The organism is Achromobacter aegrifaciens (assembly GCF_902859965.1).
In the GTDB taxonomy this organism is placed as follows: domain Bacteria; phylum Pseudomonadota; class Gammaproteobacteria; order Burkholderiales; family Burkholderiaceae_B; genus Achromobacter; species Achromobacter aegrifaciens.
The window spans coordinates 564,947-680,289 of the sequence record NZ_CADIKO010000003.1 but is presented as its reverse complement, the minus strand read 5'-3'; the positions used below and the strand labels follow the sequence as shown (position 1 = coordinate 680,289).

The 115,343-nt window shown below is 65.8% G+C and carries 100 protein-coding genes (2 of these 100 running past the window's edge); 40 read left to right on the top strand and 60 right to left on the bottom strand.

The features are described from left to right. On the top strand, positions 1-1,454 hold the 3' end of the coding sequence (locus HV793_RS22145; protein WP_175213948.1) for an Rne/Rng family ribonuclease. 1,612 nt of this gene lie to the left of the window's left edge; only the last 1,454 of its 3,066 coding nucleotides appear in the window; its start codon lies off the left edge, out of view; it ends in the stop codon at positions 1,452-1,454. Positions 1,455-1,595: 141 nt separating this feature from the next. Here the strand turns inward: HV793_RS22145 and HV793_RS22140 are convergent, their stop codons facing one another. Further along, positions 1,596-2,492 carry a LysR family transcriptional regulator gene (locus tag HV793_RS22140; protein WP_054450590.1) on the bottom strand — a complete coding sequence of 299 codons (897 nt, stop codon included), beginning with the start codon at positions 2,490-2,492 and terminating at the stop codon, positions 1,596-1,598. A gap of 173 nt (positions 2,493-2,665) precedes the next feature. On the opposite strand from HV793_RS22140, the gene HV793_RS22135 reads away from it, so the two are divergent. Next, on the top strand, positions 2,666-3,601 hold the full coding sequence (locus HV793_RS22135) for a dihydrodipicolinate synthase family protein (protein WP_054450588.1): 936 nt from the start codon (positions 2,666-2,668) through the stop codon (positions 3,599-3,601). A 122-nt stretch (positions 3,602-3,723) separates the two neighbouring features. Here the strand turns inward: HV793_RS22135 and HV793_RS22130 are convergent, their stop codons facing one another. From HV793_RS22130 to argE, 7 genes are all read right to left on the bottom strand, one after another. After that, positions 3,724-5,271 carry a UxaA family hydrolase gene (locus tag HV793_RS22130; protein WP_175213947.1) on the bottom strand — a complete coding sequence of 516 codons (1,548 nt, stop codon included), beginning with the start codon at positions 5,269-5,271 and terminating at the stop codon, positions 3,724-3,726. 46 nt (positions 5,272-5,317) lie between these two features. Continuing rightward, a complete protein-coding gene (locus HV793_RS22125; RefSeq protein ID WP_175213946.1) occupies positions 5,318-6,325 on the bottom strand; it encodes a Bug family tripartite tricarboxylate transporter substrate binding protein in 1,008 nt (335 codons plus the stop codon). Positions 6,326-6,613: 288 nt separating this feature from the next. Further along, positions 6,614-7,162 carry an acyloxyacyl hydrolase gene (locus HV793_RS22120; RefSeq protein ID WP_054450583.1) on the bottom strand — a complete coding sequence of 183 codons (549 nt, stop codon included), beginning with the start codon at positions 7,160-7,162 and terminating at the stop codon, positions 6,614-6,616. Between the two features lie 234 nt (positions 7,163-7,396). Then, positions 7,397-8,272, bottom strand: a complete 876-nt coding sequence (accD, locus tag HV793_RS22115) for an acetyl-CoA carboxylase, carboxyltransferase subunit beta (RefSeq protein ID WP_054450581.1) — start codon at positions 8,270-8,272, stop codon at positions 7,397-7,399. Between the two features lie 35 nt (positions 8,273-8,307). Next, complete coding sequence (gene trpA / locus HV793_RS22110) at positions 8,308-9,171, bottom strand: tryptophan synthase subunit alpha (protein WP_054450579.1); 864 nt, start codon at positions 9,169-9,171, stop codon at positions 8,308-8,310. A 10-nt stretch (positions 9,172-9,181) separates the two neighbouring features. Continuing rightward, positions 9,182-10,381 (bottom strand): tryptophan synthase subunit beta, encoded by a 1,200-nt coding sequence (trpB, locus tag HV793_RS22105; RefSeq protein ID WP_054451311.1) that lies wholly within the window; start codon positions 10,379-10,381, stop codon positions 9,182-9,184. Positions 10,382-10,512: 131 nt separating this feature from the next. Further along, positions 10,513-11,664 carry an acetylornithine deacetylase gene (argE, locus tag HV793_RS22100; protein ID WP_054450578.1) on the bottom strand — a complete coding sequence of 384 codons (1,152 nt, stop codon included), beginning with the start codon at positions 11,662-11,664 and terminating at the stop codon, positions 10,513-10,515. Positions 11,665-11,784: 120 nt separating this feature from the next. On the opposite strand from argE, the gene HV793_RS22095 reads away from it, so the two are divergent. Continuing rightward, positions 11,785-13,098, top strand: coding sequence for an MFS transporter (locus HV793_RS22095; protein WP_175213945.1), 1,314 nt, complete (start codon positions 11,785-11,787; stop codon positions 13,096-13,098). A 40-nt stretch (positions 13,099-13,138) separates the two neighbouring features. Here HV793_RS22095 and HV793_RS22090 read toward each other — a convergent pair whose 3' ends face one another. Next, positions 13,139-15,406, bottom strand: a complete 2,268-nt coding sequence (locus HV793_RS22090) for a RelA/SpoT family protein (RefSeq protein WP_175213944.1) — start codon at positions 15,404-15,406, stop codon at positions 13,139-13,141. Between the two features lie 105 nt (positions 15,407-15,511). Here HV793_RS22090 and HV793_RS22085 point away from each other — a divergent pair, with 105 nt between their 5' ends. Next, positions 15,512-16,345, top strand: coding sequence for a M90 family metallopeptidase (locus tag HV793_RS22085; protein WP_119450980.1), 834 nt, complete (start codon positions 15,512-15,514; stop codon positions 16,343-16,345). After that, positions 16,342-16,851, top strand: a complete 510-nt coding sequence (locus HV793_RS22080) for an NAD(P)H-dependent oxidoreductase (protein ID WP_175213943.1) — start codon at positions 16,342-16,344, stop codon at positions 16,849-16,851. Before HV793_RS22085 ends, HV793_RS22080 begins: the two co-directional genes overlap by 4 nt. Before the next feature lie 94 nt (positions 16,852-16,945). On the opposite strand, the gene HV793_RS22075 is transcribed toward HV793_RS22080, so the two are convergent. After that, positions 16,946-17,296: a RidA family protein gene (locus HV793_RS22075; protein ID WP_042796825.1), complete on the bottom strand. Its 351-nt coding sequence runs from the start codon at positions 17,294-17,296 to the stop codon at positions 16,946-16,948. A 72-nt stretch (positions 17,297-17,368) separates the two neighbouring features. Further along, positions 17,369-18,544 (bottom strand): nicotinate phosphoribosyltransferase, encoded by a 1,176-nt coding sequence (gene pncB, locus HV793_RS22070; protein WP_054450570.1) that lies wholly within the window; start codon positions 18,542-18,544, stop codon positions 17,369-17,371. Positions 18,545-18,700: 156 nt separating this feature from the next. Here pncB and fdxA point away from each other — a divergent pair, with 156 nt between their 5' ends. From fdxA to HV793_RS22000, 14 genes are all read left to right on the top strand, one after another. Further along, a complete protein-coding gene (gene fdxA, locus HV793_RS22065) occupies positions 18,701-19,024 on the top strand; it encodes a ferredoxin FdxA (protein WP_006389264.1) in 324 nt (107 codons plus the stop codon). A 49-nt stretch (positions 19,025-19,073) separates the two neighbouring features. Beyond that, a complete protein-coding gene (locus HV793_RS22060; protein ID WP_054450568.1) occupies positions 19,074-19,874 on the top strand; it encodes a ferredoxin--NADP reductase in 801 nt (266 codons plus the stop codon). A 212-nt stretch (positions 19,875-20,086) separates the two neighbouring features. Beyond that, positions 20,087-21,313, top strand: coding sequence for a polyhydroxyalkanoate depolymerase (locus HV793_RS22055; protein WP_119450983.1), 1,227 nt, complete (start codon positions 20,087-20,089; stop codon positions 21,311-21,313). A gap of 175 nt (positions 21,314-21,488) precedes the next feature. After that, a complete protein-coding gene (gene rsxB, locus HV793_RS22050) occupies positions 21,489-22,133 on the top strand; it encodes an electron transport complex subunit RsxB (RefSeq protein WP_119450984.1) in 645 nt (214 codons plus the stop codon). After that, positions 22,130-22,765 carry an endonuclease III gene (nth, locus tag HV793_RS22045; RefSeq protein WP_054450563.1) on the top strand — a complete coding sequence of 212 codons (636 nt, stop codon included), beginning with the start codon at positions 22,130-22,132 and terminating at the stop codon, positions 22,763-22,765. Before rsxB ends, nth begins: the two co-directional genes overlap by 4 nt. Before the next feature lie 356 nt (positions 22,766-23,121). Continuing rightward, positions 23,122-23,895 (top strand): ABC transporter ATP-binding protein, encoded by a 774-nt coding sequence (locus HV793_RS22040; RefSeq protein ID WP_054450562.1) that lies wholly within the window; start codon positions 23,122-23,124, stop codon positions 23,893-23,895. Then, a complete protein-coding gene (locus HV793_RS22035; RefSeq protein WP_013392192.1) occupies positions 23,892-24,602 on the top strand; it encodes an ABC transporter ATP-binding protein in 711 nt (236 codons plus the stop codon). Before HV793_RS22040 ends, HV793_RS22035 begins: the two co-directional genes overlap by 4 nt. A 62-nt stretch (positions 24,603-24,664) precedes the next feature. Then, positions 24,665-25,879: an ABC transporter substrate-binding protein gene (locus HV793_RS22030; protein WP_054450561.1), complete on the top strand. Its 1,215-nt coding sequence runs from the start codon at positions 24,665-24,667 to the stop codon at positions 25,877-25,879. Positions 25,880-25,976: 97 nt separating this feature from the next. After that, the gene (locus HV793_RS22025; protein WP_054450560.1) at positions 25,977-26,864 is read left to right on the top strand and encodes a branched-chain amino acid ABC transporter permease; all 888 of its coding nucleotides are present in this window, start codon (positions 25,977-25,979) and stop codon (positions 26,862-26,864) included. Further along, positions 26,861-27,844, top strand: coding sequence for a branched-chain amino acid ABC transporter permease (locus tag HV793_RS22020; RefSeq protein WP_054450559.1), 984 nt, complete (start codon positions 26,861-26,863; stop codon positions 27,842-27,844). Before HV793_RS22025 ends, HV793_RS22020 begins: the two co-directional genes overlap by 4 nt. A gap of 106 nt (positions 27,845-27,950) precedes the next feature. Next, complete coding sequence (locus HV793_RS22015) at positions 27,951-28,976, top strand: ABC transporter substrate-binding protein (protein WP_054450558.1); 1,026 nt, start codon at positions 27,951-27,953, stop codon at positions 28,974-28,976. 86 nt (positions 28,977-29,062) lie between these two features. Further along, positions 29,063-29,908 (top strand): branched-chain amino acid aminotransferase, encoded by an 846-nt coding sequence (locus tag HV793_RS22010; protein ID WP_054450557.1) that lies wholly within the window; start codon positions 29,063-29,065, stop codon positions 29,906-29,908. 71 nt (positions 29,909-29,979) lie between these two features. Then, complete coding sequence (locus tag HV793_RS22005) at positions 29,980-32,124, top strand: phosphocholine-specific phospholipase C (RefSeq protein ID WP_175213942.1); 2,145 nt, start codon at positions 29,980-29,982, stop codon at positions 32,122-32,124. Further along, positions 32,121-32,519, top strand: coding sequence for an ASCH domain-containing protein (locus tag HV793_RS22000; RefSeq protein ID WP_054450553.1), 399 nt, complete (start codon positions 32,121-32,123; stop codon positions 32,517-32,519). Before HV793_RS22005 ends, HV793_RS22000 begins: the two co-directional genes overlap by 4 nt. Before the next feature lie 51 nt (positions 32,520-32,570). Here the strand turns inward: HV793_RS22000 and HV793_RS21995 are convergent, their stop codons facing one another. The 7 genes from HV793_RS21995 to HV793_RS21965 form a co-directional block, all read right to left on the bottom strand. Further along, positions 32,571-33,323 (bottom strand): ABC transporter ATP-binding protein, encoded by a 753-nt coding sequence (locus HV793_RS21995; RefSeq protein ID WP_175213941.1) that lies wholly within the window; start codon positions 33,321-33,323, stop codon positions 32,571-32,573. Further along, positions 33,323-35,158, bottom strand: coding sequence for a branched-chain amino acid ABC transporter ATP-binding protein/permease (locus HV793_RS21990; protein ID WP_054450549.1), 1,836 nt, complete (start codon positions 35,156-35,158; stop codon positions 33,323-33,325). The genes HV793_RS21995 and HV793_RS21990 overlap by 1 nt, the downstream gene beginning before the upstream one ends. Before the next feature lie 5 nt (positions 35,159-35,163). Beyond that, on the bottom strand, positions 35,164-36,201 hold the full coding sequence (locus HV793_RS21985; RefSeq protein ID WP_054450548.1) for a branched-chain amino acid ABC transporter permease: 1,038 nt from the start codon (positions 36,199-36,201) through the stop codon (positions 35,164-35,166). Between the two features lie 151 nt (positions 36,202-36,352). Further along, positions 36,353-37,516 (bottom strand): ABC transporter substrate-binding protein, encoded by a 1,164-nt coding sequence (locus tag HV793_RS21980; RefSeq protein WP_054450546.1) that lies wholly within the window; start codon positions 37,514-37,516, stop codon positions 36,353-36,355. Positions 37,517-37,758: 242 nt separating this feature from the next. Continuing rightward, positions 37,759-38,316, bottom strand: a complete 558-nt coding sequence (locus HV793_RS21975) for a biotin transporter BioY (protein ID WP_125472597.1) — start codon at positions 38,314-38,316, stop codon at positions 37,759-37,761. Positions 38,317-38,355: 39 nt separating this feature from the next. Further along, entirely contained in the window at positions 38,356-38,952 is a 597-nt protein-coding gene (locus HV793_RS21970; protein ID WP_175213940.1) for an energy-coupling factor transporter transmembrane component T family protein, read from the bottom strand. Next, entirely contained in the window at positions 38,949-39,626 is a 678-nt protein-coding gene (locus HV793_RS21965) for an energy-coupling factor ABC transporter ATP-binding protein (protein WP_054450540.1), read from the bottom strand. The genes HV793_RS21970 and HV793_RS21965 overlap by 4 nt, the downstream gene beginning before the upstream one ends. Before the next feature lie 52 nt (positions 39,627-39,678). On the opposite strand from HV793_RS21965, the gene msrB reads away from it, so the two are divergent. From msrB to HV793_RS21945, 4 genes are read left to right on the top strand one after another with little or no spacing between them, the layout of a single operon-like run. Further along, positions 39,679-40,077, top strand: a complete 399-nt coding sequence (gene msrB, locus HV793_RS21960) for a peptide-methionine (R)-S-oxide reductase MsrB (protein ID WP_054450538.1) — start codon at positions 39,679-39,681, stop codon at positions 40,075-40,077. Then, the gene (locus tag HV793_RS21955) at positions 40,078-40,656 is read left to right on the top strand and encodes a septation protein A (protein WP_054450536.1); all 579 of its coding nucleotides are present in this window, start codon (positions 40,078-40,080) and stop codon (positions 40,654-40,656) included. It begins immediately after the preceding gene. 54 nt (positions 40,657-40,710) lie between these two features. Then, the gene (locus tag HV793_RS21950; protein WP_082400667.1) at positions 40,711-40,980 is read left to right on the top strand and encodes a BolA family protein; all 270 of its coding nucleotides are present in this window, start codon (positions 40,711-40,713) and stop codon (positions 40,978-40,980) included. Between the two features lie 17 nt (positions 40,981-40,997). Continuing rightward, entirely contained in the window at positions 40,998-41,774 is a 777-nt protein-coding gene (locus tag HV793_RS21945) for a peptidylprolyl isomerase (protein ID WP_175164515.1), read from the top strand. An 84-nt stretch (positions 41,775-41,858) separates the two neighbouring features. On the opposite strand, the gene HV793_RS21940 is transcribed toward HV793_RS21945, so the two are convergent. Genes HV793_RS21940 through HV793_RS21925 form a run of 4 tightly spaced genes read right to left on the bottom strand, consistent with a single transcriptional unit; the run spans position 41,859 to position 45,871 of the window. After that, complete coding sequence (locus HV793_RS21940) at positions 41,859-42,848, bottom strand: alpha/beta fold hydrolase (RefSeq protein WP_175213939.1); 990 nt, start codon at positions 42,846-42,848, stop codon at positions 41,859-41,861. 9 nt (positions 42,849-42,857) lie between these two features. Then, positions 42,858-43,700, bottom strand: coding sequence for a TauD/TfdA dioxygenase family protein (locus HV793_RS21935; RefSeq protein ID WP_225588992.1), 843 nt, complete (start codon positions 43,698-43,700; stop codon positions 42,858-42,860). Between the two features lie 20 nt (positions 43,701-43,720). Continuing rightward, positions 43,721-44,869 (bottom strand): M24 family metallopeptidase, encoded by a 1,149-nt coding sequence (locus HV793_RS21930; protein ID WP_054450530.1) that lies wholly within the window; start codon positions 44,867-44,869, stop codon positions 43,721-43,723. Positions 44,870-44,890: 21 nt separating this feature from the next. Continuing rightward, entirely contained in the window at positions 44,891-45,871 is a 981-nt protein-coding gene (locus HV793_RS21925; RefSeq protein WP_175213938.1) for a tripartite tricarboxylate transporter substrate binding protein, read from the bottom strand. Between the two features lie 149 nt (positions 45,872-46,020). Here HV793_RS21925 and HV793_RS21920 point away from each other — a divergent pair, with 149 nt between their 5' ends. Continuing rightward, positions 46,021-46,815, top strand: coding sequence for an IclR family transcriptional regulator domain-containing protein (locus HV793_RS21920; protein WP_175213937.1), 795 nt, complete (start codon positions 46,021-46,023; stop codon positions 46,813-46,815). 22 nt (positions 46,816-46,837) lie between these two features. Here HV793_RS21920 and ligA read toward each other — a convergent pair whose 3' ends face one another. Genes ligA through smc form a run of 3 tightly spaced genes read right to left on the bottom strand, consistent with a single transcriptional unit; the run spans position 46,838 to position 53,606 of the window. Beyond that, positions 46,838-48,946 (bottom strand): NAD-dependent DNA ligase LigA, encoded by a 2,109-nt coding sequence (gene ligA / locus HV793_RS21915; protein ID WP_175213936.1) that lies wholly within the window; start codon positions 48,944-48,946, stop codon positions 46,838-46,840. Beyond that, entirely contained in the window at positions 48,947-50,026 is a 1,080-nt protein-coding gene (locus HV793_RS21910) for a cell division protein ZipA C-terminal FtsZ-binding domain-containing protein (protein WP_054450522.1), read from the bottom strand. It abuts the gene before it with no gap. Between the two features lie 46 nt (positions 50,027-50,072). Beyond that, on the bottom strand, positions 50,073-53,606 hold the full coding sequence (smc, locus tag HV793_RS21905) for a chromosome segregation protein SMC (protein ID WP_054450521.1): 3,534 nt from the start codon (positions 53,604-53,606) through the stop codon (positions 50,073-50,075). Positions 53,607-53,904: 298 nt separating this feature from the next. Here smc and lplT point away from each other — a divergent pair, with 298 nt between their 5' ends. Next, positions 53,905-55,218, top strand: a complete 1,314-nt coding sequence (lplT, locus tag HV793_RS21900; protein WP_054450519.1) for a lysophospholipid transporter LplT — start codon at positions 53,905-53,907, stop codon at positions 55,216-55,218. Between the two features lie 74 nt (positions 55,219-55,292). On the opposite strand, the gene HV793_RS21895 is transcribed toward lplT, so the two are convergent. After that, on the bottom strand, positions 55,293-56,276 hold the full coding sequence (locus HV793_RS21895; RefSeq protein ID WP_175164314.1) for a uracil-DNA glycosylase: 984 nt from the start codon (positions 56,274-56,276) through the stop codon (positions 55,293-55,295). Next, on the bottom strand, positions 56,273-57,523 hold the full coding sequence (gene tsaB / locus HV793_RS21890; RefSeq protein ID WP_175213935.1) for a tRNA (adenosine(37)-N6)-threonylcarbamoyltransferase complex dimerization subunit type 1 TsaB: 1,251 nt from the start codon (positions 57,521-57,523) through the stop codon (positions 56,273-56,275). Before tsaB ends, HV793_RS21895 begins: the two co-directional genes overlap by 4 nt. 142 nt (positions 57,524-57,665) lie before the next feature. Here tsaB and risA point away from each other — a divergent pair, with 142 nt between their 5' ends. The 4 genes from risA (at position 57,666) to HV793_RS21870 (ending at position 61,026) form a co-directional block, all read left to right on the top strand. Beyond that, positions 57,666-58,400 carry a response regulator transcription factor RisA gene (gene risA, locus HV793_RS21885; RefSeq protein WP_013392162.1) on the top strand — a complete coding sequence of 245 codons (735 nt, stop codon included), beginning with the start codon at positions 57,666-57,668 and terminating at the stop codon, positions 58,398-58,400. Positions 58,401-58,434: 34 nt separating this feature from the next. Then, positions 58,435-59,829: a sensor histidine kinase RisS gene (gene risS, locus HV793_RS21880; protein WP_059374934.1), complete on the top strand. Its 1,395-nt coding sequence runs from the start codon at positions 58,435-58,437 to the stop codon at positions 59,827-59,829. 55 nt (positions 59,830-59,884) lie between these two features. After that, positions 59,885-60,433 carry a peroxiredoxin gene (locus tag HV793_RS21875; protein ID WP_006389231.1) on the top strand — a complete coding sequence of 183 codons (549 nt, stop codon included), beginning with the start codon at positions 59,885-59,887 and terminating at the stop codon, positions 60,431-60,433. A 74-nt stretch (positions 60,434-60,507) separates the two neighbouring features. Then, positions 60,508-61,026, top strand: a complete 519-nt coding sequence (locus tag HV793_RS21870) for a carboxymuconolactone decarboxylase family protein (RefSeq protein WP_042796792.1) — start codon at positions 60,508-60,510, stop codon at positions 61,024-61,026. 70 nt (positions 61,027-61,096) lie between these two features. On the opposite strand, the gene HV793_RS21865 is transcribed toward HV793_RS21870, so the two are convergent. The 3 genes from HV793_RS21865 to ispD all read right to left on the bottom strand — a co-directional run bounded on the left by HV793_RS21865 (position 61,097) and on the right by ispD (position 64,494). After that, positions 61,097-63,181, bottom strand: a complete 2,085-nt coding sequence (locus HV793_RS21865; RefSeq protein WP_175213934.1) for a DUF4344 domain-containing metallopeptidase — start codon at positions 63,179-63,181, stop codon at positions 61,097-61,099. Positions 63,182-63,325: 144 nt separating this feature from the next. Next, positions 63,326-63,814 (bottom strand): 2-C-methyl-D-erythritol 2,4-cyclodiphosphate synthase, encoded by a 489-nt coding sequence (gene ispF, locus HV793_RS21860; RefSeq protein WP_054450511.1) that lies wholly within the window; start codon positions 63,812-63,814, stop codon positions 63,326-63,328. Beyond that, complete coding sequence (gene ispD / locus HV793_RS21855) at positions 63,811-64,494, bottom strand: 2-C-methyl-D-erythritol 4-phosphate cytidylyltransferase (protein WP_175213933.1); 684 nt, start codon at positions 64,492-64,494, stop codon at positions 63,811-63,813. The genes ispF and ispD overlap by 4 nt, the downstream gene beginning before the upstream one ends. Positions 64,495-64,523: 29 nt before the next feature. Here ispD and mfd point away from each other — a divergent pair, with 29 nt between their 5' ends. Then, the gene (mfd, locus tag HV793_RS21850) at positions 64,524-68,006 is read left to right on the top strand and encodes a transcription-repair coupling factor (RefSeq protein ID WP_175159647.1); all 3,483 of its coding nucleotides are present in this window, start codon (positions 64,524-64,526) and stop codon (positions 68,004-68,006) included. Positions 68,007-68,028: 22 nt separating this feature from the next. Beyond that, positions 68,029-68,886 carry a phosphoserine phosphatase SerB gene (gene serB / locus HV793_RS21845; protein ID WP_175213932.1) on the top strand — a complete coding sequence of 286 codons (858 nt, stop codon included), beginning with the start codon at positions 68,029-68,031 and terminating at the stop codon, positions 68,884-68,886. A gap of 88 nt (positions 68,887-68,974) precedes the next feature. Here serB and HV793_RS21840 read toward each other — a convergent pair whose 3' ends face one another. The 17 genes from HV793_RS21840 to HV793_RS21760 all read right to left on the bottom strand — a co-directional run bounded on the left by HV793_RS21840 (position 68,975) and on the right by HV793_RS21760 (position 87,988). Then, on the bottom strand, positions 68,975-71,251 hold the full coding sequence (locus HV793_RS21840) for a TonB-dependent receptor (RefSeq protein WP_054450500.1): 2,277 nt from the start codon (positions 71,249-71,251) through the stop codon (positions 68,975-68,977). Between the two features lie 332 nt (positions 71,252-71,583). Next, positions 71,584-71,913, bottom strand: coding sequence for a DUF2818 family protein (locus HV793_RS21835; protein WP_054450498.1), 330 nt, complete (start codon positions 71,911-71,913; stop codon positions 71,584-71,586). Between the two features lie 15 nt (positions 71,914-71,928). Then, positions 71,929-73,413, bottom strand: a complete 1,485-nt coding sequence (gene nuoN / locus HV793_RS21830) for an NADH-quinone oxidoreductase subunit NuoN (RefSeq protein ID WP_175213931.1) — start codon at positions 73,411-73,413, stop codon at positions 71,929-71,931. A gap of 9 nt (positions 73,414-73,422) precedes the next feature. Next, the gene (locus tag HV793_RS21825; RefSeq protein WP_054450494.1) at positions 73,423-74,925 is read right to left on the bottom strand and encodes an NADH-quinone oxidoreductase subunit M; all 1,503 of its coding nucleotides are present in this window, start codon (positions 74,923-74,925) and stop codon (positions 73,423-73,425) included. Further along, on the bottom strand, positions 74,922-76,928 hold the full coding sequence (nuoL, locus tag HV793_RS21820; RefSeq protein WP_175213930.1) for an NADH-quinone oxidoreductase subunit L: 2,007 nt from the start codon (positions 76,926-76,928) through the stop codon (positions 74,922-74,924). Before nuoL ends, HV793_RS21825 begins: the two co-directional genes overlap by 4 nt. A gap of 17 nt (positions 76,929-76,945) precedes the next feature. Beyond that, the gene (nuoK, locus tag HV793_RS21815; protein WP_006217969.1) at positions 76,946-77,254 is read right to left on the bottom strand and encodes an NADH-quinone oxidoreductase subunit NuoK; all 309 of its coding nucleotides are present in this window, start codon (positions 77,252-77,254) and stop codon (positions 76,946-76,948) included. Further along, positions 77,251-77,901, bottom strand: coding sequence for an NADH-quinone oxidoreductase subunit J (locus HV793_RS21810; protein WP_054450491.1), 651 nt, complete (start codon positions 77,899-77,901; stop codon positions 77,251-77,253). The genes nuoK and HV793_RS21810 overlap by 4 nt, the downstream gene beginning before the upstream one ends. A 17-nt stretch (positions 77,902-77,918) precedes the next feature. Further along, a complete protein-coding gene (gene nuoI / locus HV793_RS21805) occupies positions 77,919-78,407 on the bottom strand; it encodes an NADH-quinone oxidoreductase subunit NuoI (RefSeq protein ID WP_008161196.1) in 489 nt (162 codons plus the stop codon). A gap of 21 nt (positions 78,408-78,428) precedes the next feature. Next, a complete protein-coding gene (nuoH, locus tag HV793_RS21800; RefSeq protein WP_054450490.1) occupies positions 78,429-79,502 on the bottom strand; it encodes an NADH-quinone oxidoreductase subunit NuoH in 1,074 nt (357 codons plus the stop codon). Then, on the bottom strand, positions 79,502-81,829 hold the full coding sequence (nuoG, locus tag HV793_RS21795) for an NADH-quinone oxidoreductase subunit NuoG (protein WP_054450489.1): 2,328 nt from the start codon (positions 81,827-81,829) through the stop codon (positions 79,502-79,504). Before nuoG ends, nuoH begins: the two co-directional genes overlap by 1 nt. Before the next feature lie 15 nt (positions 81,830-81,844). After that, complete coding sequence (gene nuoF, locus HV793_RS21790; RefSeq protein WP_054450485.1) at positions 81,845-83,212, bottom strand: NADH-quinone oxidoreductase subunit NuoF; 1,368 nt, start codon at positions 83,210-83,212, stop codon at positions 81,845-81,847. Then, positions 83,209-83,703, bottom strand: coding sequence for an NADH-quinone oxidoreductase subunit NuoE (nuoE, locus tag HV793_RS21785; protein WP_054450483.1), 495 nt, complete (start codon positions 83,701-83,703; stop codon positions 83,209-83,211). The genes nuoF and nuoE overlap by 4 nt, the downstream gene beginning before the upstream one ends. Before the next feature lie 47 nt (positions 83,704-83,750). Further along, positions 83,751-85,007, bottom strand: coding sequence for an NADH-quinone oxidoreductase subunit D (locus tag HV793_RS21780; RefSeq protein WP_054450482.1), 1,257 nt, complete (start codon positions 85,005-85,007; stop codon positions 83,751-83,753). Positions 85,008-85,010: 3 nt separating this feature from the next. Then, on the bottom strand, positions 85,011-85,637 hold the full coding sequence (locus tag HV793_RS21775; RefSeq protein WP_054450481.1) for an NADH-quinone oxidoreductase subunit C: 627 nt from the start codon (positions 85,635-85,637) through the stop codon (positions 85,011-85,013). Between the two features lie 75 nt (positions 85,638-85,712). Then, the gene (locus tag HV793_RS21770; RefSeq protein ID WP_006217960.1) at positions 85,713-86,189 is read right to left on the bottom strand and encodes a NuoB/complex I 20 kDa subunit family protein; all 477 of its coding nucleotides are present in this window, start codon (positions 86,187-86,189) and stop codon (positions 85,713-85,715) included. Between the two features lie 39 nt (positions 86,190-86,228). Then, positions 86,229-86,588, bottom strand: a complete 360-nt coding sequence (locus HV793_RS21765; protein WP_006217959.1) for an NADH-quinone oxidoreductase subunit A — start codon at positions 86,586-86,588, stop codon at positions 86,229-86,231. A 290-nt stretch (positions 86,589-86,878) separates the two neighbouring features. Further along, complete coding sequence (locus HV793_RS21760; protein WP_175213929.1) at positions 86,879-87,988, bottom strand: porin; 1,110 nt, start codon at positions 87,986-87,988, stop codon at positions 86,879-86,881. A 478-nt stretch (positions 87,989-88,466) separates the two neighbouring features. Here HV793_RS21760 and HV793_RS21755 point away from each other — a divergent pair, with 478 nt between their 5' ends. Genes HV793_RS21755 through HV793_RS21745 form a run of 3 tightly spaced genes read left to right on the top strand, consistent with a single transcriptional unit; the run spans position 88,467 to position 89,955 of the window. After that, positions 88,467-89,081 (top strand): TetR/AcrR family transcriptional regulator, encoded by a 615-nt coding sequence (locus tag HV793_RS21755; protein ID WP_054450479.1) that lies wholly within the window; start codon positions 88,467-88,469, stop codon positions 89,079-89,081. After that, on the top strand, positions 89,078-89,521 hold the full coding sequence (locus HV793_RS21750) for a PaaI family thioesterase (protein ID WP_054450477.1): 444 nt from the start codon (positions 89,078-89,080) through the stop codon (positions 89,519-89,521). The genes HV793_RS21755 and HV793_RS21750 overlap by 4 nt, the downstream gene beginning before the upstream one ends. Next, positions 89,518-89,955 carry an NAD(P)-binding domain-containing protein gene (locus HV793_RS21745; protein WP_054450475.1) on the top strand — a complete coding sequence of 146 codons (438 nt, stop codon included), beginning with the start codon at positions 89,518-89,520 and terminating at the stop codon, positions 89,953-89,955. The genes HV793_RS21750 and HV793_RS21745 overlap by 4 nt, the downstream gene beginning before the upstream one ends. On the opposite strand, the gene HV793_RS21740 is transcribed toward HV793_RS21745, so the two are convergent. The 7 genes from HV793_RS21740 to axyZ all read right to left on the bottom strand — a co-directional run bounded on the left by HV793_RS21740 (position 89,926) and on the right by axyZ (position 97,830). Continuing rightward, positions 89,926-90,693 carry a phosphatase PAP2 family protein gene (locus HV793_RS21740; RefSeq protein ID WP_054450473.1) on the bottom strand — a complete coding sequence of 256 codons (768 nt, stop codon included), beginning with the start codon at positions 90,691-90,693 and terminating at the stop codon, positions 89,926-89,928. The genes HV793_RS21745 and HV793_RS21740 overlap by 30 nt on opposite strands. 41 nt (positions 90,694-90,734) lie before the next feature. Further along, positions 90,735-91,517, bottom strand: a complete 783-nt coding sequence (locus HV793_RS21735; RefSeq protein WP_054450471.1) for a metallophosphoesterase family protein — start codon at positions 91,515-91,517, stop codon at positions 90,735-90,737. Beyond that, positions 91,514-92,488 carry a diacylglycerol/lipid kinase family protein gene (locus HV793_RS21730; protein WP_175213928.1) on the bottom strand — a complete coding sequence of 325 codons (975 nt, stop codon included), beginning with the start codon at positions 92,486-92,488 and terminating at the stop codon, positions 91,514-91,516. The genes HV793_RS21735 and HV793_RS21730 overlap by 4 nt, the downstream gene beginning before the upstream one ends. Positions 92,489-92,567: 79 nt before the next feature. After that, positions 92,568-94,367: a gamma-glutamyltransferase family protein gene (locus HV793_RS21725; protein ID WP_175213927.1), complete on the bottom strand. Its 1,800-nt coding sequence runs from the start codon at positions 94,365-94,367 to the stop codon at positions 92,568-92,570. 151 nt (positions 94,368-94,518) lie between these two features. Continuing rightward, a complete protein-coding gene (locus HV793_RS21720; RefSeq protein ID WP_054450465.1) occupies positions 94,519-96,009 on the bottom strand; it encodes an ABC transporter substrate-binding protein in 1,491 nt (496 codons plus the stop codon). Between the two features lie 210 nt (positions 96,010-96,219). Continuing rightward, positions 96,220-97,116, bottom strand: coding sequence for a LysR family transcriptional regulator (locus HV793_RS21715; protein ID WP_054450464.1), 897 nt, complete (start codon positions 97,114-97,116; stop codon positions 96,220-96,222). Between the two features lie 75 nt (positions 97,117-97,191). After that, positions 97,192-97,830, bottom strand: a complete 639-nt coding sequence (axyZ, locus tag HV793_RS21710) for a multidrug efflux transcriptional repressor AxyZ (protein ID WP_119449053.1) — start codon at positions 97,828-97,830, stop codon at positions 97,192-97,194. Between the two features lie 223 nt (positions 97,831-98,053). Between axyZ and HV793_RS21705 the strand changes: the two genes are divergently transcribed. Genes HV793_RS21705 through oprZ form a run of 3 tightly spaced genes read left to right on the top strand, consistent with a single transcriptional unit; the run spans position 98,054 to position 103,788 of the window. Continuing rightward, positions 98,054-99,265, top strand: coding sequence for a MexX/AxyX family multidrug efflux RND transporter periplasmic adaptor subunit (locus HV793_RS21705; protein ID WP_175213926.1), 1,212 nt, complete (start codon positions 98,054-98,056; stop codon positions 99,263-99,265). A 6-nt stretch (positions 99,266-99,271) separates the two neighbouring features. Continuing rightward, positions 99,272-102,409: a multidrug efflux RND transporter permease subunit gene (locus tag HV793_RS21700; RefSeq protein ID WP_175159636.1), complete on the top strand. Its 3,138-nt coding sequence runs from the start codon at positions 99,272-99,274 to the stop codon at positions 102,407-102,409. Continuing rightward, a complete protein-coding gene (gene oprZ / locus HV793_RS21695; protein WP_054450454.1) occupies positions 102,406-103,788 on the top strand; it encodes a multidrug efflux RND transporter outer membrane subunit OprZ in 1,383 nt (460 codons plus the stop codon). Before HV793_RS21700 ends, oprZ begins: the two co-directional genes overlap by 4 nt. 4 nt (positions 103,789-103,792) lie before the next feature. Here the strand turns inward: oprZ and HV793_RS21690 are convergent, their stop codons facing one another. From HV793_RS21690 to HV793_RS21670, 5 genes are all read right to left on the bottom strand, one after another. Continuing rightward, positions 103,793-104,449 carry a helix-turn-helix transcriptional regulator gene (locus HV793_RS21690; protein WP_119449049.1) on the bottom strand — a complete coding sequence of 219 codons (657 nt, stop codon included), beginning with the start codon at positions 104,447-104,449 and terminating at the stop codon, positions 103,793-103,795. 53 nt (positions 104,450-104,502) lie between these two features. After that, a complete protein-coding gene (locus tag HV793_RS21685; protein WP_119449048.1) occupies positions 104,503-105,948 on the bottom strand; it encodes an efflux transporter outer membrane subunit in 1,446 nt (481 codons plus the stop codon). Between the two features lie 15 nt (positions 105,949-105,963). Beyond that, the gene (locus tag HV793_RS21680; RefSeq protein WP_125473049.1) at positions 105,964-109,068 is read right to left on the bottom strand and encodes a MexW/MexI family multidrug efflux RND transporter permease subunit; all 3,105 of its coding nucleotides are present in this window, start codon (positions 109,066-109,068) and stop codon (positions 105,964-105,966) included. Positions 109,069-109,084: 16 nt separating this feature from the next. Beyond that, complete coding sequence (locus HV793_RS21675) at positions 109,085-110,212, bottom strand: efflux RND transporter periplasmic adaptor subunit (protein WP_119449047.1); 1,128 nt, start codon at positions 110,210-110,212, stop codon at positions 109,085-109,087. Positions 110,213-110,389: 177 nt separating this feature from the next. Beyond that, positions 110,390-112,360 (bottom strand): BCCT family transporter, encoded by a 1,971-nt coding sequence (locus HV793_RS21670; protein WP_054450443.1) that lies wholly within the window; start codon positions 112,358-112,360, stop codon positions 110,390-110,392. A 147-nt stretch (positions 112,361-112,507) separates the two neighbouring features. Between HV793_RS21670 and HV793_RS21665 the strand changes: the two genes are divergently transcribed. Beyond that, positions 112,508-112,888: a VOC family protein gene (locus HV793_RS21665; RefSeq protein WP_054450441.1), complete on the top strand. Its 381-nt coding sequence runs from the start codon at positions 112,508-112,510 to the stop codon at positions 112,886-112,888. An 18-nt stretch (positions 112,889-112,906) separates the two neighbouring features. Here HV793_RS21665 and HV793_RS21660 read toward each other — a convergent pair whose 3' ends face one another. Beyond that, the gene (locus HV793_RS21660; RefSeq protein WP_119449046.1) at positions 112,907-113,530 is read right to left on the bottom strand and encodes a TetR/AcrR family transcriptional regulator; all 624 of its coding nucleotides are present in this window, start codon (positions 113,528-113,530) and stop codon (positions 112,907-112,909) included. 130 nt (positions 113,531-113,660) lie between these two features. Here HV793_RS21660 and HV793_RS21655 point away from each other — a divergent pair, with 130 nt between their 5' ends. Further along, positions 113,661-114,857 (top strand): efflux RND transporter periplasmic adaptor subunit, encoded by a 1,197-nt coding sequence (locus HV793_RS21655; protein ID WP_054450437.1) that lies wholly within the window; start codon positions 113,661-113,663, stop codon positions 114,855-114,857. Further along, positions 114,854-115,343, top strand: the 5' end (the start) of a protein-coding gene (locus HV793_RS21650; RefSeq protein ID WP_175213925.1) for an efflux RND transporter permease subunit. Its footprint extends 2,684 nt past the window's final position; 490 of the gene's 3,174 nt are visible here — the first part of the coding sequence; the start codon lies at positions 114,854-114,856; its stop codon lies beyond the right edge, outside the window. Before HV793_RS21655 ends, HV793_RS21650 begins: the two co-directional genes overlap by 4 nt.

The following is a 115,343-nucleotide window of genomic DNA, read 5'->3' as shown; positions in this document are numbered from 1 at the left end:
TTTCGACCCCGGCTCCCGCTGCGCCGGCTCCCGCGCCGGCAGCAACCGGCGGCCTGGGCGGCCTGTTCAAGCGCCTGTTCGGGTGGCTGGGCGGCAGCTCCGAAGCGGCCAAGCCCGCTCCCGCTGCCCAGGAAGACAGCGCCAAGCGCGCCAGCTCCGGCCGCGGCAAGGGCCGCAGCAGCCATGACGGCCAGGAACGCCGTGGCGAACGCCATGGTTCGGACCGCAACCGCAACCGCCGCGGCGAATCCCGCGGCGAAGGCGCCGAGGGCAGCGAAGGCGGCCGCCACCACGTCCGCGGCAACCGCCGCGCCGAGGGCGAGCGCCAGGAACGCGGCGACCGCAACAACCGCAACGACGCCCGTGGCGAACGCGACACCCAGGCTGCGCAAGCTGCCCTGGCGTCCAACCGCCCCGAGCAAGCCGTGGAAGCTGGCGGCGAGGACAGCGGCGCCGGCCGCAACCGCCGCCGCGGCCGTGGCCGCAATCGCCGCGAGGAAGGCCAGTCCGACGCCCCGATGAGCGAACAGGAAAGCATGGTCGCCGCCCTGGCGCAGACGGTCGCCACCGCCCTGCCCGAAACCAAACCGGCTCCTGAAGCCGCCGCGGTGACCGCCGAGGCCGGCGAAGCCGAAGCCGTGCTCGAACAGACCGCCGATGGCGTACCCGCCGTGGAAGGCGCCGAAGGCGCCGCCGATCCCGAGCGCAAGCGCCGCCGCCGCCGCAGCCGCCGTGGCCGCCGCAGCCAGGAAGAAGCTGGCTTGGCCGGCAGCGACGACCAGCAGGAAGATGGCGCCGACGACGACAGCATCGAACAGTCGGAAGAAGCCGCTGCCCAGCCCGCCGTGACCGCTGCGCAAACCGAGGAACCTGCCGCACAGGTCCAGGCCGCTCCGGCGCAAGCCCAGCAGCCCGAAACCACGACAGCCGAGCCCGTCCAGGTTGCCGCTGCTCCGGTTGAAACCCAGCCGGCAGCGCCCGTGCAGGCCCAAGCCGAGCAAGCCGTCGAACCCGTGGTCCAGCCCGTGCAGACGGCTGCCGCCGAAGTGACCCAGCCGGTGTCCGTGCAGGCCGCGAGCGAGGTTTCCGCCCCCGCAGCGACCGAGCCGGCGCCGGTGGAAGCCGCCGCCGTCGAACCCGTGGTTGCTCCCACCCCGGTGCCGGTCGCCCCGGTTGCTCCGGCCGCGCCTGTCGCGCAGGAAGCGGCTGCCGCGACGCCCGCAGCCAGCCAGCCCATCGTGGTGCCGGCTGTCGCCCCGTCGGCCAAGGCCCAGGCCCTGCACGACGTGGTGAATGCCGCCGGCCTGCAGTGGGTGGAGACCGATCCGGACCGCCACGCCCAGACCCAGCTGCGTATCGCCGCTGCGCACACGCCGGTCCGCCTGGGCCGCGAGCGCAAGCCGGTCGCGCCCGTTTCCAACGAGCCGCTGGTTCAGGTCGAAACGCGCCACTAAACCGCAGGCCCGCAAGGGCTTGCGACTGGCAGCACATCGCACCCCGTACGCTGGATACCGATCCAGCGTACGGGGTGTTTTCATGGTGGGTCCGCAGGGCAGCGACGCCCGGGGCGACTCGCAGCGCGCCCCCTCCGCCGCTCACTCGTCCTCTATCGGCTCCGCGGGCAGGTTCAAAGCCAGGCCGGCCTCTTCGACGAACGCTTCCGCCAACGCCGAATGCGGCATATGCCGGGCCCAGATGATCCCCATGCAGCGCAGAGGCGCGCGCCCCGGCAGCGGCACTCGCTTGACGCGCCGGCTGTCCACCCAATCCGGCGCCCAATCGGGCACCAGCGACACGCCCAGCCCTTCCGACACCATGCAGGCGATGCCCATCAGGCCGTCGACCTCCAGGCGCTCGCGCGGCACGATGCCGTGCTGGCGCAGATACTGGTCCGCCAGCCGGCCGCCCCAGACGTTGCGGTCATAGCGTATAAAAGGCTGCGTGCTCATCAGTTCGTGGGCGTCATTGCTCACGGTATCGGGCGGCGCCAGCACCACCAGCGGCTCTTCCGCCACCAATTTCCAGGCGTAGCCCTTGGACAGGTTGAATTGCGGTTTGACGATGAAGGCCGCGTCCAGGTCGCCGTTGATCACCCGGTGGTACAGGTGATTGGAGGTGCCTGGCTCCACGAAAACGGCCAGCTTGGGCAGGCGCCGGTACAGGCGCGCCAGCACGGTGGGCATGATGCCCGTCAGCGCCGACACCGACACGCCCAGCCTCAACTCGCCCAAGGGCGCGTCGTCGCTGGCGCTGGCCCGCAGGTCGCGCACTTCGCGCAGCACGCTGCGGGCTCGTTCCAGCACTTTCAGGCCCGCTTCGGTCGCCTTGACGCTGCGGCCCACGCGCTTGATGAGCGTGGCGCCCAGCTCTTCCTCCAGGGTGCGCACCCGCGCCGCAATGGCAGCGGGGGTCAGGTCCAGCCGGCGCGCGGCCTCCGCCAGCGATCCGCATTCGACCACCGACACAAAGCTCTGCACATATCGCGTATCCAAAGCGTCCCCCCTTTTTCTGCTGGCATGGTTTGCGCCAGGGCAAACCACAACAATTTTATGGATTGAAGCAATTAAACAGCAGATGTTCACTGGCCGCTTCGGTGCCAGAATCAGTCGTTGCCGCTGCGCCCCGTGGCGCGTCCTTTTCATTCATCAGAAAACGAGTAGAGACAATGAGCACCCAAGCCAGCATTCCCGGCGTTTTTTCTCCGGTCCTGACGCCATTCGACGCAGCCTATCGCCCGGCGCTGGGACGCTATGTGAAGCACTGCCGCTGGCTGCGCGAACAATCCGTCGGGCTGGCCATATTCGGCACCAACTCGGAAGCCAACTCGCTCGCCCTGTCGGAAAAGCGCAGCCTGCTGGACGCGCTGCTGGAAGCGGGCGTGGAACCGTCGGCGCTGATGCCCGGCACGGGCGCCTGCGCGCTGCCCGACGCGATCGAGTTGACACGCCACGCCGTGCGCAGCGGCAGCATGGGCGTGCTGGTCCTGCCCCCCTTCTATTACAAGGGCGTGAGCGACGAAGGCCTGTTCCGCTACTACGCCGAACTGATCGAAGGCGTGGGCGACGACCGGCTGCGCATGTACCTGTATCACATCCCTCCCGTGAGCCAGGTGCCGCTGAGCCTGGACCTGATCGACCGCCTGCTCGACCGCTATCCCGGCCAGGTCGCCGGCGTAAAGGACAGTGGTGGGGACTGGAACAACACGGCGGCCATGATCGAACGCTTCGCGCCGCGCGGCTTCAAGGTCTACGCGGGCAGCGAAGCCTTCCTGCTGCAGACCCTGCGCGCGGGCGGCGTGGGCTGCATCACCGCCACCGGCAACGTCAATCCGGGCCCCATCGTCGCCCTGCAGCAGCGCTGGCAGGAAGCCGACGCCGACGCTCGCCAGGCCGGTCTGAACGCGACCCGCAACGTGTTCGGCAAATTCCCCATGATCCCCGCGATGAAGGCCGCGATTGCCTGGAAATCCGGCGATCCGGCCTGGGCGACGGTACGCCCGCCCCTGGTGGAACTGAACGCTGAACAGCGCACCGCCTTGCAGGCCGCCCTGGATGAGAACGGCTTCGACATGCCCGGCGCGCAGACCCTGGCGGACAACTAGCGCCCAATCCCGCGGGCGCTAGTTGTCCGCGGGATTGAACAGCGCAATATCCGCAGCACGAAGCGCCCCGGCGCACGGCGACCTGAAGCCGTGCGCCGGGGCGCTTCTTTTGGCGGTGCCGCTCAGCTCACCACGCCGATGTTCCAGGGCACGAACTCGTGATCGCCCAGTCCCAGCAGCTCGCTCTTGCTGCGCGTGCCGGAGGCCACCAGCAGGATTTCCTCGAAGATGCGCTGCGCCACTTCCTGTAGCGTCGCGGTGCCGTCCAGGATGTCGCCGCAATTGACGTCCATGTCCTCCGTCAGCCTTTCATACATCGGCGTATTGGTCGCCAGCTTGATCGAGGGCACGGGCTTGGCGCCGAACATCGAACCGCGCCCGGTGGTGAAACAGATCATGTTGGCCCCGCCGGCGATCTGTCCGGTCGCGGACACGGGGTCGAAGCCCGGCGTGTCCATGAACACCATGCCGGGCTGGCGCACCGGCTCCGCGTAGCGGTAGACCTCCATCAACGCCGTGGTGCCGCCCTTCATCGAAGAGCCCAGCGACTTCTCGAAGATGTTGGCCAATCCGCCCATCTGGTTGCCCGGACTGACCTTGCCGTTGATCTGCACGTCGCGCCCCGGCGAGTACTCTTCCTTCCACCAGCGGATGCGCTGCACCAGCTTTTCGCCGACCTCGCGGTTGCGGGCGCGCGAGGTCAAGGTGTGCTCCACGCCATAGATCTCAGGCGTTTCGGACAGGATGGCGGTGCCGCCGTGGCGCACCAGGATGTCCATGGCCGCCCCCAATGCGGGATTGGCGGTGATGGACGAAAAGCCGTCCGAACCGCCGCATTGCAGGCCCACCGTCAGATGCCGCGCCGGCACCGGCACGCGCTCGACCCGATTGGCCTCGGGCAACAGCGCCTGCACCGCGGCGACGCCCGCCTCGATGGTTTTGCGCGTGCCGCCGGTCTCCTGCATGATGAAAGTCTTCAACCGCGCGCCCGCCTCCAGGCCCTGGTCCTTGAGCAAGGCATCCAACTGATTGCGCTCGCAGCCCAGCCCGACGATCAGCACGGCGGCGAAGTTGGCGTGACAGGCGTAACCGCCCATCGTCCGGCGCAACAAATCCATGGGTTCGCCGGACATCTCCATGCCGCAGCCCATGCCATGGCTCAGCGCCACCACGCCGTCCACATTGGGATAGGCGGCCATCAGCTGCGGCGTGAAAGCTTCGGCAATGCGATGCACCACCGTCGCCGAACAGTTGACCGTCGCCATGACCCCGATGTAGTTGCGCGTGGCGACCTGTCCGTTGGCGCGCACGATGCCGAGAAAGCGCGCCTGCTCGGACTCGGGCAGGACCGGCGTCGCCACGTAATCGCGGGCGTGCGCGTAGTCCCGGTCGAACTCCTGGAAGTCCAGGTTGTGCGAATGGACGTAGGTGCCGGCCGGAATGTCGCCCGCTGCAAAGCCGATGCAGACGTTGTACTTGAGGATGGGCTCGCCGGCGCGCAGGTCGCGCGCCGCGATCTTATGCCCTGCCGGGATCTGGCTGCGGCTGACGATGCCTTCGGAGGGTACGGCCATGCCTATGCCGATGGGCACGCGCGCCACCACGACGTTGTCCGCGGAATGCAGCCGGATGACGGGGCCGGCTGCACGTTTTTCAGTGAAATCGATCATGTCTGGATCTCGTAGGGATAAAGGCTCGCCCGCGCGGGCTGGACGCCTATTCGGGTTTGATGCCTATGTCGCGGATCAGCACCGACCAGCGCGGCAGCTCCGAACCCACGAAACGCGTGAAGGTATCGGAATCGCTGCCCACCACTGTGAAGCCCTGCTCGCTGAGCTTGGCCTGCATATCGTTCTGCTGCACGGCGGCGCGGATGGAATCGGAAAGCTTGGCCACCACGGGCTTGGGCGTATTGGCCGGCGCGAACACGCCATACCAGGTCGACACTTCGAAGTCCTTGAACCCGGACTCGGCCAGGGTCGGGATTTGCGGCGCCTTGGGGTCGCGCTTCAGGCTGGTAATGGCCAACGGCCGGACCTTGCCCGATGCGATGTGAGGCAAGGCCACAGGCAGATTGGCGAACATGTACGGCACGTGCCCGCCCAGCACGTCGGCCATGGCGGCCGATTCGCCCTTGTACGGCACATGCGTCACCTTGGTGCCCACCATGTGCGCATACAGCTCGCCGGCTATGTGCTGCGGGCCGCCCTGGCCGGACGAGGCATAGCTCATTGCGCCATCCCCGGCCTTGCGGATCTGTTCCGTCAGCTCCTGTACGGTCTTGGCATCCACCAAGGCTGGATTGACCACCAGGATCAGCGGCATGGTCACGATCTGCGATACCGGCGCAAAGTCCTTCTCGGGCTTGAAGGGCAAGGACGGGAACAGCGAAGGCGCCACCACCATGGTGGACTGCGAACCCAGGAACAGCGAGTAGCCATCGGCAGGCGAACGGGCGACGTTGTCGGCGGCGATGGTGCCGGTGGCGCCGGCCCGGTTTTCGACCACCACCTGCTGCCCCAGGCTTTCTGCCATCTTGGCGCCGACCAGGCGCGCCACGATGTCCGCGCCGCCTCCCGGGGCAAAGCCCACGACCATGCGCAGCGGCTTGTTAGGAAACTCCTCGGCCATGGTGGCGGATGAGCCGCAGGACAGCGCGAGGCCCAGGCCTAGGGCTACCGTCATGCGCGTCAGGGGACGCGCGGGCGTACAGGGGGTTTTCATGCGTTGGTCTCCGTATGCCATCGGCGCGCCCCTCCCCGGCCGCAGCCAAGCGTGCCGGGCGGAGCCGCGCGGCGGCTCGTTGTGTGTTGTGCAGTGCCAGAGCATTCTGGCGATTGCACTCCCTACCAACAAGTATGTATACGCAGCGTCAGAACATAATATTTTTGAGGTATCAAATTAGACTTGCCGCAATGCAGCACAGCAGCCCAAAAAAAATCCACCCCTGAGGGTGGATCTGTCTGTGCGGCGGGCCCTTGGGGCCGCGCCACGCCCACATACATGGCGTGATCAGAACTGGTAGGTGTACGTCAGCTGCACCACGTCCAGGCCCGGGTTCGGGCGCTTGATGCTGGCGTTCGAGAAGTGCGAATAGCGCAGGCCGATGCGATTGTTCGGCGTCACGAGAAAGCCCATGCCGATGTGGTCGCCAAACTGGAAAGCGGTGCTGATGTTCTCGTCGGCGAAACGCGTGCTGGAGAAGAGCGTGGCGCCAATACCCGCTTCAATGTAGAAGCGTTCGCCGGTCCACCAGCGGAACATCGGGATGGCGTTGAGCTGCCAGACATGGCCCGGGGAGCGCGAGCCGCTCGCCTTCCAGTACGACGCGCCGAGTTCGGGCGTCAGGTCCAGCCGACCCCAGTTGCCACCGAACTGGTAGGTCCAGACCGAAGCCGTTTCGTAGTTGATCGTCAGGCGCTGATAGTGGTCTCCAATGCCGTAATGCACGCTGACGCCGCCCTGAGTACCCTCGGACGATTGGGCGCTTGCCAGCGACGCGGTTGCAGCCAGGGCAAGTCCCACAAGGCCGGTAAGCATCTTCTTCTTGGTCAACTGCATTGGAAAACTCCGTAGATTTCAAACCTAGTACGCAACATAGCAAAATCCGGGCCGGAAGGCTCAAGCTTTGTCGCACGCAGGCAACATCGCGGATGGAAAACACTGTTCCGCAAATTGTTCGTCATATGCGGCCCCGGGGCCGCATATGACAATGCCGCCGGAAGCCCTGGGCTGCCGGCGGCATCTTGGCGCTGTTCGTCTGGCCCATCGCCTCAGGCGCAGGCCGGGGCAAACTCAGGCCGTAACCACGTCCGCCGGTTGATTGGTCAGCAAGGCCAGCAGGCGGGCGATTTCCTCGCGCAGCTGGCGGCGGTCCACGACCATGTCGATGGCGCCCTTCTGCAGCAGGAACTCGGCGCGCTGGAAACCTTCCGGCAGTTTTTCGCGCACGGTCTGTTCAATCACGCGCGGGCCGGCAAAGCCGATCAGCGCCTTGGGTTCTGCGATGACCACGTCGCCCATGAAGGCGAAGCTGGCTGACACGCCGCCCATGGTGGGGTCGGTCAACACGCTGATGAACGGCAGGCCGGCCGCCGACAGGCGGGTCAGCATGGCATTGGTCTTGGCCATCTGCATCAGCGACAGCAGGCTTTCCTGCATGCGCGCGCCGCCCGAGGCAGCCACGCAGATGAAGGGCGTCTTGTTGTCCAGCGCGGCCTGGGCGCCGCGCGCGAAGCGCTCGCCCACCACCGAGCCCATGGAGCCGCCCATGAATTCGAATTCAAAGCAGGCCAGCGTTGCGGATACGCCGCGGATCGAACCGCTCATGACCACCAGCGCGTCGGTTTCGCCGGTCTGCTTGACCGCTTCCTGCAGACGCTCGGGGTACTTGCGGGTGTCCTTGAACTTCAGCGTGTCGACCGAACGCGTGGTCTGGCCGATCTCGACGCGGCCCTCGACATCCAGCAGCGAGTCGATGCGGGCACGGGCCCCGATGCGCATGTGGTGGTCGCACTTGGGGCAGACGTGCAGGTTGGCCGCGAGGTCTTCGCTGTACAGCACCGATTCGCACGACGGGCATTTCACCCATAGGCCTTCGGGAACGCGGCGGGGGCCGCTTTCGCTGGTTTTATTGATGCGAGGAGGCAGGAGTTTTTCGATCCAGCTCATTGATTATTCATCCCGTATGAGGTCACGCCCGCCGCTCAGGCCGACGCGCTTGCTCGTTTTACTTGATCCAGCGCTTGCCGGATGGTGCGCAGCCAGCCGCTGGCGGCGGTGACTGCGGCGTCGGTTTTCTGGGCCGCGGGGGCATTCGCCGCCGCCTGCTCCATGGTTTCAATCAGTTTGCTGCCGATCACGACGGCATCCGCCGCGCGCGCCACGCGCTGGGCGCTTTCGGCGTCGCGGATGCCGAAGCCCACGCCCACCGGAATGTCGCGCACGTGGCGGCGGATCACGGCCAGGCGCTCGGCAACGTCGTCAGTGTTGAGCGAGCCCGAACCCGTGACGCCCTTGAGCGACACGTAGTACACGTAACCCCGCGCCACTTCGGCGACGGCCTTGATGCGCGCTTCCGTGGACGTGGGCGCCAGCAGGAAGATGGGCGCAATGCCGTGCCCGCCCAGCGTGGCGGCGAACTCGACGACTTCTTCGGGCGGATAGTCCACCACCAGCACACCGTCCACGCCCGCCTGCTCGGCGCGACGCGCGAACTCGGCCTGGCCCATGCGTTCGATCGGGTTGGCATAACCCATCAACACCACCGGCGTGGATGCGTCGCGCTGGCGGAATTCAGCCACCAGCTCCAGCACGCGGGCCAGGCCCACGCCTTGCGCGATGGCGCGGTCGGCGGCGCGCTGGATCACCGGGCCGTCGGCCATGGGATCGGAGAACGGCACGCCCAGTTCGATGACGTCGGCGCCGGCCTCGACCAGCGCATGCATCAGGGGAACGGTCGCGGCGGGCGAAGGATCGCCGGCGGCAATGTAGGGAATCAGCGCCGCGGCGCGGCCGGATTCGGCGGTGCGCGCAAAAGCGGCGGCAATGCGGTCGATGCGAGTGGTCATGGACAGGGCCTCAGAGCTCGATGCCGGCCTGTTCGGCCACGGTATGCATGTCCTTGTCGCCACGGCCCGACAAGTTGACCAGGATGACGGCGTCGCGCGGCAGCGTGGCGGCCATCTTCACGGCTTGCGCGATGGCGTGCGAGGACTCCAGCGCGGGCATGATGCCTTCGATGCGGCAGCAATCGTGGAAGGCCTTGAGGGCTTCCGCGTCGGTGATGCCGACGTACTCGGCGCGGCCGGAGTCCTTCAGCCAGGCATGTTCCGGGCCCACGCCGGGATAGTCCAGGCCGGCGGAGACCGAATGCGTTTCCTGAACCTGGCCGTCGGCGTCCTGCATGACATAGGTGCGGTTGCCGTGCAGCACGCCCACCTGGCCCGCGGCCAGGGAAGCGGCGTGGCGGCCGCTGTCCATGCCCTCGCCCGCCGCCTCGACGCCGATCAGGCGCACGTTTTCGTACGGAATGTAGGGATGGAAGATGCCCATGGCGTTGGAGCCGCCGCCCACCGCCGCCACGACGTAGTCGGGCTGGCGGCCGGTGGCCTCGGGCATCTGCGTCAGGCATTCGTTGCCGATGACGGTCTGGAAATCGCGCACCATGCGGGGATAGGGGTCGGGACCCGCCACCGTGCCGATGATGTAGAAGGTGTTTTCGATGTTGGTGACCCAGTCGCGCATGGCTTCGTTCAGCGCGTCCTTCAGGGTGCGCGAACCGGACGTGACCGGCACCACCGTCGCGCCCAGCAGCTTCATGCGGTAGACGTTCGAGGCCTGGCGGCGGACGTCTTCGCTACCCATGTAGACCACGCATTCCATGCCGTAGCGGGCCGCCACCGTGGCGGTGGCCACGCCGTGCTGGCCGGCGCCGGTTTCGGCGATGACGCGCGGCTTGCCCATGCGCTTGGCCAGCAAGGCCTGGCCGATGCAGTTGTTGACCTTGTGGGCGCCGGTGTGGTTCAGGTCTTCACGCTTGAACCAGATCTGGGCGCCGCCCACCATTTCAGACCAGCGGCGTGCGTGGTAGACCGGGCTGGGCCGGCCGACGAAATGCTTGAGTTCGTAGTTGAACTCTTCCTGGAAGGCGGGGTCGACACGGTAATGGTCATAGGCCGCGCGCAGCTCGTCGAGCGCGTGCATCAGCGTTTCCGCCACGAAAACACCGCCATAAGGGCCAAAATGGCCCTGGGCATCCGGAAAGTCGTAAGGTTTCACCAAGCATCTCCCCCGGGTATCGCGGCAGGCCACTGCCGGCCGCAAATCCGGTTTGCAACCCGTCATTTTACCTGACGCCGGCAGCGGCCGGGGGCAACGCCCCAGCCGCCCCGGGAACCGTCAGCCTGCCCTCAGAGCGACTGCCCCAGGCGGCGCAGGAAGGTGTCGCAGGCGGCCAACTGGTCCAGCGCGACGTACTCGTTGGGCTTGTGGGCCTGTTCGATATGGCCGGGGCCGCAGACCACGGTGGGGATGCCGATGCCCTGGAACAGGCCAGCCTCGGTGCCGTAGGCAACCTTGCGGGTGGCGCGGTCTTCGGTCAGGGCGCGCACCAGCTGGGTGATGGCGGCTTCCTCGGACGCTTCCAGGGCGGGCGCGGCCGCGCCCGTCTCGATTTCGATGCTGGCGCCGTCGAATTCGGCCTTCATGCGCGGCAGGAGCTCTTCGCGCACGTATTTTTCAACTTCTGCCTGGATCTCGTCGGGCTGCATGCCGGGCAGGTTACGGAATTCGTAGGTAAATTCACACAGTTCGGGGATGGTATTGACCGCGATGCCGCCCCGGATCTGGTTGGTGGTCATCGTGGAGAACGGCACGTCGTAGAACTGGTCGTAGGGGCCGTTGGCCTTGAAGCTGTCGGCCAGGTCGCGGATGCGGCAGATCAGGCGGGCGGCATATTCGATGGCGTTGCAGCCGCGCGGGGTCAGCGACGAGTGCGCCGCCTTGCCGTGCACCTTGCAGCGGAACAGGTTGATGCCCTTGTGCGCCACCACCACCTGCATGCCGGTGGGCTCGCCCACCACGCAGCCTTCGGGGCGGATGCCGCGTTCGTGCAGGTCGGCCAGCATGTAGGGCGCGCCGGCGCAGCCGACTTCCTCGTCATACGAGAACGCCAGGTGCATCGGCTTCTTGCGCGGCATGGCCAGGAATTCCGGCACCATTGCCAGCGAGCTGGCGATGAAACCCTTCATGTCGCAGCTGCCGCGGCCATAGAGCAGGCCGTCCTTTTCGACGAGCTTGAACGGATCCGTGCTCCATTCCTGGCCGTCGACCGGCACCACGTCGGTGTGGCCGGACAGCACGATGCCGCCCTGCATGCCGCCGTCCTGGGCGGGCAAGGTCGCGAACAGGTTGGCCTTGGTGCGCTCCGGATTGTGCGCCAGCCATGCGTCGACGCCCTGGCCCTTGAGCCAATCCCGGACGGTTTCGATCAGGGCAAGATTGGAATTGCGGCTGGTGGTGTCAAAGCCAACCAGCGTTTCCAGCCAGGTGCGCGCGTTCATGTCACTACTCTCTTGAGGAAAAACAGGAGTGTAAGGCCAGCGCGCCTCCGCGTCTCGGCGTGGTCCGGCGCGCGAAGCGCCTAGAATGTCGCCCGGTTAGGCAAACCCCAAGGAGAAACCGTGCAGCACAAAGCAGTTCCCACACGCAACATCGTGGCGGCAGTAATAGGCAATGCCCTCGAATGGTATGACTTCCTGGTGTTCGCGTTCATGACGCCGATCATCTCGAAGCTGTTCTTCCCCACCGACCCCAGCGTTCCCGGCAGCGAGCTGAACGCCATCCTGATGACCACCGCCATTTTCGGCGTCGGCTTCTTCATGCGCCCCGTGGGCGGCATCATCCTTGGCCTGTACGGCGACAAGAAAGGCCGCAAGGCCGCCATGGTCATGGTGACCTCGCTGATGGCCGTGTCGATCGCGCTGATCACCGTGGCCCCCACCTACCACGCGGCCGGCATCCTGGCCCCGATCTTCATCCTGATCGCCCGCCTCTTGCAGGGCTTCTCCGCCGGCGGCGAATTCGGCACCTCGACGGCGCTGCTGATCGAGATGGCGCCCAACGGCAAGCGCGGCTTCTACGGTTCCTGGCAGATGGCCGGCCAGATGCTGGCGCTGCTGATCGGCGCGGCCTGCGGCACGCTCATCACCGAGTTCTTCACCCCGCAACAGATCGCCGACTGGGCATGGCGCCTGCCGTTCGCGTTCGGCCTGGTCATTGTCCCCATCGCCATCTATATCCGCCGTAACGTCGATGAAACCGACGCGTTCAAGCAGATCAAGGAAGAAGAGCGCCAAGCCGCCGCCCGCGGCGACGTGCAGCGCCTGAGCCTGGGCCAGATGCTGAAGACGCATACCCGCGAAGCGCTGATCGGCGTGGGCCTGGTCGTCACCGCGACCGTGTCCATCTACATCACCTTCACGTATCTGGTGACCTACTCCACGCAGATCCTGAAGCTGCCGCTGAACCAGACCTTCCTGGTGCAGATGGCGGGCGCGGCGCTGATGGTGCTGCTGACGCCCTTCATGGGCGCCTGGTCCGACCGCATCGGCCGACGCCCCCTGGTGATCGGCTCGCTCATCGGCTACCTGATCGTGCTGTATCCGCTGTACTACTGGCTGTCGGACGCGCCGTCCATCGGCCGCCTGCTGACCGTGCAGGTCGTGGTCTGCCTGTTCGTGTCGGCATTCTTCGGCGTGTTCAGCACGGTGATGGCGGAACTGTTCCCCGCGCGCGTGCGCTCGGTGGGCCTGTCCCTGGCCTACAACGTGGCCGTGATGATCTTCGGCGGTTTCGCGCAGTTCATCGTGACCTGGCTGATCAAGACCACCGGCTCGCCGATGGCGCCCGCCTATTACGTGATGTTCGGCGTGGCGCTGGGGCTGATCGCCGCGTTCTACATGCGCGACCGCGCGCACGAAGAGCTGGACAACTGAGTCCTGCTCCCGCCCGGGCCGCCCGGCCCGGGTTTCCCGCCTAGCGGCGTGTCGCCGACGACACGCCCGGCACTTCGGCCAGGGCGTCCAGCGCGCGCGACAGCGATTCCCCGCCGCGCACTTCCACCGTGAACACCATATGGGCCAGCGACTGCTTGCTCTGTGTGTTCACGCCCACCACGTTCAGGCGCAGCCGCGCAAAGACTTCGGACAGGTCCCGCAACAGGCCGGAACGGTCGTGCGCGCGCACACTGATGTCCACCGGGTAGAACGTGTCGGCGGTTTCGCCCCAGGCCACCTCGATGACGCGCTCCGGCTCTCGCGCGGCCAGCGCCAGATAGCTGTGGCAATCGCTGCGGTGGATCGACACCCCGCGTCCGCGCGTGACAAAGCCGGCGATCGGATCGGGCGGCGCCGGACGGCAGCAGCGCGCCAGCTGCGTCAAGAGCGACCCCACCCCCACCACCAGCACGCCGCTCTTGCCGCTTTTCTCGGCGCTGCCGGCGCTGGCGTGGCGCAAGGCGGCCGGCTGCGGCTCGACGACCGGCCCGGGCTGCTGGAACAGGGTGTCGATCTGCCGCAGGCTGAACTCTTCCTTGGCCGCCGCCACGTACAGGTCGTCGGCGCGGGCGAATCCCAGGTTCTGCGCCAGCTGTTCCAGATTGACGGCAGTCTTGCCCAGCCGCTGCAATTCCTTTTCGACCAGCGCCTGGCCCTGCGTGATGCGCTGCTGCAATTCGATCGCGTTGAACCACATGCGCACCTTGGCGCGGGCCCGCGGACTGGCCAGAAAGCCCAGCTGCGGGTTGAGCCAGTCGCGCGACGGCCCGCCGGACTTGGCGGAGATGATCTCCACGGTCTGGCCGGTGGACAGATGGGTCTGCAGCGGCACCATCTGCCCGTCGACGCGGGCGCCGCGGCAACGGTGGCCAAGGTCGGTGTGCAGGTGATAGGCGAAATCGACCGGCGTGGCGCCGGCGGGCAGTTCGATCACGCGCGCCTGCGGCGTCAGCACGTAGATGCGCTCATCGGTATGGGCCGGCGCCGCCGCCGGGCCGCGCTGCCTGCCCGATGCCGGCTTGGCGGGCGCGGGCTGGGCGGGTTCGCCGCCGCCCTCGACATCGCTGTTCCAGGCCAGTAGTTGCCGCATCCACGCCAGTTGCCGGTCGTATTCGCTGGAGGCCGCCACCTGGCCGCCCTTGGCGCCCGCTTCCTTGTAGCGCCAATGCGCGGCCATGCCGTATTCGGCGAACTGATGCATTTCGCGCGTGCGGATCTGCACTTCGAAGGGACGGCCGTCGTCGTCGGCCACCACCGTGTGCAGCGAGCGGTAGCCGTTGGGCTTGGGCCGCGAAATATAGTCGTCGAATTCTTCCGAGATCGGCGTCCACATTTCGTGCACCATGCCCAGCGCCGTATAGCAGGCGCGCACGTCGTCAACGATGATGCGCAGCGCGCGCAGGTCGTACATCTGCGAGAAATCCAGCCGCTTCACGCGCATCTTGTTCCAGATGCTGTAGATGTGCTTGGGCCGGCCGCTGACCTCGGCCTCGACGCCCGCCTTGGCCAACCCCGTCTGCAGGCGCTCGATGGCGCCGGCGATGAAGGCTTCGCGCTCCACCCGCTTTTCTTCCAGCAGGCGGGCGATCTGTTTGTACTTGTCGGGCTCCAGGAAGCGGAACGCCAGATCTTCCATTTCCCACTTGATCTGCCAGATCCCCAGGCGGTTCGCCAGCGGCGCATACAGGTCCAGGGTTTCGCGGGCGAAATCGGTGGAGCACGGCGCCTTGCTTTCCGCGTGCCAGCGCAAGGTGCGCAGGCGCGAGGCCAGCCGCATCAGCACGATGCGCAGGTCGGCCGCCATGGCCAGCAGCATCTTGCGCTGCATTTCCTTTTGCGAGCCGCTTTCGGCGGCGGCGTCGCTCGCCTGCCGCGCCACCACGCCCAGGCGCAGCAGCGCGCGCGTGCCCTGCACCAGCCGCGCGATCTCGGGACCGAAGGCGGCCGCGACCGGATCGCTGCGCAGGGACGGCGCGGGCGCCATCAGGTCGGTCGGCAAGGCAGCCAGCAACGCCGCGGCGCGGGTGGCGGCATCGGTATGCAAGGCCGCCAGGATGCGGACCACGCCCGCGCCGTGTCCGGCCAGGGGTTCGCCGGTCAGCGCCTGCTGCCCTTCGAAACGCGGCTCGGCCCAGGCCACGGCCTGGTCGATCAGCGCCACGCCGTCGGCATCCAGGCCGGCGCCTACCTCCTGGCGCCAGGTAGCGTCGAAAGGCGTAGGCGCGTCGGGAACAGGCGGGGCGGACATGACGGACGGCGGGCGGATGTAGTTTGATATCCCGACACTCTACACTAGGGTTTGTAGACACCAAAAGCAGCCGCTAGCCCCGGCATATGGAAGGAACCGAAGCTTATGTTGCGCTGGCTCAAGGGCCGGGGCGCCCGCCCCTCCGCGGTGGCCGAAATGCAGGCCCGCATCTCCCCGGAACTGTGGCAACAGGTGCTGGACGCCCACCCGTTCCTGGCGGCATTGAAAGCCGATGAAGCGGCCCAGTTGCAGGCGCGTTCGGCCTGGCTGCTGGCCAGCAAGCACATCAACGGCGCGCAAGGACTGGAGGTCTCGGACTTCATGCGCCTGAGCATCGCGGCCCAGGCCAGCCTGCCCATCCTCAACCTGGCGCCCGAACTGTATGAAGGCTGGGACGAGATCATCGTGTACCCCGCCAGCTTCCGCATCCCGCGCTCGCGCCAGGACGATGACGGCGTGGTGCACGAATACCTGGAGGACGCCGCCGGCGAAGCCTGGGAAGGCGGGCCGCTGGTGCTGTCCTGGGAAGACACGCAGTTCTCCGACGGCGGCTTCAACGTGGTCATCCACGAGTTCGCCCACAAACTGGACCTGCGTTCGGGCTATGCCGACGGCATGCCCTCTCTGGCCGCGCACCCCGAACTCAAGCCACAGGCCTGGCGCCGCATCCTGGACGACAGCCTGGACCGCTTCATCGCTGCCGTGGACGCGGTCGAGGCCGCCATCCCGCATGATGTGGATCCGGAAAGCGAGGCCGCCGACGCCTGGTACGGCCAACTGCCGATGGACCCGTATGCCGCCACCGACGAAGCCGAGTTCTTCGCGGTCAGCTCGGAACACTTCTTCGTGGATCCCTACCCCATGCACGAAGCGCTGCCGCAATGGTATGGGCTGCTGCGGGCCTACTACCGGCAGGATCCGCTGGAACGCTACGCATGAAACAGCTGCTGATCGTGTGGCATTCGCGCACCGGCGCCGCGCGGCAGATGGCCGAAGCCGCTGCGCGCGGGGCGCGCGCGGCCGCCGCGCAACTGGAACAGACGGCAGACCTGGACGTGGTCTTGCGGCGCGCCGCCGACACGCAGGCCGAAGAAATGCTCGCCAGCCAGGCCTACCTGTTCTGCGCCCCCGAGAACCTGGCCTCGCTGAGCGGCGAGATGAAGGAATTCTTCGACCGCAACTATTACGCGGTGCTGGACCGGATACAAGGCTTGCCCTACGCCAGCGCCATCAGCGCGGGCAGCGACGGCGCGGGCGCGGCGCGGCAGGTCGAGCGCATCTGCACGGGCTGGCGGCTCAACGCGCTGGCGCCGGCGCTCATCGTCAACATGGGTGCGCAGACGGCGCAGCAGATCCTGGCGCCCAAGATCGTGGCCGGCGCGGATATTGCGAAATGCGAGGAATTGGGCGGCCTGCTGGCCGCGACGCTGTTGCTCGGGCAGTAGCCGGCACAACGCGGGATGATGAGACGGGTGGCGCACGCGCCAGCCCGCCCCGTGCACGCATCAGGCGCCCGGGGCGCCCGACGCGGCAGGCGTCTTAGACGGCAGCCGTCACGACGATTTCGACCTTGTAGTCCGGATTGGCCAGGCGGGCTTCGACGGTGGCGCGCGGAGGCGAATTGCCGTCGGCGACCCAGGCGTCCCAGGCCTTGTTCATGCCATCGAATTCCTTCATGTTGGCCACGTAGATCTGGGCCATCAGGATCTTGGTCTTGTCGGTGCCGGCTTCGGCCAGCAGGCGGTCGATCGTGGCGAGCACCTGTTCGGTCTGGCCGGTGATGTCCAGCGTGGAATCGTCCGGCACCTGGCCGGCCAGGTACGCGACGCCGTTGTACACGGCCATGTCGGACAGGCGCTTGGCCACGTGGAAGCGCTTGATGCTGCTCATGAATAGTCCCCTAGATTCGAGTGGGTTGGGTGGAACGATACTGAAGAACCCGCAATTTACCCCGAGCCGCCGTCAGGCGGGGGGCAGCTGGAATACCTGGCGCAGATAGGCCAGGTAGGCCGGATCGTCGCACATGGTCTTTTCCGGCGCGTCGGACACCTTGGCCACCGGCTGGCCATTGCAGCGGACCATCTTCATGACGATCTGCAGGGGCTCGTGGCCCAGGTCGTTGGTCAGGTTGGTGCCGATGCCGAAGGACACCTTGCAGCGACCGGAAAACTGGCGGGCCAGCTCGATGGCGCGCGGGAAAGTCAGCGAATCCGAGAACACCAGCGTCTTGGCGCGCGGATCCACGCGGTTCTTGCGGTAGTGCTCGAGCAGGCGCTCGCCCCAGACGAAGGGATCGCCCGAATCATGCCGCGCGCCGTCGAACAGCTTGCAGAAATACATGTCGAAATCACGCAGGAAGGCATCCATGCCGTAGACGTCCGACAGCGCAATGCCCAGGTCGCCACGGTATTCCTTGGCCCAAACCTCCAGCGCGTACACCTGCGAATCGCGCAGCCGCGGACCCAGCGCCTGGCAGGCTTGCAGGTATTCGTGGCCCATCGTGCCCAGGGGCAGCACTTCGTGTTGCTTGGCCAGCAGCACGTTGCTGGTGCCGGCGAAATGCACGCCCATCTGCGACTTCATGGTGGACACGATTTCTTCGTGCCAGATCTTGGAAAAGCGGCGCCGCGTGCCGTACTCAGCCACGCGGAAATCGGCCAGCGCCGGATCGTCCAGCACCAGGTGCATCTTGGACTGCAGGCGCTTGCGGCCCTCTTCCCAGTCGGGATTCTTGCGGGTGTTGCGGAAATAGACCTCGTTGACGATGGCCAGCACCGGGATCTCGAACAGGATCGTATGCAGCCAGGGGCCTTTGACCTCGATGCTGATTTCGCCCGGCCCATCGCCCACGCCGATGTGAATGCAGCGCTCCGGCAGATGGAACAGTTCGAGGAAATCGACGAAGTCGCTTTTGATAAAGCGCAAGCCGCCCAGATATTTAAGTTCGTCCTCGGTGAAGCGCAACTGGCATAGCTGATGCACTTCCTCGCGGATTTCGTCCAGGTAGGGACGCAGGTCGACCCCGGGCGTGCGGCATTTGTAACGGTACTCGACCTGGGCAGCGGGAAAATGATGCAGAACCACCTGCATCATGCTGAATTTATACAGATCGGTGTCGAGCAGCGAAGTGATTATCATGATGGCGCGTTTCGTTTCGCGACACCATAGCATAGAGCTCCCGCTGTTCAGGGCGAAGGGCCACTATGTCAATACGGGTATTGCCGGCACATCGGCGCGGCATTGGGTAAAATCCGCCCAACAAGACACAAAAGCCGCCGCTCCCGGAGTTCCTGAATGACCCACGTTGTCACCGAAAACTGTATTAAGTGCAAGTACACCGACTGCGTAGACGTGTGCCCGGTGGACTGTTTTCGTGAGGGTCCGAACTTCCTCGTGATCGACCCTGACGAATGCATCGACTGCGCCGTCTGCATCCCGGAATGCCCGGCCAATGCCATCTACGCCGAAGAAGACGTGCCGCAGGACCAGTTGAATTTCATCGCCCTGAATGCCGAACTCTCGCCCGAGTTCGCCAGCATCAGCCGTGCCAAGAAGCCCCTGCCCGACGCCGACGAATGGAATGGCAAGCAGGACAAGCTGCAATACCTGGAAAAATAATCCGCGAACGCCGGCCCCGCCCTGGCGGCCGGCCTCGCGCGATGTACCGATGACCGACGACTCCAAATACACGCGCCAGACCGTTACCCACGTCCACACCTGGGTGCCTGACAAGCTGTTCTCCGTGCGCGTGACGCGCGACGACGCGTATACGTTCCAGCCGGGCCAGTTCGCCCGGGTCGGTCTGCCGGAAGCCGGCGCCTCGGAAGGCGAACCCACGCTGTGGCGCGCCTATTCCATGGTGTCGGCGCCGCACGAACCCTGGCTGGAGTTCTATTCCATCGTGGTGCCCGAAGGCCTGTTCAGTCCGCGCATGGCGCGGCTGCAGCCTGGCGACTCGCTATATGTGGAAAAGACGCCCTACGGATTTCTGACCCTGGAGCGCTTCGCGCCGGGCGGCGATCTTTGGCTGCTGGCCTCGGGCACGGGCCTGTCTGCCTACCTTTCGATCCTGCGCGACCCGGCAGTCTGGCGGGCCTACCGCCGCATCATCCTGGTGCACGGAGTGCGCACCGCCGCGGAGCTCGCCTACCGCACCGAAATCGAATCCTGGCGCAACCAGCCGGCGCTGGCCGAGTTCTTCGCGGCGGATCCGCAGAAACTCGTCTACCTGCCCATCGCCACCCGCGAAGCCCTGCCCGGCATGCCGCAGGAACGCCTGACCACGCTGATCGCCGACGGCCGCCTGGAGCAGCTCGCAGGCCAGCCGCTGGACCCCGAGCAGGCCAAGATCATGCTTTGCGGCAATCCCGACATGCTGGCCGACGCCCGCAAGCTGCTGGGCGAACGCGGCTTCAAGCCTGGACGCCGCGGCATCCCCGGCAACCTGGCAGTGGAAAACTACTGGTAGCTTCGGTCCGTCCGACTTAGTGCATAAATCCTTCTTTTGGTATGACAGCACGTTGTAAAAAGCGCCCTAAACTGGTGCTCAATGGGTATTGGGTCGCTTTTTAGCAACAGATTTGCTTTTTTTGTCGGCGTTTCTTCAGGCTGTTTAGAAATATCGTTAGTGCCCGGAGCAATAATCGGGACACACGCACGACCCAGAAGGACTTTTCTCAAATGCTGTATCAATTGCACGAAATGCAGCGCGCCTTCCTGACTCCGTTCGCTGCATTTACGGACGCCGGTTCCCAGCTGTTTTCCAGTCCCTACAGCCCTCTCGCCTATACCCCGATCTCCCGCCAGATGGCAGCCGGGTATGAGCTGATGACCCGCATCGGCAAGGAATACCAGAAGCCTGCCTGGAACCTGCCCACCACCGAAATCAACGGCAAGTCCGTCCGCGTCATCGAAGGCGTGGCCATCGACAAGCCGTTCTGCCGCCTGCTGCACTTCCAGCGCGATGTCCGCCACACGGGCCGCGACGATCCCAAGGTCCTGCTGGTGGCGCCGCTGTCCGGCCACCACGCCACCCTGCTGCGCGACACCGTGCGCGCCCTGCTGCCGGCCCACGACGTCTACGTCACCGACTGGGTCGACGCCCGCATGGTGCCGCTGTCGGCCGGTCCGTTCCATCTGAACGACTACGTGCGCTACGTGCAGGATTTCATCCGCCACCTGGGTCCGGACGTGCACGTGATTTCCGTGTGCCAGCCGACGGTGCCGGTGCTGGCCGCCGTCTCGCTGATGGCCTCCGCCAACGATCCCTGTCAGCCGCGCAGCATGGTGATGATGGGTGGTCCCATCGACCCGCGCCAGTCGCCCACGCAGGTCAACCGCCTGGCCACGACCAAGCCCTACAGCTGGTTCGAGAACCAGGTCATCCATCCGGTGCCGCCGCGCTATCCGGGCGCGGGCCGCAAGGTCTACCCGGGTTTCCTGCAGCACGCGGGGTTCATGGCCATGAACCCCGACCGCCACATGAAGTCGCATTACGACTTCTACCTGGACCTGCTGCGCGGCGACGACAGCGACGCCGAAGCGCACCGCCGCTTCTATGACGAATACAACGCCGTGCTGGACATGCCGGCCGAGTTCTATCTGGACACGATCCGCATGGTGTTCCAGGAGTTCCAGCTGCCCAACGGCACCTGGGAAGTGGACGGCAAGCTGGTGCGTCCGGCGGACATCAAGAAGGTCGCCCTGCTCACCATCGAAGGCGAACTGGACGACATCTCGGGCCAGGGCCAGACGCGCGCCGCCATCAAGCTGTGCAAGAACATCCCGGCCGAGCGCAAGACGCACTACACGGCGCCCAATTGCGGCCACTACGGCATTTTCTCGGGCCGCCGCTGGCGCGAAATGATCTGTCCTAAAATTGCCGAATTCATCCGGCAATCTGCGTAGGATGGGTGTAGCGCGAGTCAAGCCGGACTAGAACCCGGACCTCCGACGCGCGCAACCCATCAAACAGCGGTGACTGGAAATCTCAGCGCTGTTTGATGGGTTGCGCGCGATTCGCGTTTGGGGTCCCTGATTCCTGCCTTTCGCGCCCCCGTCCCACGATTTCATCTTCACATCCATGTCCTGTCGCTCATTGGCCGACCGCATCGATGCCTTGCTACCCCAGACGCAATGCACCAAGTGCGGATACGACGGCTGCCGGCCCTATGCCGACGCCATCGCGGACGGCTCCGCCCCGATCAACCGCTGCCCGCCCGGCGGCGACGACGGTATCGCCGCGCTGGCGGTCCTGCTCGATACCCCCATCCTGCCGCTGGACGCCACCCGCGGCGAACCCGGCCCGCTGCTGGTCGCGCGCATCGACGAAGCGCACTGCATCGGCTGTACGCTGTGCATCCAGGCCTGTCCCGTGGACGCCATCGTGGGCGCCAACAAGCATATGCATACCGTGCTGGCCGACTGGTGCACCGGCTGCGACCTGTGCGTGGCGCCCTGTCCGGTCGATTGCATCCAGATGGTGCCGGCAGGTCGCGCCTGGAATTCGCAGGATGCCGCCATCAGCCGCCAGCGCCACCGCAGCCATCTGGCACGCACCGAACGCCTGGCTGCCGACAACGCGCGCCTGATGGCGCCCGAAGCGGCTGCCGCGCCCAGCGCTTCCGCTCCCGCCGCCGACGAGGCGCGCAATGAGGACCGCAAGCGTTCCGCCATTGAATCCGCGCTGGCCCGCGCCCGGGCCCGCCGCAACCCCACTCAATCATGAACGCAGCCAAACGCCGAGAGATCTTCGCCCGCTTGCAGGCCGCCAACCCGCATCCGACCACCGAGCTCGAATACGACACGCCGTTCCAGTTGCTGATTGCCGTGCTGCTGTCGGCGCAGGCGACCGACAAATCGGTCAACATCGCCACGCGCAAATTCTTCCCCGCTTACGGCACGCCGCAAGCCCTGCTGGCGCTCGGCGAAGAAGGCTTGGCCGACTACATCAAGACCATCGGCCTGTACCGCACCAAGGCGAAGAACACCATCGCCACCTGCAAGATCCTGATCGAGCAGCACGGCGGCGAAGTACCGCAGACTCGCGAAGCGCTCGAAGCCCTGCCCGGCGTTGGGCGCAAGACCGCCAACGTGGTGCTCAACACGGCGTTCGGACAACCCACGATGGCGGTGGACACGCACATCTTCCGCGTGTCGAACCGCACCGGCATCGCGCCCGGCAAGAATGTGCTGGAAGTCGAACAGAAACTCGAAAAGTTCGTGCCGCGCGAATACATGCAGGACGCTCACCACTGGCTGATCCTGCTGGGCCGCTACGTCTGCGTGGCGCGCAAACCCAAATGCCCTCAATGCGGCATTTCCGACCTCTGCGAATTCAAGCAGAAGACGCCCGCCTGACGGCGCGTTAGCTTACGCGCCGACACGGCATTCGGTGCACGCAAATCGGGTTTTCCCTCCCTCTCAAATCCATCAGGCGTTGATGACGATCAACGCATATTTGCTGCATTGCATTTCCATTATGGAAAGCCTTTATTCCCTTGTGGCGCAAGCATTGTCGGCCTGCCGACAATTGCCCATTCCGCACTGCAAAACCTATGACAAACCCTCATGGAATTTTGATAAATAGGTGCGCATACTCGCCGGCAACTCATAAGAAAACTGCGATTTCCTGAACAGTTTTCCGGACCCTGCGGGGACCTGGCGCAACGACGGCAGGTGGAGACCGAAATAAATACAACGCCGGTGCAGCGAACATGGACGACACGATCCTGGAGACAAAAGGCCTCACCAAGGAATTCCGCGGATTCGTCGCGGTCAATGGGGTCGATTTGCGTATCAAGCGGGGCGAGATTCATGCCTTGATCGGGCCGAACGGCGCCGGCAAGACCACTTGCTTCAACCTGCTTACCAAGTTTCTTTCTCCCACGTCGGGAAGCATCAAGTTCAACGGTATCGACATTACCGGCGAGCGGCCCGCGCAGATCGCGCGCCGCGGCGTGATCCGTTCATTCCAGATCTCGGCGGTGTTTCCGCACCTGACCGTGCTGGAGAACGTGCGCATCGGGCTGCAGCGCAGGACCGGCCTGTCGTTCCACTTCTGGAAAAGCGACAGGCAGCTCGCCGTGCTGAATCAGCCGGCGCGCGACCTGCTGGAGCAGGTGGATCTGGGCGCCTTCGCCAACGAAACCACCGTAAACCTGCCCTATGGCCGCAAGCGCGCGCTTGAAATCGCCACCACGCTGGCGATGGAACCCGAGCTGATGCTGCTGGACGAACCCACACAAGGCATGGGCCACGAGGACGTGGACCGCGTCACGCAACTGATCAAGCGCGTCAGCGCCGGACGCACCATCCTGATGGTGGAACACAACATGAATGTCGTGTCCTCCATCGCCAACACCATTACTGTGCTGGCGCGCGGCAGCGTGCTGGCCGAAGGATCGTACGCCGAAGTCTCCCGCCATCCGGCCGTGATGCAGGCTTACATGGGCACCACCGACGGCGAACTTCAAGGAGCGCACGCATGAGCACCCCGGCACTGGAAATTTCGGGCCTGCAGGCCTGGTACGGGGAATCGCATATCCTGCACGGCGTGGATATGCGCGTTGGACAAGGCGAAGTGGTCACGCTGCTCGGACGCAACGGCGCCGGGCGCACCACCACCCTGCGGGCCATCCTGGGCCTGACGGGATCGCGCAAGGGCTCGGTACGCATCCATGGCACCGAAGCCATCGACCTGCCCACCTACAAGATCGCCCATCTGGGCGTGGGCTATTGCCCCGAGGAACGCGGCATCTTCGCCAGCCTGTCCTGCGAAGAAAACCTGCTGCTGCCTCCGGTCGTCGGTTCGCTGGGCGGCGGCATGTCGCTGGCAGAAATCTACGACATGTTCCCCAATCTGCAGGAGCGCCGGAATTCTCCCGGCACGCGCCTGTCTGGCGGCGAACAGCAAATGCTGGCCGTGGCGCGCATCCTGCGCACCGGCGCCAACCTGCTGCTGCTCGACGAAATCTCCGAAGGCCTCGCCCCTGTCATCGTGCAGGCGCTGGCTCGCATGATCACGGCGCTGAAGCAGCGCGGCTACACCATCGTCATGGTGGAGCAGAACTTCCGCTTCGCAGCGCCCCTGGCCGACCGCTTCTACGTCATGGAGCACGGCCAGATCGTCGAGCACTTCGAAGCCGCAGAACTTTCAGAAAAACAGGACACGCTCAACGAACTGCTGGGCGTCTAGAACCTGTGTCATCCGCCGGAAATCCGGCAACACTACACCGTAGGGAAGAGAGGAGTCATCCCATGAAGCTGCACACCATCACTGCTGCACTGGCCATGGCGGGCCTGGGATTTGCTGGGGCAACCGCCCACGCGCAAGGTATCTCCGACGATGTCATCCGCATCGGCTTCATCACTGACATGTCCGGCGTGTATTCGGACATCGACGGCAAGGCCGGTCTGGAAGCCGTGCGCATGGCGATCGAGGACGCCGGCGGTTCGATCAACGGCAAGAAGATCGAAGTCGTCTCCGCAGACCACCAGAACAAGGCCGACGTGGCTTCGGCGCGCGTGCGCGAATGGTTCGACGAGCAGAAGGTGGACGTCATCATCGCCGGCACCAACTCGTCGACCAGCCTGGCCATGGCCGGCGTGGCCGCCGCGAAGAAGAAGCCCTTCATGGCAATCGGCGCGGGCGCGTCGGACCTGACCAACGCCCAATGCTCGCCCTATACCGTGCACTACGCCTACGACACCGTGGCGCTGGCGCGCGGCACCGGCTCCGCCGTGGTGAAAGACGGCGGCAAGAGCTGGTTCTTCCTGACCGCTGACTATGCCTTCGGCCACGCGCTGGAGCGCGACACCATGGCCGTGGTCAAGGCCGCGGGCGGCGAGGTCAAGGGCCAGGTGCGGGCGCCGCTGGGCGCGTCGGACTTCTCGTCCTTCCTGCTGCAGGCGCAATCGTCCAAGGCGCAGATCCTGGGCCTGGCCAACGCGGGCGGCGACACCATCAACTCGATCAAGGCCGCCAATGAATTCGGCGTGACCAAGACCATGAAGATGGCCGGCCTGCTGGTCTTCATCAACGACGTGCACGCGCTGGGCCTGCAAGCCACGCAAGGCATGTACCTGACCGACGGCTGGTACTGGGATCAATCCGACGCCTCGCGCGCCTGGTCCAAGAAGTTCGAAGCCAAGGTCGGCCGCAAGCCCTCCATGCTGCAGGCGGGCGACTACTCGGCCACGGCTTTCTACCTGAACGCCATCAAGGCCACCGGCACGGACGACGGCGACGCCGTCATGAAGTGGATGAAGTCGAACAAGGTCAACGACTTCTTCGCGCAAGGCGGTTATGTGCGCGAAGACGGCCGCATGATCCACGACATGTACCTGATGCAGGTCAAGACGCCGGCCGAATCCAAGGCCCCGTGGGACTATTACAAGGTCGTGGCGACGCTGCCCGGCGACGAGGTCTACACCAAGTTGTCCGAGTCCACCTGCAAGCTGGTCAAGAAGTAATCCAGCCCATGTGCCCCAGACGCGACCCGGCGATCCTACCCGTCGGGCCGCGTTTTGATTAGCTCGCTTCCCTCCGTACGCGCAGGATTTTCATAAGATGACTGACATTTTCGGCATCCCCATACAGGCCTTGTTCGGCCAGCTTTTGCTAGGCCTGGTCAACGGCTCCTTCTACGCCATGCTGTCGCTCGGGCTGGCCGTCATCTTCGGGCTGCTGAACGTCATCAACTTCGCGCACGGCGCGCTCTACATGCTGGGCGCGTTCATCGCCTGGATGGGGCTGTCGTACCTGGGGTTGAACTACTGGGTCATGCTGATCCTGGCGCCGCTGGTCGTCGGGCTGTTCGGCATCATCATAGAAAAGCTGTTGCTGCGACACCTGTACAAGCTCGATCACCTGTACGGGCTGCTGCTGACCTTCGGCCTGACGCTGCTCATCGAAGGTCTGTTCCGCAGCTTCTACGGCGTCTCGGGTCAGCCCTACCCCACGCCTGACGCCTTGCGCGGCGCCACCAACCTGGGCTTCATGATCCTGCCGAATTACCGCGGCTGGGTCGTGGCAGCCTCCCTGGTAGTGTGTCTGGCAACCTGGTTCGTCATCGAACGCACCCGCCTGGGCGCACTGTTGCGCGCCGGCACCGAAAACCCCCGCCTGGTCGAGGCCTTCGGCGTGAACGTGCCGCGCATGATCACTCTGACCTATGGCTTCGGCGTGGCGCTGGCGGGCTTTGCCGGCGTGCTGGCCGCGCCCGTGCTGCAGATTTCCCCGCTGATGGGCTCCAACCTCATCATCGTCGTGTTCGCCGTGGTCGTGATCGGTGGCATGGGGTCCATCATGGGCGCCATCGTGACCGGTCTGGGCCTGGGCGTGATCGAAGGACTGACCAAGGTGTTCTGGCCCGAGGCCTCCAGCACGGTCGTGTTCATCATCATGGCCATCGTTCTGTTGATCCGCCCGGCCGGGCTGTTCGGAAAAGAAAAATGAATCGTCAATTCCTGGGCTATGCGGTACTGGCCATCGTGGTGGCCATTCTTCCCTTTATCGGGGTCTATCCGATCTTCGCCATGAAGATCATGTGCTACGCGCTCTTCGCCTGCGCATTCAACCTGCTGCTGGGTTTCACCGGGCTGCTGTCGTTCGGCCACGCCGCCTTCCTGGGCAGCGCGGCCTACGCCACCGGCCACGCGCTCAAGGTATGGGGCTTCCCCACCGAGGTCGGCCTGCTGTTCGGCGTGGCCGTGGCGGGGCTGCTGGGCCTGGCGATGGGCGCCATCGCCATCCGCCGCAGCGGCATCTATTTCGCCATGATCACCCTGGCGCTGTCGCAGATGGTGTTCTTCTTCTTCCTCCAGGCGAAGTTCACCGGCGGCGAGGACGGCCTGCAAAGCGTGCCGCGCGGCACCCTGTTCGGGCTGATCGACCTGTCCAAGGACCTGAACCTGTACTACGTGGTGATGGCCATCTTCGTCATCGGCTACTTCATCATCTGGCGCACGGTGAATTCGCCCTTCGGCCAGGTGCTGCAGGCGCTGCGCGAAAACGAACCGCGGGCCATCTCGCTGGGCTACGACGTCGACCGCTTCAAGCTGCTGGCCTTCGTGCTGTCGGCCGCGCTGGCCGGCCTGGCGGGCGCCACCAAGACCCTGGTCTTCGTGTCGGCCACCTTGTCCGATGCCACCTGGCAGATGTCCGGCCTGGTCATCCTGATGACGCTGATCGGCGGGCTGGGCACCTTGACCGGTCCCATCCTCGGCGCCTTCATCGTGGTGCTGATGGAAAACAAGGTGGGCGACTTCGGCCAGATGATGGCCAACCTGACCGGCGTGGACTGGTTCCTGCGCCTGGGCGAATCGGTCACCATCGTGATCGGCCTGATCTTCGTGATCTGCGTGCTGGCCTTCCGCCGCGGCATCGTCGGCGAGGTCGGCGCCTTCATCGATCGCCGCCGCGCCGCCCGCGCCTGATCCTGACAGCGCAAGCACGGGGCCGCTTTATGCGGCCCCGTTTTCATTTGGCGCGGCGGCTGCCGCCCGTACAATGAACGGCACCCAACCAAACAGGTGCCTGACCATGCGCAAACCGCATCCGCTCGCCCCCGTCCTTGGCGCCCTGGCGCTGGCCGCAGCCCTCCTTCCCGCGGCTGCTCAAGCCGCGGATTCCGCCGCGCCGGTATGCGAAGTCAAACGGCCCGTCCGCTTCAGCGGCCTGAACTGGGAATCCAACCTGGTGCTGGCCGGCATCGAACGCTATGTGCTGGAACACGGCTACGGCTGCAAGACCACGGTCGAAATCGGCGAAACCCTGCCCATGCTGGCGGCGCTGCAACGCGGCGATGTCGACGTCACGCCGGAAGTGTGGCCCGGCCAGATCGAGGGTGCATGGAAGAAGGCCCTGGCCAGCGGCAAGGTGCTGGGCGTGGGCCACGTCTACGACGCCGGCGAAGGCTGGTACGTGCCTCGCTACACCGTCGAGCGCCATCCCGAGCTGAAGTCCGCGGCCGACCTGGCGCGCTTCAAGGACGTGTTCGCCGATCCCGAAGAACCCGGCCGCGGCCGGATCTACGGCTGCCCGGCGGGCTGGGCCTGCGGCACCCTGAACGAGAACCTGCTGCGCGCCTTGAAGCTCGATAAGGACTACGCGATGTTCGCGCCCGGCTCCGGCGCCGCGCAAAAAGCCGCCATCGTGTCCGCCTACAAGCGCAAACGCGACATCGTCTTCTACTACTGGACGCCCACCTCGCTGGTCGGCGCACTGGATCTGGTGAAGCTGGAACTGCCCGCGTTCGACCAGGCCGCCTACACCTGCATGACCGATCCCAAGTGCGCGAATCCCGTGCCCACCGAGTTCAAGCCCAACCCCGTCGTCACCGGCGTGAACGCCGAGTTCGCGAAACAGGCGCCGCAGATCGCCGAATTCCTGGGCAAGCTGACTGTGCCCAGCGACGCCATCGACGCCACCCTGGGCTGGCTGGAAAACGAAGGCAAGGAACCCGAGGACGCCGCGCGCTATTTCCTCAAGCAGTACGGCCCGGTCTGGCGGCAATGGATGCCGGCGCAGGCAGCCGACCGCGTGCAGGCGGCGCTGGCGCGCGAATGACGGCGCGAAGCCGGCCGCTGCCTCATGTATCCTGACGTTTCGGCGCGCCGATAGCGCCACCCCAATTCAAGTGAAGGAAGACAACCATGGATGCCTTGTTCTGGCACAACGGTCACTGGACCACTGAAAACCCCAAATTGCTCGGCCCGGCCGACCACGCCTTCTGGATGGCCAGCATGGTGTTCGACGGCGCGCGCGCATTCCGCGGCCTGACGCCCGACCTGGATCTGCATTGCCAGCGCGTGGTGCGCTCGGCCGAAAAAATGCTGATGAAGCCCCAGATCGGCTGGGAAGAGATCCAAAAGCTGTGCCTGCAGGCTGTAGCCAAGTTCCCGCAAGGCAGCGAACTCTACATCAAGCCCATGTTCTATTGCGCCGACGGCTTCCTGCTGCCGGACGCCGACAAGACCCAGTTCGTGCTGCACGTGTTCAAGGTGCCGATGCCGGGCGACCAGGGCTTTTCCGCCTGCTTCTCCAGCTTTGCACGTTCCTGGCCCAACATGGCGCCCACCGACGCCAAGGCGTCCTGCCTGTACCCCAACGGCCAGCGCGCCATCCGCGAGGCCGCCGAAAAGGGCTTCGACAACGCCATCATGCTGGACGGCGCGGGCAACATCGCCGAATTCGCCACCAGCAACCTGTGGATCGCCAAGAACGGCGTGGTGTCCACGCCCGCCGACAACGGCACCTTCCTGAACGGCATCACGCGCCGCCGCGTGCTGGCGCTGTTGAAGGCCGACGGCGTCGACGTGCAGGAGCGCAGCCTGACCCGCGCCGACATCGAGGAAGCCGATGAAGTGTTCTCGTCCGGCAACTACGGCAAGGTGGTGCACGTGAACCGCGTGGAAGACCGCCAGCTGGAATACGGCCCCATGGCCCGCCGCGCGCACAAGCTGTACATGGATTACGCGGAAAGCACCGGCGCGAAGTAGGAACGCCGCCGTTTCAGCCCCCTCCCTGCTGCCCGCCCCTGTGCGGGCAGCGTCGTTCTCAGGAATGCCTCATGCAGACCCGACGTGATTTTCTCCGCAGCGGCGCGACGCTGGCCGGCGCCGGCAGCGCCCTGGCCCTGCTGCCCGCCTCCATCCGCCGCGCGCTCGCGATCCCCGCGGCGCGGCGCACGGGCACGATCCGCGACGTGGAACACATCGTGATCTTCATGCAGGAGAACCGCGCGTTCGATCATTACTTCGGCGCGCTGGCCGGCGTACGCGGGTTTGGCGACCGCTTTCCCATACCCGTGCCGGATAGCCCCGACGCGCGCCATCGCACCGTCTGGGCGCAATACAACGACAAACCCGATGAAGGCGCGCCGCGCACGGTCCTGCCCTTCCATCTGGATACGCGCGAGGCCTTCGAAACCATGCGCGTGGCCAGCACGCCGCACACCTGGTCCAACGCGCAGGACGCCTGGGACGCGGGCCGCATGGGCAACTGGCCGGCCGCCAAGAAGAACCATTCGATGGCGTACTTCACGGACGAGGACATGCCCTTCCAGTACGCCATGGCGCGCGCCTTCACGGTCTGCGACGCCTATCACTGCTCGTTCACCGGCGGCACCAACACCAACCGGCTGTTCGTCTGGACCGGCACCAACGACGGCCTGGGCCGCGGCAACGGCCCGGCCTTGGGCAATACCTACAACAAGCTCACGGGCGGCGATCCGGCGCGCGCCTACACCTGGACGACCTATCCCGAACGCCTGGAGGCCGCCGGCATCAGCTGGCGCATCTACCAGAACATGGCGGACAATTATTCGCTGAACCCGACCGCCGGCTTCAAGGCCTACCGCGACGCCTATCATGGCGCGCCGGGCGCGGCGGCCGCGCTGAAGGAAAAGGCGCTCACCACCCGCGGCCTGGACCTGCTGCGCCAGGACGTGCTGGACGGCACGCTGCCGCAGGTCTCGTGGATCTGCGCCACCAAGGCCGGCTCCGAGCATCCCAGCCCGTCCAGCCCGGCGCAAGGCGCCGACTACACGGCCCGGGTGCTGGATGCGTTGACGGCCAACCCGGAGGTCTGGAGCAAGACCGTCCTGTTGCTGATGTTCGACGAAAACGACGGCTTCTTCGACCACATGCCGCCGCCCGCACCGCCTGCGCGCGATGCATCGGGCGCGCTGGCCGGGGCGTCCACGGTAAATACGCGCGGCGAGTATCACGAGATCGTCGCCGGCGCAGAGAAGGACGACACGCTGGCGCATTTGCACGGCGTCTACGGCCTGGGTCCGCGCGTGCCCATGTACGTGCTGTCGCCCTGGACCAAGGGCGGCTGGGTCAACTCCCAAGTGTTCGACCACACTTCCGTGCTGCGCTTCATCGAGCAACGCTTCGGCGTGGCCGAGCCCAATATCTCGCCGTGGCGGCGCGCGGTCTGTGGCGACCTGACCTCGATCTTCGATTTCGCCGCGCCGGACGGCGCAGGCCTGCCCAGCGGCTTTCCAGCCACCGCCGAACGCGCCGGCCTCGCATCGGCGCTGCCGGGCACCGTCACGCCGCCCGCGCCGCTGCAGCCGGGGCCGGCGCGGCAGCAGGCGGGCACGCGCCCGTCGCGCCCCCTGCCCTATGCGTTGCAGGTCCACGCGCGCGCGGACGCGGCAAGCGTCACGCTGCGTTTCGAGAACAGCGGCACGGCGGGCGCGGTGCTGCACGTCTATGACCGGCTGCATCTGGACCGCGGCCCGCGCCGCTACACCGTGGAAGCCGGCAAGCACCTGGAGGGCGCATGGCAGACCGCCGCTGACGATGGACGCTACGATCTGTGGGTGCTGGGTCCCAACGGTTTCCATCGCCATTGCACCGGCCGCGCCGGCCTGCCGGCGCTGGAGGTCTTGGCCGCCTACCAGGGGCCTGGCGCATCGCTGCAACTGACGCTGCGCAACCCCGCCCCGCAGGCCCGTTCATTCCGGGTGGAAGCCAACGCCTACGGCTATCCCCAGGAAGAGGATGCCACGCTCGCTCCCGGCGAGACGGTCAGCCTGTCCTGGGACATGACCCGCAGCGCGGGATGGTATGACCTGACCGTGCGCGAAAGCGGCGATCCGACCTACACGCGGCGTCTGGCCGGCCGCATCGAAACCGGCGCCCCCTCCACTTCCGATCCCGCAATGGGACAGGAGCTGATATTGCAATGGATACCCCAGGCATGAAACCACCTGCCCCCTATGAAAACGCCGTGACCTTCCAGTTCGGCGACTCGCCCGAGTTAGCCGACGAATTGCTTGCGCTGGTGCTGGCCGGCACGAAGACCGCCACCTGCGGCGCGTTGCGCGACTTCAACGAACAGGAACCTGTGCCCGAGGCCGGTCGGCGTGACGTGGTGCTGGACGGCTCGGGCCGCCCGGCTTGCGTGATCGAGACGCTCAGCGTGCTGATCCAGCGCTTCGATCAGGTGGACGAGGCGTTCGCGCTGGCCGAAGGCGAAGGCCCGTACGAGGCATGGCGCGATGCGCACATCGCTTATTTCGACCGCAACGGCGGCTATGCGCCGGACCTGGTGCTGGTGTGCGAACGGTTCCGGGTGGTCGAGGTCTTCGAACGATAAAAAAAAGCCGGACACCCTGCGGCGTCCGGCTCTTCGTGTGCTCGGGGTCGGTCAGCTTTGCTCGCCGCCCTTGCCCAGGCCCAGATAGCTTTCGATGACCTTCGGGTCGCCGGCCAGCTCGCGCGCCGGGCCGTGCAGGATGACTTCGCCGGTTTCCAGCACGTAGCCGTAATCGGCCACCTGCAACGCGGCGCGCGCGTTCTGTTCCACCAGCAGGATTGCCACGCCGGTCTCGCGCAGGCGCGCGATGATGTGGAAGATCTCGCGCACGATGCGCGGCGCCAGGCCCAGGCTGGGCTCATCGAGCATCAGCAGGTTGGGCTTGGCCATCAATGCACGGCCGACGGCCAGCATTTGGCGTTCGCCGCCCGACAGCGTGCCGGCCTGCTGGGCGCGGCGCTCGCGCAGCCGCGGGAACAGGTCGAAGACTTCGTTCAGCGTGTCGCGCCAGCCGCTTTCGCGGGCGCGGTAGCGGCGGAACCCGCCCAGCAGCAGGTTGTCTTCCACCGACATGGTGCTGAACAGTTCGCGGCGCTCTGGCACCAGCGACATGCCAGCCGCGACGCGGCGCTCGACCTGCCAGCCCGATACGTCGGTGCCGGCGTATTGCACGGTGCCGGCCGCGTGGCCGGTCTGCGGCAGCGAGCCCATCATGGCGTTCAGCATGGTGGACTTGCCGGCGCCGTTGGCGCCGATCACCGTGACGATGCTGCCGGCGGGCACGGTGAGCGAGGCGCCCACCAGCGCGCCCACCTTGCCGTAGCGGGCGGACAGGTTGCTGACTTCGAGTACGGGAGCGCTCATCACACGCCTCCTGCCGACACGGGCTTGGCCTGGTCCGCTTCGGGCAGGTCATCATCGATGCCGCCCAGGTAGGCTTCCAGCACCGCCGGGTTCTTTTGCACGTCGGCCGGCACGCCTTCCGCCAGCTTGGTGCCGAAATCCATCACCACGAGGTGGTTGGTCAGACGCATCACAAAATCCATATCGTGTTCGACGAGCAGAATGCTCATGCCCTCGGCGCGCAACTGTTCCAGCACGCGCGCCAGGTCCTGCTTTTCCTTGTAGCGCAGGCCTGCGGCGGGTTCGTCCAGCAGCAGCAGCACGGGGTCGGCGGCCAGGGCGCGCGCGATTTCCAGGATGCGTTGCTGGCCCAGCGCCAGGTTGCCGGCCTGCTCGTACAGGTACTCGCCCAGGCCGACGCGCTTGATCTGTTCGGCGGCCTCGTGCAGCAGCTGCGCCTCGCGGGCGCGGTCCGAATGCAGGGCGCCCGCCAGCACGCCGACGTCGGAGCGCAGGTGCGCGCCCAGCGCCACGTTTTCCAGCACGGTCATGCCGGGCAGCAGCTGCACGTGCTGGAAGGTGCGGCCCACGCCCAGCTTGGCGATGTCGCGCGCCGAACGGCTGTCGATGCGCTGGCCCATGAAGGTAACCTTGCCTCGCGTCACCGGCAGCACGCCGCTGATCAGGTTGAAGGTCGTGCTCTTGCCGGCGCCGTTCGGACCGATCAGGCCCATGATCTCGCCGGACGCGACCTTGAAGGAAATATCGTTGACGGCGACCAGCCCGCCGAATTCCTTGCGGATGGCGTCGACTTCAAGCACCACCTGGCCGGCTTGCGGGCGCACGCGCGTCGGCAGGGCCGGCGCGGACGCGGGCGGCGCCAGATTGCGGCGCGAGCTGTCGGCGCCGGTGATGCTGTCCCACCAGCCCGCCAGGATCGGCCACAGGCCGTTGCGGGCGTATTGCAGCATCAGGATCAGCAGCACGCCGAAGACGATCATCTCGAAGTTGGCGTTGGTGTCCAGCAGCTTGGGCAGCAAGTTCTGCAACTGGTCCTTCAGCACCAGGATGACGCTGGAGCCCAGCAGGGCGCCCCAGACATAGCCGGCGCCGCCGACCACCGCCATGAACAGGTACTCGATGCCGTAGTTGATGCCGAACGGGCTGGGGCTGACGGCGCGCTGCATGTGCGCGTAGAGCCAACCCGAGACGCAGGCCAGCAGCGCCGCCCAGACGAAGATCACGACCTTGTAGGCGGCGGTGTTCACGCCCATGGACTCGGCCATGCCGGCGCCGCTCTTGAGCGCGCGGATGGCGCGGCCCGGACGCGAGTTCAGCAGGTTGCGGGTCGCCCACAGCGCCAGCAGCACGAACACCCAGATCAGGTAATAGATGTGGCGGCCGCTGGCCAGGGACATGCCGAAGATGCTGATGGGCTCGATGCCGGCGATGCCGTCATGCTTGCCCAGCCAGTCGATATTGCCGAACAGGAAGTACAGCGACAGGCCCCAGGCGATGGTGCCCAGCGGCAGGTAGTGGCCCGACAGGCGCAGGGTGATCGCGCCCAGCAGGTAGGCCACGACGGCCGTCAGGATCAGCCCGGCCGGCAGCGCCAGCCAGGGCGAGACATCGTATTGCGTGGTCAGGTAGGCGGTGGTGTAGGCGCCCAGGCCCACGAACGCCGCCTGGCCGAACGAGGTCAGGCCGCCCACGCCGGTCAAGAGCACCAGGCCCAGCACCACCAGGCTGGCCAGCCCGATGTAATTGAGTTGCGTCACCCAGAATTCGGGCGTGACCGGCAGCAGTGGCAGGCCCGCCAGGACGACGATGAAGACGGCAAGCAGAATGCGGTTCATGACGTTTATTCCTCTTCGTCCACGTGATGGGTGCTGAACGAACGCCAGACCAGAACCGGGATAATCAGGGTGAAGACAATCACTTCCTTGTAGGCGCTGGCCCAGAAGGACGAGAAGGACTCCAGCACGCCCACCAGCAGCGAGCCCGCGGCCGCCACGGGGTAGCTGGCCAGCCCGCCGATGATGGCGCCGACAAAGCCCTTCAGGCCGATCAGGAAGCCGGTGTCGTAGTACACGGTGGTGATGGGCGCGATCAGCATGCCGGACATGGCGCCGATGGCGACGGCCAGCGTGAAGGTCAGGCTGCCGGACATGGTGGTGCTGATGCCGACCAGGCGGGCGCCGCGGCGGTTGACGGCCGTGGCGCGCAGCGCCCGGCCATACAGCGTCTTGCCGAAGAACAGCCACAGGCCGATGATCAGGATGGCGCATGTCGCCACCACGAACAGGCTTTGCGCCGACCAGGTCATGAAGCCCAGGTCGACCTGGCCGCTGACGAAGGCCGGAGTGCGCCAGCCTTCGGCGCCGAAGAACACCAGCGCCAGGCCGGTGAGCGCGAAGTGCACGGCCACGGAAACGATCAGCAGCACCAGCACCGTGGCTTCGGCCAGCGGCTGGTAGACGATGCGGTAGACCATCGGACCCATCGGGATCACCAGCAGCAGCGTCAGCAGCATGTTCAGCCACAGCGAATTGCCGGGTGCGGTGTAGGTCACGGTCAGCCAGAGCAGCGCCAGCGGCAGAACCACACAGGTGGCGATAGCCTTGGGCAAGGCGGCTGCGCTGCGGGTGCGCAGCGCACGCAGCAGCTCGAGCGCCAGGCAGACGATGCCCAGCAGCGGCAGGAGATAGGCAGTGCCCGGCACTTTGCCGTCCACCAGCATGGCCAGGGTCAGGGCGCCGAACGCCACGAACTCGCCCTGGGGAATGAAAATGACGCGCGTAACGGCGAACACCAGCACCAGAGCCATGCCCAGGAGGGCATAGATGGCGCCGTTGACGACACCGTCTTGCAGCAGGATCAGCGCAATTGAGGAATCCATCTAACAACCTTATTTATTCTGGTGTTCCGGCCGCACCCGGGACACTGATACGACACACCGGCCGGAAAGGCCGGTGCGAAGCATTGCTAGGGTGCCGCGCGGCGGGCGCCGCCGCGCTTTGCACACCCTTGGATCGGGCGATCCTGGAGGATTACAGGCCGGGCTGGTAGACCCACTTGCCGCCTTCCACCTTGACCATGACGCGCGAACGCTCGTCAAAGCCAGCGTGGTCCGTGGGCGACATGTTGAACACGCCTTGCGACGCGGCCAGGTCCTTCACGCCTTCCAGGGCATCGCGCATGGCGACGCGGAATTCCGGCGTGCCGGGCTTGGCGCCCGACTTCAGCGCCACGGGCAGCGCGGCCACGACCAGCTGGCCGGCGTCCCACATGTGGCCGCCGAACGTGTTGGTGGAACCGGCGCCGTTGGCCTTTTCATAGGCTTCGACGTAGGCCAGGGCCGACTTCTTGACCTGGTTGCTATCGGGCAACTGGGCCGCGACCAGCAGCGGGCCGGCCGGCAGCAGCATGCCGTCGCAGTCCTTGCCGCAAACGCGCAGCACGTCGTTGTTGGCGGCGCCGTGCGTCTGGTAGATGGTGCCGCCGTAGTTGCGGGCCTTCAGTTCCTTTTGCGGCAGGGCCGACGGAGTGCCGGCGCCGGCGATCAGGATGGCGTCGGGCTTGGCGCCGACCAGCTTGAGCACCTGGCCCGTCACGCTGGTGTCGGTGCGGCTGTATTTCTCGATGGCGACGATCTCGATGCCCTTGGCCTTGGCGGCCTTTTGCATCACGTCCAGCCAGCCGTCGCCGTAGGCGTCGGCAAAGCCGATGAAGCCCAGGGTCTTGACCTTGGACTTGGCCATGGCGTCAGCCAGGGCGCCGGCCATCAGGGCGTCGTTCTGCGGGGTCTTGAAGACCCAGCGGCGCTTGTCGTCCACGGGTTCGACGATCTTGGCGCTGGCGGCCACGCTGATCATCGGCACTTTGGCTTCGGCAGCCACGTCGACCATGGCGAGCGAGCCCGGCGTGACCGAGGTGCCGATCAGCACGTCGACCTTGTCGTCGGAGGCCAGCTTGCGCGAGTTCTTGACGGCTTGCGTGGTGTCGGTGGCGTCGTCCAGGACGATCCATTCGATCTTCTGGCCAGCCACTTCCTTGGGCAGCAGCGCCACGGTGTTGCGCTCGGGGATACCCAGCGAGGCAGCCGGGCCGGTGCTGGACACGGTCACGCCAACCTTGACCTGGGCGTTCGCCAGTAGCGGCAGGGCCAGGGCAATGGCGGCAGCCGCCGCGGACAAGCCGAAGTGCTTGCGCATGTTTTTGTCTCCTGTGGTGGCTCTGAGGCGCCTCGGTCGAGGCAGGGCGAGCCTAGTTAAAGTTATACAGAAAAAAATATTATAGGGTTAAAACAGTATCAAATGACGATGCGCAACTCCGGTAATTCCCTGATGTGCTACGAAAAACGCAATTCAGCAAACGCATTCGTTAATGGCGAACTTGTACTAGAAAAGCTTTGCGGCCGTCAGTTGGGGGATTCCCTTGGACTGCGGCGCGCCTCTCAACGCCCCAACATCGGCCACACGCGCTCCACCCGCGACGCCACCCAGGCGGCAACCACGGCCTTGGCCAGGTCGCCGGGCAGGAACACCGCGACCGCCATCGCAGCCTTGGCCAAACCCATTTTCGTCACGGCGGCCAGCCAGGGCACGCCGCAGGCGTAGACCACCGCGATGCCGCCCACCACGCATGCCGCCAAATAGCCGGCGAACTTCGCCCAGCCGCCCGCGGCGCGGCCGGCCAGGCTGCGCGCCAGCCAGCCCGTCACGAGGGCGCCCGCCACCAGGCCGACGAGAAAGCCGCCGGTAGGCCCGAAAAAGGCGCCCAGCCCTCCCCGGCCTCCCGGCAGGACGGGCAACCCGACCGCCGCCAGCGCCAGGTACAGCAGGCAGGCCAGCGCGCCACGGACGGGTCCGAGCATTGCGCCCGCCAGCATGGCACCCAAGGTTTGCAGCGTGACCGGCACCGGTATGGCGGGCAGTGGAATCGGCGGGATCAGGCTCAGGACGACGATCAGCGCCGCGAACAGCGCAATCAGCACGGTATTACTGGATTTCACGGTTTTCCCCTTTGGGAGATGGAACTGGGCGCGCGGGCCTCAGTGGCTGCGCGCGTCTATCGCTTCGGATACTTCCTGCGCTCTTTTCAGCGTCAGCACGATCAAGGGCACGATCAGCGCGACCGGATTGGCGCCCAGGCCGCGCGCGGCCTGCGCTTCGCGGATTTCCTGGAAGTTGCGCCAGATCTCCGGCACGAAACGCAGGGCCAGCGCCAAGGCCAGCGCAACCTTGCCGGCATCGACAAGCCTCAGGCGTTCCAGTGGCATCAGCGCCTTTTCGCAGACGGCAATCAGATCCGAGGTGCGCGTGGCCAGCGTGACGGCCAGGGCCAGTCCCACCATCGCGCCTACGCGCAGCAGCACGGCCAGCGCCTCCTGGCCGCCCTGGAACCAGGCCGTGAACACGCCGACGGCCAGCAGCACCCAGGCCAAGCCCTTGACCTGCCGCCAGACGGCAGCCGCGGCCACGCCCGTGGACCAGACCAGCGCGGCGGCGGCCAGGAAGGCAGGCGCCAGCCAGCGCGGGTCGCGCAGCAGGAACAGGCCCGCGCCCGCCGCCGTCAGCGCCAGCAGCTTCAGCCAGGCGGGCAGGCGGTGCAGAAAGGTATCTCCCGCGACGTAAAGCGGCTCCATCATGCGCAGTGCTCCCGGTACCAACGCAGCGCGGCGGCCGGCTGGTCATCGGCCGCGACGTTACCGTCGCGCACCACCACCACCCGGTCGAAATCCTCCAGCAGCTCCAGGTCGTGGCTGACGACGATGGCATCATGGGGCAGGCCCGCAATGGCGTCGCGCACGCGATTGCGATTGCGCAGGTCCAGCTGGGTGGTGGGTTCATCGAACACGATCAGCGCCGGTTCCATCACCAGCACTGCCGCCAGCGCCACCAGTTGGCGTTCGCCGCCGGACAGCGTGTGGCTGGTCCGGTCCGCCAGGTGACCGACGCCCAGGCTGCCCAACTGCGCATCGATACGGGCTTCGCGCTGCTGGCGGTCCGGGGACAGATGCTTCAGGCCGAACGCCAGGTCCTCGCGGACGATGGGGAAGACAATCTGGTTTTCAGGGTTCTGGAACACGAACCCGACCTGGCGGCGCACGGCCTTCAAGTCGCGCCGGGTGTCCAGCCCGCCCACCCGCACATTGCCGGCCGAGGGCAGGACCAGCCCATTGATCAGGCGCGCCAGCGTGCTCTTGCCGGCGCCATTGGGGCCGACGATGCCAATGCGTCGTTCGGCCAGCGTCAGGCTCACCCCATTCAGCACTTGCGCCTGGGGCGTGGAAACAACCGCCTGGTCAAACTCGATTAACATGGGGCGGGATTATGCCCGAACCATTTCGGGCATCGGGACTCCAAGAGCTCATATGGACAAAGTACGAAAATCCGACGCCGAATGGCGGGCCCAGCTTTCCCCCGAAGAATACGTCGTCGCCCGTGAAAAGGGTACCGAACGGGCATTCACCGGGCGTTACTGGAATACGTTCTCTCACGGCATCTACCGCTGCGTGGGCTGTGGCACGGCGCTGTTCGCTTCCGACACCAAATTCGACGCTGGCTGCGGCTGGCCCAGCTACTTCCAGCCGCTGGACCCGGAACTGGTGCGCGAAGAGCGCGACACCACCCACGGCATGGTCCGCACCGAAGTGCTGTGCAACGTCTGCGACTCGCATCTGGGACACGTCTTCCCCGACGGCCCCGAGCCCACCGGACTGCGCTACTGCATCAATTCCCTGTCGATGACGTTTGAACCCATAGAAGACTGAATGAAGAAGTTCCTGTTCGACCTGTTTCCGCTGTTCCTTTTCTTCATTGCGTATCGGTACACGGACATTTTCATCGCCACGGGCGTCGCCATGGCGGCGGCCGTGCTGCAGATCGTCTGGCTGAAAGCGACGGGCCGCGCCACCGAGGCCATGCATTGGATCAATTTGACCGTCATCCTGGTGTTCGGCGGGGCCACGATCTGGCTGCACAGCGACGTCTTCATCAAGTGGAAGCCCACGGTGCTGTACTGGCTGTTCGGCGGCGCGCTGGTCTTTGCGCGCTTGCTGTTCGGCCGCAACCTGATCCGCCGCCTGATGGAAAAGCAGATCCAGCTGCCCGACGCCGCCTGGGAACGCCTGAACCTGGTCTGGGCCGGCTTCTTCCTGATCGCGGGTGCGCTCAACCTGTATGTGGCGTTTTCCGGCCACTTCACCGAATCGCAGTGGGTCAGCTTCAAGGCCTTCGGCCTGATGGGCCTGATGGTGGTCTTCGTGATCGGCCAGTCGATCTGGCTGGGCAAGCATATCCAGACGGAGGAACAGGCCCCCTCCTCCGACACCCCGCCCCGCCAGCCCTGATCTCTTCCGACATCCATGGCCGGCGCGCCGCGCCGGAACCAACCCTCACTCCTCATGTCAGACACCACCGACCGCATTTCCCTGATCCGGGAGCGGCTAGCCGCCCTGGAACCTGTCAGTTTGGACATTCTGGACGACTCGCATTTGCATGCCGGCCACGAAGGCAGTAAAAACGGCGCCGGCCACTATCGCGTGATCATCGTAGCGCCTTGCTTCGCGGGGCTTTCGCCCGTTGCGCGGCATAGGCTGGTGTATCATCATTTGCAAGATTTGATCCCTTATCCGATTCATGCGCTTGCGCTAGATGCCCAGGCTCCCAAATAGAAAGTAAAAGGATATTCATGAAACGCATCGTCATGCTGGCTGCGGCCTGCGTCATCGCCGTGCCGGCTTTCGCTCAGAACGTGGCTACCGTCAACGGCAAGGCCATCTCGCAGAAGAGCCTGGATCAATTCGTCAAGCTGCTGGTCAGCCAGGGCGCCACCGATTCGCCGCAACTGCGCGAACAGGTCAAGCAGGAAATGATCAACCGCCAGATCTTCGTGCAAGCCGCCGAATCCAGCGGTATCGCCAAGCAGGCCGACGTCCAGACCGAAGTCGAACTGGCCCGCCAAGGCATCCTGGTCCGCGCCCTGATGGCCGACTACCTGGCCAAGCACCCCGTGTCGGACGCCAAGGTCACGGCCGAATACGAGAAGATCAAGAAGGAACAGGCCGGCAAGATGGAATACAAGGTCCGCCACATCCTCGTCGAAGACGAGAAGACGGCGAATGACCTGCTGGCCCAGATCAAGAGCAACAAGAGCAAGTTCAACGACCTGGCCAAGAAGAACTCCAAGGACCCCGGCAGCGCCGAAAAGGGCGGCGACCTGGGTTGGGCTCCCCCGACCAACTACGTCCAGCCGTTCGCGCAAGCCGTGACGCAGCTGAAGAAGGGCGAAATGGTCGACAAGCCGGTCCAGACTCAGTACGGCTGGCACATCATCGTGGTCGACGACACCCGTCCGGTGGAATTCCCGCCGCTCGACCAGGTGCGCCCGCAACTGGAAGAAATGCTGCGCCAGCAAACCCTGGCCGACTACCAGAAGGAACTGCGCGAAAAGGCCAAGATCCAGTAAGCCTTGCCGCACAGATGAAAAATGCCCGCGCAAGCGGGCATTTTTTCGCCCGGGTTTTCCTGCGCCGGGGTGGCACAGCCTCTGCTATGCCAGCGCCTGCCGCAGCTGGGCATCCCACAGACGGCCTTCCAGCAGCGGCGACAGATGGCCGTAGCGCCCAGCCACGCTGGTCTGGACAATATGGGCGGGATACGCGATCCGCGCCCCCGCGCCCGGGTCGTCGGGCGCAAAGAGCTCGTCGGATACGCAGCGCAGCCAACGCACGGGCGTAGCGGTTTCCAGCAGCGCGTCGCGCACGTCGTAGCGGCAGGCGGACGTCCTGAGCGCCGCCATGGACCACGGTGAAAAACGCGCCGCCCAGGCCTGCGCCTCGGCCCGCAAGCGCTGCTCCGCGGCGGGTTCGCCCGCATCGGCCAGCCATTGCGCGTAGCCATAGCGACGCAGGGTTGCGCAGCGCAATTCGACCCATTCGTTCCAGGCATGCGCATCGCCCGCGTCGAGGGCGGCGGCGATGCGGCGCAGGCGCTGCGCGTCCGCCATGCTGCCGCCGCCGCGCGGCGCCGACGCCAGCGCCACCACCCGCCCGACGGGCAGCGGCGCGGCCACGGCCCACTGGAAGGCCTGATAGCCGCCGTAGGAATAACCCACCACCGCATCCAGGCGCTCGACGCCGATCGCGCGCAGCCATTCCCCCTGCAGGCGCACGCCATCGGCAATCGATATGTCAGGAAATGCGCTGGCGGCCGCCCCGATCGGCGCGCTGCTGCCGAAACAGGATCCCAACGCGTTCGGCGCCAGCACGCAGGTATCGCGCGTGTCCAGCGCCGCTCCCGGCCCCAGCCAGGGGCTGGCCCAGCCGGCATCGGGATGGACCTCTCCCTCGGCCGCAAGCAAGGCCTGGTGGCTGCCGGATATGCCATGCAGCAGCAACACCACGGCGCGCGCGTGCTCCGGCGGCGGACCGTAGCGGGCCCAGGCCAGCCCGACCGGCGCCAGCGTTTCCCCGCCGTCCAAAGGCAAGGCTTCCAACTGCGTCACGCCACCGGCGCGGCCTGAGGGCTGACGGGTGGACATCGGCAGCGCCTAGACGGGACGTTCGCCCATGACCGTGGTGCGGTAGATCGTGCGCCGCATGCTGGCCGGCAGTTCACGGGTGGTGGCCTTGTGCATCACGCAGCGGTTGTCCCACATGACCACGTCGCCCGGCTCCCATTGCAGCGCGTACTGGTACTGCTCCTGCGTGCAATGCGCGAACAGGCGGTCCAGCAATTCCTGGCTGTCCGCCTCGCCCCAGCCAGACACCTCGGCGGTCATGCCGGGATGGACGTAGAGCGCCTTGCGGCCCGTCTCGGGATGCGTGCGCACGATGGGATGTTCGACGTCAGGCGTGCCAGCCAGTTGGCTGGCGTCCATCTTCACCTGGGTGCCTTCGTCGGCCCTGGTGTTCTTGCGCCGGTAGCGGTGCACCGCCCGCAAGCCCGCCAATTGGCTTTGCACGGCGCCGTCCAGTTCCTCGTAGGCCTGGTACATGTTGACGAACAGGGTGTTGCCGCCTTCCGGTGGAATCTGTTGCGCATTCAGAATGGTGGCCTTGGCGGGGCATTCGCGGAAGGCGAAATCCGAATGCCAGTACGAACCGCCGTCGGCGATGCCCGCCGGCACGCCGTTCTTGACCTCGTTGGAAAGCACGAATATCTCGGGATACTCGGGATGGTTGTACTGGGCCAGCACGTGGATATCCAGCTCGCCCAGGCGGCGGCTGAAGCGCAACTGGCCCTCGGGCGAGAGGCGCTGGTTCTTGAAGACCAGCAACTGGTGGCGCAGGAACAGCGCATTCACATCCGCGAAGGCGGCGTCGTCCAGGGTTTCCAGATCCACGCCATGGACGGCCGCACCGATCAGCGGGCTCAGGGGTATCGCTTTCATCATCAGGCTCCGGCAGAGGTTCAGGGAAGGCGGTGCACGCGGGCCTCGGTGCGCACCAGCGGCTCGGCGCCGTGCTCTCCGATCAGCACCGGATACTCCAGCCGCATGCCGCCCACGCCCGGGCGGTACAGGTGCGTGCCCAACGCCACCACCATGCCAGGCGTCACGACGTCGCGGCTGCGCAGGTTGATGAAGGGCCGGGTACGCGCGCAGGTGCCCAGGCCGTGGCCGAACAGGGGCAGGCCGAACTCGCTCAGTCCGTGCTTTTCGAACACGGCAATGCCGCGGCTGGCGCACTCCGCTATCGGCCGGCCCGGCGTCAACGATGCCAGCATGGTCTGCACGGTCTCTTCCCAGCAATCGATCAGCTTGCTCTGGACCGGGTCGGGCTTGCCCAGGAACACGGGCAATGCCGTATCCGCCATGTAGAGGTCCAGCAAGGGATGCAGGTCCAGGATCACGAATTCGTTCGGCTGGATGACGCGGTCGGTCGCCTGCTGAGTCACGCCGCGCAGGAATCCCGTGCGCTCGCCGGCCCCGACTTCGGTACCGCCCGTCACCGCCCAGGACCAGGTGCTGCCCCGTTGCCGGATCGCACGCTCGATTTCGCCGGCGATCTCGTTCTCGGTCGCTCCGACCCGCACCGCATTCATGCCCTGCTCGAAACCGTAGTCCGAGACTTCCGCCGCATGGCGCAGGCGCTCGATCTCGGCAGCGTCCTTGATCAGCATGACGTCGTCGATCACGTCCACGCCGTTCGCGAAACGGATGTCGGGCAAATGGCTGGTGAGGTCGAAGTACTCGGCCGCAGTCAGCATGCCCGGCGCCACCTGCGCCGCCCCGGGGTGCGACAGGTCCAGCGCCACCTTGCCACGCGTCAGTCCGTGATGCTCCAGGCGCTGGCGTATCAGTTGCGGAAAGTCGGAAAACTCGAACTCGTACATTTCCATCTCATGGCCTTCCACCCGCACTCGCGAGGCGTCCATGGCCCAGTAAATGAATTCGCAGTGGCCGTCAGCCGTGACCAGCACGGCGCCGCGCCAGGGCATGAATGCACCGCTCAGGTAGTGCAGCGCGCCCTGGCGGGTGCCCAGGTAGGCATCGAAGCCGAGTTCGCGCGCGTGTTGGGCGACGCGCTTGCGGCGCGCCTGAAAATCGATGGACTGCATATGTCACTCCTCCTTGGGGATTCAGGAAACGGATGCGCCGGAAGCCTTGACGACAGGCGCCCACTTCTCGGTTTCATCGGCTGTGAAGCGCGCAAAGTCGTCGGGCTTGCTGGCCACCGGATCCGCGGCCTGCGAAACAAGTTGTTCGCGCACGCGGGGATCGGCCAGCGCCTTGGCAATTTCCTGCTGCAGGCGTTCGACGATGGGACGCGGCGTGCCGGCGGGCGCGAACACGCCGATCCAGGACGTCATGGCATAGCCCGGCAGGGTTTCGGCCACGGTGGGGATGGCGGGTGCGGCTGGGGAACGTTCCGGCCCGGTCACGGCGATTGCGCGCAGCTTGCCGGACTTGATCAGGGGCTGGGCGATGACCAGGCTGTCGAAGGCCAGGTCGGCCTGTCCGCCGATCACGTCCGTGAGCGCGGGCAGGCTGCCCTTGTACGGGATGTGCTGCATCTGCACGCCGGCCATCTCGTTGAACAGTTCGCCCGACATGTGCATGGACGTGCCGCTGCCGCCCGAGGCGCGGTTGAGCTTGCCGGGGTTGGCCTTGGCATAGGCGATGAGGTCTGCCACCGAGTGGATCGGGAGCTTCGGGTTGACCACCACCACCAGCGGATACGACACGACCTGCGTCACCGCCGTGAAGTCCTTCAACGGCTGGAACGGCATGGACTTGTACAGGGTCTGGTTGATGGCGTTGGTGCCTATCGTGCCCATCAGGATCGTGTAGCCGTCCGGAGCCGCCTTGGCCACGGCGTCCGCCCCGATATTGCCGCCCGCCCCGGGCTTGGCCTCGACGATGACCGATACGCCCATGCTCTGCGTCATGCGTTCGGCCAGCAACCGGGTGACGATTTCAGTAGGTCCGCCGGCCGCGGCAGGCACGACGAAGCGGATGGGTTTGCTGGGATAGGCCTCGGCCGCGCCGGCGACGGAACTGGCCGCCGCCCCCGCCGCCAGGGCGCATGCGCCCAAGGCGCGCAATAGTCTCCTGCACATGGCATGTCTCCGTTGTTGCGGGACGTACCGGGCGGGTGCCCTGGCCGACCCATCTAATTAACGAACAATTGTTCGCTAATTGGCATTTTATGAAGATTGCCACGGATGTCAAACTACAATCGAGCCTCCAACGACAAGACTGCCAATACATGGACACGACATTGCCGGAACCGAAAGAAAGGAAAGAGGAGTTTCTAGACAGCCTGGCCAACGGCCTGCAATTGCTGCAGTTCTACGCCACGGGCGTGGCCAGCGTGACCGTGCAGGAGGCCGCGGAACAACTGGACGTGACGCGCGCGGCGTCGCGGCGCATTCTGCTGACGCTGGAAAAACTGGGCTATGTGCGGCAGGACGGCAGGAATTTCTCGCCCACGCCCAAGGTCATGGACCTGGGTTATGCGTATTTCGCTTCGCTAAGCCTGCCCAAACTGACTCGCGCGACCATGCGCGAAGTCGCGCAGACCGTAGGGGAAACCTGCTCGCTGGGCGTGCTGGACCGGCAACATGTCGTGTTCCTGGCGCGCGAAGAAGGCCCCAAGCTGCTCAAGCTGGACCTGTCGGTGGGCAGCCGCCTGCCCGCCTACGCCCACTCCCTGGGCCGCACGCTGCTATCGACGCTGGACGACGAGGCGCTCGACGCATATCTGGAAAGCGCGGACCTGAAGCGCCTGACGCCCTACACGACCGTGTCGCGCAGCGCCCTGCGCAAGCTGATCCGGCAGGTGCGCCAGGACGGCTACTGCATTTCGGTCAGCGAATTGGTGGATGGTTTCGCGGGCGTGGCCGTGCCGCTGTACAACCACGAAGGCCGCGCGGTGGCGGGCCTGAGCGTCAGCATGGTGCTGGGCTCCCGCCAGCCCGACGAATTGAAGCAACAGCATCTGCCGGCCTTACAGCGCGCCGCCGCCGCCATCCGCGACATGATGCCGCGCAGCACCATCTGATTCTGTGCCTGGGCGGGCGGCCTCAGCCGCCCTGTTCGCCCAGCAAGACTTTCAGGCCGTCCTCATCCAGCACCGCCACGCCCAGTTCCTGGGCCTTGGCGAGCTTGCTGCCGGAATCCTCGCCGGCCACCAGATAGGCCGTCTTCTTGGACACCGAACCGCTGACCTTGCCGCCCGCCGCCTGGATGCGCATCGAGGCTTCTTCGCGCGTCCAATTGGGCAGCGTGCCTGTCAGCACGAAGGTCTTGCCAGCCAGCGTCGTAGCCTGCGGCGCAGCCTCGGCCACGGGATTCACGCCCTGCGACTTCAACTGCTCGATCACGTCGCGATTGTGCTGCTCGGCGAAGAAACGGCGGATCGATGCCGCCACCACCGGCCCCACGTCGGGCACGGAGGACAAGGCGTCTTCATCGGCGTCCATGATGGCGTCGATGCTGCCGAAATGGCGCGCCACGTCGCGCGCCGTGGTCTCGCCTACATGGCGGATGCCCAGCGCGTACAGCAGGCGGTTCAAGCCGGGGGCGCGCGCCTTGTCGATGGCGGCCACCAGGTTGTCGGCGGACTTCTGGCCCATGCGGTCCAGGCCCACCAATTCCAGCGGACGCAGGCTGTACAGGTCGGCCAGGGTCTTGACCCGGCCGCTGTCGACCAGTTGATCCACCAGTTTTTCGCCCAGGCCTTCGATGTCCAGCGCCTTGCGGCTGGCGGCGTGCCACAGCGTCTGCTTGCGCTGCGCGCCGCAGAACAGGCCGCCGGTGCAGCGCGCGATGGTCTCGTCTTCCAGGCGTTCGATGGCCGAGCCGCAGACCGGACAGGCCGTGGGCATGACGAATTCACGGGCGTCATCCGGGCGCTTATCCAGCACCGGGCCCAGCACTTCGGGGATCACGTCGCCCGCGCGGCGCACGATGACGGTGTCGCCGATGCGCACGTCCTTGCGGCGGATCTCGTCTTCATTGTGCAGCGTGGCGTTGGTGACGGTGACGCCGCCCACGAACACGGGCTTCAGGCGCGCGACCGGCGTGATGGCGCCGGTGCGGCCCACCTGCACTTCGATATCGACCAAGGTGGTGGTGGCTTCCTCGGCGGCGAACTTGTGCGCCAGCGCAAAGCGCGGCGCGCGCGCGACGAAACCCAGCACCTTCTGCGCCGGCAGCAAATCCACCTTGTAGACCACGCCATCGATGTCGTAGGGCAGCTCAGGCCGCAGTTTGCCAACCTTGGCGTAGAAGGCCATCAGGCCCTCGGCGCCGCTGGCGCGGTGATTGTGCTTGACGTTGACCGGCAGGCCCAGCGAGGCCAGCCAGTCCAGCATGGCGCCATGGGATTTCTCGGGTAATTGCGAGGCTTCGGCCGCCCCCGCCGAGGCTTCGGCGAACAGCCCTCCCTGGGAGCCCGCCAAGCCCTGGACCTCGCCCCAGCCATAGGCAAAGAAGCGCAGCGGCCGCTTGGCGGTGATGCGCGGATCCAGCTGACGCAGGCTGCCCGCGGCGGCGTTGCGCGGATTGACGAAGACTTTTTCGTCGCGCTTGGCCTGGGCCTGGTTCAGTTTTTCGAAGTCGGCGCGGTTCATCAGGACTTCGCCGCGGACTTCCAGCACCTTGGGGTACGCCCCTTTGAGCTGCAGCGGAATCGCCTTGATCGTGCGGATATTGGAGGTGACGTCTTCGCCTGTCTGGCCGTCGCCGCGGGTCGCGGCCTGCACCAGGCGGCCGTCCTCGTAGCGCAGGCTGATCGCCAGCCCGTCCAGCTTGAGCTCGCAGAAGTAATCGGCTTGCTGCGCCGGCCCCAGCAGACCCGCGCCGCGCAGCGTGTCGGTGACGCGGCGGTCGAAGGCAGTCACGTCTTCTTCGTCGAAGGCGTTGCCCAGCGACAGCATCGGCACTACATGACGCACGCTGCCAAAGGCCGAAACAGGCGCCGCGCCCACGCGTTGCGTCGGCGACTCAGGCGTCACCAGCTCCGGATGCTCGGCCTCCAGCGCCTGCAGTTCGCGCATCAGCCGGTCGTACTCGGCGTCCGAGATCGACGGATCGTCGTAGACGTAGTAGCGGACGTTGTGCTGTTCGATTTCGGCGCGCAAGCGCGCCGCGGCCTGCGCCGCGTTTTCACCGCCAGTCGCGCCGCTCATTTATGCAAACACCCTTAGGGCGCGCTCGCTGCCAGCGGGCAGGCCCGCTTGTTCGAGCTGGCCGAACAGCACCTGCAGACGCTCGTCGATGACCGTTTCCGAACCATCGGCCAGCGGCTTGCCCTGGTCGTCCACCAGGTCCGCGCGCAGGCGAGCGGCCAGGTCGCGGCCCACGTCGACCATGCGGCCGAAAGCGCGCTCGTCCGCCGGGCTGCAAGGCACGTCCAGTAGCAGGTACAGACGTTCGATGCCGCCCATGCCGGCATCGAATGCCGCACCGTCGCCGCGCGCCAGCGTGAAACGGGCTACGCCGTTTTCCGCCAGCCAGGCCAGGCGGCTGCCGTCGGCAACGAAGCCCATGTCGCGCGCCACGGACAGGACCTCGGCGGCGGGCTGGGCGGCGCCCAGCAGCAGGGTCAGGCCGACCTGGGTGTCCAGGGCGGCGCAGGTGTCGTCCAATCGGGCGCCCTGCTCCAGTACGGCCTGCTGGTCCGGACCTTCGATGGTGGCGTCGAAACGCTCGGCCATGTCCTGGGCGCGAGCCCAGGCCTGCGACCATTCGATGGCGGTCAGCGGGCCGCTGCGATTGGCCAGCAGCACGGCCAGCTGCATGGAGGCGTAGGATTCGCCGGCGTGGACGCGCGCGCGGTGGCGGCGCTGATCGGTTTCGGCGAACACGCGCATGGGCTTGCGGCCCACGTGGCGCAGGCTTTGCATGTAGGGCAGCAAATCGGCGCCGCGCACGGCGTCGGCGAAGTTGATCTCGATGACCACCTCGCAAGCGGGATCGGGTTCTTCGGTATCGTCGGCATCGCTGCCGGCATCGACCGGGGCCGGCTGACCGGGCTGGGCACGGGCGCTCTCGCCGCCCATGCCAGGCTCACGGCGCGCCGCCGCTGCGCCCGCGGTTGCAGACGCGCCGGCTGCCGCGCCCGCCCCCAACAGCGGATCCTGCTCGGTGGAGGGGAAATGGGTCTGCATCTTGCGCCGGACGCGCCGGTCCTGCCACCAGTTGAATCCCAGCACCAGCAGTATCAGCAATACGCCCAGGGCTATCAGCCCGATCTGCAAATCACTCATGTATCAATCCCGCGCCGAAACCCCGACGCCCTTCTGAATATTGGGTTTATGCCGCTTCGGAGGCCATCATCTGGACGGCCGAGTCTATGTCTACCGCAACGATACGCGAAACCCCTTGCTCTTGCATGGTTACACCGATCAGTTGCTTGGCCATCTGCATCGCGATCTTGTTGTGCGAGATGAACAGGAACTGGGTCTGCTCGCTCATGTTGGCGACCAGGTTCGCATAGCGTTCGGTGTTGGCGTCGTCCAGCGGCGCGTCCACCTCGTCCAGCAGGCAGAACGGCGCGGGGTTGAGCTTGAACAGCGCGAACACCAGGGCGGTCGCGGTCAGGGCCTTTTCGCCGCCGGACAGCAGGTGGATGGTGCTGTTGCGCTTGCCTGGAGGCTGAGCCATGACCTGCACGCCCGCATCGAGGATTTCCTCGCCCGTCATGGTCAGCTTGGCCTCGCCGCCGCCGAACAGCTTGGGGAACAGCTCGCCGAAGTGGCCGTTGACGACGTTGAAGGTCTCTTGCAGCAGCTCGCGGGTTTCGCGGTCGATCTTGCGGATGGCGTCCTCGAGGGTCTCGATGGCGGTCATCAGGTCCTGATGCTGCGAATCGAGGAAGCCCTTGCGCTCGCGCGAGGTATTCAATTCGTCCAGCGCCGCCAGGTTGACCGAGCCCAGGGCTTCGATCTGGCGTGAAATGCGGCTGACTTCGGACTGCAGCCAGCTGGCACGGCGCCATTCGTCGGGCTGATTGGCCAGATCCTGGGCCAGCGCCTCGCGGTCGACCTCGCGCGCGTTCAGCTGTTCGGTGAACTGCTCTTCAGCCAGGCGCGCGGCCTGTTCCTGCAGCTGCAGTTCCATGATGCGAGCGCGCCGCGGCTCCAGCGTCTGCTCCTGCTGCAGGCGGTCTTCGTCCGCGCCGCGCAGCAGGGCCGCCAGATTTTCCAGTTCCTGGCGGGCGCGCGACAGCGCTTCCTCGCGCTCGGCGCGCGCTTCCAGGGCGTCCTGCAAGCCAGCCTGGGACGCCGAGGCGTCCAGCTCGGCCAGGTCCACCAGCAGCTGTTCCAGCTCGACGCTGCCGCGCTGGCTTTGGTCGGCCGCCAATTGCTGGTTGCGCTGCAGATCGGTGATACGCACCTGGATGCCGCGCTCGGCGAATTCAGCTTCCTGGGCGGCGCGTTCCAGTTCGCGCAGGCCGGCGCGGGCTGCTTCGGCCTGCGCCGCCAGGGTTTCACCGTCGATCTCGGCGTCGGCGAAACGGGATTGGTGTTCGGCCAGCTCTTCGTCCAGCGCCTCGAAGCGGGCTTCCGCCTCTTCGCGGGTGGCGCGCAGGTCTTCTTCCTGGACCTTGATCTCTTCCAGGTCCTGGCGCAGACGCGAGGCGCGCTCGCCGGACTGTTCGGCCTGCTGCTGCAGGCGCGAGTGTTCCAGTTGGATGTCGTGCACCCGGCGCGTGACCTCGGCCACGCGCTGGCGCGCCGGGGCGATGGCCTGAGACACTTGCTGCCAGGCGGCTTCGGCGCGGGCGACCGCGGCGCGCGCCTGGTCGGCGATCAGTTGCTGGGCCTTGATCTCGCGTTGCAGGTTCTCGATTTCCTGCTGGCGCGCCAACAGGCCGGCCTGCTCGGAATCCGGCGCGTAGAAACGCACGCTGTGGGCGTCGACCAGATGGCCGGCCTTGACCACGCAGGCGCCGCCCGCGGGCAGGCTGGCGCGCATGGCCAGCGCCTGGGTCACGTCGGTAGCCGTGTAGATGCCGCCCAGCCACTCATTCAGCAGCGTGCGCAGGTCGGGATCGGTGATGCGCAGCAGGCTGGCGAGCGACGTCAGGCCGGCGGGCGCGGCGGGCGTCGGCGCCGCGGCGGGCAACTGGTAGAAAGCCAGCCGGGCCGGCGGCGCATCTTCGGCGAAGGCGCGGGCCCAATCCAGGTTGCGCACTTCCATGGAAGCCATGCGCTCGCGCAGGGCGGCTTCCAGGGCGGTTTCCCAGCCGGGTTCGATGTGCAGCTTCTGCCACAGGCGCGACAACCCGGCCAGTTCATGCTTGGCCAGCCAGGGTTCCAGCGCCCCCTGCTTCTGCACGTCTTCCTGCAGCTTCACGAGGGCCGACAGGCGGGCTTCCAGGCGCGCCAGGTTCTGCACGTCGGTCTGGGCGGCGGCCTGGGCGCGGCTGCGCTCGGCGTCCGCTTCGGGCACGCGGCCTTCCAGGGTGGCCAGCTCTTCCTGGGCTTCCTCGAGCTGGTCTTCGCCGGCGGCTCGGTCGCCAGCCAGTTGCTCCAGGCGCACCGGATCGGGACTATGCAGTTCGCGCAGTTCCTGTTGCAGGCGCTCGCGGCGCTGGTCCAGGGCCTGCATCTGGCGGTCCGCGTCGCGCTGCGACTGGGCCACCAGGGCAAGATTCTGCTCGACGCGGGCCAGCGCGGCGCGCATCTCGTCGCGCCCCGAGGCGGCTTCGCGCACACGCTGCTCCACGGCCGGCAGCGCGGCCTGGGCGTCCTCGGCCTTGGCGCGCGCCTCTTCGGTGCGGGCGGCGCCGGCGGCCAGGTCTTCCTCGGCCTGGGCGATCTGTTCGGTGCAATGCTCGCGCTGGGCGGTCCACTCGCCGATCTGCTGCTGCAGCTGATCGCGACGCGCCTGCAGGCGGTTGCGGGAATCCACCACGTGACGGATTTCGGCTTCCAGGCGGCTGACCTGCGCATTGGCTTCGTACAGCCCGCCCTGGGCGGTGTGCACGGCGTCGCTGGCGGCGTAGTGGGCCTGGCGGCGGGATTCCAGCGCAGCTTCGCCCGCCCGCAGGCCGGCGATGGCGGCTTCCAGTTCATTCTGGGCCTGGGCCATCTCCTGGGCTTTCTTGGCGCGCTCTTCGCGCGCGCCGGTTTCCTTCAGGAACCACAGCGCATGCTGCTTCTTTTCGCCGTCAGCCTGGAGTTCGCGGTAGCGCGTGGCCACTTCGGCCTGCGCTTCCAGCTTTTCCAGCTGATTGTTGAGTTCGCGCAGGATGTCTTCGACGCGGGTCAGGTTTTCGCGCGTGTCGGACAGGCGATTCTCGGTCTCGCGACGCCGTTCCTTGTAGCGCGACACCCCTGCCGCCTCTTCCAGGAACACCCGCAGTTCTTCGGGGCGCGCCTCGATCAGGCGGTTGATCATGCCCTGGCCAATGATGGCGTAGCCGCGAGCACCCAGGCCGGTGCCCAGGAAGATGTCGTGGATGTCGCGGCGGCGGACCTGCTGGTTGTTGACGAAGTAGCTGCTGGTGCCATCGCGGGTCAGCACCCGGCGCACGGCGATTTCCGCGTAGGTGCTCCACTGGCCGGCGGCGCGCCCCTCGCTGTTGTCGAACACCATTTCCACCGAGGCCCGCGCCGCGGGCTTGCGGTTGCCGGAGCCGTTGAAAATGACGTCCTGCATGGACTCGCCGCGCAGTTCCGAGGCCTTGGCCTCGCCCAGCACCCAGCGCACGGCGTCAATGATGTTCGATTTTCCGCAGCCATTGGGACCCACCACGCCCACCAGTTGGCTGGGCACGGGAATCACGGTGGGATCGACGAAGGACTTGAAGCCGGCGAGTTTTAGCTGAGTAAGACGCACAGTACGATGACGACGGGGTGGGTTGAACGAAAGGCGTTAACGGACCTGCCGCACAGATTGCAAACCGGCCCCTGGAGGGCCGGCGCACATATGGGTCGTATGATACCGCAGGCAGTCTGTCCCCAAACGTCAGCAAGGGTCAAGGCGTGTTGTCCCTGAGGCTTGCCGGCGGTCAATCCGCGGGCAAACGCTCAATGGCCGCCGTCTGGGGTCCGGCTATACTCCCTGACACTTTTTTGCACGACACATAAATTTTCACGCGGACTGGCCGGGGCCAGGCCTGAGAACGGGGACATTCTTGAAACGTGGTTTCTATCTGGTCATGGCCGCGCAGGCCTTCTCGTCATTGGCGGACAACGCGCTGTTCATCGCAGCCATCGCCTTGATACAGGAACTGCATGGGCCGGACTGGATGGCGCCCATGATGAAGTGGTCGTTTGCGCTGGCTTATGTCGTGCTGGCCGCCTTTGTCGGGGCACTGGCGGACTCCTTCCCCAAGGGCCGCGTGATGTTCTCCACCAATGCCCTGAAAGTGACCGGCTGCATGCTGATGTTCTCGTATGCCAGCATCGGCGTCGCCCCCGAATACCAGACCTACCTGGTCTGCGCGGCCTACGGCATCGTCGGCATCGGCGCCGCGGCCTACTCTCCCGCCAAGTACGGCATCGTCACGGAAATGCTGCCCCCGGCCATGCTGGTCAAGGGCAACAGCTGGATCGAGGGCCTGACGGTCTTCTCCATCATCCTGGGTACGGTGCTGGGCGGCCTGCTGATCTCGTCCTCGGTTTCCACCGCCCTGCTCAGCCATTCCTTCATCGGCAAGCTGGTCCACACCCCGGCCGAAGCCGCGATCCTGGTCATCGCCTTCGTGTACCTGCTGGCGGCGCTGTGCAACCTGCTGATTCCGCACACCCACGTGCGCTACCCGCCGCAACAAAAGAACCCGGTACGGCTCATCCGCACCTTCTGGGGCTATGTCTGTGTGCTCTGGAAAGACAAGCTGGGCCAGATCTCGCTGGCCGTCACCACCCTGTTCTGGGGCGCGGGCGCCACGCTGCAGTTGATCGTCATCGAATGGGGCCGCAGCCATCTCGGATACCAGCTGGACAAGGCCTCGATGCTGATGGGCGTGGCCGCGCTGGGCACCGTCGTCGGCTCCATCCTGGCCGGCCGCATTCCGCTGCGCCGCGCGCTGGCCGTGTTGCCGGTCGGCGCCGCCATGGGCCTAGTCGTGCTGCTGATGCCGCTGGTCTACTCGCCCTGGAGCGTCTACCTGCTGCTGCTGATCACGGGCGGCCTGGCCGGTTTCTTCGTGGTGCCGATGAACGCGCTGCTGCAGCACCGCGGCCACGTGCTGCTGTCGGCCGGCCACTCCATCGCCGTGCAGAACTTCAACGAACAGCTCAACATCCTGCTGATGGTCGCCATGTACACGCTGCTGCTGTGGCTGCAGCTGCCCATCAACATCATCATCGTGATCTTCGGCACCGTTGTCGCCGTGCTGATGGTGGTCTTCATGCGCTGGAGCAAGCGCAACCTGCAGGCCAACCCGGAACTGCACGACCAGATCGGCCAGGAAGGCCATGGGCGCGCGCTGGACTCCACGCACTAGGCGCGCGATTCCGCTGCAATGAAAAACCGGGCTTGCGCCCGGTTTTTGTTTGCCCAAAGATAGCGGAGCCAGGCTCAGGCCAATTGCGCCACGGCCAGGCGCAGGTCCTGCCAGGCGCGCGCCTTCTCGCTGGGACTGCGCAACAGATAGGCGGGGTGGTAGCTGACGATTACCGGAATCTCCCGCCCTTCATCCGTCTTCAACTGGTGAACGCGGCCGCGCAGGCTGCCGATCGTGGCGTCCGTGCCCAGCAGCGTCTGAGCCGCGAAACGACCCAGCACCAGGATCCGCTCCGGCTTGAGCAGCGCAATCTGGCGCATCAGGTACGGACTGCAAGCCGCGATTTCCTCAGGCTTGGGATTGCGATTGCCGGGCGGCCGGCACTTGATGACGTTGGTGATGAACACATCGCGCTCGCGGCTCATGGACACCGACGACAGCATGGCGTCCAGCAACTGGCCCGAGCGGCCCACGAAGGGCTGCCCCTGCCGGTCCTCTTGCTCGCCAGGCGCCTCGCCCACCACCAGCCAGCGCGTAGGTTGGCCGCCGTGGCCGAACACCGCGTTGCGGCGGCCCTTGCACAGGCCGCAGGCGGAACAGGCCACGACCTGGTCGTGCATTTCTTCCAGAGTGGAATTCCGGATCGCTTCTGCCACAGGCACGGGCGGCGGAGGCGCCGCCTCGGCCTCGGCCTTGGGAGCCGGCGGCGGCGGCGGGCCTTTGCGGTTCAGGATCGACGTCGGTATGCCGGGGCGGCCGGGAGCGGGTTCCGCAGGAGCCGCCGCGGCGGCGGGTGATGCCTCGCGCGCCGGGACCGCCGGGACCGCCGCGACCGGAGCGACAGGCTGCGGCGCAAGCGGCGCCTCGGCGACGGGATCCTGGGCCGCAGCCGGCAAAACCGGCTTGGAAACAAGGGCTTGCGCCTCGGCCGCCGGTTTGCCGGGCGCAGGGGCTGGACGCAGCCACAGCCGCTCCATGCCGATCTCGCGCAGCCAGATGCGCTGCAGCGGATTGACCCGGGGCGCGGCCGGCGGCGGCGCTATGTTGGGCTGGCTCATGCCGCCGCTCCATCCGCCGCAAAGCGCTTCTGCATGACCAGGGCATCTTCCCTGCCGCCTTTCTCGGCCGGGTAATAGCCCCGGCGCACGCCGATCTGCAGATACCCGTGCCGTTTGTAGAAGCTGACGGCCGACTCGTTGGACGGGCGCACTTCCAGCAGCACGCCCTCCATGCCGCGCTCACGCGCCTGCTGCTCGCACCAGTCCAGCAGCACGCCGCCCAGGCCCTGGCGGTGCAGCGGCTTGGCTACCGCGATCACCAGCAGGTGCGCCACGTCGGGCGCGAACATGAGCACGCAGAACCCCGCCAGCTTGCCCTCGCGCCTCAGCGCCCAGGCGCCGTAGCCTGCCGCCAGGGCGTCCGCGAAATTGCCACGGGTCCAGGGAAAGGCCTGCACGTGCGCTTCCAACGCCACGACCTCGTCCAGGTCGGCGTCGGTCATCGGTTGAGGCACCGCGGGAACCAGCGAAGGCTGGGCTTTCGGATTGCCGCCCTCGCCCCGCATGCGCTCGGCAGTGGTGAACGCCACCTTGTCGCGCACGTACAGCGGCGCGGCCAACTCGGGCGCCACGGCTTCGCCCCGCAGCCAGCCCTGCCGGCCCAAACGGGCAACGCTGGCCGCTTCCGGACGCCTGGCGTCGGCGCGGCGCCAGGCGCCGGGATATTCCATTTCGGACGCGTAGGCGTCCCAGGCATCGCCGGCCAATACCGGTTCCAGCGGCCGGCCCGCGCGCGCCGACCATGCCGGCAGGTGATGGGCGGTCCATGGCACCACTTCAGCCGCCGCGATCAGCAACGGCGCCTGCAGGACTTCCCAAGAGATTTCGCCATCTGAAACGTCCGTCTGGCGGTAGACGGCCAGATAGACCTCATTCATGCGGGCGTCCAGCGCCACCACGATCGCGTCCGCCGGCGAGGCCTCCACCTGTGCGGCGACCGCCTGATGAGAGACAATGGGAAGTACGGGGATGCCCAGGCCGAGGCCCATGCCTTGCGCCACTCCGCAGGCCACCCGCAGGCCGGTAAATCCGCCCGGCCCCTGGCCGAAAGCCACGGCGTGCAAGGCGGCTGGCGCCAGTCCGGACGCCGCCAGCAGTTCGTTGGCCATGGGCAAGAGCCGTTCCGCGTGCTCCTGGGAACCCTCGTGTTCCCTGACGCTGACCTCCAGGCGGCCATCGGCCGCCCGCAACAGGGCCACGCCGCAACGGGACGAAGAAGTTTCCAAAGCCAGCAGGTTTAGTTCCATAGATGCAGATTGTACGAAATACCGCGACTCCGCCCCCGGTTATCAGGGGGATGCGAGGGGGATTTCAACCATGGTTCGCAATGTGTAATATCTTGTGAACGCCCACTAGCCGCTGGTTCTTGCCACTGTTACATTTCCGGCCATGAATACGCAAAACACCACCCCCACCCGAAAAATCCTCGTCGTCGACGACGATCCGCGCTTGCGCGATTTGCTGCGTCGGTACTTATCCGAGCAGGGATTCAACGTTTTCGTTGCCGAAGACGCCAAAGAGATGGGCAAACTCTGGCAACGCGAGCATTTCGACCTGCTCGTGCTGGATCTGATGCTGCCTGGAGAAGATGGCCTGTCCATCTGTCGCCGGCTGCGCGGTGGTCACGACAATACCCCCATCATCATGCTGACGGCCAAGGCGGAAGAAATCGACCGCATCGTCGGCCTGGAAATGGGCGCGGACGACTACCTGTCCAAGCCGTTCAACCCCCGGGAACTGCTGGCGCGTATCAACGCGATCCTGCGCCGCCGCGGCACCGAGGAACATCCCGGCGCCCCCAGCCAGGAAAACGAGTCCATCGCCTTCGGCCCCTACACGCTGAACCTGTCCACCCGCACGCTCACGCGCAACGGCGAACAGGTGCCCATCACCACCGGCGAATTCTCGGTGCTGAAGGTGTTCGCACGCCACCCCAAGATCCCGCTGTCGCGCGACAAGCTCATGGAACTGGCGCGCGGCCGCGAATACGAAGCCTTCGATCGCAGCCTGGACGTGCAGATCTCGCGCCTGCGCAAGCTGATCGAACCGAATCCGTCCAAGCCCGTATTCATCCAGACCGTCTGGGGTCTCGGATACGTGTTTGTGCCGGACGGTGGTAGCTGACCGACTCGCCCGCCCCGGGCAGGAGCGCAGCCTCGTGCCCCGCTTGCGCAGAACCTTCAGGAACCTGACATCACGTTTGCGGCTCGGCTTGTTCGGCCGCACGTTCCTGTTGCTCGCCGCGCTGATGCTCGTCAGCCTGGGCGCGTGGCTACAAGTATTCTTCAGCATGGAGCTGGGACCGCGCGCCAATCAAATGGCGCAGCGGGTGATCACGGCCGTCAATATCACGCGCACCGCGCTGATCTACTCGCATAACGACGAGCGCAGCAAGCTGCTGCTGGATCTGGCCACCAACGAAGGCATCCAGGTCTATCCGCGCGAAGTCACCGACTTCGCCGAAGCCCTCCCCGACGACGATTACTGGCAACGCGTTGCCCAGCACATCCGCACGCGCTTCGGCCCGGAAACGCAGATTGCCTGGGGCGTCAACCAGGTGCCCGGCTTCTGGGTCAGCTTCCAGATAGAAAAAGACCTGTATTGGCTGGTGTTCGAGCGCGAGCAGATCGGCCTGACGGGCGGGATCGAATGGCTGGGCTGGGGCGCCACGGCGCTATTGCTGTCGCTGGTGGGCGCCGCAGTCAGCGTGGGCTTCGTCAACCGGCCGCTGTCGCGGCTGGCCCGGGCCGCCCAGGTGCTGTCGCGGGGCGAAACCCCCGCCGCCCTGCCCGAGCAGGGACCACTGGAAATCCGCGACCTGAACGCCTCGTTCAACCGCATGGCCAAGGACCTCAGACAGGCGGAGGCCGACCGCGAGCTGATGCTGGCGGGTATCTCGCACGACCTGCGCACGCCGCTTGCGCGCATGCGGCTGGAGATCGAGTTGAGCGGCGTATCCGAGGACGCCCGCCAGGCCATCGACGAAGACCTGGGCCAGATCGACCACAGTATCGGCCAGTTGATGGAGTACGCGCGTCCCGCCGGCACGTTGCCGCAGCTGGCCACGGACATCTCCGCGGTGCTGGCCGAGCTCTACGAACGCGAACGCAGCCATACCGCATCCCTGGGCGGGGAGCTGGACGCCACGCTGGAGCCGGGCCTGCGCGCCCGCATCACGGCGCTCGACCTCAAGCGCATCGTCAGCAACCTGATCGAGAACGCCCGCCGCTACGGCCGTTCGGCCGATGGCATGGCGCATCTCGTCATGACACTGCAAGCTGAAGGCTCCATGATCGTGATCGAGGTGTCCGACCGCGGTCCCGGCATCGCGCCGGAAGATGTCGACCGCCTGTTGCGGCCGTTCTCGCGCGGCGAAGCCGCGCGCACTGGCGTCAGCGGCGCGGGGCTGGGCCTGGCCATCGTCGAACGCCTGCTCAAGCATGTCGGCGGCTCGTTGCGCATGCTGCCGCGCGAGGGCGGCGGCCTGACCGCAAGGATAGAGTTGCCCAAAGCAAAGTTTAGGAATTATCAATTAGACAACGAGAATCCATAGCGTAGAATTAAGGTTTGAGGCGCAGCCTTAATTCCACCAACAACTGGGAGTAAACATGAAAACTGTTGGCGACAAACTCGAACCCTTCAAGGTCACCGGCGTCAAGCCCGGCTTCAACCAGCACGAAGAAAACGGCGTGTCGGCGTTTGAAGACATCACCGAAAGCTCGTTCCCCGGCAAGTGGAAGGTCATCTACTTCTACCCGAAAGACTTCACGTTTGTTTGCCCGACCGAAATCGTCGGCTTCAACAAGCTGGCCAAGGATTTCGAAGACCGCGACGCCGTCCTGCTGGGCGGCTCGAGCGACAACGAATTCGTCAAGCTGGCATGGCGCCGTGAGCACCCGGACCTCAACAAGCTGGGTCACTACCAGTTCGGCGACACCACCGGCGCTCTGATCGACCAGCTGGGCGTGCGTGAAAAGGGCGCTGGCGTTGCCCTGCGCGCCACGTTCATCGTTGATCCGGACAACACGATCCAGCACGTTTCGGTGAACAACCTGAACGTCGGCCGTAACCCGGAAGAAGTTCTGCGTCTGCTCGACGGTCTGCAAACCGACGAGCTGTGCCCGTGCAACCGTACGGTTGGCGGCGCCACGCTGTAATTTCCAGCCCGGCCCGGGACCCGATTGCGGGTCCTGCGCTGGGCTTTAACTGCTCTAGATTATAGGTAAAAGCTATGGAATTTCTTACGACCATTAAGGAACAACTGCCGGATTGGGCCAAGGATATCCGCCTGAATCTGGACGCCGTGATCGCCCGCTCGACGCTGGCTCCTGAAGATGCCGTCGGCGCCGCGCTGTCCGCCGCCTACGCCGCGCGCAGCCCGGTGCTGGTCGAAGCCTTCAAGAGCGGCCTGTCCGAAGGCGACGCCAACGCCGCGCTGACGGCCTCGGCCCTCATGGGCATGAACAACACCTGGTATCCGTACGTCGAAATGACTGGCGACGCCCAATTGAAGAGCCTGCCGGCCCAGTTGCGCATGAACGCCTACGCCACCCACGGCGGCGTGGAAAAGAAGCGCTTCGAGCTGTTCGCCCTGGTGGCCTCCATCATCGGCAAGTGCCACTTCTGCGTGGCCTCGCACTACGAAAACCTGAAGAATGACGGCCTGTCGACCGAGCAGCTGCGCGATGCCGGCCGCATCGCCGCCGTGGTCAACGCTGCCGCCCTGGCGCTGGCTGCCCAAGGCAAGTAAGCCTCCGTCCGGCAAAAAAAAGCCCGCCTGCGTAACCGCAGGCGGGCTTTTTATTTACGTCGCCGACCGTTTATTTCTTCGGCATGCTCGACGTCGTGGGCAGGCCGTTCGCGACCCACGCCTCGACGCCGCCGCGGTACCAGTACACGGTCCAGCCCAGTGTGCCGGCGCGCAGCGCCGCGTTGTAGGCGGAACGATCGTTCATGCCGGCGCCCAAGACCACGACGGGCGCCTTGCGATCGCCACCGTTGTTCTTCAACAGCCAGGCGTCGAAGCCTTGCTGCAGGTGATCCGTAACGCTGCCGTCCGAACCCGCATCGGTCAGCGGATAGCCGATAGGCACCGTGTCGCGCAGCCCGCTGGTATCGACGATGAGGAGATTCTTGTCTTTCTTGATCATCCCGACCAGGTCGGCGGTCGTGATCACCTGGGCCCGGTAGATCTTGTTGGGCGTCGGCCCCTTGTACGGCGCGGTGAACAGCATGGTCGTGGCCGGCACGCCAAAGTCCTTCAGCTCGTCGATGGCGCTGGCGGGCAGGCCCTGCCCCGGCTGCGCCGGCTGCTGCCGCGGCCCAGCCGAGCCCGGAGCCGCCCCTGCCTGAGCGACCTCGCCGCCCACGGTGCCCATCTCGATGTCGGAAATCATCACCGCGATGTTTTCGATCAGCTCATAGCACATGGTGATCGAGCCTTCGCGCGGGCTGTACCAGGCATTGAGCTGGCCGCAGTCCTTGAACACCACGTTGACCGGGCGCGGCAGCACGTAGCGTTCGCCCAGCAGCTTGATGTTGTTCGAGATCGCTTCGGACAGATTGTTCGCAAACAAGTTGCCGATCTTGCGCTTGGACGGCTGGAACACCACCTTCACCGGCGCGCCGGGCGCATTCGCCGGCTGCTGGCCTTCGGGCGTCCAGGTGCCCACGCGCGTGTGAGGCGCCAGGATCTTGTTCCAGGCGCGGTTCTGCTTGTTGAATTCATCCGCGCAACGCGCCCGGGTCCGGTCCTCCAGCCCGACGTGTTTGGCAATGGACTCGAACACGGCGGGGTTGCCGCCGTACATGATGCAGAGCATGTTGCGAAAACGCTTCAGGTCGCCAGTGTGCTCGTCTTGCCAGGCCGAGGAGGCGTCGGCCCCCCTGCGCTCGGCCACCTTGCCGCTGTAGTACCACTGCAAGGCCGCGTACTTTGCCGCGTCCTGCGCCATGGTGTTCACTTCCTTGTTGTCCGACGGATACATGGTCGGCTCGACGATCTGCAGCGCCGAATAGATGTCGACCGCGTCCTCTTCCGCCCCCGTCGAGGGCAGCTCCAGCTCGCCGATCAGGGCGTGCCCGAACTCGTGCATGAAGATGCTGCGCATGATGCCGATGTACACCGACACAATGCGCATGGTGTCGCCGCCAAAGCGCGGATAGGGGCCTTCCCCCGGCAAGGCAGGGTTGTAGTCACCGCCACCCTGTCCAGCGGCCGGAGCCTGCGCCTGGGGCTTTTGCGCCGTGCCCCCGCCTGCGTTGCCGCCGCGCGCGGGCAAGGTGCCGGCCGCCGGCGCCGCGGCGGATTGGCCGCCGGTCATCGTGATCTTGAAATCGGCAACGCCGAAGGTGCCTACGTCGTAGGCCATGATTCCCAGCTCGGCGCCCGTGGCGGGCTCATTGCTGACATCGCCGATCTGCTGGCCGTTGACGATGAAACGGGCCGCGCCGGGCAGCTCGACCACTCTGATGCGGTCGGTACCGTCCAGCTTCGCTACGTTGGGCAGCGCAGCGATGTCGCGGCGATCCTTCCCCTGCAGACAGAACAGCAGCGTATTCTTATCGGCCGTGAGTTCGAGCAGGCACAGGCTCTTGTTGGCGCGGTTGCTCAGCGCCACGCCGATGGACGCTTTCGGATTCGGCGACTTGACGACCACATTGACGTCGGTCACCCGGCCCGATTCCGGCGCCGGCCCGACATTCATGTACAGCGTCTGTTCGCTGTCGGCCTTGTTCGCGTTGTGCAGGGTGAACCATCCATCCTGCACGCCGGCGGTCCAGCCCTCAAGCATCTGCTGCTTGACCGCGCCGGCCAGCGGGCCGAGCTGCTGCTCGTACTGCGCATGCGCGGGCAGGCTTACCGCGCTGAAGATGGAAGCCAGGGCGATGCCACGTAAATGCATCCGAATGTCTCAGTAGTCGAAATGAAGTAGCGCAGAATATGCCAGATCAATCCGACCCGCTTATTCATTTGTTAAAGATGTATCAAAACCAAATGAATTGCGGAGAATATGCGAAAGCCCCTTGCCCGCGGGCCCCGCGGCGGGCTAGGAAATCCGCCCCAATAGCGCCACCACCGTCGCCGCGATGCCTTCCTTGCGGCCCAGGTACCCCAGGCCTTCGTTGGTCTTGGCCTTGATGTTGACCTCGGTCTCGGCCAGCCCGGTATCCGCGGCGATGTTCTTCACCATGGCCGGCGCGTGCGGACCGATCTTGGGCGCCTGCGCGTGCAGCGTGGCATCGATGTTCACCGGCGTCCAGCCCGCGGCGCGCACGCGCGCCATGGCCTCGCGCAGCAGCACGCGGCTGTCGGCGCCCTTGAAGGCCGGGTCGGTATCCGGAAAGTGGCGGCCGATGTCGCCCAGGCCGGCGGCGCCCAGCAGCGCGTCGGTAATGGCGTGCAGCAGCACGTCCGCGTCCGAATGCCCCAGCAAGCCATGCGTGTGGGGAATCGTGACGCCGCCGATGATCAGCGGGCGGCCCTCGACCAGCGCGTGCACGTCGAACCCCTGGCCGACGCGAAAAGGAATACTCATAGCCATTTTTCCATCAGTTCAAAATCGTCCGGCCACGTCACCTTGAAATTGCGCATGGCGCCGGGCACCAGCAGCGGCGCATAGCCCGCCGCCTCGATGGCCGAGGCCTCGTCGGTGACGGCTGCGCCGCTCACCGAGGCCGCCGTCAGCGCATCGCGCAGCACGCCGGCCCGGAACATCTGCGGGGTCTGCGCCAGCCACAGGCCATTGCGGTCCAGCGTGCGCTCCACACGCTCGTGGCCGGCCTTGACGGTGTCGGCCACGGGCAGCGCCAACAGGCCGCCCACGGGATCCGCCAGGCAGGCGTCGATCAGGCGGCCCAGCGCCGCCGCCGGCAGCCCGGGGCGCGCGGCGTCATGCACCAGCACCCAGGTATCGTCGGCCACGCCGCTGTCGGCCAGCGCGCCCGCCACGGTATCCGCGCGGGTCGCGCCGCCGCAGGCGCGCCACACCGTGCGCGGCAGGCCGGCCAGCGCGGCATCGACCCAGCCGTCTCCAGGCGTCACGGCCACCCGCACCTGCGAGATGCGTTCATCGGCCAGCAGCGCGCATACCGCATGGCGCAGCATGGGCTGTCCGGACAGCGGACGGTACTGCTTGGGCACGGTTTCATGCCCGGGCCGGCTGGCGCGGGCCCCTACGCCCGCAGCGGGCACGATTGCAATGAGGGAGGCAGACATGGTGCGGTGATTTTATAATCTTCCGCTTGATGCCTGCTCCCAGCCTGATGCCAGCCCCCTCCGCCCCCGCCACCTTCGCGCCTCCCGTCCCTGCTACGGCCCCCACCCTGTCCGCGCTGAAGGCCGGCGCGCGCTATGCGCAGCCGCGCCCCCCAGGGTCCGGCGACGCCTGGCTGCTGGCGGACCTGGCGCGGCAGGCCTCGGCGCCGCTGGTCATCCTGACCGCCGAGCCGGTCGAGGCCCAGCGCCTGGCCGAGGAAATCCAGCTGTTCGCACCGGACCTGCGTGTGCGCCAGCTGCCCGACTGGGAAACGCTGCCCTACGACGCCTTCTCGCCGCACCAGGACCTGATTTCGGAACGCCTGCACACGCTGCACTCGCTGATGACCAAGTCGGTGGACGTGCTGACGGTGCCGGTCACCACGGCGTTGTACCGGCTGGCGCCGCCCTCTTTCCTGGCGGCCTACACCTTTTCCTTCAAGCAGAAGGACAAGCTCAACGAAGCCGCGCTGCGCGCCCAGCTGACCCTGGCCAACTACAACCACGTCACCCAGGTAACGGCGCCCGGCGAATTCTGCCTGCGCGGCGGCCTGATCGACCTGTTCCCGATGGGCTCGGTGGTGCCCTACCGCCTGGACCTGTTCGACGACGAGATCGAGACCATCCGCAGCTTCGACGTGGACACGCAACGCAGCCTGTACCCGGTGCGTGAAGTGCAGCTGCTGCCCGGCCGCGAATTCCCTATGGACGAAGACGCGCGCAACCGCTTCCGGGCGCGCTTCCGTGAAGTCTTCGAGGGCGACCCCTCGCGCGCGCTGCCCTACAAGGACATCGGCAACGGCATTCCGTTCGCTGGCGTCGAGTACTACCTGCCGCTCTTCTTCGAGGAAACGGCGACGCTATTCGACTACCTGACGGAAGGCACGGTCACCGTCACCGTGGGCGACATCGACGACGCCATCCAGCGCTTCAACCAGGACACCTCCAGCCGCTACGGCTTCCTAAAGAGCGACCGCGAACGGCCGGTGCTGCCGCCCTCCGAACTGTTTCTGGACAACGAGACGCTCTACGCACGGCTGAAGGATTTCCGCCGGCTGTCGCTGACTGCCGGCCAGCCGCATCCGGACTTCCGGGCGGCGCCCGACGTGAGCGTGGCGCGGCGTTCTGAAGATCCCATCGCCAAGCTGCGCGCGCTGGTGCAGGCCGGCCAGACGCGCGTGCTGCTGTGCGCCGACTCCGCCGGCCGGCGCGAGACCCTGGTGCAGATGCTCAACGAGTTCGGCGTCACGCCTGACGCGCAGCCCGACACCATCGAAGCCTTCCTCGCTTCGGACGCCCATTTCGGCATCGTCGCCGCACCGCTGTCCACCGGCTTCGGGCTGCCCCAGGCCAATCTGGCCTTCCTCACCGAAAACGACCTGTACCCGGGCCTGGCCACCACCGGCCGCCGCGGCAAGCGCGACCAGGAACGCGCCAGCAACGTCGAAGCCATGGTGCGCGACCTGTCCGAGCTGCGCGCGGGCGACCCAGTGGTCCATGCGCAGCATGGCATCGGCCGCTACCACGGCCTGGTCAACATGGACATGGGCGAAGGCGGGATGGAGTTCCTCCATCTGGAATACGCCAACGGCAGCACGCTTTACGTGCCGGTGTCGCAGCTGCACGTGATCGCCCGCTACAGCGGCGCCGATCCGGAGGCCGCGCCGTTGCATCAATTGGGCTCCGGCCAATGGGACAAGGCGCGCCGCAAGGCCGCCCGGCAGGTCCGCGACACTGCCGCCGAACTGCTGGCCCTGTACGCCCAGCGCGCCGCACGCGAAGGCTACGCCTTCAACCTGCCGCTCAACGACTACCAGGCCTTCGCCGAGGGCTTCGGCTTCGAGGAAACGGCCGACCAGGCCGCCGCCATCGAAGCCGTCATCGCTGACATGACCTCCGGCCGCCCCATGGACCGTCTGGTCTGCGGCGACGTGGGCTTCGGCAAGACCGAGGTCGCGCTGCGCGCCGCCTTCCTGGCCGTGGCCAATGGCAAGCAGGTCGCCCTGCTCTGCCCCACCACGCTGCTGGCCGAACAGCATGCACAGACCTTCTCTGACCGCTTCGCCGACTGGCCTGTGAAGGTCGTGGAGCTGTCGCGCTTCCGTTCGGCCAAGGAAGTCTCCGCCGCCATCGAAGGCATCAACGACGGCCGCGTGGACATCGTCATCGGCACCCACAAGATCCTGTCCAAGGACGTGAAGTTCAAGCGCCTTGGCCTGGTCATCATCGACGAAGAGCACCGCTTCGGCGTGCGCCAGAAGGAAGCTTTGAAGGCGCTGCGCGCCGAGGTCGACGTGCTGACGCTGACCGCCACGCCCATTCCGCGCACGCTGGGCATGTCGCTGGAAGGCATACGCGACTTCTCCGTCATCGCCACCGCGCCGCAAAAGCGCCTGGCCATCAAGACCTTCGTGCGGCGCGAGGACGGCAGCACCCTGCGCGAAGCGCTCTTGCGCGAACTCAAGCGCGGCGGCCAGTGCTACTTCCTGCACAACGAAGTCGAGACCATCCACAACCGCCGTGCCCGCCTGGAAGAACTGGTGCCCGAAGCCCGCATCGCCGTGGCCCACGGCCAGATGCCCGAGCGCGAGCTGGAACAGGTGATGAAGGGCTTCTACCAGCAGCGTTACAACGTGCTGTTGTGCACCACCATCATCGAAACCGGCATCGACGTGCCCAGCGCCAACACCATCGTGATCCACCGGGCCGACCGCTTCGGGCTGGCCCAGTTGCACCAGTTGCGCGGCCGCGTCGGGCGCTCGCATCATCAGGCCTACGCCTACCTGCTGACGCCCGGCGAAGACGCCATCACCAACAACGCCAAGAAGCGCCTGGAAGCCATCCAGGCCATGGAAGAGCTGGGCTCGGGCTTCTACCTGGCCATGCACGATCTGGAGATCCGCGGCACGGGCGAAGTGCTGGGCGATTCGCAGTCCGGCAACATCCAGGAAGTCGGTTTCTCGATGTACAACGAGATGCTCAACGAAGCGGTGCGCGCGCTGCGCGCCGGTGAAGAGCCCGACCTGGACGCGCCCTTCAACCTGGCCTGCGAAGTCAATCTGCACGCCCCGGCGCTGCTGCCGTCCGACTATTGCGCCGACGTCCATGCCCGCCTGGGCATCTACAAGCGCCTGGCGCACGCTGCGGACGAAGACGATCTGATCCACATCCAGGAAGAACTGATCGACCGTTTCGGCAAGCTGCCCGAGGCCGCGCAGACGCTGCTCGCCACGCACCGCCTGCGCCTGGCCGCCCAGCCCCTGGGCATCGTCAAGATCGACGCCAGCGAAACCCAGGCGCTGCTGCAGTTCGGCCCCAAGACCTCGGTCGATCCCGGCAAGATCATCGAACTGGTGCAACGCCAGCGCCACATCAAACTGGCGGGACAGGATAAATTGCGGGTTGAGATCAAGGCCGCGCAGATTCCTGCCCGCGCCGATGCCGTGCGCGCCGTGCTGCGCGCCTTGAAGTAACCGTCAAACCACACTGATTTCTATGACCACCCATCACCTTGTCGTCCAATCCCCCGGCCTGACCGTGGAACATGCTGAACAGTTGGCGGCCCTGGCCCAGGCGCAAGGCGTCGCGCGCATCAGCGCCACTGCCGCCCGCCTGCTCGACGTGCAGCACGACGACTCGACCCGCGCCGACGTCGTGGGCTGGGCAGAACGCCATGGCGTCGACACCGCCTTCCTGCCCGCAGGCCTGAAGCTGTCCGGGTGCAAGGTGCTGGCCATGGACATGGACTCCACGCTGATCAACATCGAGTGCATCGACGAGATCGCCGGCGTGGCGGGCTTGAAGGACAAGGTCTCCGAAATCACCGAGGCCGCGATGCGCGGCGAGATCAAGGACTTTTCCGAAAGCCTGCGCCGCCGCGTCGCCCTGCTCGAAGGCGTGCCGGCCGATGCGCTGGAACAGGTCTATGCGGACAAGCTGCGTCTGAACCCCGGCGCCGAACGCCTGATCACCACGGCCCAGGCGGCCGGCATCAAGGTGCTGCTGGTCTCTGGCGGTTTCACTTTCTTCACCGAACGCCTGCGCCAGCGCCTGAACCTCGACAGCGCGCACGCCAACACCCTGGAAATCGCCAATGGCGTGCTGACCGGCAAGGTCTTGGGCGACATCCTCGATGCCGACGCCAAGGAAGCCCACCTGCGCGAGTTCGCCCGCCAGCACGGCGCCTCCCAGGAGCAGATCATCGCCATGGGCGACGGCGCCAATGATCTGAAGATGCTGGGCATCGCCGGCTTCCCCGTCGCGTACCACGCCAAGCCGCTGGTGCGTCAGCAGACGCGTTATGCGCTGAATGTGTCGGGGCTGGACGGGGTGCTGAACTGGTTCGAGAGCTGATCGCGCCACGCCCGGCGCCTGTGCTCGCAGCCGGCGGCCAAGCATGAAAAAAGCCACCTCGCGGTGGCTTTTTCATTGCAGCGGCGTATCAGTACCGCACGCGCAGCGAAAGCAGCGCAGCCCGGCCAGTACCCAGCGCCGCATAGTGCGCCGCATAGGCCTTGGTGTAGTACGTTTCGTCGAAAATGTTCAGCACGTTCAACTGCGCCGACATGTGGTCGTTGAATTCATACGCGGCCATGGCGTCGAAGCGCCAGTAGGAAGGCACCCAGCGCGCCTTGGGCGAGCCGTCGGCGTTCTTGGTCGCGTCCGAATTGCCGTATACCTTGTCCACGTAGTAGGCGCCGCCGCCGACCGTCAGCTTGGGCAACACCTTGTAGGTGGTCCACAGGCTGAAGGCATTGCGCGGGGTATTGGGCAGGTCCTGGCCCACGGCGCCGCTGTTGTAGGCGCCCTTGGTCATTTCGCTGTCCATGAAGGTGTAGCCGCCGAACACGTTCCACTTGGGCGTGATGCTGCCCGAGAAGCCCAGTTCGATGCCGCGCACCTTGGCTTCGCCGACCTGTGCGGTCTCGGTGGCCGAAACGGCCACGCTGGTGTTCTTGCGGATGTCCTGGAAGGCCGCCGCCGACAGCGTCAGGCGGTCATCGAACACCTGCCACTTCGTGCCGAGTTCCACCGTACGGCTCTTCTCAGGCTCGAGCGACTGGTTCGAGACCGACACGGCGTCGCTGATCGCGCTGGAGGCGATGGCCGACGGCGTGGACGAAGTGCCATACGTCGCGTAGATGGTGCCGTTGGGCGCCGGCTTGTAGGCCAAGCCAATCTGGTAGTTGAAGAGATTGTCCTCGCGGCTGGTGCTGTAGAACGCCGGGGTGCTTGCCGGGTCGTTACGGCCCTTGGCGATGTTGCTGCCGCTGGTGCGGTAGTTGTCCCAGCGCAAGCCCAGGCTGGCCTGCCATTGTTCGTTGAACTTGATCGTGTCGAAGCCGTAGAGCGCGACCGTATCCGTGTTGTAGCGCGCGGGATTGTTGTTGCGCTGCAGATGGCCAGGGTAGTAAGTACCCGGGTCCGGATCCCACAGCGAAGCGCACAGCGCCGGGTTGGCGTAGGTGTTCTTGCCATTGGCCGTGCCAGTCACGCAACCGCTGGTGCCGGCGGGAACGCCCGACTCGGTGTAGCCGTCCTTGTCTTGCTTGATATTGCTGTACTCGAAGCCCAGGTCGAACGAGTGCTTCAGGCTGCCGGTATCGAACTCGCCCGTCAGGTTGGTCTGGTTGGCGAAGCTCTTGGTGACGTAATAGCCCGACTTGAGCGCCCGGTACACCAGGCCATTCGGAATGTTGCCCTTGCTGTCGTCGGGGTTGGTCGCAGCAAAGTCGGTCGTGCCGCGGCCGTAGCGTGTCACGTTGCGCAGCTGCAGCTTGTCGGAGAAGTCGTGCTGGAAGTCCACCGTCGCAACGTCGTCGCGGGTCTTCATGAAATCGCGGCCCTTCAGGCCATAGAAGCTCTTGCGGCTCACGCCCATGGTCTCCGTCACCGGCTGACCCGTTTTCGGGTCATACGGGATGGAGTAATCCGGCATGCTGTCGTCTTGGTAGTGGTAGTAGCTCAGCGTGATGCGGGTCGGCGTGCCCACGCCCAAGGTCAGCGAGGGCGCCACGCCCCAGCGCTCGAAGTCCACCGCGTCGTCGCGACCCGGCGCATCGCCCTTGTTGCCCATGACGTTCAAGCGGAACGCGGCCTTGTCGGCCAGGCGCCAGTTGCTGTCGATCGTCGCGCGGTAGTTGTTGTCCGTGCCGATCTGCGCCGTGGCTTCCGTGAAGTCGGTGGCCTTGGGCGTCTTGCTGACCATGTTGATGCTGCCGCCCGCGCCGCCCCGGCCCGAGTAGACCGAGTCCGGCCCCTTGATGACTTCGACCTGTTCCAGGTTGAAGGTGTCACGCACCTGCGTGCTGGAATCGCGGATGCCGTCCAGGAAGATGCTGCCGGCGGAGTTCTGGCCACGGATGATGGGCAGGTCGCCGCCCGGGCGGCCGCCTTCGCCTGCGCCAAACGTGATGCCGGGCGAGTTGCGCAGGACGTCCTGCAGCGTGGACGCGGCCTGGTCCTGGATCACCTGCTTCGGCACGACCTGCACCGTGCGCGGGGTGTCCAGCAGAGGCGCCGTGAACTTCGGCGACTGCGCCGTGGAGGTCTGGTACGACGACCCCTCACCCTCCACGCGCACGGGCGCAAGTTGCGTCACGCCCGAATCCGCGGATTGGGCGGCGGCGTACGGGCTGATGAACAACGCGGGGGCCGCTATCGCGGCGGCCAGGGAGGTAGTGAGCGTATTCAGCGAATACGTATCTTGGGGCTTCAAACCAGCTTCTCCGAATGTAAATAGCAACGATTCTTGTTTTTTTACCGGTTGCGATTGTGAACTCGAGGGCTGAACGGAACCTGAAAAATAGCTTTACGCTCACATAAAATGAAAAAAAACAACACTCAATACTTATAGGGTCAATACCGAACTTTCGCGCGGTGCGGCTAGTGGGTTCAGCCTCGCGCCCCCACAGGCTCTCACGCTGCGGAATGCCCATGGAGACGCCCGGAAGGGCCTCTGGGAAGCCAAAGCGCATAAGAGAGGACATTCCCTCATTGCGCAAAAAAAACGCCCCGCGGGGCGTTTTTCATGCATGAACCAAGCTGCCTTCAGGTGCGCAGGCGCGGGTGCCGTTTGAACAGATAACGGTACACGAACCCCGGATAAGCCAGCACCAGATACAGGCTCAGGGTGATCGCGTAGAACTCCCAGGTCTGGGAAAACCGGTTGCCCAGCGTGGATTCGAACGCGAAACCGAGCGCGCCGACGATGGCGTAGAACACCAACACTTCGATCAGGCGCATCCAGAACGGCTTGACTGCCGCCACTCCGCCCTGCTTCCAGGGCATGACGGCGAAAACCCGCTCCGTCAGGAACGGGAGATTCGCGCTGACCAGGGCCAGCGCGATCAGCAGCCATACCGCCAGAGTCTGGTTCATGGCCCCGTTTTCCGCTTACAGGCTGAGCGAGCTGCGGATGGCCTGCACGCACAGGGCCATCAGGCCGCCCGGCAGGATGCCCAGGATCAGGATCAGTGCGCCGTTGACCGACAGCACGCCGCGCTGGCCGCAGGTGGCGACCATCGGCGCGGCATCGGCGGCCGGCTCGTCGAAGTAAACGACCTTGACCACGCGCAGGTAGTAGAACGCGCCGATCAGCGAGAACAGCACCGCGATCACGGCCAGCGTCACGTGGCCGGCGCTGACCAGCGCCTGCAGCACGGCCAGCTTGGCGTAGAAGCCCACCAACGGCGGAATGCCGGCCAGCGAGAACATCAGCAGCAGCACGATGGCGGCATGCCAGGGGCTGCGGCGGTTCAGGCCCTTCAGGTCGTCGATGTGTTCGCACTCGAAACCTTGGCGCGACAGCAGCAGCACGATGCCGAAGCTCGCCAGCGTGGTCAGCACGTAGGTCAGCATGTAGAACAGCGAGGCGCCGTAGGCGGCCGACGACAGTTCCGGCTTGCCCGCGACCGAACCGGACATCAGGCCCAGCAGCACGAAGCCCATGTGCGAGATGGTCGAGTAGGCCAGCATGCGCTTGAAGTTGGTCTGCGCGATGGCCGTCAGGTTACCGATGGCCAGCGACAGCACCGCCAGGATCATCAGCATCGGCTGCCAGTCGGCGGCCAGGCCGTGCAGGCCATCGATCAGCAGGCGCAGCGTGATGGCGAATGCAGCCAGCTTGGGCGCGCCGCCCAGGATCAGGGTGACGGCGGTGGGCGAACCTTGGTAGACGTCCGGAACCCACATGTGGAACGGCACGGCGCCGAGCTTGAACGCCAGGCCCGACACCAGGAACACGATGCCGAACACCAGGGCCAGCTTCTCGGCCTTGCCCGCGGCGATGACCTTGGACACTTCGGCCAGATCCAGGTGGCCGGTGGCGCCGTAGATCATGGACATGCCGTACAGCAGGAAGCCCGAGGCCAGCGCGCCCAGCACGAAGTACTTCATGGCGGCTTCGGTGGCGACGACGTTGTCGCGGCGCAGCGCGATCAGCGCGTACAGCGCCAGCGACATCAGCTCCAGGCCCAGGTAGATGGAGATCAGGTTTCCGGAGGAGATCATGACCATCTGGCCCAGCAGGGCGAACAGCGTCAGGACGTAGAGTTCGCCGCCGCGCATCATGTCGCGCAATTGCGCGTAGACGCGGCCATAGACCAGGGTCGCGGCCACGGCGATGTAGGACGCGATCTTGAGCAGATGCGACAGTTCGTCGGTAACGTACAGGCCGTTGAAGGTCGAACCAACAACGCCGTTCTTCCATTGCAGGGCCGACACGACGGTCAGCACGCCCAATGCAAGCATGGTCAGCAGAAACGTCGGCTTGCGCTCGGGGTGATTGCTGACCGCGTCGACGAGCAGGATAGCCAGGCCGAAAACCAGCAGGAGGATTTCCGGTGTCGCCAGGGCGAAATCGATTTGGGATTGCATCATTGTCTTGTCTTACAGTTTCGAGACGGCAACGTGTTGCAGCAGGGCCTCCACCGAAACGTGCATCACGTCGGTAAAGGGCTTGGGATAGATCCCCATGTACAACACGGCGATCGCCATCACGCCAAGAATCACAAACTCGCGGCGGTTGATATCGGTCAGCTCGCGCACGTGGTCGTTGGCGACGTCGCCCAGGACCACACGCTTGACCATCCACAGCGAATACGAAGCGCCCAGAATCAGGGCGGTCGCCGCCAGCAGGCCGATCCAGAAGTTGTGCTCGACCGCGCCCATGATCACCATGAACTCGCCGACGAAACCGCTGGTGGCCGGCAGGCCGCTGTTGGCCATCGAGAACAGGATGAAGAAGGTGGCGAAACGCGGCATGACGTTGACCACGCCGCCGTAGTCGGCGATGCGGCGCGAGTGCATGCGGTCATAGAGCACGCCGATACACATGAACATGGCGCCCGACACGAAGCCGTGCGAGATCATCTGCACGATGGCGCCTTCGACGCCGGCCGTGTTGAAGATGAAGAAACCCAGCGTCACGAAACCCATGTGGGCGACGGACGAATAGGCCACCAGCTTCTTCATGTCGTCCTGGACGATCGCGACCAGGCCGATGTAGATCACGGCGACCAAAGACAGCGTGATCATCAGGCCAGCCAGGCTGTGCGAGGCGTCGGGAGCGATCGGCAGCGAAAAGCGCAGGAAACCGTAGGCGCCCAGCTTCAGCATGATCGCGGCCAGAACGATGGAGCCGCCGGTGGGAGCTTCGACGTGAGCGTCGGGCAACCACGTGTGGACCGGCCACATCGGCACCTTGACGGCAAAGGCCGCCAACAGGGCCACGAAGATCAGGATCTGCGGGGTGTAGCCCAGCTTGGTCTGCTGCCAGGTCAGAATGTCGAACGAGCCGCCCGACACGTTCCACAGGTACACGAAGGCGACCAGCGTCAGCAGCGAGCCCATCAGCGTGTACAGGAAGAACTTGAACGCCGCGTACACGCGGTTCGGGCCGCCCCAGACGCCGATGATGATGTACATCGGGATCAGTGTGGCTTCGAAGAACACGTAGAACAGCATGCCGTCCAGCGCGCAGAACACGCCCACCATCAGACCCGACAGGATCAGGAAGGCGGCCATGTACTGGGACACGCGGCTGGTGATGACTTCCCAGCCGGCCAGCACCACGATGATGGTGATGAAGGCGGTCAGGAGCACGAACCACATCGAGATGCCGTCGATGCCCAGGTGGTAATTGACGTTGAAGGCCTCGATCCAGGAGGTCTTCTCCACAAACTGCATCTTGGCCGTGGTGGAGTCGAAACCGGTGTACAGCGGGATCGTGACGAGGAAACCGGCGATTGAGCCGACGAGCGACAAGCCGCGCGTCAGGCCGGGACGGTCGTCACGGCCCACCGCCAGCACCAGCAGGCCGAATACGATCGGGACAAAGATCGCAAGCGTGAGCCAGGGGAAAGTGTTGGATGCCATCTCGCTTGCCATCATTGGGGAATCAGCACAAAGAAAGTCACCAGCGCCATGATGCCGATGATCATCGCGAACGCGTAGTGATAGATGAAGCCGGACTGCAGGTGACGGCTGACCGCTGCCACCCAGCCCACCACACGGGCGCTGCCGTTGATCAGCAGGCCGTCGATGATGCCGCGGTCACCGGTCTGCCACAGGCCACGGCCCAGGCAGCGCAAGCCGCGGGCGATGATCTGCTCGTTGACCCAATCCACGTAGTACTTGTTCTCGAGCACCTTGTTGATGCCGGACAGGCTGGACTGGATCTTGGCCGGAACCTTGGGATTGATCAGGTAGCAGTACCAGGCGATGACCGCGCCAGCCACGACCAGCCAGAACGGAACCGTCTGGAAGGCGTGCAGGCCGAAGGCCACCCAGCCGTGCCACTCTTCATGCAGCTCGTGCATGGCGGGATGCTGCGGCAGGACCTTGATGACGCCGTCGAAGAACTTGCCGAACAGCATCGGATCGACCACCAGGGCGCCGATGATGACCGACGGGATCGCCAGCAGCACCAGCGGCAGCGTGACCACCCAGGGCGACTCATGCGGCTTGCCGCCATGATGGCCGTGGTCGTCGTGGCCATGACCATGGCCGTGGTCGCTGGTGTCGAAACGTTCCTTGCCGTGGAAGACCAGGAAGTACACGCGGAACGAGTACAGCGAGGTCACGAACACGCCGATCAGGGTCGAGTAGTACGCGAAGTTCGCGCCCCAGACGTTTGCGGCGCCGGCGGCCTCGATGATGTGTTCCTTCGAGTAGAAGCCCGAGAAGAACGGCGTGCCGACCAGGGCCAGCGTGCCCAGCAGGAAGGTGATCCAGGTGATGGGCATGTACTTGCGCAGGCCGCCCATGTTGCGGATGTCCTGGTCATGGTGCATGCCGATGATGACGGAGCCCGCACCCAGGAACAGCAGCGCCTTGAAGAACGCGTGCGTCATCAGGTGGAAGATCGCGACCGAGTAGGCCGAAGCGCCCAGCGCGACCGTCATGTAGCCCAGCTGCGACAGCGTGGAATACGCGACCACGCGCTTGATGTCGTTCTGGATGATGCCCAGGATGCCCAGGAACAGCGCGCCGATGGCGCCGATCACGATGATGAAGGACAGCGCCACGTCGGACAGTTCGAACAGCGGCGAGAAACGCGCGACCATGAAGATGCCGGCCGTCACCATGGTGGCGGCGTGGATCAGCGCGGAAATCGGGGTCGGGCCTTCCATCGAGTCAGGCAGCCAGGCGTGCAGCGGAACCTGGGCCGATTTGCCCATGGCGCCGATGAACAGGCAGATGCAGGCGACCGTCAGCAGCATCCAGTCGGAACCGGGCAGCGTCAGCGTGGCCAGCTTGTCGGCCTGGGCGAAGACTTCGCCGTAATGCATGGTGCCGGCGTAAGCGAACAGCAGGCCGATGCCCAGCACGAAGCCGAAGTCGCCGACGCGGTTGATCAGGAACGCCTTCATGTTGGCGAAGATCGCCGTGGGACGGGTGTACCAGAAGCCGATCAGCAGGTACGACACCAGGCCCACCGCTTCCCAGCCGAAGAACAGCTGCACCATGTTGTTCGACATCACCAGCATGAGCATGGAGAACGTGAACAGCGAGATGTACGAGAAGAAGCGCTGGTAGCCCGGATCATCCGCCATGTAGCCGATGGTGTAGATGTGCACCATCAGCGACACGGAAGTCACCACGACCATCATCATGGCCGACAGGGGATCGATCAGGAAGCCGATTTCCAGCTTGGTCTGGCCGATCAGGCTCCAGGTGTAGACCGCGCCGTCGAAGCGCAGGCCGTTGAGCACGTCGTTCAGCACCACCACCGAACCGATGGTGGAGATGAGCACGCCCAGGATGGTGATCATGTGCGAAGCACGGCGGCCGATGGGACGGCCCAGGAACCCGGTGCCGAAGAGGCCCGCGAGAATCGCCCCGGCCAGCGGAGCCAGCGCGATGAGCAAGTAGAGATTGGGTGAGCTAGACATTTTCTTCCAATACCCCGTCAGCCCTTCAGGCGATCGAGTTCGTCAACGTTGATCGTGTTCAGGTTGCGGAACAGCAGCACCAGGATGGCCAGGCCGATCGCCGCTTCGGCGGCGGCCACGGTCAGGATGAAGAACACGAACACCTGGCCGGCGGTATCGCCGAACCAGCTGGAGAACGCCACGAAGTTCATGTTGACGGCCAGGAGCACGAGCTCGATGGACATCAGGAGAATGATCAGGTTGCGGCGGTTCAGGAAGATGCCGAAGATCCCGATGGCGAACAGGATCGCCCCGAGGATCAGGTAGTGGGCCAGCGTCAGCGTCATTTTTGTTCTCCTTGGGGCGCGGCGGCGGTCGGGGTGCCGTTCTGCGCCTGGGCACGCTCGCTCTGGGCGGGCATGCTCACCATGCGGTAACGGTCCTTCGAGCGCACGCGGACGGCGGCCACCGGGTCGTTGTACTTCACGTCGCGGCGGCGGCGCAGGGTCAGCGCGATGGCGGCGACCATGCCGACCAGCAGCAGCGCGGCGCCCACTTCAATGGCGTAGATGTACTGGGTGTACATGGCCTCGCCCAGCGCGCGGGCGTTGTTGTAGTCGCCGGCAACCGGGGCTTGCGGGCCCGCGCCGTACCAGGTCGAACCCAGCACGAAGGCCATTTCGACCACCATCACCAGGCCGATGACCAGGCCCAGCGGCAGGTAGGTCTTCATGCCCTGGCGCAGGGCATCCATGCGGATGTCCAGCATCATCACGACGAAGAGGAAAAGCACCATCACGGCGCCCACGTACACCAGCACCAGCAGCAGCGCCAGGAACTCGGCGCCAAGCAGCATCCACAGCATGGCCGCGTTGACGAAGGCCAGGATCAGGTGCAGGACGGCGGTGACCGGGCTGCGCGCGGTGATCACGCGGAACGCCGCGATCACCAGCACGGCGGCCAGTATGTAAAACAGGACAGTGGTAAAAGTCATGGATCAGGTCCTGGGCTTCAACGATAGGGAGCGTCTTCGGCCCGGCGGCGGGCGATGTCGGCTTCGTAGCGGTCGCCCACGGCGAGCAGCATGTCTTTGGTGAAATACAGGTCGCCGCGCTTTTCACCGTGGTATTCGTGGATGTGCGTTTCCACGATGGAGTCCACGGGGCAGCTTTCCTCACAGAAGCCGCAGAAAATGCACTTGGTCAGGTCGATGTCGTAACGCGTGGTGCGGCGGGTGCCGTCATCGCGCTGGTCCGACTCGATGGTGATCGCCAGCGCGGGGCACACGGCTTCGCACAGCTTGCACGCGATGCAGCGCTCTTCCCCGTTGGGGTAGCGGCGCAGCGCATGCAGGCCGCGGAAACGCGGCGACGCAGGCGTCTTTTCCTGGGGGTAGCGCAAGGTGACCTTGCGCTTGAAGAAATACTTGCCCGTCAGGCGCATGCCCTTGAGCAATTCGGTCAGCATCAGACTGCCGAAGAAATCCTTGATCGCTTCCATATCCTGCCTCTGCCTGGCGGCTTAGCGCCAAATGTTCCAGGGCGTCTGCATCCAGATCGCCACCACGACCAGCCAAACGCCGGTCAGCGGGATGAAGATTTTCCAACCCAAGCGCATGATCTGGTCATAGCGGTAACGCGGGAACGACGCGCGGAACCACACGAACAACGAGACCACGACGAACGTCTTGAGACCCAGCCAGATCCAACCCGGAATCCAGGTCAGCGGCGCGATGTCGATCGGGGAAGCCCAGCCGCCCAGGAACATGATCGAGGCCATGCAGGACAGCAGGATCATGTTGGCGTATTCGCCCAGGAAGAACAGCGCGAACGCCATGCCCGAGTATTCGACCATGTGGCCGGCCACGATTTCCGATTCGCCTTCGACCACGTCGAACGGGTGGCGGTTGGTTTCGGCCACGGCCGAAATCACGTAGATCACGAACAACGGCAAGAGCGGCAGCCAGTTCCAGGACAGGAACGTCAGGCCCTTGTCGGCAAACCAGCCGCGGTTCTGCACGTGCACGATCTCGGACATGTTCAGGCTGCCGGACACCAGCAGCACCGTCACCAGCACGAAGCCGATGGCCAGTTCGTAGGACAGCATCTGCGCGGAAGCGCGCAGCGCGCCCAGGAAGGCGTATTTGGAGTTCGACGCCCAACCCGCGACGATCACGCCATACACGCCCACGGACGTGATGGCCATGATGTACAGCAGGCCGGCGTTGACGTTGGCCAGGACCACGTCGGGACCGAACGGCACCACCGCCCAGGCCGCCAGGGCCGGCATCAGCGTGACCACCGGGGCCACGATGAACAGCACCTTGTTGGCCTGCGACGGAACCACCACTTCCTTGGTCAGCAGCTTGAACACGTCGGCGAACGGCTGCAGCAGCCCCTTGAAGCCGACGCGGTTCGGACCCATGCGCACGTGCATGGCGCCGATCATCTTGCGTTCCCAGTAGGTCAGGTACGCCACGCACAGAATGATGGGCACGGCGATGACCACAATCTTGACGAGGGTCCAGAGGACCATCCAGACCGTCGGGCCCAGCAATGCCGTACCCTGGCTCTCAAGAACATTAAGCCATTCCATCAGGCACGCTCCACGCTGATTTGACCGAATGCGCCACCCAGGGCTGCGGTGTTTTCAAAGGCTGCGGAGATGCGCACGGCGCGGTCGGCCACGGCATCGTCCTGCACGGTTTCGAGTTCGACGGCGCCCTGCCCGCTCGACACGCGCACCTTGACGCCGGCCGTCAGGCCCAGGCTGGTGAGCGTGCGGCCGTTCATGGCGGCAGCCGGCTTCTTCGAGGCCGGGGCCGCTTGCAGCGGCTCCGAGCGGCGAACCATCGCGTCGGTGCGGTAGATCGGCACGTCGGCGACGCGCTCCAGGCCGCTGGCGGCCTGGCCCAGGCCCAGCGGGGCCTTGATCTCGTTGGACAGGCGGCCTTCGATGCCGCCAGCCAGCACGGCGTCGCGCACGGACTCGGAAGTCTCGTCGTCAAAGCCAGCCAGATGCAGGACGTTGCCCAGCACGCGCAGGACCTTCCAGCCCGGACGGGTCTGGCCGAACGGCGTGACCGTGCCCTTGAAGCTCTGGGCCAGGCCTTGCGCGTTGACGTAGGTGCCCGAGGTTTCGGTGAACGGCGACACCGGCAGCATGACGTCGGCCCATTCGGCGGCGGCCGAACGGTAAGGCGTCAGGGCCACGGCGAACTGCGCGCCGCGCAGCGCGGCGATGGCTTGCTGGCCGTTGTCGGCATCCAGCAGCGGCTCGGCGTGCAGGACCACGTAGGCCTTCAGCGGCTCGGCCAGCATGGCGGCTGCGTTCTTGCCGCCCTTGCCCGGAATGGCGCCGGCCAGGTAACCGCCGACGGTGTTGCCGCCGGAGGTCAGGAAACCGAACTTGCCGCCGGCCAACTCAGCCACGGCGCGGCCGTTGGCGGCCAGGGTCGAGGCCTGGGCGCTGGCCACTGCCAGGTTGCCCATCAGCACGGCGGTGTTGGCGCCGGAAGCCAGGCTGGCAGCGATGAGCTTGGCGTTTTCGCCGGGCGTGACCGAGGCGAACTCGGCCGGCACGGCCTGTTCCTTGGCCTGGGCCAAGGCGACTGCCACTTCGGCCAGCGCGCGCGCCAGCTCGGACGGAGCCACGGTGATACGGGCAGCCACGGGCATCAGGGGATCGTCGGCAGCGCTGTCGACCATCAGGATCTGCGTGCCGCGCTTGGCAGCTTGGCGCAGACGCTGCGCCATCAGCGGATGATCCTTGCGCAGGAAGGAACCGACCACCAGGACGCGATCCAGGTTGTCGAGTTCGGCGATGGGCATGCCCAGCCACGGCGCGCCGGTCAGGGCGGCGTCGAAGGCGGCATCGGTCTGGCGCAGGCGGAAGTCGATGTTTTCGGAACCCAGCGCGCGGACCAGGCGGCCCAGCAGCGCGTATTCCTCGGTGGTGGCGTATTCGGACGCCAGGGCGCCGATCTGGCCGGCGCCGAAGCTGTCGCGCACGCGGGACAGGCCCTGGGCCACGGCGGCAAGCGCGTCGCTCCAGGAGGCTTCCTGCCACTTGCCGTCGGTGCCCTTGATCATCGGGGCCGACAGGCGGTCTTCGCTGTTCAGGCCTTCATACGAGAAGCGGTCGCGGTCGCTGATCCAGCACTCGTTGACGGCTTCGTCTTCGAACGGAACCACGCGCATGACGCGGTCGCCCTTGACCTGGACCACCAGGTTGGCGCCCAGGCTGTCGTGCGGGCTGACCGAACGGCGGCGAGCCAGTTCCCAGGTGCGCGCGCTGTAGCGGAAGGGCTTGGAGGTCAGCGCGCCCACCGGACAGATGTCGATCATGTTGCCCGACAGTTCGGACTCGATCGAGCGGCCGACGAAGGTCGTGATCTCGGAGTGTTCGCCACGGCCCAGCATGCCCAGTTCCATGACGCCGGCGATTTCCTGGCCGAAGCGCACACAGCGGGTGCAGTGGATGCAGCGGCTCATTTCCTCGGCGGAAACCAGCGGGCCCAGGTCCTTGTGGAAGACCACGCGCTTTTCTTCCTGGTAACGCGAGGAAGAACCGCCGTAGCCCACGGCCAGGTCCTGCAGCTGGCATTCGCCGCCCTGATCGCAGATCGGGCAGTCGAGCGGGTGATTGATGAGCAAGAATTCCATCACCGACTTCTGAGCGGCGCGAGCCTTCTCGGAGCAGGTGTGGACGACCATGCCGTTGGTCACGGGCGTGGCGCAGGCGGGCAGCGCCTTGGGCGCTTTTTCCACTTCAACCAGGCACATGCGGCAGTTGGCCGCGATGGACAGTTTCTTGTGGTAGCAGAAATGCGGCACGTAAAGCCCGACTTTCTGGGCGGCATGCATGACCATGCTGCCTTCGGGCACTTCGACCTTGTTGCCGTCGACGGTTAGTTCAACCATTGCTGTTCCTGAGACCTACAGATATTGCGGGACCACACAAGACTTGTGCTCGATGTGGTGCGCGAATTCGTCGCGAAAATGCTTGAGAAAGCCACGGACGGGCATGGCGGCGGCGTCACCCAGGGCGCAGATGGTGCGGCCCATGATGTTGCCCGCCACGTTGTCCAGCAAGTCCAGATCTTCCGGACGGCCGTGACCGTTTTCGATGCGATGCACCATGCGGTAGAGCCAGCCGGTGCCTTCGCGGCACGGCGTGCACTGGCCGCAGCTTTCTTCGAAATAGAAGTACGACAGGCGCAGGAGCGACTTCACCATGCAGCGCGTTTCGTCCATGACGATCACGGCGCCCGAGCCCAGCATCGAGCCGGCCTTGGCGATGGAGTCATAGTCCATCGTGCATTCCATGATGATGTCGGCCGGCAGCACCGGCGCGCTCGAACCGCCGGGAATCACGGCCTTCAGCTTCTTGCCGCCGCGCATGCCGCCCGCCAGCTCCAGGAGCTTCGAGAACGGGGTGCCCAGCGGGATCTCGTAGTTGCCGGGACGCTCGACGTCGCCGGTGATCGAGAACAGCTTGGTGCCGCCGTTGTTCGGCTTGCCGACTTCGAGGTAGGCCTGGCCGCCGTTGCGGATGATCCAGGGCACCGCCGCGAACGTCTCGGTGTTGTTGATGGTGGTGGGCTTGCCGTACAGGCCGAAGCTGGCCGGGAACGGCGGCTTGAAGCGCGGCTGGCCCTTCTTGCCTTCCAGCGATTCCAGCAGCGCGGTTTCTTCGCCACAGATGTAGGCGCCGTAGCCATGGAACGCGTGCAGCTGGAAGCTGAAATCCGAACCCAGCAGCTTGTCGCCCAGGAAGCCGGCGGCGCGCGCCTCTTCCAGCGCTTCTTCGAAACGCTCGTAGACTTCGAAGATTTCGCCGTGGATGTAGTTGTAGCCGACGCTGATGCCCATGGCGTAGGCCGCGATCGCCATGCCTTCAATCACGATGTGCGGATTGAAGCGCAGGATATCGCGGTCCTTGAACGTGCCAGGCTCGCCTTCGTCGGAGTTGCAGACCAAGTACTTCTGGCCCGGGAAGGCGCGCGGCATGAAGCTCCACTTCAGGCCAGTCGGGAAGCCCGCGCCGCCGCGGCCGCGCAGGCCGGAGGCCTTGACCTCGGCGATCACGTCTTCCGGCTTCATGCCGGTGGTCAGGATCTTCTTCAGGGCTTCGTAGCCGCCGCGCTTGACGTAGTCGGCCAGGCGCCAGTTGGCGCCGTCGACGTCAGCCAGGATCTGCGGCTGGATGTGCCGGCCATGCAGGCACATCGAATTGGAAACATCGTTCAGCGGGTTGGGGTCCAGCCCCTGCGCGAACTGTTTGTACAGGTCGGGCGCGTTCATGCCGACTCTCCTTGCACCTTGAGGGCCGCGACCAGCGCGTCCAGCTTCTCTTCGGTCATGCGCACGCACATATGCTTGTTGTTCACGATCAGCACGGGCGAGTCACCGCAAGCGCCCATGCACTCGCCTTCCACCAGCGTGAACTGGCCGTCGGGAGTGGTGCCGCGGTAATCGACGCCCAGCTTGCGCTTGAGGTAGTCGCCGGCGCGTTCGCCGTCGCGCAAGGCACAGGGCAGGTTCGTGCAGACGGCGATCTTGTTCTTGCCGACGGGCTTGACGTCGAACATGTTGTAGAAGGTGGCGACTTCCTGGACCGCGATGGGCGGAACGCCAATGTAGTTGGCCACATCTTCAATGATTTCGGTAGCCAACCAGCCCTTCTCTTCTTGCGCGATGGCAAGCGAGGCCATGATGGCGGACTGCCGCTGGTCGCCCGGGAACTTCGCGAGTTCTCGGTCGATTTTCTGGTAGGCCTGTTCGGAAAGCAGCATAGTTTGAATCCGGGTTATGCGGGCGTGCTCGTGACTGTCTGGGCGGATCAGCGATCGATCTCGCCGAAAACGATGTCCTGCGTGCCAATGATGGTGACGGCGTCGGCAATCATGTGACCGCGCGACATTTCATCCAGCGATTGCAGGTGGACGAAGCCGGGGGCCCGAATCTTCAGGCGGTAAGGCTTGTTGGCGCCGTCGGACACCATATAGATGCCGAATTCGCCCTTGGGGTGTTCCACCGAGGCGTACGCTTCACCGGGAGGCACGTGGAAACCTTCAGTGAAGAGCTTGAAGTGATGGATCAGCTCTTCCATGTTGGTCTTCATGGCGGTGCGCTTGGGCGGGGCGATCTTGTGGTTCTCGATCATGACCGGGCCCGGGTTGTTGCGCAGCCATTCCACGCACTGGCGGATGATGCGGTTGCTCTCACGCATTTCGGCGATACGGACCAGATAGCGGTCATAGCAGTCGCCATTGACACCCACGGGGATGTCGAAATCGAGCAGGTCGTAGACTTCGTAGGGCTGCATCTTGCGCAGGTCCCAGGCCACGCCGGAACCGCGCAGCATCGGGCCGGTGAAACCCAGCGCCTTGGCGCGGTCGGGGTCGACCACGCCGATGCCCACCAGACGCTGCTTCCAGATGCGGTTGTCGGTCAGCAGAGTTTCGTACTCGTCGACGCAAGCCGGGAAGCGGTTGGTGAAGTCTTCGATGAAATCCAGCAGCGAACCCGAACGCGCGTCGTTCATGGCGCGCACTTCCTTGTCGCCGCGGTACTTGCTGGTGTCGCCGTATTGCGGCATCGAGTCCGGCAGGTCGCGGTAGACGCCGCCCGGACGGTAGTAGGCCGCGTGCATGCGCGCGCCCGAAACCGCTTCGTAGCAGTCCATCAGGTCTTCGCGTTCACGGAAGGCGTACAAGAACACCGCCATGGCGCCCACGTCCAGCGCGTGCGAACCCAGCGACATCAGGTGGTTCAGCAGACGGGTGATCTCGTCGAACATCACGCGGATGTACTGCGCGCGCAGCGGCGCTTCGACGCCCAGCAGCTTCTCGATGGCCATGACGTAGGCGTGCTCGTTGCACATCATGGACACGTAGTCCAGGCGGTCCATGTAGGGCAGCGCCTGGATGTAGGTCTTGTGTTCGGCCAGTTTTTCGGTGGCGCGGTGCAGCAGGCCGATGTGCGGGTCGGCGCGCTGGATCACTTCGCCGTCGAGCTCGAGCACCAGGCGCAGCACACCGTGCGCAGCCGGGTGCTGGGGACCGAAGTTGAGCGTGTAGTTCTTGATTTCTGCCATGATTTAACGCCCCAAGCCGTAAGAGTCTTCGCGAACCACGCGCGGAGTGACCTCGCGCGGATCGATCGTGACCGGCTGGTAAATGACGCGCCGCTGTTCCGGGTCGTAGCGCATTTCGACGGTGCCGGACAGCGGGAAGTCCTTGCGGAAGGGATGGCCGATGAAGCCATAGTCGGTGAGGATGCGGCGCAGGTCCGGGTGGCCTTCGAAGACGATGCCGTACAGGTCGAAGGCTTCGCGTTCGAACCAGCCCACGGCCGGCCAGCATTCCATCAGCGAGGCGACCATCGGGAACTCGTCGTCCTCGGCCCAGGTGCGCACGCGCAGGCGCCAGTTGTTCTCGATCGAGAGCACATGGGCAACCACGGCGAAACGCGAGCGGTGGATCTTGGCGTTGGTTTCCTCGGGCAGTTGGCGCGTGCCGTTGCCCCAGGTCAGGTAGTCGACGCCGCAGAGGTCGATACAGGTTTCAAAGCGCAGGCCGGCTTCGGTGCGCAGCTTGTTGCAGACGGAGAACCACTGCTGCGCGGGTACTTCGAGCGTCAGCTCGCCCAACGCCTCGGTCAGCGCGATATCCGCGCCGAGGGTGGTCTGCAAATTGTTTTTCAGGGTTTCGAGCCTGGTCATCATCTTGTACGCTTAGGTGAACCGATATGCTGGTTTCGCGGGGCCGGCTGCAAAGGCTGCTGCCTGGCGCGGCGGAACTCAGCGCGCAATCGTGTTGGTCAGACGGATCTTGTTCTGCATTTGCAGCAAGCCGTAGACCAGCGCCTCGGCCGTGGGCGGGCAGCCTGGCACATAGACGTCTACCGGTACGATGCGATCGCAGCCACGGACCACCGAATACGAGTAGTGGTAGTAACCGCCGCCGTTGGCACAGGAGCCCATGGAAACCACCCAACGCGGCTCGGGCATCTGGTCGTAGACCTTGCGCAGCGCCGGCGCCATCTTGTTGCACAGCGTGCCGGCCACGATCATCAGATCGGACTGGCGCGGGCTGGGGCGGAAGATGATGCCGAATTGGTCCAGGTCGTAGCGGGCCGCGCCCGCGTGCATCATCTCAACCGCGCAACAGGCCAGACCGAAGGTCATGGGCCACATGGAGCCGGTCTTCGCCCAATTAAGGAACTTGTCGGCGCTGGTTGTGATGAACCCTTGCTTGAGAATGCCGTCTATAGCCATATTCGTCTCTGATAGCGTGCTGTGAAAAAACCCGGCGGGTTATTCCCAGTCCAGCGCGCCCTTTTTCCATTCGTAGATGAAGCCGACCGTCAGCACGGCCAGGAAAACCATGACCGTCCAGAAACCGACGAGACCGACCGTGCCCTGGGCGATGGCCCACGGGAACAGAAAGGCGATTTCCAGGTCGAAAAGAATGAACAGGATCGCCACCAGGTAGTAGCGCACGTCAAACTTCATGCGGGCGTCTTCGAAGGCCTCGAAACCGCATTCGTACGGCGAGAGCTTCTCGGCGTAAGGACGCCGCGGACCAAGGAGGGAGCCGGCCGTTAGAAGCGCGAACCCGATAAGGGTGGCCACTACGATAAACAGCAGGACGGGAAAATACTGTTGCAGGTTCATTCAGGCGTCCGTCAAATGCGCAAACCTTAGGATTGTAGCATTCGCGCGGTTACTTCTGGCTGAACTCTGTAGCTCGAACAGCAGGCGAAAGACAGCATTCCTTAAATGGAACAATGGCTGCTTTCAGCACCGGTACGCAAGCATACAGCAGCCTGCCGATGCACGCACAAACACACGTAAAAACACAGGCGCAAAAACGAAAAAACCACCCCGGAGGGTGGTTTTATACAAACGGGCCGAAGCCCGTTTGTGCACTTTAAATCCAGGCAGGACTTGCGCCCTGCTTTGGATTAGAAGCGGTGACGGATACCGACGCCGACGGCGGTCGACTTGACGTCTTCGATGAAGGCGTAGTTCTTGGCGTACGAACCGTAAGCGTACAGGTTGGTGCGCTTGGACAGGTCGTAGGTGTAGCCCAGCGAGAAGACGTTCATCGTCTCAGCACCGTTGATACGGTCGTTGCTGGGGTCAACCATTTGCCACGAACCGAACAGCTTGCTTGCGCCGCCGATCGGGGCGGACAGGCCGACCATGTACGAGTTGGCCTTGAAGCCGTCAGCAAAGATGTTGGTGCCGATGCTCAGGGAGCCCGAACCGGTGTTCACGCCTTGGCCAGCGAACCAGCCGTCGGTCGTGCGAGCGTAGGCCAAGGCCAGCTTCACGACTTCGAAGTCGTACGAACCGCCGATGGCGTACATACGCGGGGTAGCGTCTTGATCAGCCAGCAGCGACTTGTTCGAAGCGTTCAGCTGGTCGTACGTCAGAGCGACGTTCAGGGGACCGTTCACGTAACGCAGACCGGTCGTGATGGCGCGGGTGTTGTCAGCCGTGCGCCAGCCGGTTTGATCAGCGTTGTTGTCGTCAGCGTTGAACGAGTAGCCAACGCCGAACTGGAAGCCGCTGAACGACGGGGTCTGATACATGACCATGTTGTCGTAGCGTTGCGTGTTGGCAGCGCTCATCGAAACGCCGATGTTGGCTTGACCGAAGCCAGCGCCGAACGGATCGATCGAGCCGAAGTACTTCGACGCGATGTTGGTTTGACGACCGAAGTCCAGTTGACCCCAGCTGTCGCTGGCCAGACCGATGGTGGCTTGACGACCGAACAGGCGGCCACCTTGGGCCGACTTGCCGTTACCCGAATCAAAGCCGGATTCCAGTTGGAAAACAGCGCGCAGGCCGTCACCCAGGTCTTCCGAACCACGCAGACCCCAGCGCGAACCGTTCTGGACGCCGTTGATCATGCCGAAACGGCTGCCGTTCATGGCATCGGGACCACCGCTGATCTTGTTGTAGCCGATACCCGTGTCGATGATACCGTACAGGGTGACAGACGTTTCTGCCTGGGCGACACCGGCAAAACCGGCGAGCAGGGCGGCAGCGAGCAGAGTCTTTTTCATTTAAGAAATCTCCGTTGATTTGAGTGACAAGAGCAGCAATCCAGCAAACCAGCCTGCCGCCCCCCTAACTCCGCGAAGGGAAGTTGACGCTATTGCATCAAAAATCAGGGGGGCTGGCTATGGTCGGCGCCAGAAAAGTGCAGGTTTACGACAGGCTTGTTGGGATATTGCAACAACTCAGCGAAGCCTGGCCGGACACGCTAGGGCTTACCCTTAGTTTTTAGGCCAAGCACCTATTCATGCGACTTTCAGCCCTGCCCCTAATTATCCGGATGCTCCGGATACCATCCTCGCCATCAAATACAGCTCCCTTCCGAGCCCTGTTTCCGCGTCGCCGCGGCCTCCAACCAGCCATCGGAATCGCACCTTCGCCATAAGGCCCCCACAGCAGGAATGCGCCGACTCGTCCACTATCAATAACGTTGTTATTTATAAAAATCGCCGATATGATCGAATCGTCGTCTCACCATCCAGCCATATGCCTACGCCCACGTCCCGCGCCGACCGTTCCGAAAGACTGAATGCGTTGCGCCGCCAGCTGGTTCTGGACGCCGCCCAGCGCGTGTTCGAGCGCGACGGCCTGGAGAAGACCACGATCCGCGCGATCGCCAAGGAGGCCGGCTGCACCACCGGCGCCATCTATCCGTGGTTCGCCGGCAAGGAAACCATTTATGGCGCACTGCTGGAGGAATCGCTGGAACGCCTGCATGCGCATCTGGCCGAGGCGGCCTCCAGCGGGCCGGCGCCGGCCGCGGCGCGCACTGCGATCCATGCGTTCTTCGGGTACTACGCAGAACGGCGGACCGACTTTTCGCTGGGCATGTACCTGTTCCAGGGGCTGGGGCCGCGCGGCCTGGGCCGGGAAATGGACGAACGGCTCAACGCCCGCCTGCGCCAGTGCATAGATCTGCTGGGCGTGGCGCTGGCCCGGACCAAGTCCTGGGAGGCCGCGACCGTCGCCGTCGAACAGATGAATCTCTTCACCTATTTGATGGGGTTGCTGCTGCTGCTGCACACCCGCCGCCTGAAATCCCTGGGCCAGCAAGCGGAAACGCTGCTGGACAACTACTGCCTCGCCCTGGAGCAACGATGACCGCAACCGACCTGGACACCCCGGCCGACGCCCCGCTGATCAGCCTGGCCGACTTCCATATATTGCTGGCCGACCAGCATCCGTTTTCCATGCTGTTGGGCATAGACGTGATACGCATCGGCCGCGGCACGGCGCGCGCGGTGCTGCCGGCGCGCGACGCCCACCAGCGGCTGGGCGGCATCGTTGCCGGCCCCATGCTGATGGGCCTGGCCGACCTGACCATGTACGCGGCGGTGGTGGGCGCCACCGGACAGGCGCACGCAGTGACTGCCAGCCTGACGATCAATTTCCTGCGCAAGAGCCCCGCGGGCGCCATCTATGCCGACGCCCGGTTGCTGAAAGTGGGCCGGCTGTCCGCGGGGGAAGTCATCCTGACCGGCGAGGGTTCGGACGAACCTCTTGCCCATATCGTGAGCACGTGGTCCGTGCCAAAGCCATGAGCATGCGCGTGAGCATCGTCGGCATGGGCAGGATCGGCACGCAGGCCGCACAGCGCCTCCTGGCGGCCGAGCCGGACATAGCGCTGACCCTCTACGACATCGAGCCCGGGCGTTGCGAAGACTTCCGCGGCAGCGCGACGCTGGCCACCTCCGCGCGGGAAGCGCTGGAAGAATCCGACACCATCGTGCTGGCCCTGCCACGCGAACGCGAGATCGACCGCACGCTGGAGCGTTTCAGCGACGGCAACGTGACGGCGCCGGTGGCAGGCAAGCTGATCGTGGATCTGGAGCCGCCTTGCGCCGAACGCGCGCGCAGCCTGGACCAGGCCATCGTCGCGGCGGGCGGCCGCTACACCTGCGCGCCCCTGGCCGCGGCGGTGGACGCTCCGCTCGCCGAGACGCGCTTACTGAACGCGCTGGCCCGCGGCGCATGAGGGCCGCAGGCGCTGCGCCGCCGCCACGCACAGCGCCAACCAGGCCAGGCTGACCGCGAAGCCCGCCAGCACGTCGCTGGCGAAATGGACCTGCAGCAGGATGCGGCTGAGTCCGATCGCCATGATGAGCGCCGCCAGCAGCGCAATGCCGGGCAGGCGCCAGGCAGGCGGCGCCAGACGCCACAACAGATAGCAGGCCATGCCGTAGACGGCCATCGCGGCAGAGGAGTGGCCGCTGGGAAAGCTCCATCCCGCCACGCTGGCGTAGCCATGATCGTGCTCCGGCCGAACCCGTTCGAAGGCGTGCTTGAGCAGCCAGTTGAGCGCGCCGCCCACGCCCGTGGCGACGGCGCAGACCAGGGCCAGCCGCCATTCTCCGCGCCACAACAGGAACAGCGTCATCAGCACACTGACCCCGGTCAGGAATTTCCGGTCGCCCAGGTAGGTGAACCAGGACAGCAGCCACAGCAACGGCGTGGACATGGACATGCTCAGGGAATTGGCCAGGGCCCGGTCGAACGCCACTACCCTCCCCTCGCTTTCTATCGCGAAAGCCAGGACCAGGAAGAGTACGAGCGCGGCGCACGTACCCGTCATGAAGAGGGCGTCGCGGCGACGGCCGCGCAGACTCAGGCCGCAGCGCGCAAACACGAGCGCCACCCCGCCGGCCAGCAACGGCAGCGCGATGAACAACTGCAAGGCATGGGCCGCGGCCCATGCCGCGTACGCGTCCGTCATGAATAAGAGCCCGCCACGATGAAACTCCCGATCCTTCTCAATTACAGCGCGACCAAGGTCCTGTCTACCGGTGCAAAAGCATGCGCCCCGGCGGCGTAGTCCCAACGCTCGATATGGCACTCGCCTGCCCCCTCGCAGGTGATGACATTGACCGAATTGGGCACATTGCCGCGCACGCGGCGCGAGCAGGTGGTTCCGGCCTGGACGACCCAGCCGCCGGAAGGAGCCGCCGGGTTCGCGGGCAGCACATAGGGCAGATGGATATGCCCCCCCAGAATCAGGTCCACGCCCGCCTGCGTCCAGGCTTCGAGAGCCCGTTCGCGCCCGTTCAGCAGATTGGACAGGTCCGACTCGACCTTGGCGCGCACGGGATGGTGCGCCACCACGACGCGCAACTGCCCGGGCCTGGCCTGGCGCAGCCTCTCCGCGACCCGGGCGATCTGCGCGCCGGATATCTCGCCATCCTTGCGGCGGCGCGGGCGTGTCGTGTTGACGCCGATGGCGAGCAGGCCGGCGTTCTCGAACACGGGTTCGAGCACTGGCCCCAAAGCCCGCTTGTAGTTGCCGTAAGGATTGAGCGCGCGCGCGAACACGTTGAACAGCGGAATGTCGTGATTGCCCGGCACGGTCAACACCGGCAGCGACAGGCGCTCGATGAACCTGCGGGCGGCGGCGAACTGGCCGCGCCGCGCGCGTTGCGTGATGTCACCGCTAAGCACCACCAGGTCAGGCGCAAGCGTGCAGGCCAGGTCCAGCGCGGCTTCGACCACGGGTTTGCGTTCCGTGCCGAAGTGGGTATCGGAAAAATGCAGGATACGGGTCATGAACGGTCCAGATATTGCGAGTCCGCCGGCACCACCAGCGGCAGCCGTTCGTCGGCCACTTTGAATTCCAGCGGCGTATCCATCCAGGAGATTTCGCCGTCCATCGCCACCTTGACGCGGCGGCGCCCGCGCACGGCCACCGTCAGACGGTCGAAGGCGAAACTCACCACATGCTCGGCTTCGCCCAGGCGGCTGAACAAGCCGCGCAACAGCAGGCCATAGAGCGCCAAGGTGCCGACCGGCCGCGCCGCCATGGCGATCAGGCGGTTCTGATCCAGCTCCGCCGATTCGATGCCGATGTGCTCCAGCTGGAGCTTGTTGTTGCCCACCACCAGGGTGGGCGAGCGCAGATTGCGGGCCTGCCCGCCATGATCCAGCAGCAGGCTCAACTGGCGCGGCGCGCGCAGCAGGGTGACCAGGCCGGACCACAGCGCCACCATCCGGCTGCGGCCGTACTTCTGTTTATAGGCTTCGCGGTCCTCGAGCAATTGCGGATACAGACCCAGGCTGGCATTGACCAGGAACAGCCGGCCGTTGAGCATGCCGACTTGCACCGGCCTGGGCTGGCCTTGCAGAAAGCCGCGCAAAGCCACCTCGGTATCTTGCGAGATGCCGTAGCTGCGCCCGAAGTAATTGAACGTGCCCTGGGGCAGGATGCCGAACGGCACTCCTTTGCCAAGCACCACACCCGCGACCGCATTGAGCGTGCCATCGCCGCCTGCCGCGATGACCACGCCCTGCTGTTCCTGCGCGCGCGTGACCGCGGCCTCGGCCGTGGCGGTCAGGCGCGACGGATCTTGCACGAGCATCAATTCGTAACGGCGCCCGGCCTCGTCGAGTATGCGACGGATCGTGTCTTGGAGGATCTGCGCGTCGCCGCGTCCCGATCCGGTATTGAGGACGATGAAGAGGGGTTCTTGTCCCGTCAGGGAATGGGCCGCTGTTGCCGGTTTATGCTGGGTTGGCGTCATGCGACAAACATACCCCATGCCGGCAAAGCGCCGCAACAAGGCAGGCGGCGGACGCGCCAGGCGCGCCCGCCGCCGCCGTTCAGCGGCCGATGGCGTAAGCCTGCATCAGGCGCGGCGTGGCTGCCGCGTGCAGCAGGCCGTCGGCATCGCGCGAAGCCGCGGTCAACCTGCCCACCGACCACTCGGGCACCTCCTCGATCTGGTGCCCGCGCTGGCGCAGCGCCGCGATGACCTCGGCGCCGAAGCTCGCCTCCACCGCCAGATGCCCCGGCTTGCGGTCGCGCGGATAGAAGGACGTAGGGAAATGCATGGTGTGGGACATGGGCAGGTCGATCGCTTCCTGCAGGTTCAGGCCGTGGTGCACGTGACGCAGGAAGAACAACAGTTGCCATTGCTCCTGCTGGTCGCCGCCCGGCGTGCCGAAGGCCAGGTAGGGCTTGCCATCGCGCAGCGCCAGCGAGGGCGTCAGCGTGGTGCGCGGACGCTTGCCGGGCGCCAGCGTGCCAGGCAGCCCTTCTTCCAGCCAGAACATCTGCGCGCGGGTGTTCAGGCCGAAGCCGAGTTCCGGGATCACCGGCGAAGACTGGAACCATCCGCCCGAAGGCGTGGCCGAGATCATGTTGCCCCAGCGGTCGATGACGTCCACGTGCGTCGTGTCGCCGCGTTTGGCGGAGGCGCGCATGTCGGCAAGCGTGGGTTCATTGGTGGCGCTGCCGGGCGCGGATACCTTGGACAGGCGCTCCAGCGTGTCCATGACGCGCTTCACTTGCGCCTCGAAACCCGGCACTTGGCCGGGCAGCAGATCTTGCGAAGCCGACTCGCCGATCAACGCGCGGCGTTCGGCGTTATAGGCGTCGGACAGCAGATGGTCCAGCGGCACGTCGACGAAGGCCGGATCGCCGTAATAGGCCTCGCGGTCGGCGAAGGCCAGCTTCATGGCCTCGGTCACGCGGTGCACGAATTCGGCGCTGGTCGGGCTCACGCCTGCCAGATCCATCTCCTTGAGCAGCGCCAGGGTCTGCAGGAAGACCGGACCTTGACTCCAGGAGCCGGCTTTCGCCACGGTGTAGCCGTGATAGTCGTAGGTGACCGGCGTGTCGTAGCTGGCCGACCAGCCCGCCAGGTCCTCGGCGGTAATGACGCCGCGGTGGGTGGACCCGCTCTCGTCCATGACATCGGTGTTGCGCGCAAACTTGTCGATTTCCTCCGCAATGAAGCCACGGTAGAAGGCGTCGCGCGCCGCTTCGATCTGGCGCTCGCGGTCTGCGCCGGCGCTTTCGGCCTGCTTCAGCACGCGGGTCCAGGTGCGAGCCAGCGCCGGATTGCGGAACAGTTTGCGGGCCTCGGGCACCTGGCCGCCCGGTACGTAGACCGCGGCCGTCGTGGGCCAATGGGTCTGGAAGAAGTCCTTCAGGCCGGCGATGGTGTTGGAGATGCGCGGCATGAGCGCGTGGCCGTGCTCCGCGTAATAGATGGCGGGCTCCAGCACGTCGCGCACGCGCATGCTGCCGTGGTCACGCAGGAGCAGCATCCAGGCGTCGAAGGCGCCAGGGATGACCGTGGCCAGCAGGCCGTTGCCAGGGATGAGCTTGAGGCCTTCGGCGCGGTAGCGTTCGAGCGTGGCGGCAGCGGGCGTGGTGCCCTGGCCGCACAGCACTTCGACGCGGCCGGTGCGCGCGGAATAGAACACCGCGGGCACTTCGCCGGCCGGGCCCACCAGATGGGGTTCGACCACCTGCAGCACGAAGGCCGAGGCCACGCAGGCGTCGACGGCGTTGCCGCCGCGCTCCAGCAGCGACATGCCGGCCGCGCTGGCCAGCCAATGGGTGGACGTCACGACACCAAAGGTGCCGAGGATTTCCGGGCGAGTCGTAAACATGGCTCACCCCCTACCCGCTGCGCGGGCCCCCTCAAGGGGGCGACGCCCGCGGACCGGCAAAGCCGGATCCGTGGCGTCCCCGATGTGCCGCGCTACGTGGATGCTGTTGCTCGCTTGCGCATTCGGCACGCTTGATAGCATGGTCATGGTTCTACCTCACATTTTTCAGACGGATCAGGCCGTCGGGGTAAGGCACAAAGCCCTCCACCTTCTTCTGCACGCCAAAGGTCCACGGCAGGTAGAACAGGTAGACGATCGGGCGCTGGTCCTGCATCGCCGTCAGCACCTGGTCATACATGGCGCGGCGCTTGGCGGTGTCCGATTCGGCGCGGGCGTCGTTGAGCAGCTTGTCCACGGCGGCGTCGCAGAACTTGCCGTCGTTCAGGTTGCCCTTGCAGCTCAGGTACTGGTGGATGTTGCCGCTGGGATCGACGCGGCCCGACCAGCCGCTCTGCCCCACTTCGAAGTCGCCGCGCGCGAGCGAGGATTGCAGGGACGCGAACTCCACCGGACGCAGCGTGATGTCGAAGCCCGCTTCGGCGCCCATGGCCTGTACCAGCTCGAACACCTGTTGCATGGTGGTGTTGTTGCCAAAGGTGATCTCGAACTTGACGCGGTCATAGCCCGCTTCCTTCAACAGCGCCTGCGCCTTCTTTGGGTCGCGGCCCTTGTGCTCGAAGGCGGTGTTGTAGGCGAAGCTGGCCGGCGGGAACGGCTGATAGGCGGGCTGGAACATGCCTTCGCCGATCACCTGATTGAGCACGTCACGGTCGATCGCGAGGTCCAGCGCCTGACGCACGCGCTTGTCCTTGGCCAGGGGGTTGTTGGCGCGCGCGCCATTGGCCAGGTTCACCGAAATGGCCTGGAAGCCCAGGCCGGTCACCGGCGCCAGGGTCAGGTTCTTGTCGTCCTTCACCGCCTTGGCATCGCTGGGCGCGACGCGCTCGATGATGTCCAGGTCGCCGGCGCGCAGGTTGTTCAGGCGCACGGTGTTGTCGGGAATCGGGGTGTAGACCAGACGGTCGAAGTGATAGTTGGCGGCGTCCCAGTACTTGGGAAATTTCTCGAGCACGATGCGGTCGTTCTGCACGCGCTCCTTGAACTGGTAGGGGCCGGAGCACACCGGCTTGCCGCCAGGGTCCTTGTCGAAGCTGGCGGGAGACATCATCATCCCGGCGCGGTCGGACAGCTGCGACAGCAGCGAGGCATCGGGTTCGGACAGCGTCAGCACCACGGTGCTGGCGTCCGGGGCCTCGACGCTGGCGACGGTGGCCAACTCGCTCTTGCGGTTGCTGTCGGGCAAGGTGCGGGCGCGGTCCAGGTTGGCCTTGACGGCGGCGGCGTTCACCGGCGTGCCGTCATGGAAAACGGCGTCGGTGCGCAGCTTGAAGGTCAGGACCTTGTTGTCGGGGCTGAAGGTCCAGGATTGCGCCAGCTGCGGCACGATCTTCAGGTCCGGCGTGATCTCCACCAGCTTGTCGCAGAGGGAAGCGAAGACGATGCGGCCCACGAAGGTGCGCGCGCGCACCGGGTCCAGCACGTCGGGGTCGTCCTGCAAGCCGATACGCAGGGTGGATTGCGCTTGCGCCAATCCGCTGGCCAGCATTCCCGCCATGGCCATGGCGAGGCAAAGTTTACGCATGAAAGATCTCCGTCGGTTCAGGTCGGCCTGGTTCCCCACGCGGACGCGCCGCCCGGCATGAGGGAACAGACCCGAGCCGTGCTGCATCCGGGTCCATCCCCCGCTGCGCACGTTCTTGTTGGATTCTGCGCCAGGCGCGCGGCGATTGTATAGAGCGGCGGCTGTCGTAAGCCTAAATGCGCGCCGGACGGCCGCCTTGCGGACGCACCCTCAGGGGATGCGGCAAGGGGCCGCGAAGTCCACGGCGGCCTGGACCTCGGCGCGCAGCTTGGCGACCAGCGGCCGGGCATCATCGCGGCGGTACTGGAATGCATAAGGCATGGCCGCCAGCGGCGTATCGCCTTCCAGCACGCGCAGGCTGCCCTCGGCCTGCAAGGCGCGGGCCCAATGGCTGGGCAGCAGGCCGACCCCGGTGCCTTCTATCAGAAGGCCGACCACCGCCCCCCAGTTGTTGCAGCAGAGGCGTTCGCCGCCGGCATCGCGGCCCGCCAGCCAGTCGTCGATGATGCGCGTGGTGCCGGCCCCCGCCGGCAGCGTGACCAGCGGCAGGCGGGCAAGCAGCTCCGGCGTCATGCGCGTGGCGCCGTCCAGCAGCGCCGGCGCGGCGACCCAGGAAAAGTCGGCCTGGCCTATGGCCGTGGAAGCGATATTGGGCCGAGAGGAACGGCCGGCGATCACGGCAAAGTCCAGTTCGCCGTCGGCCACGCGCTGCTCCAGTACCTGGCCGATGTCCACATAGGGTTCCAGCACCAGGTCCGGATAGGCGGCGCGCACGCCCCGGATCAGCCGCGGCAGCCAGGTGAGCGCGGTCAGCTCGCCCACGCCGAAGCGGCAGCGACCGCTGAGCCCCGCGCTTTGCGCCAGCGACGCCCGTATCTGCTCCGCCGAGGCCAGCAGGTCGCGCGCCTGCGGCAGCAGGCGCTGGCCGGCGTCGGTCAGCACCGCCTTGTGGCCGCTGCGATCGAACAAGGACTGGCCCAGGCCTTCCTCGAGCTCGGTGATGCGCTTGGACAGCGACGATACCGACAGATGCAGGCGCTCGGCCGCCACGGCGAAACTTGCGCAGGTGGCGGCCCAGTAGAAGGCTTCGAGTTGCTTGAGGGTCATGCGCGGATTGTAGGGGCGTCCGGCATGGGGATGCTCAATTCAGGAGCATCCCGTTGAAAAGCGCCCGCCGCGGAATCAGGCAGCTTTCGGCGTCAGCAGGTGCGCGGAAAACCGGAGGGTATCGATGGCGGCGCGGAGCATGCGCTCGACGCGCGGCCACATGTCGCCCTTGAGGCGATCGGACCAGCAGATGCTGTCAAACACCCCGTCGACCAGGGCGTGCAGATAAAGATTGGACAGGCGCACGTCCAGCGCGCGCGGCAGGTCCTCGCGCTTGACCGCGGCGCGCAGCAGTTTCTCCGAGGTGCGCAGGGCGTGGCGCTCCCACAAGTCACGGCGGCGCAGCAGCGGCGCGTTCTCGTCGCTGCGTTCGCATTTGAGGTACAGGATTTCCAGCACGCGCTGCACCGAGCCTTCCTGCGCGTAGATCTGGATGTATTGCCGCATGGAGGTGTAGAGCGATTCCAGCGCCTCGCCGTCGGTCGAGACATGAGTCAGGGGAGCAGCCTCGCCCAGCGCGCGGTCGCACATGGCGATGCAGACGTCGATCTTGTTTTTGTAATGGCCGTAGACGGCGCCCCGGGACACCCCTGCGTGGTCGGCGATGTCGCTCATGGTGGTGGCGGCCACCCCCTTGGACAGGAACACGTGCTCCGCGGCATCCAGGATGCGGTCGCGGGTGCGTTGGGACTCTTCTTTCGTCTTGCGGGCCATGCGGGGGACCTCCTTCTTAAAAACCGGCTGCAAAAAAACGGCGGCTTCAAAACAAGAAGCCGCCTCTTTCGTCACTGTGAATAAGTGTGAAGCGGGGAGCATACTTCCGAACAAAATAATTAATCAAGCGTGACGGATTAAATGATAGACTCGCTTCCCCACGCGGGAAAGTCGGCGCCTTTCCCCACCTCAGCCCTCTGCGGGCCCATCAGAAATTTTAAAAATGAAGCAAAGAGTCTCTCTACGCACGCTCGCCCTTTCTTCCGTACTAATTCTTATTACCGGTTGCTCGAAACCGGAAGCCCAACAAGCCACCGAGGCTCCCGCCGAAGTCGGCGTCATCGTTGCCCAAGCCACGCCCACCAGCGTCGCGACCGAATTGCCGGGCCGGCTGGAGCCCTACCGCGAAGCCGAAGTGCGCGCGCGCGTGGCCGGCATCGTCACCGCGCGCCTGTACGAAGAAGGCCAGGATGTGACGCGCGGCGCCGCCCTGTTCCAGATCGATCCCGCGCCGTTGCAGGCCGCCTACGATTCGGAAGCCGCGAACCTGGCGCGCGCGCAGGCCAATCTTTCCGCCGCCGCCGACAAGCTGCGCCGCTACGCTGACCTGGTGTCGGACCGCGCCATCAGCGAACGCGACCACGCCGAAAGCGTGGCGCAGGAACGCCAGGCGCGGGCCGAGGTCGCCCTGGCCCGCGCCAACCTGCAGAGCGCCAAGCTGAAGCTGGATTACGCGCGCGTCACTTCGCCCATCGACGGCCGGGCGCGGCGCGCGCTGGTGACCGAAGGCGCACTGGTGGGCGAAGGCCAGGCCACGCCGCTGACGGTGGTGCAGCAGATCGATCCCATCTACGTGAACTTCGCCCAGCCGGCGGTCGAGGTGATGCAGTTGCAGAAGCAGATCCGCGCGGGCGCCCTGGAAGGCGTGGCGCCGGACCAGGTGCGGGTGCGGCTGCTGCTGCCCGACGGCTCGGAGTACGGGCGCGGCGGCACGCTGTCGTTCGCCGATCTGGCGGTGGATCCCGGCACGGACAACGTCACCATGCGGGCGCTGTTCGAGAATCCGGGCCGCGATCTGCTGCCGGGCATGTATGTGCGGGTGCGGCTGGAGCAGGCGATCAACCGCGACACCTATCTGGTGCCGCGCAACGCCCTGCTGCGCAATGCCGAAGGCGCGCACGTGCTGGCCGCGGGTGCAGACGGAGAGCTGAAGAAGATCGCCGTCACCGCAGAGCGGCTGCAGGGTCCGAACTGGATCGTCACGCAGGGATTGGCAGGCGGCGAACGCATCGTCGTCGAGAACGCCGCGCATATGGCGGCGGGACAGAAAATCAAACCGGTGGAGCGGGCCGCGCCCAGTGCGCAGGCCCCCGCCGCCGGCAACCCGGAGGCCGGCGTCCAGGCTAGGACGTCCGCGCCGGGCCAAAAAGGATAAACCGCAATGGCGCGTTTTTTTATCGATCGCCCCGTCTTCGCCTGGGTGATCTCGCTGCTGATCGTGCTGGTCGGCATCCTGTCGATCCGTGCGCTGCCGGTGGCCCAATATCCGGACATCGCTCCGCCCGTGGTCAACGTCGGCGCCAGCTACCCCGGCGCCTCGGCCAAGGTGGTCGAAGAGGCCGTCACCGCCATCATCGAACGCGAGATGAACGGCGCGCCGGGACTGATGTACACCTCGTCCAGCAGCGACTCGACGGGCTGGGCCAGCATCAACCTGACTTTCAAGCAAGGCACCAACCCGGACCTGGCGGCCGTGGAAGTGCAGAACCGCCTGAAGGCGGTGGAGCCGCGCCTGCCGGAATCGGTGCGCCGCGACGGCGTGCGCGTGGAGAAGGCGGCCGACAACATCCAGCTGGTGGTGTCGCTGAAGTCGGATGGCGGGCTGGATGACATCCAGCTGGGCGAACTGGCAGCCTCCAACGTGCTGCAGGCGTTGCGCCGCGTGGAAGGCGTGGGCAAGGTGCAGTCGTTCGGCGCGGAAGCCGCCATGCGCATCTGGCCGGATCCGGCCAAGCTGACGGCCATGTCCCTGACCCCGGGCGACATCGTCTCGGCCCTGCGCAGCCACAACGCCCGCGTCACCATCGGCGAGCTGGGCAACCAGGCCGTGCCCAAGGACGCCCCGCTGAACGCCAGCATCGTCGCGGGCGAGTCCCTGCGCACGCCCGAGCAATTCGGCAACATTCCGCTGCGCGCGCAGCCGGACGGTGCCACTTTGCGCCTGAAGGATGTGGCGCGGGTCGAATTGGGCGGCACCGACTACATGTACCTGTCGCGCGTGAACGGCATGACCGGCACGGGCCTGGGCATCAAGCTGGCGCCGGGTTCGAACGCGGTCGAAACCACCAAGCGCATCCGCGCGACCATGCAGGAGCTGGCCCAGTATTTCCCGCCGGGCGTGACCTGGGACATTCCGTACGAGACATCCACCTTCGTCGAAATCTCGATCAAGAAGGTGCTGATGACCCTGCTGGAAGCCGTAGCCCTGGTGTTCTGCGTGATGTACCTGTTCATGCAGAACTTCCGCGCCACGCTGATTCCGACGCTGGTCGTGCCGGTGGCGCTGCTGGGCACGCTGGGCGTGATGCTGGGGCTGGGCTATTCCATCAACGTGCTGACGATGTTCGGCATGGTGCTGGCCATCGGCATCCTGGTCGACGACGCCATCGTGGTGGTGGAAAACGTCGAGCGCATCATGGCCGAGGAAGGCTTGTCGCCGCGCGAGGCCACGGTCAAGGCCATGGGCCAGATCAGCGGCGCCATCGTGGGCATCACGGTGGTGCTGGTGTCGGTGTTCGTGCCGATGGCCTTCTTTGACGGCGCGGTGGGCAACATCTACCGCCAGTTCGCCGTGACGCTGGCCGTGTCGATTGCCTTCTCGGCCTTCCTGGCGCTGTCGCTGACGCCGGCGCTGTGCGCCAGCATGCTCAAGCCGATCGCCGCCGGCCACCACGAGAAGCGCGGCTTCTTCGGCTGGTTCAACCGGGCCTTCGCGCGCCTGACGGCGCGCTACACCGCCCGGGTGTCGGGCGTGCTGGCCCGTCCGGTGCGCTTCGGCCTGGCCTATCTGGCGGTGATCGCCGCGGTGGCGCTGCTGTTCGCCCGGCTGCCCTCTTCCTTCCTGCCGGACGAAGACCAGGGCAGCTTCATGGCCATGGTCATCCTGCCCCAGGGCTCGCCGCAAGCCGAAACCATGGCGATGGTGAAAGAGGTCGAGCGCTACATGATGGAGCATGAGCCCGTCGAATATGTGTATTCGGTCAACGGCTTCAGCAACTACGGCAGCGGACCGAACTCGGCCATGTTCTTCGTCACGCTAAAGGACTGGAAGCAGCGCGGCGGCGCCGACCTGCACGTGAACGCGGTGGTGGAACGCATCAACGCCGCCTTCGCCGACCGCAAGAACGTCATGGTGCATGCGCTGAACTCCCCGCCGCTGCCGGACCTGGGCTCCACCTCGGGCTTCGACTTCCGCCTGCAGGACCGGGGCGGCCTGGGCTACGAGGCCCTGGAGCAGGCGCGCCAGCAATTGCTGGCAGCGGCGGCCAAGCATCCCGCGCTGACGGAGGTTGTCTTCGCCGGCCAGGAAGAAGCGCCGCAGCTGGAGCTGCGCGTCGACCGCGACAAGGCGCAGGCCATGGGCGTGCCACTGGACGAGATCAACACCGCCCTGGCGGTAATGTACGGTTCGGACTATATCGGCGACTTCATGCTCAATGGCCAGGTGCGGCGCGTGACCGTGCAGGCCGACGGCAAGAGCCGTGTCGACATGGAAGACGTGTCGCGCCTGCATGTACGCAACCTGCAGGGCCAGATGGTGCCGCTGTCGGCCTTCGCCACCCTGAAATGGTCGATGGGACCGCCGCAGCTCAACCGCTACAACGGCTTCCCGTCGTTCACCATCAACGGCTCGGCCGCGCCCGGGCACAGCAGCGGCGAGGCCATGCGCGCCATGGAGGCGCTGGCGGCCGAACTGCCGCGCGGCATCGGCTTCGACTGGTCGGGGCAGTCCTACGAGGAACGGCTGTCCGGCAACCAGGCGCCCGTGCTGTTCGCGCTGTCGGTGCTGGTCGTGTTCCTGGCCCTGGCCGCGCTGTATGAAAGCTGGTCGATACCGCTGGCGGTGATCCTGGTGGTGCCGCTGGGCGTGATCGGCGCGGTGCTGGGCGTGACGCTGCGCGGCATGCCCAACGACATCTACTTCAAGGTCGGCCTCATCGCCACCATCGGGCTGTCGGCCAAGAACGCGATCCTGATCGTGGAAGTGGCCAAGGACCTGGTGCGCGACGGCCAGGGCATCGTGTCCGCCACGCTGGAGGCCGCCAGGCTGCGGCTGCGGCCCATCGTGATGACCTCGCTGGCCTTCGGCGTGGGCGTGCTGCCCCTGGCGCTGGCCACCGGCGCGGCCTCGGGCGCCCAGGCCGCGATCGGCACGGGCGTGCTGGGCGGCATCGTCACGGCGACGGTGCTGGCCATCTTCCTGGTGCCGCTCTTCTTTTTGATCGTGGGCCGCGCGCTGGGCATGCGCGTGCGCCCCTCGCGTCCGCAAGGCCGCGAAACGCTGGAGACCACGCCATGAAGGCTATGGCAATGACCCTGCTGGCGCTGGCCCTGGCCGGCTGCTCGCTGGCCCCCACCTATGAGCGACCGGCAGCGCCGGTCCCCCAGGCCTATGACACGGTCGCCGCGGACGGACTGGCGGCGATGCCGCAGGACTGGCGCGATTACTTCAACGACCCGGCGCTGCAGGCCTGGATCGCCGCCGCGCTCGAGAACAACCGCAACCTGCGGGTGGCGGCGCTGCGCATCCAGGAAGCGCGGGCGCTGTACGGCGTACAGCAGGCCGACCGCCTGCCGTCCATCGACGGCACGGGCGAGTTCAGCCGCGGACGCGGCGCGGAGCCCGGCCAGCCGCGCATGCCGGTGGCCGACCGCTACCGCGCCGCCGTCGGCATCGCCGCGTTCGAACTGGATTTCTTCGGCCGCGTGAAGAGCCTGAGCGACGCGGCGCTGTCGCGCTACCTGGCCAGCGAGGAAGCGCACCGCGCTGCCACGCTGTCGCTGGTGTCAGAAACGGCCACGGCCTACTTCAACCAGCGCTCACTGGCCGAACAGCTGCGCCTGACCGAAAGCACGCTGGCGCTACGCGAGGCCTCGCTCAAACTGACCCAGCGCCGTTACGACGCCGGGCTGGAAACGGCCGTGGGGCTGCGTACCGCGCAGATGCTGGTGGAATCCTCGCGCGCCACGCATGCCGAACTGAGCCGGGAATACCGGCAGTCGGTGCACACGCTGGGCCTGCTGGCGGGCGACTTTTCGCTGCCGCCCGACACCGATGCCGTCACGCTGGAAAGCCAGAGCCTGACACCGCTGGCCGCGGGCCTGCCTTCAACCCTGCTGGTCCGTCGCCCGGACTTGCGCCAGGCCGAGGACACGCTGCGGGCCGCCAACGCCGACATCGGCGCGGCGCGCGCGGCGTTCTTCCCGTCGGTGCAGCTGACGACCGACATCGGCACCACGGCGGGCAGCTTCTCGGACCTGTTCGGTTCGGGCACGGGCACCTGGACCTTCGCGCCCAAGCTGACGCTGCCCATCTTCAACGCCGGACGCAACAGCGCCAACCTGTCGCTGGCGGAAGCGCGCAAGGACATCGCGGTGGCCCAGTACGAGGGCAGCATCCAGCAGGCCTTCCGCGAAGTGGCCGACGCGCTGTCCGCGCGCGACACGCTGCGCGCCCAGATCGACGCCCAGCGCAAGGTCCGCGACGCCGACCGCGACCGCCAGCGCCTGACCGAAAGGCGCTACGAACGAGGCGTAGCGAGCTACCTGGAAATGCTGGAAGCGCAGCGCAGCCTGTTCGAATCCGAACAGGAGTTCATCCGGCTGCAGCAGCGCCGGCTGGTCAATGCGGTGGAGTTGTACAAGGCGCTGGGCGGCTGGGAGCAGCCCCGCTCATGACTGGTCAGCCAGCCTTGTCGATGCGGTAGGCGCAGCGGCGCGCGCCCGCGAGGATGTGTTCTTCGCGGCGCACCCGGACTTCTGCTCCTAGCACCTTGTGGAAGAGTTCCAGCTCGCTGCGGCAAAAGCCCATACAGGCTTTGGCCGCGGAGCAGATCGGGCAGTGGTTCTCGATGAACAGGAAGTCCGCGCCATCCTTGCGCAGCTCGGCCATGTAGCCTTCGGCAGAGCGGACTTCCACCAGCCGCTCCAGCCTTTCCTTCAGGCTGCGGGCGCCCTGCATGGCCTGGCGGTAGCTGTTGAGCATGGCGGCTTCGCGCGCCTGGATCAGCTTTTCGATGCCCTCTTCGCCAAACACCTGGCGCACCGCGCCCAGCATCTGCACCGTCATTTCCGCATGCGTGTCCGGGAAGCGCCCGTTTCCGGCATCGGTCAGGAACCAGATCTGCGTGGGCCGGCCCCGGCCCGCGCTGTGGCTTTCGGAATCCACCAGTCCTTCCGCATGCAGGCGCGTCATCTGCTGACGCACGGCCTCGGCCGTCACGTCCAGGGCCTTGGCAATGACGGCGACGGATTGCGGGCCCCGCGTCTTCAGGGTCATGAGCACGCGATCGGCGGGCTGATGCTCCCAGACCACGGGATGGGACGGACTGTCAGACATGGATGTGCATACTCCGGTTGTTTGCCTATGGTGCCATGAACCTGGCCTGCCGGTCAGCCGGAAGCGGCCGGCGGATCCATCGAGGGCGCCTCCCATCCGCCCCCCAAGGCTTTGTACAGCGCGATCAGGCGGGTATAGGACTCGGTTTCGGCCACGGCCACGGCGTCCTGGGCGCGCAAAAGCGTACGCTGCGCGTCCAGCACCGTCAAATACGGCGTACTGCCCTCACGGTAGCGCAGCTGCGCCAGTTCCGCCGCCCTGCCGCTATGCGCGGCCGCCTGCGCCAGGCTGCCCAGGCGCTGCTGGGTCTGGCCGTACTCCGTCAGCGCCGATTCCAGTTCCTCGACCGCGCGCAGCACGGTCAGCTCGTAGCTGGCGACGGCGCCGTCCGCGCGCGCCACCGCGCCACGCTTGCGCGCCAGCGCCGTGGGCAGATGGAAGGCAGGCCAGTTGGCCGTGGCCGCCACGCTGAACGCGCGGCTGGCCGATGAGCCGAAATCCGCGCCGCGCAGGGCGACGAAACCCAGGAACCCGCCCAGGTCGATGCGCGGATAGAGCTCCGCAGTCGCCACGCCCACATCGGCGTTGGCCGCAGCCATGCCGCGTTCGGCCGCCAGCACGTCCGGGCGGCGCGACAGCAAGGCGCTCACGTCGCCGATCGGCAGGCGGGTATCCAGGGGCGCCAGCGCCTTGCCCGCATCGAGCTCGCCCAGCTCCACCGGCCGCAGGCCCGCCAACACCGCGATCCGGTACTGCGCCAGCCGTCGGGCCGCGATCTGCAACGGCACGCTGGCCTGCACGGTCTCCAGTTCGGCGCGGGCGCTGGCCAGGTCGCCTTCGTCGCCGCGGCCGGCCGACACCATGGCCTGGATCACGCGCAGGCTGTCGCGCTGGCTTTCAAGGTTGGCGCGCGCCACGGCCAGGCGCTGTTCCGCGCCGCGCAGCTCGAAGTAATTGCGCGCCACTTCGGCGGCCACGACGATGCGGGTCTGGGCCAGGTCCGCTGCCTGCGCCTCGCTGCGCGCGGCCGCGCCCTCGGCCGCCCGGCGCAGCCGGCCGAACAGGTCCAGCTCCCAGGTGGCGTCAAAGCCCGCCCGGTAGCTCTCGGCCAGATTGCGCTGGCCCGCGACGCCGGCATTGGCCTGCGACAGGCTGCGTTCATAGCCGCCGCCCAGCGTGACCGCCGGCAACTGGTCCAGTTCCTTCTCGTCCAGCACCGCGCGCGACTCGGCCAGGCGCGCCTGCGCCATGCGGATATCCAGATTGCGCGACAGCGCCAGATCGATCAGCCGGTCCAGCTGGGGGTCCTGCAATTGCTTCCACCAGTCGCGCTGCAATTGATCGGTTGAGAACAGGGCCTGTTCAGGGCTGGCCAACGCCACCGGAGCAGCCTGGGGTTTCTGGTAGTCGGGTCCGACGGCGCAGCCGGCCGTGGCCAGCGCGGCCAGCAGCACGGCCGCGCCGCGGCGCATGCGTATGGAAAGTTGTGAGTGCTTCATGATGGTTTCCTTCGGCTAGGCGGAGGCGCCGGGCGCCGCGGCGTCCTCGGCCTGGGCCAGCGCCAGTTCCCGGGCGCGCGGCGTGTCGTGCGCTGCGCGGTGGTCGCGGGCGAATACGGTGTAGACGGTGGGCAGCACGAACAACGTAAACAGCGTGCCCACCAGCAGGCCCACCACGATGACCAGGCCCAGGCTGTAGCGGCTGTGCGCGCCCGCGCCGCTGGCGAACAGCAACGGGATCAGGCCCATGACCATGGCGGCGGTCGTCATCAGGATGGGACGCAGCCGGATGCGGGCGGCCTGCTCCATCGCGGTGCGCCGGTCCAGCCCGTGGCTGACCTGCATTTCATTGGCGAACTCCACCATCAGGATGCCGTGCTTGCTGATCAGGCCGATCAGCGTCACCAGCCCGATCTGGGTATAGATGTTGACGGTAGCCATGCCCAGCGCCAGCGGTATCAGCGCGCCGCAGATCGACATGGGCACGCTCACCAGGATGATGAAGGGGTCGCGCAGGCTCTCGTATTGCGCCGCCAGCACCAGGTAGATCACGATGATGGCGAAGATGAAGGTGATCATCAGCGCCGAGCCTTCCTGGCTGTACTGGCGCGCGTCCGACTGCCAGTCGTAGCTGAAGCCCGCAGGCAGGAACTGGGCTTGCCGGGTCAGGAACTGCACCGCATCGCCCATGGTCACACCAGGCATCGGAATGGCCTGGAAGGTGGCCGCGTTGAGCTGGTTGAACTGCGTCAGCTTGTTGGGCTCCACCCCCATGGACACGGTCACAAGGTTGGACAGCGGCACCTGCGCGCCGCTGGCGCTCTTGACGTAGTAGCGCGCCAGCGACTCCGGCGAAATACGCTGTTCGCGCAGGCTCTGCGGAATAACGTCGTAGGAACGGCCGTCCATGCCGAAGCGGTTCACGTAGTTCTCGCCCACCAGCACGGCCAGCGTGTCGCCGATGGCCTTCATGGTGACGCCCAGGCTGTTGGCCTTGGCGCGGTCCACCTTCAGTTGCACCACCGGATTGTTGTAGTCCAGGTCGCTGTCGACCACCATGAACAAGCCGCTTTCACGCGCCGCCTTCTTCAGGCCCTCCATGGCCTCATAGACCACCGGATAGTCGGACGCGCTCATGATGACCATCTGTACCGGCAGCCCGCCGGTGGAGCCCGGCAGGGACGGCAGCTGGAAGGCGAAGATATTGCTGCCCTCGACCTGGTTCACCATAGCCTGCATGTCGGCCTGGATCTGGTCGGCCGAACGCTCGCGCTTTTCCCAAGGCACGAAGTCCACGCCGCCGATGCTGTTGGAGACGCCGTCGGAACCGTTGATCAGCCAGCGCCCCTGCTGTTCCGGCAGGGTCTTCATGACGTCGTCCCACTTGCGGCCGAATTTCTCCACGTAGTCGATATTGGCGTGCTGCGGCGACTTGATCGCGGTCAGCACTGTCGACTGGTCTTCGACCGGCGCCAGCTCGCGCTGCGCGGCGTTGTAGAGGAACGGCAGGCTCGCCAGTACCGCCACGGCAATCAGCCCGGTCACCCATCGGTGATGCAGCGAGACGTCCAGCACGCGGCCATAGGCATCGCCCAGGCGTCCGAAGAAATGCTCGGCGCGGCGCGCCATCCAGCCCTCGGAGACCCGGCTGTTGAGCAGGAACGAGCTCATCACGGGCGACAAGGTCAGCGCAATGACGCCCGACACGACCACGGACCCGGCCAGGGTGAAGGCGAACTCCTTGAAGAGCGAACCAGTAAGCCCGCCCATCAGGCCGATCGGCGCGTAGACCGCGGCCAGCGTGATGGTCATCGCGATCACAGGCCCCGCCACTTCGCGCGCGCCGATGAGGGCCGCGCGCACCGGCGACTTGCCCTCTTCGATGTGGCGGTGCACGTTTTCCACGACCACGATGGCGTCGTCCACCACCAGGCCGATAGCCAGCACCATGGCCAGCAAGGTCAGCAGGTTCACGCTGAAGCCGAACAGCGCCATGATGGCAGCCCCGCCCAGCATGGACAGGGGAATGGTCAGCACCGGAATCAGCACGGCGCGCAAGGAACCCAGGCACAGGAAGATCACCACCACCACGATGGCGATGGCCTCGATCAGCGTATGCACCACGCCATCGATGGAAGCGCTGATGAAGCGGGCCAGCTCGAACGGCACCTGTACGCTGGTGCCGGGCGGCAGGTTCTGCTTGATGTTGGGCAGCAACTCGTTCAGGCGTTTGACGATCACCAGCGGATTGCCCACCGGCGTGGCGTTAAGGCCGAAGTACACCGCCGGCTCGCCGTCCATCAGGCCGCTGGAATCGGTGGATGCCGCGCCCAGTTCCACCGTGGCCACGTCGCCCAGGCGCACGATCGCGTCGCCCTCGCGCTTGACCACCATGTCGCGGAATTCCGCGACGTTGACCAGGTCCGTGTTGACCTGGATGTTGGACACCACGTACAGGCCCTTGGCCTGCCCCGGCGCCGCCTGCACGTTGTTGTCGCGCAGCGCGTCGGCCAGTTCGCCCGCGGAAATGCCGCGCGCCGCCATCCGGTTCGGGTCCAGCCACACCCTCATGGCCAGTTTTTGCCCGCCGTAGAGTTCCACGCTGGCCACGCCGTCGATGGACGAGAGCTGCGGCTGCACCACGCGCGACAGATAATCCGTCAGGGACGCCAGCGACAAGGTGCTGCTGGAAAAGCCGACATAGGCCACGGCGGTCGCCTCGCCGGCGGACTTGACCAGCACGGGGTCGTAGACGTCCTGCGGCAGGCGGTACTTGACCTCGTTGACCTTGGCCATCACCTCCGTCATGGCCTTGTTGGAGTCGGCGTTCAGCTTCATCCGCACCGTGATCACGCTACGGCCTTGCGTGGAGGAAGACGACAGGTAGTCGATGCCTTCCACCGTGGCCACGGACTGCGCGATGGGCTGGGTGACGAAGCCTTGCATGAGGTCGGGCGAAGCGCCCGGATACTGGGTGGTGATGGTGATGGTGGTACTTTCGGTCAGCGGATACTGCCGCACCGGCAGGCCGCTCAGGGCCTTGATGCCCAGCAGCAGGATCAGCGTGCTGACCACCAGCGCCAGCACTGGCCGGCGCACGAAGAGATCGGTGAATTTCATGTTCTGCTCCGCGCCCTTACCGGACTTGCGCCACGGTCTGCTGCGCGGCGTCCAACGCCACGGTGTCCTCGACGCCGACCTCGACCGCCGCGCCGTTGTGCAGGCGCAGCTGGCCTGAGGTCACGACCTGGTCGCCCGCCTGCAAGCCTTCGGTCACGACCACGCGGCCGCGCACGCGCTCGGCCGTCTTCACATAGGCCTGGCGGACCGTCGGGCCGGCGGACGCCTCGCCCGCCTTGGGCGGGTTCAGCACGTAGACGGAATCGCCATAGGCGCTGTAACTGACCGCGGTTTCCGGCACGGTGATCACGCCGGGACGCGCGGGCAGGCCGATCTGGCCCTGGGCATACATGCCGGCCGCGAGCGCGCCATCGGCGTTAGGCAGGGTCGCCTGCACGCGCACGGTGCGCGACCCTGCGTCCACTTGCGGCTCCACGGTGGTGATCTGGCCTTCGAAGACGCGTCCCGCATGGGCGTCCACGGTCACCGCCACCGGCTGGCCCGCGCGCAACGCGCCCATGGCCTGCTCGGGCAGGGTGATGTTGGCGTACATGGCGGAAGCGTCGGTCAGCGATACCAGCGGATCGCCGGCGCGGGCGAATTGCCCCAGGTTCACGCGGCGCACGCCCAGCACGCCGTCAAACGGCGCTTTGATGCGCTTTTGCTCGATCAAGGCCTGCACGCGCTTGATGTCGCCCGCGGCCTGGTCGTAGTCGGCCTGCGCCTGGTCCAGTTGTTCGCGCGTGGCGGCCTGTTGCGGCAGCAGGCGGCGGGTGCGGTCCAGCAAGGCGCGCGCATTGCGCGCCTGGGCCTGCAGCCGGGCCAGTTCGCCCTGCTCGGGCGCGTCGTTCAATTGCACCAGCAACTGGCCGGCCTGGACCTGCGCGCCCGAGGCGAACAGGATACGGTCGACCCGGCCGTCCACTTCGGCCGCCACCTGCACCTGGCGCGCCGCCTCCAGCGAGCCGATGCCGCTCAGCGTGACAGGGAAGTCCGCCTGCCGCGCGGCGGCCACCGCGACCTTGGCCGGCGCCATGGCCCAGCCGCCCTTTTGCTGCGCGCCGCCGTACTTCCAGTACAGTCCGCCGCCCGCCAGCGCCAGCGCCACGACCCCGGCCGCCCACGCTCCTGATTTCGCCTTCATGATTGACTCGCTATTTATCAAATAATGTTCTTGGATAATCCACGATATCGGGCATTTCGTCAAAAGGGTTAATCCAATCCCCTGCATAGCGGCGGACTATGGCGCGCAAGCCCCTGCGGGCCGTGTGGGCAAAAAAAAACCGCCAGCAGGCTGGCGGTTTCGTGGAGCGCAACGCGGCTAGGTCCGCACCATGTGCAGATAGTGGCGATGCCGTTCGTACTGGTCCAGGATGTCGCCGATGACGGCGTCGCGGCTCCAGCCCATGATGTCGTAATCCTGCCCGCCTTCGCGCAGGTGGACCTCGGCGCGGAAGTACTTGCGCTCGTCCTCGTCGGCCGCTTCCTCGGGCGTGAGACTGGGACGCACGAAGGCCTCGGGCTGCACCGCGTAGGAAAAGTCCAGGTGCTCGCCATGGGAGACTTCCATGATCACGCCCTCGTCGTTGCCGTGCTCGCGCACTTCCACCTGGTAGCCCTGCTTGCGCAGTTCGTCCGCCACGTCTTCCATGGCGGGCCGCACCACGTCGCTGATGAAGCGCTGCACATGGGCGCGGCGCGGCATCATGACCATGTTGCGCAGGCGCCGCTCCCATGACTGTCCGCCGCGCGCGGGGCGTGACAAGGTCAGCGACTGGTAGCGGATGCCGCGCTTGGTCGCGTCCAGCTTGAGCGCCTTGAACAGGCCCCACAGCGACAGCAGCAGAATGATGGAGAAAGGCAGCGCGCTGGCGATGGTCGCGGTTTGCAGGGCCGTGAGGCCATCGGCCAGCAGCAGCGCGATCGCCACCGCCCCCATCAGCACCGACCAGAAGATGCGTTGCCACACGGGCGTGCGGTCCGAACCGCCGGAGGCCAGCAGGTCGACCACCAGCGCGCCCGAGTCGGCCGAGGTCACGAAGAACACCGCCACCATCGCGATCGCGACGACGGACAGCACCCCGCTCCAGGGCAATTGTTCCAGGAAGGCGAACAGCGCCAAGGAAGAATCGGCCTGCACCACTTCCGCCAGGCCCTGCACCTTGTCGACCAGGATCATGTGGATGGCGGTATCGCCGAACACCGTCATCCAGAACAGCGTGAAGCCGGCCGGCACCAGCAGCACGCCGGTGACGAATTCGCGGATGGTGCGGCCGCGCGAGATGCGCGCGATGAACAGGCCCACAAAGGGCGACCACGCAATCCACCAGCCCCAGTAGAACAGCGTCCAGCCGCCGATCCAGTCGGTGGGTTCGTAGGCATACAGGTTGAAGGTCTTGTTGACGATGTCAGACAGGTAGGCGCCGGTGTTCTGAACAAAGGTCTGAAACAGGAACACCGTCGGGCCGACCACCAGCACGAACAGCAGCAGCACCGCCGCCAGCACCAGATTGGTCTCGGACAGGATGCGGATCCCCTTGTCCAGGCCGCTGGCCACCGACAAGGTCGCCAGGCCGCAGGTGACGATGACCAGGATGATCTGCGTGGTCACGCCCACCGGAATGCCGAACAGATGGTTCAGGCCGCTGTTGATCTGCGCCACGCCCAGACCCAGCGAAGTCGCCACGCCCAGCACCGTGCCGATGATGGCGAAGATGTCGACGGCATGCCCGATGGGCCCGTGGATGCGGTTGCCGATCAGCGGATACAGCGCCGAACGCAGGGTCAGCGGCAGCCCGTGCCGATAGCTGAAGAATGCCAGGATCAGCGCCACCACCGCGTAGATGGCCCAGGCATGCAGGCCCCAGTGGAAGAAGGTGATCTTCATGGCTTCACGGGCCGCAAGGGCGGTGCCCCCCTCGCCCACGGGCGGCGCGATGAAGTGCATCACGGGCTCGGCCACGCCGAAGAACATCAGGCCGATCCCCATGCCCGCGGAGAACAGCATCGCGAACCAGGTGAAGTTGCGGTAATCGGGTTCGCTGTGGTCGGGTCCCAGCTTGATGTCGCCATACCGGCTGACCGCCAGGAATACCACCGCGATCAGGATGATGGCCACGACCAGAATATAGAACCAGCTGGCGTTGCCCAATATCCAGCCCTGCACGGACTCGAACAGGCTTTGCGCGACCTTGGGCGCCAGGATCGCGAACCCCACCAGCAGCAGCGTGAACACGGCCGCCGGAAAGAACACTGGGCGATTGATGGTGGATGGTCGGGTTTCTGAAGTCATGCTGCCGCTCCTTTCGCCCGAGGGTTGGAAATTCCCAGCACGCGTCCCCCCTCAGTCCGGCCGCGCGCCGCAAGTATTACTATCACGGCCTAAGGCCGTCTGACAATCTGAAACCGCAAGCCGGGCCGGCCAGAGGAGAGATATCCCATGATCGATCACCTGGACCATCTGGTCCTGACCTGTACCGACCCCGACGCCACGGTGGACTTCTATACCCGGATCCTGGGCATGCGCCTGGAAACCTTTGGCGAAGGCCGCCAGGCGCTGCGCTTCGGCAACCAGAAGATCAACCTGCACGTGCGCGGCCATGAGTTCGAACCCAAGGCCCACCTGCCCGTACCGGGCGCGCTGGACCTGTGCTTCATCGCCGATCGCCCGCTGGAAGACGTGATCGCGCATCTGAACCGCGAAGGCGCCCGGATCATCGAAGGCCCCGTGCCGCGCACTGGCGCCACCGGCAAGATCCGCTCGGTCTACCTGCGCGACCCGGACCTGAATCTCATCGAAATCTCGGAATTGCTGGCCTGAGGCCGGGAACCGGCCGCCTTAGTCGGTCTTCGGTTCGCCGAAGACCACGCTGCGGAAGAAACCGGCCAGCACGGCCTCGGTCATTTCCGGCGTGACGGCCTGCGGGTCGAAGGCATAGCTGAACTGCATGCCGTCCGACAGGGCCAGCAGGCCCAGTGCCATCTGTTCCGGCGGCATGCGTAGCGGCGTGCCGACCCGCGCAGAAAACTGGCGGATGTATTCCGTGGTGGCTTCGCGCAATTCCCGCATGCAAGCCACGAAGCCAGCCCGGAAATCCGGATCGCGCGCCGCCTGCAACTTGCCTTCCATCCACAGCAGGAAACAGTCGTTCTCGCGGTAATGCGTGGAGTAGTACTCCAGCACGCGGGCTTCCATCTGCGGACGCGATTCGCCGTCCTCGAAGATGGCGCGCATGTCGCTCATCACGCTCTCGTGATCGCGCCTGAGCAGTTGCAGGAACAGTTCGGACTTGCTGGTGAAGTTGGAATAAAAGGCCCCGCGCGTGTACCCCGCCTGCTCGGCGATGTCCTCCACGCTGGCAGCCACGAATCCCTTGGCAAGAAAGATCGATTGCGCAGCGTCGAGCAGACGCTGGCGCGTCTGGTCACGGCTTTGCTCTCGCGTAAGGCGGACTTTTGACATGGCGGGAGTTTAGCACTGGGGAGCATTTCAGATTCAATATTGAATTCGAATTCATACCTGTATTAGAATCCAGGCCGTATCGGGTCGAAACCGGCCCTTATTCCCGAATCTCCGCGCCGCGAGGTGTTCCGTGACTTGCCCTGGCCCTGCCGCGCGCTTTGCCGCGCGCGCCGCCGCGGCCGCCTCTGCGGCGCCGCTTTCACCCTCCAACCGCTCCCGCCATTGGCCGCGCCTGTGGTCGCTGCCTGCCGCCGCATCACTTGCTCTGCTGCTCGCTGCCTGCGGCCGCAATGAAGCGCCGCCGCCCGCGCCGCGCCCTGTGGTCGCCATGCCCGCCCAGGCCGATGAACGCCTGCCGGCCTGGACGCTGCCTGGCGAAGTGCAGGCGCGCTACAGCACCCCGCTGTCGTTCCGGGTCAATGGCAAGATCATCGAGCGCCAGGTCCGGCTGGGCGATGCCGTCACCCCCGGACAGATCGTCGCCAAACTGGATCCGGCCGACGCCGCCAAGAACGCGGCCAGCGCCCGCGCGCAGCTGTCGGCGGCCCAGCACCAGCTGGACTACGCGCGCCAGCAGCTGGACCGCGACCGCGCCCAAGCCCGCGAAAACCTGATCGCCGCGACCCAGCTGGAACAGACCCGCAACGCCTACGCCGCGGCATTGGCGCAACGCGACCAAGCTCAACAGCAGGCGGCGTTGGCGGCCGACCAGCTCAAATACACCACGTTGCAGGCCGACCATGCTGGCGTCATCACCGCGGAGCAGGCGGACACCGGACAGAACGTGGCCGCCGGCGAACCGGTCTACAGCCTGGCCTGGTCCGGCGACATCGACGCCATCTGCGACGTGCCGGAAAGCGTGCTGGCGGGCCTGGCCATCGGCCAACGCGCCAGCGTCACGCTCGGCCCGCTGCCCGGCCAGACGTTCTCCGCGGTGCTGCGCGAGATCGCGCCGGCCGCGGATCCGCAAAGCCGCACCTATCGCGCCAAGCTCACGCTGGAATCCCCGACCCCGGACGTGCGCCTGGGCATGACGGCCAATATCAGCTTCGACAACCGCTCTGGCGAAAACCTGACGACCTACACCGTGCCGGCCACCGCGCTGTTCCATGACGGCCCCGCGCCCGCCGTGTGGATCGTCAAGCCGGACGCCGACACGCTGGAGCTGCGCCGCGTCGAGGTGCTGCGCTACGACGCCCGCACCGTCACCCTGTCCAAGGGCCTGCAGGCGGGCGAACGCGTGGTCTGGCAAGGCGTGCACGCGGTGGCCGCCGGTGAGAAAGTCCGCGCCGTTCCGCCGCTGCATCCCGAGGATTTCGCCTCATGAGCGGCCCGCAGCATGACGCTTCCGTGCAGGTGCCTCGCCACGAGGAAGGCCGGTTCAACCTGTCGGCATGGGCGCTGCGGCACCAGCCGCTGGTCATCTTCATCATCACGCTGATCACACTCTTCGGCGTCCTGTCGTACTCGAAGCTGGCGCAATCGGAAGATCCGCCTTTCACCTTCCGCGTCATGGTCATCAAGACGCTATGGCCCGGCGCCACTGCGCAGCAGGTGCAGGAGCAGGTCACCGACCGCATCGCCAAGAAGCTGCAGGAAGCCCCCAACACGGACTTCATGCGCAGCTACTCGCGGCCGGGCGAATCGCTGATCTTCTACACCATGAAGGACTCCGCGCCCGCCAGCACCGTGGCCGAACAGTGGTACCAGGTGCGCAAGAAGGTCGGCGACATCGCAGCCACGCTGCCACCGGGCGTGCAAGGCCCCTTCTTCAACGACGAATTCGGCGACGTCTATACCAACATCTACACGC

Coding starts and splice junctions, on each gene's coding strand:
- HV793_RS21985 (WP_054450548.1), bottom strand. CDS start 36,201: ATGGATTCCTCAATTGCGCTGATCCTGCTGCAAGACGGTGTCGTCAAC.
- HV793_RS21935 (WP_225588992.1), bottom strand. CDS start 43,700: ATGAAAGCGATACCCCTGAGCCCGCTGATCGGTGCGGCCGTCCATGGC.
- HV793_RS21970 (WP_175213940.1), bottom strand. CDS start 38,952: ATGATGGAGCCGCTTTACGTCGCGGGAGATACCTTTCTGCACCGCCTG.
- trpA (WP_054450579.1), bottom strand. CDS start 9,171: ATGACCACTCGCATCGACCGCATTGCCGCCGCTTTTGCGCGCACCGCC.
- HV793_RS21680 (WP_125473049.1), bottom strand. CDS start 109,068: ATGAAATTCACCGATCTCTTCGTGCGCCGGCCAGTGCTGGCGCTGGTG.
- HV793_RS21720 (WP_054450465.1), bottom strand. CDS start 96,009: ATGCGTAAACTTTGCCTCGCCATGGCCATGGCGGGAATGCTGGCCAGC.
- HV793_RS21835 (WP_054450498.1), bottom strand. CDS start 71,913: ATGAACCAGACTCTGGCGGTATGGCTGCTGATCGCGCTGGCCCTGGTC.
- rsxB (WP_119450984.1), top strand. CDS start 21,489: ATGTCCTGTCGCTCATTGGCCGACCGCATCGATGCCTTGCTACCCCAG.
- accD (WP_054450581.1), bottom strand. CDS start 8,272: ATGAGCTGGATCGAAAAACTCCTGCCTCCTCGCATCAATAAAACCAGC.
- HV793_RS21660 (WP_119449046.1), bottom strand. CDS start 113,530: ATGTCAAAAGTCCGCCTTACGCGAGAGCAAAGCCGTGACCAGACGCGC.
- HV793_RS21665 (WP_054450441.1), top strand. CDS start 112,508: ATGATCGATCACCTGGACCATCTGGTCCTGACCTGTACCGACCCCGAC.
- HV793_RS21700 (WP_175159636.1), top strand. CDS start 99,272: ATGGCGCGTTTTTTTATCGATCGCCCCGTCTTCGCCTGGGTGATCTCG.
- nuoF (WP_054450485.1), bottom strand. CDS start 83,212: ATGAACGCGCCCGACCTGTACAAACAGTTCGCGCAGGGGCTGGACCCC.
- HV793_RS22060 (WP_054450568.1), top strand. CDS start 19,074: ATGACCGACGACTCCAAATACACGCGCCAGACCGTTACCCACGTCCAC.
- mfd (WP_175159647.1), top strand. CDS start 64,524: ATGCCTGCTCCCAGCCTGATGCCAGCCCCCTCCGCCCCCGCCACCTTC.
- argE (WP_054450578.1), bottom strand. CDS start 11,664: ATGAACGCGCGCACCTGGCTGGAAACGCTGGTTGGCTTTGACACCACC.
- HV793_RS21755 (WP_054450479.1), top strand. CDS start 88,467: ATGCCTACGCCCACGTCCCGCGCCGACCGTTCCGAAAGACTGAATGCG.
- HV793_RS22025 (WP_054450560.1), top strand. CDS start 25,977: ATGACTGACATTTTCGGCATCCCCATACAGGCCTTGTTCGGCCAGCTT.
- HV793_RS22055 (WP_119450983.1), top strand. CDS start 20,087: ATGCTGTATCAATTGCACGAAATGCAGCGCGCCTTCCTGACTCCGTTC.
- HV793_RS22085 (WP_119450980.1), top strand. CDS start 15,512: ATGTTGCGCTGGCTCAAGGGCCGGGGCGCCCGCCCCTCCGCGGTGGCC.
- HV793_RS22020 (WP_054450559.1), top strand. CDS start 26,861: ATGAATCGTCAATTCCTGGGCTATGCGGTACTGGCCATCGTGGTGGCC.
- nuoL (WP_175213930.1), bottom strand. CDS start 76,928: ATGTCTAGCTCACCCAATCTCTACTTGCTCATCGCGCTGGCTCCGCTG.
- HV793_RS21865 (WP_175213934.1), bottom strand. CDS start 63,181: ATGCATTTACGTGGCATCGCCCTGGCTTCCATCTTCAGCGCGGTAAGC.
- HV793_RS21910 (WP_054450522.1), bottom strand. CDS start 50,026: ATGAGTGATTTGCAGATCGGGCTGATAGCCCTGGGCGTATTGCTGATA.
- tsaB (WP_175213935.1), bottom strand. CDS start 57,523: ATGGAACTAAACCTGCTGGCTTTGGAAACTTCTTCGTCCCGTTGCGGC.
- HV793_RS22000 (WP_054450553.1), top strand. CDS start 32,121: ATGAAACCACCTGCCCCCTATGAAAACGCCGTGACCTTCCAGTTCGGC.
- HV793_RS21730 (WP_175213928.1), bottom strand. CDS start 92,488: ATGACGCCAACCCAGCATAAACCGGCAACAGCGGCCCATTCCCTGACG.
- nuoI (WP_008161196.1), bottom strand. CDS start 78,407: ATGGAAGCGATCAAGGATTTCTTCGGCAGTCTGATGCTGACCGAATTG.
- HV793_RS22090 (WP_175213944.1), bottom strand. CDS start 15,406: ATGTCCGCCCCGCCTGTTCCCGACGCGCCTACGCCTTTCGACGCTACC.
- HV793_RS21870 (WP_042796792.1), top strand. CDS start 60,508: ATGGAATTTCTTACGACCATTAAGGAACAACTGCCGGATTGGGCCAAG.
- HV793_RS22120 (WP_054450583.1), bottom strand. CDS start 7,162: ATGCAGTTGACCAAGAAGAAGATGCTTACCGGCCTTGTGGGACTTGCC.
- HV793_RS21735 (WP_054450471.1), bottom strand. CDS start 91,517: ATGACCCGTATCCTGCATTTTTCCGATACCCACTTCGGCACGGAACGC.
- HV793_RS22030 (WP_054450561.1), top strand. CDS start 24,665: ATGAAGCTGCACACCATCACTGCTGCACTGGCCATGGCGGGCCTGGGA.
- fdxA (WP_006389264.1), top strand. CDS start 18,701: ATGACCCACGTTGTCACCGAAAACTGTATTAAGTGCAAGTACACCGAC.
- HV793_RS22135 (WP_054450588.1), top strand. CDS start 2,666: ATGAGCACCCAAGCCAGCATTCCCGGCGTTTTTTCTCCGGTCCTGACG.
- HV793_RS21715 (WP_054450464.1), bottom strand. CDS start 97,116: ATGACCCTCAAGCAACTCGAAGCCTTCTACTGGGCCGCCACCTGCGCA.
- HV793_RS21725 (WP_175213927.1), bottom strand. CDS start 94,367: ATGTTTACGACTCGCCCGGAAATCCTCGGCACCTTTGGTGTCGTGACG.
- HV793_RS21760 (WP_175213929.1), bottom strand. CDS start 87,988: ATGAAAAAGACTCTGCTCGCTGCCGCCCTGCTCGCCGGTTTTGCCGGT.
- HV793_RS21930 (WP_054450530.1), bottom strand. CDS start 44,869: ATGCAGTCCATCGATTTTCAGGCGCGCCGCAAGCGCGTCGCCCAACAC.
- HV793_RS22005 (WP_175213942.1), top strand. CDS start 29,980: ATGCAGACCCGACGTGATTTTCTCCGCAGCGGCGCGACGCTGGCCGGC.
- ispD (WP_175213933.1), bottom strand. CDS start 64,494: ATGTCTGCCTCCCTCATTGCAATCGTGCCCGCTGCGGGCGTAGGGGCC.
- HV793_RS22035 (WP_013392192.1), top strand. CDS start 23,892: ATGAGCACCCCGGCACTGGAAATTTCGGGCCTGCAGGCCTGGTACGGG.
- HV793_RS21750 (WP_054450477.1), top strand. CDS start 89,078: ATGACCGCAACCGACCTGGACACCCCGGCCGACGCCCCGCTGATCAGC.
- HV793_RS22125 (WP_175213946.1), bottom strand. CDS start 6,325: ATGAAAACCCCCTGTACGCCCGCGCGTCCCCTGACGCGCATGACGGTA.
- pncB (WP_054450570.1), bottom strand. CDS start 18,544: ATGATAATCACTTCGCTGCTCGACACCGATCTGTATAAATTCAGCATG.
- HV793_RS21675 (WP_119449047.1), bottom strand. CDS start 110,212: ATGAAGGCGAAATCAGGAGCGTGGGCGGCCGGGGTCGTGGCGCTGGCG.
- HV793_RS21965 (WP_054450540.1), bottom strand. CDS start 39,626: ATGTTAATCGAGTTTGACCAGGCGGTTGTTTCCACGCCCCAGGCGCAA.
- msrB (WP_054450538.1), top strand. CDS start 39,679: ATGGACAAAGTACGAAAATCCGACGCCGAATGGCGGGCCCAGCTTTCC.
- HV793_RS21810 (WP_054450491.1), bottom strand. CDS start 77,901: ATGACTTTTACCACTGTCCTGTTTTACATACTGGCCGCCGTGCTGGTG.
- nuoE (WP_054450483.1), bottom strand. CDS start 83,703: ATGCTGCTTTCCGAACAGGCCTACCAGAAAATCGACCGAGAACTCGCG.
- ligA (WP_175213936.1), bottom strand. CDS start 48,946: ATGAGCGGCGCGACTGGCGGTGAAAACGCGGCGCAGGCCGCGGCGCGC.
- HV793_RS21990 (WP_054450549.1), bottom strand. CDS start 35,158: ATGAACCGCATTCTGCTTGCCGTCTTCATCGTCGTCCTGGCGGGCCTG.
- HV793_RS22075 (WP_042796825.1), bottom strand. CDS start 17,296: ATGAGCAGCATCAAGCGCTTCCACGTGGCCAAGCGCCTGTCCGACATG.
- HV793_RS21940 (WP_175213939.1), bottom strand. CDS start 42,848: ATGTCCACCCGTCAGCCCTCAGGCCGCGCCGGTGGCGTGACGCAGTTG.
- HV793_RS21690 (WP_119449049.1), bottom strand. CDS start 104,449: ATGTCTGACAGTCCGTCCCATCCCGTGGTCTGGGAGCATCAGCCCGCC.
- nuoK (WP_006217969.1), bottom strand. CDS start 77,254: ATGACGCTGACGCTGGCCCACTACCTGATCCTCGGGGCGATCCTGTTC.
- HV793_RS21705 (WP_175213926.1), top strand. CDS start 98,054: ATGAAGCAAAGAGTCTCTCTACGCACGCTCGCCCTTTCTTCCGTACTA.
- HV793_RS21670 (WP_054450443.1), bottom strand. CDS start 112,360: ATGACTTCAGAAACCCGACCATCCACCATCAATCGCCCAGTGTTCTTT.
- nuoG (WP_054450489.1), bottom strand. CDS start 81,829: ATGGTTGAACTAACCGTCGACGGCAACAAGGTCGAAGTGCCCGAAGGC.
- HV793_RS21945 (WP_175164515.1), top strand. CDS start 40,998: ATGAAACGCATCGTCATGCTGGCTGCGGCCTGCGTCATCGCCGTGCCG.
- HV793_RS21780 (WP_054450482.1), bottom strand. CDS start 85,007: ATGGCAGAAATCAAGAACTACACGCTCAACTTCGGTCCCCAGCACCCG.
- HV793_RS21875 (WP_006389231.1), top strand. CDS start 59,885: ATGAAAACTGTTGGCGACAAACTCGAACCCTTCAAGGTCACCGGCGTC.
- HV793_RS22015 (WP_054450558.1), top strand. CDS start 27,951: ATGCGCAAACCGCATCCGCTCGCCCCCGTCCTTGGCGCCCTGGCGCTG.
- HV793_RS21770 (WP_006217960.1), bottom strand. CDS start 86,189: ATGGCTATAGACGGCATTCTCAAGCAAGGGTTCATCACAACCAGCGCC.
- HV793_RS21895 (WP_175164314.1), bottom strand. CDS start 56,276: ATGAGCCAGCCCAACATAGCGCCGCCGCCGGCCGCGCCCCGGGTCAAT.
- HV793_RS22040 (WP_054450562.1), top strand. CDS start 23,122: ATGGACGACACGATCCTGGAGACAAAAGGCCTCACCAAGGAATTCCGC.
- nth (WP_054450563.1), top strand. CDS start 22,130: ATGAACGCAGCCAAACGCCGAGAGATCTTCGCCCGCTTGCAGGCCGCC.
- nuoH (WP_054450490.1), bottom strand. CDS start 79,502: ATGGAATGGCTTAATGTTCTTGAGAGCCAGGGTACGGCATTGCTGGGC.
- nuoN (WP_175213931.1), bottom strand. CDS start 73,413: ATGATGCAATCCCAAATCGATTTCGCCCTGGCGACACCGGAAATCCTC.
- ispF (WP_054450511.1), bottom strand. CDS start 63,814: ATGAGTATTCCTTTTCGCGTCGGCCAGGGGTTCGACGTGCACGCGCTG.
- HV793_RS21925 (WP_175213938.1), bottom strand. CDS start 45,871: ATGTGCAGGAGACTATTGCGCGCCTTGGGCGCATGCGCCCTGGCGGCG.
- HV793_RS21950 (WP_082400667.1), top strand. CDS start 40,711: ATGTCAGACACCACCGACCGCATTTCCCTGATCCGGGAGCGGCTAGCC.
- HV793_RS21825 (WP_054450494.1), bottom strand. CDS start 74,925: ATGATGGCAAGCGAGATGGCATCCAACACTTTCCCCTGGCTCACGCTT.
- HV793_RS21980 (WP_054450546.1), bottom strand. CDS start 37,516: ATGCGCAAGCACTTCGGCTTGTCCGCGGCGGCTGCCGCCATTGCCCTG.
- oprZ (WP_054450454.1), top strand. CDS start 102,406: ATGAAGGCTATGGCAATGACCCTGCTGGCGCTGGCCCTGGCCGGCTGC.
- HV793_RS21920 (WP_175213937.1), top strand. CDS start 46,021: ATGGACACGACATTGCCGGAACCGAAAGAAAGGAAAGAGGAGTTTCTA.
- HV793_RS21685 (WP_119449048.1), bottom strand. CDS start 105,948: ATGAAGCACTCACAACTTTCCATACGCATGCGCCGCGGCGCGGCCGTG.
- HV793_RS22010 (WP_054450557.1), top strand. CDS start 29,063: ATGGATGCCTTGTTCTGGCACAACGGTCACTGGACCACTGAAAACCCC.
- risA (WP_013392162.1), top strand. CDS start 57,666: ATGAATACGCAAAACACCACCCCCACCCGAAAAATCCTCGTCGTCGAC.
- HV793_RS21775 (WP_054450481.1), bottom strand. CDS start 85,637: ATGATGACCAGGCTCGAAACCCTGAAAAACAATTTGCAGACCACCCTC.
- HV793_RS21995 (WP_175213941.1), bottom strand. CDS start 33,323: ATGAGCGCTCCCGTACTCGAAGTCAGCAACCTGTCCGCCCGCTACGGC.
- HV793_RS22080 (WP_175213943.1), top strand. CDS start 16,342: ATGAAACAGCTGCTGATCGTGTGGCATTCGCGCACCGGCGCCGCGCGG.
- HV793_RS21740 (WP_054450473.1), bottom strand. CDS start 90,693: ATGACGGACGCGTACGCGGCATGGGCCGCGGCCCATGCCTTGCAGTTG.
- serB (WP_175213932.1), top strand. CDS start 68,029: ATGACCACCCATCACCTTGTCGTCCAATCCCCCGGCCTGACCGTGGAA.
- HV793_RS22130 (WP_175213947.1), bottom strand. CDS start 5,271: ATGATCGATTTCACTGAAAAACGTGCAGCCGGCCCCGTCATCCGGCTG.
- HV793_RS21765 (WP_006217959.1), bottom strand. CDS start 86,588: ATGAACCTGCAACAGTATTTTCCCGTCCTGCTGTTTATCGTAGTGGCC.
- HV793_RS21955 (WP_054450536.1), top strand. CDS start 40,078: ATGAAGAAGTTCCTGTTCGACCTGTTTCCGCTGTTCCTTTTCTTCATT.
- axyZ (WP_119449053.1), bottom strand. CDS start 97,830: ATGGCCCGCAAGACGAAAGAAGAGTCCCAACGCACCCGCGACCGCATC.
- HV793_RS21745 (WP_054450475.1), top strand. CDS start 89,518: ATGAGCATGCGCGTGAGCATCGTCGGCATGGGCAGGATCGGCACGCAG.